109 protein-coding genes, 3 tRNA genes and 1 pseudogene (2 of these 113 cut by a window edge) are annotated in these 113,687 nt (G+C 59.7%); 46 read left to right on the top strand and 67 right to left on the bottom strand.

The genetic code is table 11. From position 1 onward, the window contains the following. The 6 genes from acs to J2T55_RS05385 form a co-directional block, all read right to left on the bottom strand. Window positions 1–1,047, bottom strand: partial view of an acetate--CoA ligase gene (gene acs, locus J2T55_RS05360; protein WP_259054683.1) — the 5' portion only. 891 nt of this gene lie to the left of the window's left edge; the window shows 1,047 of its 1,938 coding nt (coding positions 1–1,047); it begins with the start codon at window positions 1,045–1,047; its stop codon lies off the left edge, out of view. A gap of 429 nt (window positions 1,048–1,476) precedes the next feature. Continuing rightward, window positions 1,477–3,480 carry a sigma-54-dependent Fis family transcriptional regulator gene (locus J2T55_RS05365; RefSeq protein WP_259054684.1) on the bottom strand — a complete coding sequence of 668 codons (2,004 nt, stop codon included), beginning with the start codon at window positions 3,478–3,480 and terminating at the stop codon, window positions 1,477–1,479. A gap of 118 nt (window positions 3,481–3,598) precedes the next feature. Continuing rightward, window positions 3,599–4,345: a ParA family protein gene (locus J2T55_RS05370; protein ID WP_259054685.1), complete on the bottom strand. Its 747-nt coding sequence runs from the start codon at window positions 4,343–4,345 to the stop codon at window positions 3,599–3,601. Further along, window positions 4,323–5,891: a CHAD domain-containing protein gene (locus J2T55_RS05375; protein ID WP_259054686.1), complete on the bottom strand. Its 1,569-nt coding sequence runs from the start codon at window positions 5,889–5,891 to the stop codon at window positions 4,323–4,325. Before J2T55_RS05375 ends, J2T55_RS05370 begins: the two co-directional genes overlap by 23 nt. A gap of 161 nt (window positions 5,892–6,052) precedes the next feature. Next, entirely contained in the window at window positions 6,053–9,412 is a 3,360-nt protein-coding gene (locus J2T55_RS05380; RefSeq protein ID WP_259054687.1) for a UvrD-helicase domain-containing protein, read from the bottom strand. Beyond that, entirely contained in the window at window positions 9,405–12,122 is a 2,718-nt protein-coding gene (locus J2T55_RS05385; protein ID WP_259054688.1) for a PD-(D/E)XK nuclease family protein, read from the bottom strand. The genes J2T55_RS05380 and J2T55_RS05385 overlap by 8 nt, the downstream gene beginning before the upstream one ends. Before the next feature lie 238 nt (window positions 12,123–12,360). Between J2T55_RS05385 and egtD the strand changes: the two genes are divergently transcribed. Next, entirely contained in the window at window positions 12,361–13,359 is a 999-nt protein-coding gene (gene egtD, locus J2T55_RS05390; protein ID WP_259054689.1) for an L-histidine N(alpha)-methyltransferase, read from the top strand. 73 nt (window positions 13,360–13,432) lie between these two features. Then, on the top strand, window positions 13,433–14,359 hold the full coding sequence (locus tag J2T55_RS05395; protein WP_259054690.1) for an alpha/beta fold hydrolase: 927 nt from the start codon (window positions 13,433–13,435) through the stop codon (window positions 14,357–14,359). Here J2T55_RS05395 and J2T55_RS05400 read toward each other — a convergent pair whose 3' ends face one another. The 3 genes from J2T55_RS05400 to J2T55_RS05410 form a co-directional block, all read right to left on the bottom strand. Continuing rightward, window positions 14,360–14,998, bottom strand: a complete 639-nt coding sequence (locus J2T55_RS05400) for an endonuclease (RefSeq protein ID WP_259054691.1) — start codon at window positions 14,996–14,998, stop codon at window positions 14,360–14,362. It lies immediately after the preceding gene. A gap of 141 nt (window positions 14,999–15,139) precedes the next feature. Beyond that, window positions 15,140–17,443, bottom strand: coding sequence for a mechanosensitive ion channel domain-containing protein (locus J2T55_RS05405; protein WP_259054692.1), 2,304 nt, complete (start codon window positions 17,441–17,443; stop codon window positions 15,140–15,142). Window positions 17,444–17,949: 506 nt separating this feature from the next. Next, window positions 17,950–18,039: transfer RNA gene (locus J2T55_RS05410), tRNA-Ser, on the bottom strand. 245 nt (window positions 18,040–18,284) lie between these two features. On the opposite strand from J2T55_RS05410, the gene mltF reads away from it, so the two are divergent. From mltF to J2T55_RS05435, 5 genes are read left to right on the top strand one after another with little or no spacing between them, the layout of a single operon-like run. Continuing rightward, window positions 18,285–19,700, top strand: a complete 1,416-nt coding sequence (mltF, locus tag J2T55_RS05415) for a membrane-bound lytic murein transglycosylase MltF (protein ID WP_259054693.1) — start codon at window positions 18,285–18,287, stop codon at window positions 19,698–19,700. After that, window positions 19,700–20,695: a serine/threonine protein kinase gene (locus tag J2T55_RS05420; RefSeq protein WP_259054694.1), complete on the top strand. Its 996-nt coding sequence runs from the start codon at window positions 19,700–19,702 to the stop codon at window positions 20,693–20,695. The genes mltF and J2T55_RS05420 overlap by 1 nt, the downstream gene beginning before the upstream one ends. A 24-nt stretch (window positions 20,696–20,719) precedes the next feature. Then, a complete protein-coding gene (locus J2T55_RS05425; protein WP_259054696.1) occupies window positions 20,720–21,076 on the top strand; it encodes a DUF3301 domain-containing protein in 357 nt (118 codons plus the stop codon). A gap of 50 nt (window positions 21,077–21,126) precedes the next feature. Then, window positions 21,127–21,609 carry a YajQ family cyclic di-GMP-binding protein gene (locus J2T55_RS05430; protein ID WP_259054697.1) on the top strand — a complete coding sequence of 161 codons (483 nt, stop codon included), beginning with the start codon at window positions 21,127–21,129 and terminating at the stop codon, window positions 21,607–21,609. 13 nt (window positions 21,610–21,622) lie between these two features. After that, window positions 21,623–21,808 carry a CPXCG motif-containing cysteine-rich protein gene (locus tag J2T55_RS05435; protein ID WP_259054698.1) on the top strand — a complete coding sequence of 62 codons (186 nt, stop codon included), beginning with the start codon at window positions 21,623–21,625 and terminating at the stop codon, window positions 21,806–21,808. 15 nt (window positions 21,809–21,823) lie between these two features. Here the strand turns inward: J2T55_RS05435 and J2T55_RS05440 are convergent, their stop codons facing one another. Then, a complete protein-coding gene (locus J2T55_RS05440) occupies window positions 21,824–24,031 on the bottom strand; it encodes a cyclic nucleotide-binding domain-containing protein (protein ID WP_259054699.1) in 2,208 nt (735 codons plus the stop codon). Window positions 24,032–24,513: 482 nt separating this feature from the next. Between J2T55_RS05440 and J2T55_RS05445 the strand changes: the two genes are divergently transcribed. Then, entirely contained in the window at window positions 24,514–24,777 is a 264-nt protein-coding gene (locus J2T55_RS05445; RefSeq protein WP_259054700.1) for a hypothetical protein, read from the top strand. A gap of 20 nt (window positions 24,778–24,797) precedes the next feature. Here J2T55_RS05445 and J2T55_RS05450 read toward each other — a convergent pair whose 3' ends face one another. After that, window positions 24,798–27,146 carry a cyclic nucleotide-binding domain-containing protein gene (locus tag J2T55_RS05450; RefSeq protein ID WP_259054701.1) on the bottom strand — a complete coding sequence of 783 codons (2,349 nt, stop codon included), beginning with the start codon at window positions 27,144–27,146 and terminating at the stop codon, window positions 24,798–24,800. Window positions 27,147–27,304: 158 nt separating this feature from the next. On the opposite strand from J2T55_RS05450, the gene J2T55_RS05455 reads away from it, so the two are divergent. The 7 genes from J2T55_RS05455 to J2T55_RS05485 all read left to right on the top strand — a co-directional run bounded on the left by J2T55_RS05455 (window position 27,305) and on the right by J2T55_RS05485 (window position 33,433). Next, the gene (locus J2T55_RS05455) at window positions 27,305–27,988 is read left to right on the top strand and encodes a cation/multidrug efflux pump (protein ID WP_259054702.1); all 684 of its coding nucleotides are present in this window, start codon (window positions 27,305–27,307) and stop codon (window positions 27,986–27,988) included. A gap of 78 nt (window positions 27,989–28,066) precedes the next feature. Then, on the top strand, window positions 28,067–28,390 hold the full coding sequence (locus J2T55_RS05460; protein WP_259054703.1) for a multidrug transporter: 324 nt from the start codon (window positions 28,067–28,069) through the stop codon (window positions 28,388–28,390). Beyond that, a complete protein-coding gene (locus J2T55_RS05465) occupies window positions 28,344–29,039 on the top strand; it encodes a Tll0287-like domain-containing protein (protein WP_259054705.1) in 696 nt (231 codons plus the stop codon). Before J2T55_RS05460 ends, J2T55_RS05465 begins: the two co-directional genes overlap by 47 nt. Window positions 29,040–29,050: 11 nt before the next feature. Then, window positions 29,051–30,163: an alanine dehydrogenase gene (ald, locus tag J2T55_RS05470; protein ID WP_259054706.1), complete on the top strand. Its 1,113-nt coding sequence runs from the start codon at window positions 29,051–29,053 to the stop codon at window positions 30,161–30,163. Window position 30,164: 1 nt separating this feature from the next. Further along, the gene (locus J2T55_RS05475; RefSeq protein ID WP_259054707.1) at window positions 30,165–31,088 is read left to right on the top strand and encodes a malate dehydrogenase; all 924 of its coding nucleotides are present in this window, start codon (window positions 30,165–30,167) and stop codon (window positions 31,086–31,088) included. Window positions 31,089–31,166: 78 nt separating this feature from the next. Next, complete coding sequence (locus tag J2T55_RS05480; protein ID WP_259054708.1) at window positions 31,167–31,907, top strand: SDR family NAD(P)-dependent oxidoreductase; 741 nt, start codon at window positions 31,167–31,169, stop codon at window positions 31,905–31,907. Between the two features lie 2 nt (window positions 31,908–31,909). Continuing rightward, entirely contained in the window at window positions 31,910–33,433 is a 1,524-nt protein-coding gene (locus J2T55_RS05485) for a cryptochrome/photolyase family protein (RefSeq protein WP_259054816.1), read from the top strand. An 8-nt stretch (window positions 33,434–33,441) separates the two neighbouring features. Here J2T55_RS05485 and J2T55_RS05490 read toward each other — a convergent pair whose 3' ends face one another. The 3 genes from J2T55_RS05490 to pdsR are packed head-to-tail and all read right to left on the bottom strand — an operon-like array spanning window position 33,442 to window position 36,377. Next, a complete protein-coding gene (locus tag J2T55_RS05490; RefSeq protein ID WP_259054709.1) occupies window positions 33,442–33,579 on the bottom strand; it encodes a DUF2256 domain-containing protein in 138 nt (45 codons plus the stop codon). 6 nt (window positions 33,580–33,585) lie between these two features. Further along, complete coding sequence (gene pdsS / locus J2T55_RS05495) at window positions 33,586–35,673, bottom strand: proteobacterial dedicated sortase system histidine kinase (protein ID WP_259054710.1); 2,088 nt, start codon at window positions 35,671–35,673, stop codon at window positions 33,586–33,588. Window positions 35,674–35,684: 11 nt separating this feature from the next. Then, complete coding sequence (gene pdsR / locus J2T55_RS05500; protein ID WP_259054711.1) at window positions 35,685–36,377, bottom strand: proteobacterial dedicated sortase system response regulator; 693 nt, start codon at window positions 36,375–36,377, stop codon at window positions 35,685–35,687. A gap of 205 nt (window positions 36,378–36,582) precedes the next feature. Here pdsR and J2T55_RS05505 point away from each other — a divergent pair, with 205 nt between their 5' ends. The 3 genes from J2T55_RS05505 (at window position 36,583) to J2T55_RS05515 (ending at window position 38,473) form a co-directional block, all read left to right on the top strand. Then, on the top strand, window positions 36,583–37,284 hold the full coding sequence (locus tag J2T55_RS05505) for an OmpA family protein (RefSeq protein ID WP_259054712.1): 702 nt from the start codon (window positions 36,583–36,585) through the stop codon (window positions 37,282–37,284). Between the two features lie 3 nt (window positions 37,285–37,287). After that, on the top strand, window positions 37,288–37,410 hold the full coding sequence (locus J2T55_RS05510) for a hypothetical protein (protein WP_259054713.1): 123 nt from the start codon (window positions 37,288–37,290) through the stop codon (window positions 37,408–37,410). A 241-nt stretch (window positions 37,411–37,651) separates the two neighbouring features. Further along, the gene (locus J2T55_RS05515; RefSeq protein ID WP_259054714.1) at window positions 37,652–38,473 is read left to right on the top strand and encodes a mechanosensitive ion channel family protein; all 822 of its coding nucleotides are present in this window, start codon (window positions 37,652–37,654) and stop codon (window positions 38,471–38,473) included. Window positions 38,474–38,482: 9 nt separating this feature from the next. On the opposite strand, the gene J2T55_RS05520 is transcribed toward J2T55_RS05515, so the two are convergent. From J2T55_RS05520 to J2T55_RS05555, 8 genes are all read right to left on the bottom strand, one after another. Further along, window positions 38,483–39,304, bottom strand: coding sequence for a tetratricopeptide repeat protein (locus tag J2T55_RS05520; RefSeq protein ID WP_259054715.1), 822 nt, complete (start codon window positions 39,302–39,304; stop codon window positions 38,483–38,485). Between the two features lie 93 nt (window positions 39,305–39,397). After that, window positions 39,398–40,048, bottom strand: a complete 651-nt coding sequence (locus J2T55_RS05525) for a site-2 protease family protein (RefSeq protein WP_259054716.1) — start codon at window positions 40,046–40,048, stop codon at window positions 39,398–39,400. Between the two features lie 50 nt (window positions 40,049–40,098). Then, window positions 40,099–40,353 carry a DUF4124 domain-containing protein gene (locus J2T55_RS05530; protein WP_259054717.1) on the bottom strand — a complete coding sequence of 85 codons (255 nt, stop codon included), beginning with the start codon at window positions 40,351–40,353 and terminating at the stop codon, window positions 40,099–40,101. A 33-nt stretch (window positions 40,354–40,386) separates the two neighbouring features. Beyond that, window positions 40,387–42,882, bottom strand: a complete 2,496-nt coding sequence (gene lon, locus J2T55_RS05535) for an endopeptidase La (protein ID WP_259054718.1) — start codon at window positions 42,880–42,882, stop codon at window positions 40,387–40,389. Window positions 42,883–43,025: 143 nt separating this feature from the next. Further along, window positions 43,026–43,886, bottom strand: a complete 861-nt coding sequence (gene ttcA / locus J2T55_RS05540; protein WP_259054719.1) for a tRNA 2-thiocytidine(32) synthetase TtcA — start codon at window positions 43,884–43,886, stop codon at window positions 43,026–43,028. Window positions 43,887–43,896: 10 nt separating this feature from the next. After that, a complete protein-coding gene (locus J2T55_RS05545) occupies window positions 43,897–44,277 on the bottom strand; it encodes a Rap1a/Tai family immunity protein (RefSeq protein ID WP_259054720.1) in 381 nt (126 codons plus the stop codon). Between the two features lie 58 nt (window positions 44,278–44,335). Next, entirely contained in the window at window positions 44,336–44,515 is a 180-nt protein-coding gene (locus J2T55_RS05550; RefSeq protein ID WP_259054721.1) for a hypothetical protein, read from the bottom strand. A 169-nt stretch (window positions 44,516–44,684) separates the two neighbouring features. Continuing rightward, the gene (locus J2T55_RS05555) at window positions 44,685–44,891 is read right to left on the bottom strand and encodes a cold-shock protein (protein ID WP_259054723.1); all 207 of its coding nucleotides are present in this window, start codon (window positions 44,889–44,891) and stop codon (window positions 44,685–44,687) included. Between the two features lie 323 nt (window positions 44,892–45,214). Here J2T55_RS05555 and J2T55_RS05560 point away from each other — a divergent pair, with 323 nt between their 5' ends. Further along, on the top strand, window positions 45,215–46,525 hold the full coding sequence (locus J2T55_RS05560) for an MFS transporter (protein WP_259054724.1): 1,311 nt from the start codon (window positions 45,215–45,217) through the stop codon (window positions 46,523–46,525). Window positions 46,526–46,531: 6 nt separating this feature from the next. Here the strand turns inward: J2T55_RS05560 and J2T55_RS05565 are convergent, their stop codons facing one another. Next, on the bottom strand, window positions 46,532–47,062 hold the full coding sequence (locus J2T55_RS05565; RefSeq protein WP_259054725.1) for a DinB family protein: 531 nt from the start codon (window positions 47,060–47,062) through the stop codon (window positions 46,532–46,534). A gap of 178 nt (window positions 47,063–47,240) precedes the next feature. On the opposite strand from J2T55_RS05565, the gene J2T55_RS05570 reads away from it, so the two are divergent. The 5 genes from J2T55_RS05570 to J2T55_RS05590 all read left to right on the top strand — a co-directional run bounded on the left by J2T55_RS05570 (window position 47,241) and on the right by J2T55_RS05590 (window position 53,858). Then, window positions 47,241–47,762: a MarR family winged helix-turn-helix transcriptional regulator gene (locus J2T55_RS05570; RefSeq protein ID WP_259054726.1), complete on the top strand. Its 522-nt coding sequence runs from the start codon at window positions 47,241–47,243 to the stop codon at window positions 47,760–47,762. A gap of 88 nt (window positions 47,763–47,850) precedes the next feature. Continuing rightward, window positions 47,851–49,620 (top strand): N-acetylglutaminylglutamine amidotransferase, encoded by a 1,770-nt coding sequence (locus tag J2T55_RS05575; protein WP_259054727.1) that lies wholly within the window; start codon window positions 47,851–47,853, stop codon window positions 49,618–49,620. A 43-nt stretch (window positions 49,621–49,663) separates the two neighbouring features. After that, a complete protein-coding gene (ngg, locus tag J2T55_RS05580; RefSeq protein ID WP_259054728.1) occupies window positions 49,664–51,427 on the top strand; it encodes an N-acetylglutaminylglutamine synthetase in 1,764 nt (587 codons plus the stop codon). A gap of 12 nt (window positions 51,428–51,439) precedes the next feature. Then, the gene (locus J2T55_RS05585; protein WP_407660045.1) at window positions 51,440–52,603 is read left to right on the top strand and encodes an osmoprotectant NAGGN system M42 family peptidase; all 1,164 of its coding nucleotides are present in this window, start codon (window positions 51,440–51,442) and stop codon (window positions 52,601–52,603) included. Window positions 52,604–52,781: 178 nt separating this feature from the next. Further along, window positions 52,782–53,858, top strand: coding sequence for an NAD(P)-dependent alcohol dehydrogenase (locus J2T55_RS05590; RefSeq protein WP_259054729.1), 1,077 nt, complete (start codon window positions 52,782–52,784; stop codon window positions 53,856–53,858). A gap of 120 nt (window positions 53,859–53,978) precedes the next feature. On the opposite strand, the gene J2T55_RS05595 is transcribed toward J2T55_RS05590, so the two are convergent. The 11 genes from J2T55_RS05595 to thpR all read right to left on the bottom strand — a co-directional run bounded on the left by J2T55_RS05595 (window position 53,979) and on the right by thpR (window position 62,587). Further along, window positions 53,979–54,125: a hypothetical protein gene (locus J2T55_RS05595; protein ID WP_259054730.1), complete on the bottom strand. Its 147-nt coding sequence runs from the start codon at window positions 54,123–54,125 to the stop codon at window positions 53,979–53,981. Next, a complete protein-coding gene (locus J2T55_RS05600) occupies window positions 54,109–54,522 on the bottom strand; it encodes a hypothetical protein (RefSeq protein ID WP_259054731.1) in 414 nt (137 codons plus the stop codon). The genes J2T55_RS05595 and J2T55_RS05600 overlap by 17 nt, the downstream gene beginning before the upstream one ends. Before the next feature lie 344 nt (window positions 54,523–54,866). Continuing rightward, complete coding sequence (locus tag J2T55_RS05605; RefSeq protein WP_259054733.1) at window positions 54,867–55,646, bottom strand: IS1595 family transposase; 780 nt, start codon at window positions 55,644–55,646, stop codon at window positions 54,867–54,869. A gap of 82 nt (window positions 55,647–55,728) precedes the next feature. Continuing rightward, window positions 55,729–55,805: transfer RNA gene (locus tag J2T55_RS05610), tRNA-Arg, on the bottom strand. 174 nt (window positions 55,806–55,979) lie between these two features. Beyond that, window positions 55,980–56,072, bottom strand: a tRNA-Ser gene (locus tag J2T55_RS05615). A gap of 133 nt (window positions 56,073–56,205) precedes the next feature. After that, window positions 56,206–56,421, bottom strand: coding sequence for a carbon storage regulator CsrA (gene csrA, locus J2T55_RS05620; RefSeq protein WP_259054734.1), 216 nt, complete (start codon window positions 56,419–56,421; stop codon window positions 56,206–56,208). A gap of 48 nt (window positions 56,422–56,469) precedes the next feature. Further along, the gene (locus tag J2T55_RS05625; protein ID WP_259054735.1) at window positions 56,470–57,702 is read right to left on the bottom strand and encodes an aspartate kinase; all 1,233 of its coding nucleotides are present in this window, start codon (window positions 57,700–57,702) and stop codon (window positions 56,470–56,472) included. Window positions 57,703–57,783: 81 nt separating this feature from the next. Continuing rightward, window positions 57,784–60,393, bottom strand: coding sequence for an alanine--tRNA ligase (gene alaS / locus J2T55_RS05630; RefSeq protein ID WP_259054736.1), 2,610 nt, complete (start codon window positions 60,391–60,393; stop codon window positions 57,784–57,786). 75 nt (window positions 60,394–60,468) lie between these two features. Continuing rightward, window positions 60,469–60,891 carry a regulatory protein RecX gene (locus J2T55_RS05635; protein WP_259054737.1) on the bottom strand — a complete coding sequence of 141 codons (423 nt, stop codon included), beginning with the start codon at window positions 60,889–60,891 and terminating at the stop codon, window positions 60,469–60,471. A 32-nt stretch (window positions 60,892–60,923) separates the two neighbouring features. After that, complete coding sequence (gene recA, locus J2T55_RS05640; RefSeq protein WP_259054738.1) at window positions 60,924–61,970, bottom strand: recombinase RecA; 1,047 nt, start codon at window positions 61,968–61,970, stop codon at window positions 60,924–60,926. Window positions 61,971–62,059: 89 nt separating this feature from the next. Then, on the bottom strand, window positions 62,060–62,587 hold the full coding sequence (thpR, locus tag J2T55_RS05645; RefSeq protein ID WP_259054740.1) for an RNA 2',3'-cyclic phosphodiesterase: 528 nt from the start codon (window positions 62,585–62,587) through the stop codon (window positions 62,060–62,062). An 89-nt stretch (window positions 62,588–62,676) separates the two neighbouring features. Here thpR and J2T55_RS05650 point away from each other — a divergent pair, with 89 nt between their 5' ends. After that, the gene (locus J2T55_RS05650; RefSeq protein ID WP_259054741.1) at window positions 62,677–63,060 is read left to right on the top strand and encodes a tetratricopeptide repeat protein; all 384 of its coding nucleotides are present in this window, start codon (window positions 62,677–62,679) and stop codon (window positions 63,058–63,060) included. Between the two features lie 26 nt (window positions 63,061–63,086). Here J2T55_RS05650 and J2T55_RS05655 read toward each other — a convergent pair whose 3' ends face one another. Beyond that, window positions 63,087–63,629, bottom strand: coding sequence for a CinA family protein (locus J2T55_RS05655; protein WP_259054742.1), 543 nt, complete (start codon window positions 63,627–63,629; stop codon window positions 63,087–63,089). A 76-nt stretch (window positions 63,630–63,705) separates the two neighbouring features. Then, window positions 63,706–64,164 (bottom strand): tRNA adenosine(34) deaminase TadA, encoded by a 459-nt coding sequence (gene tadA / locus J2T55_RS05660; RefSeq protein ID WP_259054743.1) that lies wholly within the window; start codon window positions 64,162–64,164, stop codon window positions 63,706–63,708. Window positions 64,165–64,469: 305 nt separating this feature from the next. Between tadA and J2T55_RS05665 the strand changes: the two are divergent. Beyond that, a pseudogene (locus J2T55_RS05665) lies at window positions 64,470–64,630 on the top strand (transglutaminase-like domain-containing protein); the annotation flags it as partial. Window positions 64,631–64,686: 56 nt separating this feature from the next. Here J2T55_RS05665 and J2T55_RS05670 read toward each other — a convergent pair. Further along, the gene (locus J2T55_RS05670) at window positions 64,687–65,064 is read right to left on the bottom strand and encodes a polyhydroxyalkanoate granule-associated phasin (protein ID WP_259054744.1); all 378 of its coding nucleotides are present in this window, start codon (window positions 65,062–65,064) and stop codon (window positions 64,687–64,689) included. A gap of 266 nt (window positions 65,065–65,330) precedes the next feature. Here J2T55_RS05670 and J2T55_RS05675 point away from each other — a divergent pair, with 266 nt between their 5' ends. Further along, window positions 65,331–65,597, top strand: a complete 267-nt coding sequence (locus J2T55_RS05675) for a GlsB/YeaQ/YmgE family stress response membrane protein (RefSeq protein ID WP_259054745.1) — start codon at window positions 65,331–65,333, stop codon at window positions 65,595–65,597. Between the two features lie 364 nt (window positions 65,598–65,961). Continuing rightward, entirely contained in the window at window positions 65,962–66,126 is a 165-nt protein-coding gene (locus J2T55_RS05680) for a hypothetical protein (protein WP_259054746.1), read from the top strand. A gap of 196 nt (window positions 66,127–66,322) precedes the next feature. On the opposite strand, the gene guaA is transcribed toward J2T55_RS05680, so the two are convergent. Together guaA and guaB are read right to left on the bottom strand one after the other, a co-directional pair. Further along, the gene (gene guaA / locus J2T55_RS05685) at window positions 66,323–67,897 is read right to left on the bottom strand and encodes a glutamine-hydrolyzing GMP synthase (protein ID WP_259054747.1); all 1,575 of its coding nucleotides are present in this window, start codon (window positions 67,895–67,897) and stop codon (window positions 66,323–66,325) included. 132 nt (window positions 67,898–68,029) lie between these two features. After that, the gene (guaB, locus tag J2T55_RS05690; RefSeq protein WP_259054748.1) at window positions 68,030–69,493 is read right to left on the bottom strand and encodes an IMP dehydrogenase; all 1,464 of its coding nucleotides are present in this window, start codon (window positions 69,491–69,493) and stop codon (window positions 68,030–68,032) included. Window positions 69,494–69,601: 108 nt separating this feature from the next. Here guaB and xseA point away from each other — a divergent pair, with 108 nt between their 5' ends. Together xseA and J2T55_RS05700 are read left to right on the top strand one after the other, a co-directional pair. Then, window positions 69,602–70,969, top strand: coding sequence for an exodeoxyribonuclease VII large subunit (gene xseA, locus J2T55_RS05695; protein WP_259054749.1), 1,368 nt, complete (start codon window positions 69,602–69,604; stop codon window positions 70,967–70,969). 103 nt (window positions 70,970–71,072) lie between these two features. Then, entirely contained in the window at window positions 71,073–71,324 is a 252-nt protein-coding gene (locus tag J2T55_RS05700; RefSeq protein ID WP_259054750.1) for a hypothetical protein, read from the top strand. A 12-nt stretch (window positions 71,325–71,336) separates the two neighbouring features. Here J2T55_RS05700 and J2T55_RS05705 read toward each other — a convergent pair whose 3' ends face one another. Beyond that, window positions 71,337–71,729 carry a hypothetical protein gene (locus J2T55_RS05705; RefSeq protein WP_259054751.1) on the bottom strand — a complete coding sequence of 131 codons (393 nt, stop codon included), beginning with the start codon at window positions 71,727–71,729 and terminating at the stop codon, window positions 71,337–71,339. Window positions 71,730–71,765: 36 nt separating this feature from the next. After that, window positions 71,766–72,557, bottom strand: a complete 792-nt coding sequence (locus tag J2T55_RS05710; RefSeq protein ID WP_259054752.1) for a YdcF family protein — start codon at window positions 72,555–72,557, stop codon at window positions 71,766–71,768. Window positions 72,558–72,737: 180 nt separating this feature from the next. Between J2T55_RS05710 and phnC the strand changes: the two genes are divergently transcribed. The 5 genes from phnC (at window position 72,738) to J2T55_RS05735 (ending at window position 77,343) form a co-directional block, all read left to right on the top strand. Continuing rightward, window positions 72,738–73,613, top strand: coding sequence for a phosphonate ABC transporter ATP-binding protein (gene phnC / locus J2T55_RS05715; RefSeq protein WP_310521977.1), 876 nt, complete (start codon window positions 72,738–72,740; stop codon window positions 73,611–73,613). A gap of 36 nt (window positions 73,614–73,649) precedes the next feature. After that, entirely contained in the window at window positions 73,650–74,504 is an 855-nt protein-coding gene (phnD, locus tag J2T55_RS05720) for a phosphate/phosphite/phosphonate ABC transporter substrate-binding protein (RefSeq protein WP_407660052.1), read from the top strand. A gap of 63 nt (window positions 74,505–74,567) precedes the next feature. Next, on the top strand, window positions 74,568–75,392 hold the full coding sequence (gene phnE / locus J2T55_RS05725; protein ID WP_259054754.1) for a phosphonate ABC transporter, permease protein PhnE: 825 nt from the start codon (window positions 74,568–74,570) through the stop codon (window positions 75,390–75,392). Between the two features lie 32 nt (window positions 75,393–75,424). After that, on the top strand, window positions 75,425–76,456 hold the full coding sequence (locus J2T55_RS05730) for a phosphonate dehydrogenase (RefSeq protein WP_259054755.1): 1,032 nt from the start codon (window positions 75,425–75,427) through the stop codon (window positions 76,454–76,456). Beyond that, on the top strand, window positions 76,453–77,343 hold the full coding sequence (locus tag J2T55_RS05735; protein ID WP_259054756.1) for a LysR family transcriptional regulator: 891 nt from the start codon (window positions 76,453–76,455) through the stop codon (window positions 77,341–77,343). Before J2T55_RS05730 ends, J2T55_RS05735 begins: the two co-directional genes overlap by 4 nt. A 19-nt stretch (window positions 77,344–77,362) precedes the next feature. Here the strand turns inward: J2T55_RS05735 and J2T55_RS05740 are convergent, their stop codons facing one another. The 5 genes from J2T55_RS05740 to J2T55_RS05760 form a co-directional block, all read right to left on the bottom strand. After that, window positions 77,363–78,748, bottom strand: a complete 1,386-nt coding sequence (locus J2T55_RS05740) for an alanine/glycine:cation symporter family protein (RefSeq protein WP_259054757.1) — start codon at window positions 78,746–78,748, stop codon at window positions 77,363–77,365. Window positions 78,749–78,830: 82 nt separating this feature from the next. After that, entirely contained in the window at window positions 78,831–79,424 is a 594-nt protein-coding gene (locus J2T55_RS05745) for a peroxiredoxin (protein WP_259054819.1), read from the bottom strand. Beyond that, window positions 79,405–80,367 (bottom strand): lipoyl synthase, encoded by a 963-nt coding sequence (gene lipA, locus J2T55_RS05750; protein WP_259054758.1) that lies wholly within the window; start codon window positions 80,365–80,367, stop codon window positions 79,405–79,407. The genes J2T55_RS05745 and lipA overlap by 20 nt, the downstream gene beginning before the upstream one ends. Next, a complete protein-coding gene (gene lipB, locus J2T55_RS05755) occupies window positions 80,360–81,016 on the bottom strand; it encodes a lipoyl(octanoyl) transferase LipB (protein WP_259054760.1) in 657 nt (218 codons plus the stop codon). Before lipB ends, lipA begins: the two co-directional genes overlap by 8 nt. 144 nt (window positions 81,017–81,160) lie before the next feature. After that, complete coding sequence (locus J2T55_RS05760) at window positions 81,161–81,460, bottom strand: YbeD family protein (RefSeq protein WP_259054761.1); 300 nt, start codon at window positions 81,458–81,460, stop codon at window positions 81,161–81,163. Between the two features lie 239 nt (window positions 81,461–81,699). Here J2T55_RS05760 and J2T55_RS05765 point away from each other — a divergent pair, with 239 nt between their 5' ends. From J2T55_RS05765 to J2T55_RS05775, 3 genes are read left to right on the top strand one after another with little or no spacing between them, the layout of a single operon-like run. Then, entirely contained in the window at window positions 81,700–83,145 is a 1,446-nt protein-coding gene (locus J2T55_RS05765; protein WP_259054762.1) for a circularly permuted type 2 ATP-grasp protein, read from the top strand. A gap of 2 nt (window positions 83,146–83,147) precedes the next feature. Further along, a complete protein-coding gene (locus J2T55_RS05770) occupies window positions 83,148–84,116 on the top strand; it encodes an alpha-E domain-containing protein (protein ID WP_259054763.1) in 969 nt (322 codons plus the stop codon). After that, on the top strand, window positions 84,113–85,258 hold the full coding sequence (locus J2T55_RS05775; protein WP_259054764.1) for a zinc-binding metallopeptidase family protein: 1,146 nt from the start codon (window positions 84,113–84,115) through the stop codon (window positions 85,256–85,258). Before J2T55_RS05770 ends, J2T55_RS05775 begins: the two co-directional genes overlap by 4 nt. Here the strand turns inward: J2T55_RS05775 and J2T55_RS05780 are convergent. Continuing rightward, window positions 85,226–85,966 (bottom strand): peptidase, encoded by a 741-nt coding sequence (locus J2T55_RS05780; protein ID WP_259054765.1) that lies wholly within the window; start codon window positions 85,964–85,966, stop codon window positions 85,226–85,228. The genes J2T55_RS05775 and J2T55_RS05780 overlap by 33 nt on opposite strands. Window positions 85,967–86,219: 253 nt before the next feature. On the opposite strand from J2T55_RS05780, the gene J2T55_RS05785 reads away from it, so the two are divergent. From J2T55_RS05785 to J2T55_RS05805, 5 genes are all read left to right on the top strand, one after another. Further along, entirely contained in the window at window positions 86,220–86,558 is a 339-nt protein-coding gene (locus tag J2T55_RS05785) for a DUF4389 domain-containing protein (RefSeq protein WP_259054766.1), read from the top strand. 195 nt (window positions 86,559–86,753) lie between these two features. Continuing rightward, entirely contained in the window at window positions 86,754–90,512 is a 3,759-nt protein-coding gene (locus J2T55_RS05790; protein ID WP_259054767.1) for an FAD-dependent oxidoreductase, read from the top strand. Between the two features lie 109 nt (window positions 90,513–90,621). Then, window positions 90,622–91,506, top strand: a complete 885-nt coding sequence (locus tag J2T55_RS05795; RefSeq protein WP_259054768.1) for a cyclic nucleotide-binding domain-containing protein — start codon at window positions 90,622–90,624, stop codon at window positions 91,504–91,506. 70 nt (window positions 91,507–91,576) lie between these two features. After that, window positions 91,577–92,503: an ABC transporter ATP-binding protein gene (locus J2T55_RS05800; protein WP_259054769.1), complete on the top strand. Its 927-nt coding sequence runs from the start codon at window positions 91,577–91,579 to the stop codon at window positions 92,501–92,503. Next, window positions 92,500–93,273 (top strand): ABC transporter permease, encoded by a 774-nt coding sequence (locus tag J2T55_RS05805; protein ID WP_259054770.1) that lies wholly within the window; start codon window positions 92,500–92,502, stop codon window positions 93,271–93,273. Before J2T55_RS05800 ends, J2T55_RS05805 begins: the two co-directional genes overlap by 4 nt. 283 nt (window positions 93,274–93,556) lie before the next feature. Here J2T55_RS05805 and J2T55_RS05810 read toward each other — a convergent pair whose 3' ends face one another. The 11 genes from J2T55_RS05810 to J2T55_RS05860 are packed head-to-tail and all read right to left on the bottom strand — an operon-like array spanning window position 93,557 to window position 104,344. Continuing rightward, entirely contained in the window at window positions 93,557–94,591 is a 1,035-nt protein-coding gene (locus J2T55_RS05810) for an isocitrate/isopropylmalate family dehydrogenase (RefSeq protein ID WP_259054771.1), read from the bottom strand. Between the two features lie 19 nt (window positions 94,592–94,610). Next, window positions 94,611–94,970 (bottom strand): 6-carboxytetrahydropterin synthase QueD, encoded by a 360-nt coding sequence (gene queD / locus J2T55_RS05815; protein ID WP_259054820.1) that lies wholly within the window; start codon window positions 94,968–94,970, stop codon window positions 94,611–94,613. Window positions 94,971–94,986: 16 nt separating this feature from the next. Continuing rightward, the gene (locus J2T55_RS05820; RefSeq protein ID WP_259054772.1) at window positions 94,987–95,844 is read right to left on the bottom strand and encodes a D-amino acid aminotransferase; all 858 of its coding nucleotides are present in this window, start codon (window positions 95,842–95,844) and stop codon (window positions 94,987–94,989) included. A gap of 7 nt (window positions 95,845–95,851) precedes the next feature. Further along, on the bottom strand, window positions 95,852–97,000 hold the full coding sequence (locus tag J2T55_RS05825; protein WP_259054774.1) for a D-alanyl-D-alanine carboxypeptidase family protein: 1,149 nt from the start codon (window positions 96,998–97,000) through the stop codon (window positions 95,852–95,854). A gap of 46 nt (window positions 97,001–97,046) precedes the next feature. After that, the gene (locus tag J2T55_RS05830; RefSeq protein WP_259054776.1) at window positions 97,047–97,901 is read right to left on the bottom strand and encodes a septal ring lytic transglycosylase RlpA family protein; all 855 of its coding nucleotides are present in this window, start codon (window positions 97,899–97,901) and stop codon (window positions 97,047–97,049) included. Between the two features lie 11 nt (window positions 97,902–97,912). Continuing rightward, on the bottom strand, window positions 97,913–98,923 hold the full coding sequence (gene mltB, locus J2T55_RS05835; protein WP_259054777.1) for a lytic murein transglycosylase B: 1,011 nt from the start codon (window positions 98,921–98,923) through the stop codon (window positions 97,913–97,915). Then, on the bottom strand, window positions 98,920–100,011 hold the full coding sequence (rodA, locus tag J2T55_RS05840) for a rod shape-determining protein RodA (protein ID WP_259054778.1): 1,092 nt from the start codon (window positions 100,009–100,011) through the stop codon (window positions 98,920–98,922). Before rodA ends, mltB begins: the two co-directional genes overlap by 4 nt. A gap of 5 nt (window positions 100,012–100,016) precedes the next feature. Beyond that, window positions 100,017–101,867, bottom strand: a complete 1,851-nt coding sequence (gene mrdA / locus J2T55_RS05845) for a penicillin-binding protein 2 (protein ID WP_259054779.1) — start codon at window positions 101,865–101,867, stop codon at window positions 100,017–100,019. A gap of 21 nt (window positions 101,868–101,888) precedes the next feature. Continuing rightward, window positions 101,889–102,377 (bottom strand): rod shape-determining protein MreD, encoded by a 489-nt coding sequence (gene mreD, locus J2T55_RS05850; RefSeq protein ID WP_259054780.1) that lies wholly within the window; start codon window positions 102,375–102,377, stop codon window positions 101,889–101,891. Then, the gene (mreC, locus tag J2T55_RS05855) at window positions 102,370–103,254 is read right to left on the bottom strand and encodes a rod shape-determining protein MreC (RefSeq protein WP_310521978.1); all 885 of its coding nucleotides are present in this window, start codon (window positions 103,252–103,254) and stop codon (window positions 102,370–102,372) included. The genes mreD and mreC overlap by 8 nt, the downstream gene beginning before the upstream one ends. 46 nt (window positions 103,255–103,300) lie before the next feature. Then, window positions 103,301–104,344, bottom strand: coding sequence for a rod shape-determining protein (locus tag J2T55_RS05860; RefSeq protein ID WP_259054781.1), 1,044 nt, complete (start codon window positions 104,342–104,344; stop codon window positions 103,301–103,303). A 319-nt stretch (window positions 104,345–104,663) separates the two neighbouring features. Here J2T55_RS05860 and gatC point away from each other — a divergent pair, with 319 nt between their 5' ends. The 3 genes from gatC to gatB all read left to right on the top strand — a co-directional run bounded on the left by gatC (window position 104,664) and on the right by gatB (window position 108,071). After that, window positions 104,664–104,951, top strand: coding sequence for an Asp-tRNA(Asn)/Glu-tRNA(Gln) amidotransferase subunit GatC (gene gatC, locus J2T55_RS05865; protein WP_259054782.1), 288 nt, complete (start codon window positions 104,664–104,666; stop codon window positions 104,949–104,951). 48 nt (window positions 104,952–104,999) lie between these two features. After that, on the top strand, window positions 105,000–106,454 hold the full coding sequence (gene gatA, locus J2T55_RS05870) for an Asp-tRNA(Asn)/Glu-tRNA(Gln) amidotransferase subunit GatA (RefSeq protein WP_259054783.1): 1,455 nt from the start codon (window positions 105,000–105,002) through the stop codon (window positions 106,452–106,454). A 183-nt stretch (window positions 106,455–106,637) separates the two neighbouring features. Next, window positions 106,638–108,071: an Asp-tRNA(Asn)/Glu-tRNA(Gln) amidotransferase subunit GatB gene (gatB, locus tag J2T55_RS05875; protein WP_259054784.1), complete on the top strand. Its 1,434-nt coding sequence runs from the start codon at window positions 106,638–106,640 to the stop codon at window positions 108,069–108,071. Here the strand turns inward: gatB and J2T55_RS05880 are convergent. From J2T55_RS05880 to rplO, 9 genes are all read right to left on the bottom strand, one after another. Next, entirely contained in the window at window positions 108,068–108,799 is a 732-nt protein-coding gene (locus J2T55_RS05880; protein WP_259054785.1) for an SAM hydrolase/SAM-dependent halogenase family protein, read from the bottom strand. The genes gatB and J2T55_RS05880 overlap by 4 nt on opposite strands. Window positions 108,800–108,988: 189 nt before the next feature. Further along, window positions 108,989–109,378, bottom strand: coding sequence for a 50S ribosomal protein L17 (gene rplQ, locus J2T55_RS05885; protein WP_259054786.1), 390 nt, complete (start codon window positions 109,376–109,378; stop codon window positions 108,989–108,991). 20 nt (window positions 109,379–109,398) lie between these two features. Then, window positions 109,399–110,409, bottom strand: a complete 1,011-nt coding sequence (locus J2T55_RS05890; protein ID WP_259054787.1) for a DNA-directed RNA polymerase subunit alpha — start codon at window positions 110,407–110,409, stop codon at window positions 109,399–109,401. A gap of 17 nt (window positions 110,410–110,426) precedes the next feature. Further along, the gene (rpsD, locus tag J2T55_RS05895) at window positions 110,427–111,047 is read right to left on the bottom strand and encodes a 30S ribosomal protein S4 (protein ID WP_259054788.1); all 621 of its coding nucleotides are present in this window, start codon (window positions 111,045–111,047) and stop codon (window positions 110,427–110,429) included. Window positions 111,048–111,074: 27 nt separating this feature from the next. Next, window positions 111,075–111,464, bottom strand: a complete 390-nt coding sequence (gene rpsK / locus J2T55_RS05900; protein ID WP_259054789.1) for a 30S ribosomal protein S11 — start codon at window positions 111,462–111,464, stop codon at window positions 111,075–111,077. A gap of 19 nt (window positions 111,465–111,483) precedes the next feature. Continuing rightward, entirely contained in the window at window positions 111,484–111,840 is a 357-nt protein-coding gene (gene rpsM / locus J2T55_RS05905) for a 30S ribosomal protein S13 (protein ID WP_259054790.1), read from the bottom strand. A gap of 25 nt (window positions 111,841–111,865) precedes the next feature. Further along, a complete protein-coding gene (rpmJ, locus tag J2T55_RS05910; RefSeq protein ID WP_259054791.1) occupies window positions 111,866–111,979 on the bottom strand; it encodes a 50S ribosomal protein L36 in 114 nt (37 codons plus the stop codon). Between the two features lie 34 nt (window positions 111,980–112,013). Then, window positions 112,014–113,363, bottom strand: coding sequence for a preprotein translocase subunit SecY (secY, locus tag J2T55_RS05915; protein ID WP_259054792.1), 1,350 nt, complete (start codon window positions 113,361–113,363; stop codon window positions 112,014–112,016). 1 nt (window position 113,364) lies between these two features. Then, window positions 113,365–113,687, bottom strand: partial view of a 50S ribosomal protein L15 gene (gene rplO, locus J2T55_RS05920; RefSeq protein WP_259054793.1) — the 3' portion only. Its footprint extends 112 nt past the window's final position; the window shows 323 of its 435 coding nt (coding positions 113–435); its start codon lies off the right edge, out of view — the gene reads right to left on this strand; the stop codon is at window positions 113,365–113,367.

Raw genomic sequence — 113,687 nt, forward strand, 5'->3', positions numbered from 1 at the left:
GTTAACCTGATGCTTGTCGACCACCTGCCAGAACCGGCTGGCGTCGGGATAGGTCGGCACGCCCTCGAACATCAGCGTGATCGCGCCGTTGGCCAGCGGCCCGTAGACGATATACGAGTGGCCGGTGACCCAGCCGACGTCGGCGGTGCACCAGTAGACCTCGCCGTCCTGATAGTCGAATGCGTACTTGTGCGTGATGGCGCAGTAGAGCAGGTAGCCGCCGGTGGTGTGCAGCACGCCCTTGGGCTGGCCGGTCGAGCCGGAGGTATAGAGGATAAACAGGGGATCCTCGGCATCCATCGGTTCCGGCTGGCAGTCGGCGCCGGCCGCGGCCATCGCCTCGTGGTACCAGATATCGCGCTGCTCGTTCCAGTCGATGTTGCCGCCGGTGCGCCGGACCACGATGACGGTATCGACGTTCGGGCACGACTGCAGCGCCTTGTCGGTGTTCGCCTTGAGCGGGACCGTGCGACCGCCGCGAAGGCCCTCGTCGGCGGTGATCACCGCGTGACAGTCGGCATCGAGAATACGATCCTTGAGCGCCTCCGGCGAGAAGCCGCCGAACACGATCGAATGGATCGCGCCGATGCGGGTGCACGCCAGCATGGCCACGGCCGCCTCGGGAATCATCGGCAGGTAGATGCTGACCCGGTCGCCCTTTTTCACGCCGCGCGCCTTCAGCACGTTGGCGAACCTGCAGACTTCCTCATGCAACTGGCGGTAGGTGATGTGCCTGTCATCGGCCGGGTCGTCGCCTTCCCAGATGATCGCGGTCTGGTCGCCGCGCTGCGCCAGGTGCCGGTCCAGACAGTTATAGGATACGTTCAGCTGGCCGCCGATAAACCACTTGATGTCGGCGGTCTTGAAGTCCCACTCCTGAACCTTGTCCCACATCCGGTCCCAGCTCAGGAAGCGATCGGCCTGTTCGGCCCAGAAGGTATCGGCATCCTCGATCGAGCGCTTGTACAGCGCCTGGTATTGTTCCTTGTTAATGTGCGCGCGGCTCGCAATCGCTTCCGGCACCGGGTACTTTTTCACTTCCGACATAACGACCCTCCTCTTCTTCATCCAGGTCAGCTGCCGTCTTGATCATGACGAGACGGTCTATGGTATTTTTTATGTCTGGCTCCGAGACAGTCGGAGATTGACTCGAATCATATCGTAATACTGCGGTTAAAAAAAAAGCAGGCTGCATGCGGCAGCCTGCTATATAGGATATGTCGCATTTGCCCGAACCATTTCCCGGTTTCCCGGAAAGGCGACATATAGCGTTGATGGCAATCAACTCGTAGTCGGTTACACACCTACGTACCCGTGTCCCTAGCAGATTCCGTACCAATCACGCCGCAGCGGGCAGCAGAGTGTAAAGGCTTGTTTTTCATGTTCATGGACAACCTATTCATGAGCAGCTGTTGCATTAACTGTTGCCATAAACTGTGGCGCCACAGTTCACTGCGGCATTATGCAACAGCCATGCTACAGCGGATCGTTCCAGCCACGGCGGCGGCGATAGATGGTACTGCGATCGATGCCCAGTTTACGTGCCGCGGCGCTGACATTACCGCCGGTTTCCGCCAGCGTGCGGCGGATCAGATCATCCTCGACATGGCGCAGCTCTGCGGCGGGTTCGTCCCCGGCCAGGCGCGGCGCGGCGGCCTGCGGCACGTCGGCGTCGCTAATGCGGCCGTCACGGGCGGTCAGCAGCCAGCGAATGCACAGGTTGCGCAGTTCACGGATGTTGCCGGGCCAAGCATGGCGGCGCAGGTAGTCGCGCGCCGCCGGGCCCAGCTGCGGCGGCTGGCAGCCGGCGGCCAGGCTTTCCTTGGCAAGGAAGGATTCCGCCAGTGCAACGACGTCGTCGCCGCGTTCGCGTAGTGCCGGTACACGCACTTCCAGCACGCATAGACGGTGGTAGAGATCGAGCCGAAAACGGCCGTTTTCCAGCGCCCGCGCCAGCTCCGGCGTCGCCGCAGCGATGATGCGTACGTCGACATGCAGCGGCTGGCTGCTGCCGAGCCGCGTGATCTCCTTGTTATCGAGCACGCGCAGGAACTTCGCCTGCAGCTCCGGATCCAGCGAGTCGATCTCGTCGAGAAACAGCGTGCCATTATGCGCCAACTCGAATTTGCCCGGCTGACCATCGCGGCGGGCGCCGGTGAACGCACCGCCGGTATAACCGAACAGCTCGCTTTCAATCAGGTCGCGCGGCAGTGCGCCGCAGTTGATAGCAATGAACGGTCCGTCGTTTCGCCCGCCCTCGGCGTGGATGGCATGCGCCAGCAGTTCCTTGCCGGTGCCGGTCTCGCCAACCAGCAGCACGCTGTTGTCGAGCGGATCGCGGGCAGCGGCGGTCGCCATCTGCAGCGCCTTGGCTATGGCCGGCGAATCGCCGAGGATGTTGTCGAAGCTGTAGCGCGACACCGCCGGCTGCGCCACGGCCGACTCACGCCGCCGGCCCGGCGCCGCGCCGATCACCAGCAGCGCGCCGAGGCAGTCATCGCCGATGGCGATCGGCTCGATCCGGCAGTGTAATGCCTGCAGGTCACCGCCCTGGCTGCGCGCGGTGACCTGCAGGTCACCGGCGCAGGCCTCGTTCAGGTGCTGCTCGATCGTCTGCCACACGCCCGGCAGGAAGCGGCTTACCGGCCGATTGAACAGCGCGATGTAGTCGCTGCCGAGGCAGCGACTGGCGCGGTTGTTGGTGTCGACGATGTCGCCGTTCATGTCGACGACGATGACGCCATCGTCCGGCCAGCGGCTGCGCTTATCGCGGGCCAGGCCGCGCAGCAGCTCGCGCCGCTCATACAGGCGCACCGACAGCGCCGACTGCACGGTCTGGGCGATCGACACCGCCAGCACCATGGCTTCCTGCGAGATGTTCTGCACCGGCCCGGTAATGTCGACTGCGCCCAGCGGCTGGCGCCGGTTCAGCGGGTTGATGATCGGCGCGCCGTAACAGACCCAGGGCTGCCAGCCCTGACAATAATGCTCGACGCCGAGCACTACTTCCGGGCGCTGCAGCGCTAGCGGCGTGCCGATGCCATTGGGGCCGACGTCCGCTTCCAGCCAGCCGCCACCGGGGCGAAAGTTGATGCGTTCGAGGTGTTCCTGGATCTGGTCGTGACCAACGGAATACAGGATCCGGCCCTGGTGGTCGGCCAGAACAATGACGTGGCGGGTGTCGCGCACGGTGTTCGCCAGCTCATCCAGTACCGGGCGACCGGCGCGGCCGAGGTCCTCGCGCACCAGCCAGGCCTCGATTTCCTCGTTGGAGAGGACCGTCGGCGCGCGCTCGGCGCGCGGGTTCAGGCCGATCTCGCGGCTGCGCTCCCAGCTGCGTGCGATGACGCTGCGCGGCGATTCGCCGGCAAAGCGGCCGCTGTCGACAAAGGTCTCCCAGGCGCGTGACAGCTGTTGCTGCGACACGCTCGGGATATGCGGCACACCCGGCGCCGACAGGTGGGTGTTCTGCTCGGTCATTCCGACTCTCCAGCTCGGCCCCGATGATCAACAATGTTCAATACGCCGTCTCCGACCCGTATAAACGGTTGGACCGGCTTTTCAGTCATTCATCTTAATACGAATCGTCCCGGCGATCCTAACCGGCGCGCAGACGCTGCTCGATCTCGATCCAGAGACTGACGTAGGCCCGCGCCGCCTCGCTGGCAGCGGCATAGGCGCCCAGCGGCGCACGCCGCGTACCCATCTGCTCGACCACGCTGGCGTACGGAATGACGCTGGCTAACGCCGCCGGGTAGCTTTCCGGGAACTCGGCAATGATCTGCTGGTGCAGCTGGCGCCGCCGGTCGGCCATGGAAAAGAACGGCAGCAGCCGCAGATCGGCGTAGTTACGCTGGCAGAACGCCTCGACCTGCTCGTAGGCGCGCACCGAGAGCGGCGTCGGGATCACCGGGATCAGCAGGGCATCGGCGGCGCTGAACACGCTTTCCGATACTTGCGCGATGCTCGGCGCGCAGTCGATCAGAACGATATCGTAGTCCTCGGCCAGCGGTTTGATGATCTTCGCCAGCCGCTTGCCGGGCTTTTTCACTTCGGTCAGCAACACGTCCATTTCGCGGTTGGAGAAATCGGCCGGGATCACGTCCAGCGTCGGGTAATTGCTGGCCTTGATGAAGCGTTCCAGGTCTTCCTTGCGCCTGATGATCGTCTTGCTGCCACCGTCGAGTCCCGGCTCGATGCGATAGTAGTACGTCGCCGCCGCCTGCGGATCGAGATCCCACAGCAGCACACGGCGGCCAGCCTGCGCCGCGCAGTAGGCGAGATTGACCGCGGCGGCGGTCTTGCCGACACCGCCCTTGAGGTTATACGTGGCGAGTATTTTCATCGGCGTGCTCGATCCGGTTGGGTTTGAACAGGCGCTTGACCGCCGCGTGATCCTGCTTGCGGCTGAAGCGGTCGAACGCGGCACGGAAATCCTGCAGGCAGCGAGCATGGCGCGCGTCGCAGTCAGCGATCAGCTGCTGTACGCGCCCGGCTGCTGCCGCACTCAGGCTGTGACGCTCGTGGAGTTGCAGCAGCAGGTCGCCCTGTGTGCTGGCGTCGACGATCGCGCCCATGGTGTTCTGCAGTTTCTTCAACCGCTTGATCAGGTGATCGATCGCTGCCGCCGGGTACAGCGAGCGAAACGCCTCGATGCCATAGCGCAGTTTCTTGCAGCGCTTGCGTAACTCGTGCAGGCCTTCAATATCGGTTTCCGGCTTCAGCTTGCGGCCGCGTTTGCGAATGCCGCGATAACTGCGCCAGATGACACGATCGGCCGTGGCCTTGATCGGCATGGCCGCCGCCTCGCCGGCATAGCCGCCGGCGGCGGCACGTTCCAGCCAGCTGCGCCAGTCACGCATGTCGCGCGCGTAACGCGCGCTGTCCAGGTAGCGCAACAGCCGCGCCCGGGCGCGTTCGCGCTCGTCCCGGCAGATCGCACGCAGCTCATCGTGCACCCCGGCCGGCGCGTCGCCAGGCAAATGATCGAATTCGAGCAGAAAGACATCCCAGTCACGGCAATCGCCGGTAACGCGACTGAGTTCAGCGAACAGGGTCTTGAAGCGCGCGCGTGCTTCCTCATCCGGCAGCGGCATGGCCTGCTGTAGCAGGGTACGACTGCGGCGGCAGGCGACGCGGTAATCATGCAGGAACTCCGTGTCGATGTCATCGCGTATGCCGGCCTCGTTCAGCTCCATGACGCCGAGCAGGAACAGCTGCAGGCGGCCGAGTGACGCATCGGTGCGTTCGTCCGGTTCGAGTGCCAAAATCAGCCGGGCGTCGTAACCGCCCGGCACGATATCGCGTTCGCGGCACAGCTGCTCGAACGGATCGGCCTGTTGCGCAGCCAGCGTCAGCTGCGGTTCCAGCTGCCGGCGCAGGGCATCGCCCTGATCGACATAACCGCGCAATGGCGCGATCGACAGCTGCACGTACAGCACCTCGGCATCGCGGCGATCATGAAAGGTCGACACGTCAATGTACGCAACAGTCTTGCCGTTGACGTCGCGAAAGTCATGACGCTGCAGGCGGTGAAACCAGTTCGCCACCGGCAGTAGCGCGCGTACGTCACAAATCTTCTCCAGCTGACGCCGCAGCCGGGACGCCGTCAGTTCCGCGGGAAAAGCCGGCATGCGCTCAACCGGCAGCAGATGCTGCGCCTGTTCGCGCTCGAAACCATGCAATCGCAGCTGGCCACGACCCGCGGCCCAGTCCAGTTCCAGTACCCGGTGCTTTCGGTAAAGCCGCCAATCAAAAGTATCGAAATAGCTGCGCCGATACACACGCCCGGCCTGTGGCACGAGACTGCCCGCCTGCGGCGCGAGCCAGCGCCGCAAACACTCCACCGTCGGCGCCTCGGGCAAGATGTACCGGTAAACTGTGTCCTGCATGCCTTTCTCTTTGTTAAAAAGAATAAATATTCAGCACATGCTTTAACTATTAATCCTGCACAATAATTATTGCAGTTCTACTGATTCTTGCCCCTGAAGTACAATCGATCTATGTCATTCGATCATTTTCTTGATCATTGCAGGTGCCCGGAATGCGGCATTCAAGTTGATTGATACAAACCATTACACTCGCGCCAACCAGCCATGAGCGGGAAGTAGAGCCCGAGCTTTACAGGCCGCTGATCCAGCGCGTACATGAACTCGGCATAACGTTCGAGCTGCGGCTGGTAACGCTCCCGTTCCTGGTCGAGGAACGCTTCCGGACTGCCGCCGGTGTGACTGCCGGTCTTGTAGTCGATGATCCAGCGCATACCGTCTTTATCAACAAACGTGCGATCGATAACAACGCTTTCCAGGCGGCCATTGTTGAAACGCGTGAGTGCCAGTTCCGAGTCGGCCTGTTCATGGCTGTTGTCGAGTATCCAGTGGCCACGCGTGTCATTCAATGTGGTCTGCAGGGCCTGCCGTACCTGATCGACTGCAGCGGCCCGGCGTTCTTCCGGCAGGCCCTGCTGAATGAGCAATGCCTGGATGGTCGGATTCAATTGATCGATGCGCGGCTGCGGCCAGGCACCGGCGCCGTCGCGGGCAATACGTTGCAATAGCCTATGCACGACTATGCCGATAACGCGCGCGGTCTCGCCGGCCCAGGAAAACTCGATCGGCAGGGCCGCGTCGGCCGCTTCCGTCAGCGGCGTCGGCAAGGCGACGGGTGCGGCCAGTGGCGGTACGGACCAATCGGCGCGCAGGCGTGTCGGCGTATAAACGGATGCCTGTGCATCCGTATGGCCCGCATCATCCTCACCATGGTAATCCGCCAATGCATTTTCATAGCTGGCCGCCAGCTGTGGCCAGAGCAGGGACAGGGCACTGCCGGACTGCGGCGCTCGCAGTTCATACGAACCGTCGTCCTTTTCCTTCACAGTGGTATGACCGAGCAGATGCAGTTCGCGTCGGGCACGGGTACAGGCGACGTACAGCAGGCGGCCGCGTTCGTACTCGCCGCGTTCCCGGTCCAGTGTCTGGATGAAACGGTAGACGCGATCGCGCTCGGCGCCGGCGGCGGTCAGCGGCGCGATCAATAAATCCGCATGTTCCTCGCGCTGGCGGATCTGCCACAGCAACAATTGCGGGTCGTCGTGGCGCGGCCTGCGGCCAAGTCCCGGTATGATCACGCGATCGAATTCCAGGCCCTTGGCCTTGTGCACGGTCATGATCTGCAGGACATCTTCGCCCACCTCCGGGTCCGGCGGCGCGAACAGCCGTTCGAGTTCGCGGACCAGTGCCGCGCCGTTCAGCAGATCGCCGCCGTCTTCCATGCTTTCCAGCAAGCGGAAGAAAGCGGCCGCATCGTCCAGCGCCGCGGCGGCATGCACGCAGGCCGGACCGCCGAGCGCGTACCAGGTGGACTCGACCGTATTGCGCAGCGTCTGCCGGCGACGATCGGCAATCGCGGTATTGAGCACCTCGCGCACACGCTGCAGCCGTTGCCTGCCGTCATGAATTAATAATGTGTCATCTGCATTGATCAACTCCGGACCGGTGGCTTCCGGTTGCCGGGCCGCCAGCGCGTGCAGGTCCTGGCGCGTCAGGCCGCACCACGGCGCGCGCAGTAGCGACAGCCAGCTGATGCGATCCGCCGGATGCACCAGCGCCTGGGTCAGCGCGAGCAAATCGAGCACCACCGGCTGATGGCCGAGCCGCTCGATCTCCATGGCGCGGTAGCGAATGCCCTGCTGCCTGAGCAACGGCACCAGGCCGGCGAGATGATTGCGCGTCTGCACCAGCACGGCAGTGGTTGCACCCGCCGGCATGGGTTCATTAATAATGTCGAGTACCTGCTGTGCCTCGGCAACGGTGTCGTTACTGAACTGCGGGTACACCGACACGGCCCGGCCATCGCCGGCATGCCAGACGGCCGACGGCGCGTACGGCACGGCGCCGCTGGCGATGTCCGGGCGCTGCGGCAGCACTTGCTGAAAGCATTGATTGACCCAGTCGACGATGCCGCCAGTCGAGCGGAAGTTGGTGCCGAGTTGCAGTGGCACCAGCGGAATATCACCGAGGCCGTGCGCTGCCGTTTCCAGGAACAGGCCGACTTCGGCGGCGCGGAAACGGTAGATCGACTGCATGGGATCGCCGACCAAAAACAGCGTGCGGCCATCGCCGCGCTGCCAGCCGGCGGTCAGCAGCTTGAGCAATTCATTCTGGATGACGGAGGTGTCCTGAAACTCGTCAACCAGGATGTGGCTGATACGGTAGTCCAGCCGCAGGCCGAGATCGGTGGGATTGTCGGCGTCGCCCAGGGCCTGCAGCGCGCGCGCGGCCATCTCGGCAAAATCCACCTTGCCATGGGCGCCGAACACCACTTTCAGCTGCGCCACCGCCAGCGGCAGCAGTTCGGCCAGCGCTTCCAGCAGCTGCCATTGGCGATCCCCGAAGCGTGGCTCGGGCAATTCGCGCACCGCGTGCAGGCGCCGGCGAAAATCTTCCGCTGCAGCCAGGTCCAGCAATAACTGTTCAATGCGCGCCTTTTGATCCTTCGCCTCCGGTGGCAGGCCCTGGTTCTTGTTCAGCTTCTTGCGCCAGCCGCCGTCCCGGGTGAGCAGCAGCTCGGCCAGACCGCGCCACTGTGGCAGGGCGTCGACACTGGCGGCCGGCAGCGCGGCCAGATCGCGGCAGCCGGCAATGGCACTGGCGTCGGCCTCGAGATTGTCGGCGGCAAAGCCGGCCAGCGCGACGATGTCATCAGCGGCCGTTTCGGGCACGCACAGGCGCAGCTGTTCCAGCTGATGCATGATCTCGTTTGCCAGCGCCTGTTCGGCGTAGGCGCGATCGGTGCTGGCCGTGATCTGCGTCAGCCACTGCTCGCGTTTCGGTAGCATGGCCGTGAGCAGGGCGTGCGTCTTGTGCCAGTCGTTGTCGAGGTGGTTGAGTAGCGCGGCGATGGATGCGGACCAGCGCTCGCCGGACTCGAGCATCTCCAGCGTCTGGCGCACCGCTTCCTCGTACAGCTCGACCGGGGTTTCGGTGATCTGCGGCTGGGCGCCGAAGCCGGCGAGCAGCGGCAACTGACGCGTCAGTTCGGCGTTGAAAGCATCGATGGTCTGGATGCGCAGCCGCGCCGGATTGTCGGTCAGCTGCCAGTTCTGCTCGCGATCGCGTTCGCATGCGGTTTGCGCGAGTTCGCGCAGACGTTTTTCATTTTCCGAGTCGGCCGGTTCATCGGCCTGGCGCAACGCATCGAGTACCCGCTGGCGCATCTCGGCGGCGGCCTTGCGGGTGAAGGTAATCGCCAGGATCGCCTCCGGCCGCTCGACAGTCGCCAGCAACCGCAGATAGCGCTTGATCAACAGGTCGGTCTTGCCGGAGCCGGCCGGCGCCTGAACGATAAAGGATCCGGCCGGGTCCAGTGCCTGCTCGCGTACGGTCTGATCGGGCGGCTGTGCTGTGTTATTCATCGCCCGCCTCCATGTCGTGGCTGCCGAGGCTGATCGCGTCGATACGGCAGAGTGTGTACTGCGGGCAATAGCGGCAGGTCTGGCGCGGATCCTTGGGATCGACGTCGCTGTCGCCGGCGCCGAAGGATCGCGCCAGCGCGCCCAGCTGCGTTTGCCAGTAGGCGAGCAGGTCCGGCAGCGTCGCGCAGTCCGGCGGCAGTCGCTTCCATTCGCCGACCGCATCGATGCCGGGCGCCACGCCAGAGCGATCGGCGACACCGGCGTACTGCAGCTCACCGATGCGCAGCTGGGCAAAAGCGATGCCGGCCAGGTGATCGCGCTGGCTGAGCGCGTACAGCGGCAGCTGCGGATCGTCCGGGCGCTCGTCGACCCAGACGCGGGTGTCCACGCGGCCGGTCTTGTAGTCGATGATCAGCCGACGGTTATCCTCAAGTCGATCCAGCCGGTCGATGCGACCGGCGAATTCGAGATCCTCGATGCGGATCGCCTGCTCGCTTTCACGCGCCTCGACACTGAACGGCGCGCGTTCACGATCGAGTTGCAACCAGTCATTCGCGAGTGACTGCAGGCGCGCAGCCTCGACCTCGCGAAAGCGTGGCGGCAGTTGGCTGGCGTGCTTAGTTTCCCAGTCATTCAATGCCGTCCTGACGCAGCGGCCGACGAGTTCGGACTGCGCATTGGCGTCCAGCGCCAGCAACGCGCTCTGATCGCGCAGTTCGTCCCAGACCACACGCATGACCTCGTGCACCAGTGCGCCGCGGCCGGCGGCGTCGAGGCCGGGCACCGGTTCCTCGAGGGCGCGCGCATGCAGGCGGTGCTCGGCAAAGGCGCGGAACGGACAGGCCGCCTGGTTGCGCAGCACCGCGGTGCCACCGCGCAGCGGTTCGTCCGCTTGTCGCGGCGGCGGCGGATCGTCGTTAAAGGTCTCCAGCGGCGGCGCACTTGCGTACAGGCCATGCGCCAGGTCCGGCGCCGGCTCGTTCTCCTCAGTAACCGTCGGCAGGTGGGCCAGCAATGGTGACACCCGCAGCACGGCGTCACCTTCCTGCTGCGGCCAACTGACGACAATTCGCGGCGCGCTGGCAAGCAGGCGTTCAGTGGTACGGCGGGCGTAGTCGAGTTCGCGCTCGGCGGTGGCATGCGGCAGTTGATAGCGGCGCTGCAGCGGGATAGGCAGCAGCGGATGCGGCCGCGGGCTGGCCGGCCAGACATCATCGTGCAGCCCCATGATCCAGAGCCGATCGAACTGCAGCCCGGCCGCCTCCAGCAGGCCCATGATCTGCACCGGCGCAGCGGCCGACTGTGGCTGGAACAGCCTGTTGTTCGCCAGCCGCTTGAGGCTCGCGACTGCCTGCGGCCAGCCGAGCGGTCCGGCGTAGGCATCGAGTTGGGCGAATTCGCCCAGCAGTTCCCACCATGCGGTAACGGTCTGGTATTCGGCGCTGGACAGGCTGCGACCGCGCGACCAGCCGAGCGCCGCCAGCCAGTCGCCGATCCAGCCGGCGTGCGTCGCCGCCGTCGGCCGGCCGCCGAACTGTTCGGCCAGCGACTGGCACTGCGCGATCGCCCGCTGCAGCAGCGGGCAACCGGCCTCGCCGGCATGGTAGTGCAGATCATTCAGACTGACCTGCTCGCGGCCGCGCCGGCGCAGGCGGGCGTCCAGCCGCGCGCGACCATCGGCCTCGCTGTCGGCGCCGACCAGAAACGGCGAGCGCAGTAACGCGCCGGCCGTGGTCCAGCTGACCGGTCCGGCGGCCAGTTCCAGTGCCAGCAGGGCGTCGCGCACCAGCGGCATCGTCGCCAGCGGCCGGCCCAGCGAAATATTGTACGGCCGCTCGGCGTCGGCTCCCGGCAGGCGTACCCCCGGACACAGCAGTTCGTCGAACACACGTGCGATGGTCTCGCACTGGCTGGCCAGGTCCTGGACGACGATGCCGATGTTCAACGCCGGGTCCTGTTCCAGCTGCTGCCGCGCCCATGTGGCAGCCTGGCGGATCTCGGCGGCAGCGTCGACGCAGGGCAACTGTTCGCAGATGGCCTGTTCGTGTTCGGTAGCGGGCAGCGGCGTCACCTGGCAGCCGTGCTCGGCCAGCGTATCCAGCAACGCCTGCTGCTGCGGCCGCAGCTCGTCGAAACCGGCCAGATACAGTTCGGCGGGCACGGCCAGTTCGCCGTCGGCAAATGCCTTGTTGATGACATCGGCCAGGCGCGGCGGGTCCAGCCAGCCGTCGCGCTCGCTGCGGGCGATGAAGGTTTCCAGCCAGTTAGCAAAGGCACGCGTGTCCTCGTGATCGGCGAAATCCTGGCCGGCCTGCAGGGCCGACAACGGTACCTGCCAGCCGCATAACAGATCCCGCGCCTCGGCAGCGCTGGCGGCGGTGGCACCGGACTGCAGCAGCGCCCTGCCCGCTGCCGAATGTTCAATAATGGACTGCCAGACCGCCTCGGCCTGCTGCGCACCGAGCAGCGCCGGCGGCGCCGTCCCGGCGGTATCGAGGCCTGCAGTGTCGAGATGATAATCGAGCCAGGCGTCGTAACAGTGCTTGAGCCACGCCTGCCAGGAATAAATCGGCGCGCGCGTCCAGACTTCATGGCCGGCTTCACGGCTGAAGTCGGCATGCCGCAGGCGCAACTGGCGCGCGAGACGATCGTTGGCGGTGATGATCGGCGCGCCCTGCTGAAAGGCCTGCTGGAATATACTCAATGACATGACTTATAGATCGATCCCTGTCTGGCCGACGATCATCGCAAGCGCCGGCAAACGTTCCGGTCAATGTTGCGAAGCGACCAATAAAACAAACGATATCAGCTGTTTATGATATGTCCATTGCATCAGCACCAGTACCATTAAACGCTGGCCTCGTCCGATGACCGATGCTAGTCTGCCATAAAAGCAAGTCGTCGCGACCTGTCATCACACACTCTCTAATAACGGACATCCTTGATCAATGGCGAACACTGATCCGCTCATCAAAGCCAATGCTGACGTTGTCTGCCAGGTTCTTAAACCGGCACGGCCGGTGCCCGATATTATTGAAGACGCTCGCAACGGCCTGCTCAGTCGGCCGCGCACGCTACCGCCCAAATATTTTTACGATGCCCACGGTTCGGATCTGTTCGAGCGCATTACCGAAACGCGCGAGTACTACCCCAGCCGTACCGAGAACGAGCTGCTACAGCGTCATGCGCGCGACATCATCGCGTCAAGCAATCCCGACCAGATTCTCGAACTCGGCAGTGGCAGCTCGCGCAAGACCCAGCGGCTGTTCGACGCCTGCGTCGACCTCGGCCACGCCTGCAATTATGCACCGATGGATGTCTGCGAGGACATGCTGCTGCAGGCCAGCCAGGAACTATCCGGCAAATATGACTGGCTGGCGATCAATCCCATCGTCGGCGATTATCACGCCGGCCTCGACAATCTGCCTTCGTTTACCGGCCGCCGACTGTTCGTGTTTCTGGGCAGTACCATCGGCAATTTCGAACCGGCAGCGGCACAGCGCTTCATCAATGAAATCGAAAAATGCATGCGCGCCGGCGATCGTCTGCTACTCGGTGCCGACCGGGTCAAGGACCCGGCGATACTTGAAGCCGCCTACAACGATAACGACGGCGTGACTGCCGCATTCAACCTGAATGTGCTGCGCGTGCTCAACCGCGAACTGCATGCCAATTTCGTACCCGATCGGTTTCGGCATCGTGCCGAGTACAACCCGACGCACCAGCGCATCGAAATGCGACTGGTCAGCGAGCATGAACAGCACGTCCATCTCGGCCGGCTGGAGGCCGACATCAAGTTACAGAGCGGCGAAACTATTCTGACCGAGGTCAGCCACAAGTTCACACCAGAATCACTGCAGGCACTCGTTACACACAGTGGCCTGACACTGCAAGAGCATTACCAGGCCGACGACGATTACTTTTCACTGATACTCGCCCATAAATAAGCCGGCCACACTCACCATGTATCGCAAAACAGGCATTTTCGGGATGACGGACCGTTTCATCCCGGCATTAATTATGTCGCTGTTGTTTATGCCGGCCTCGTCTGGAGCGGTCGATGTCAGTATTGGAAAGCCTCCCGGCAAGATGTATGACGTCGGCGGTTATGACCTGCAGTTGTACTGTACCGGCAGCGGTGGACCGAAAGTGATTGTTGATACCGGACTCGGCAGTTCATCCATGGAATGGCTCGCGATCCAGGATCGTGTGCGCAAACATGCACGGATCTGCAGCTATGATCGCGCCGGTTACGGCTGGAGCGACGAAGGTCCGGGACCGCGTACCGCCGCGTTGATGGCGAAGGAACTGCACAAATTGCTGCAAGCGGCCCAGGAAGCGCCCCCCTATATCCTGGTTGGTCATTCCTTTGGCGGCTACATCGCCCAGCACTTTGCCGAAAGCTACGCCAATGAGGTTGTCGGCATGGTACTGGTGGATTCATCCCATCCCGAACAGACCAGGCGCCTGCAACAACTGGCCAATCTCGAGGCCGGTGATAGTCTACAACAGGCGCATGCAAGTTCAGTCAACCCGGTGATGCTGAGCCAGCCGCGCGGCAACCCGGCCGGTAATGCCCGGGAGATCGGTGAGTTCCTGAATTCACGCCGCAAGGCGATCTTCGCGCAAATGGATGAACTGTCGAACTTCGCCGAAAGCGGCGCGCAGGTGGCCGAGTTGCGACCGTTCCCGGAAATGCCGCTGATTGTGTTGAGCCGCGGCCAGCCGGTCTGGGGTGAAACACCGGCCGGTCGTGCGGCCGAGGCACAATGGCAAATGCTGCAAAAGGAACTTGCGCAGCTGACCAACCACAGCGAGCAGCGCATCGCCCGTCACAGCGGGCATCACGTGCATATCGATCAACCGGAACTGGTCATCGAGGCCATTACCGATATCGTGCGCGCCAGCAACCTGCAGCCGACCCGGAACACGGCCGGCATCGACTGATCAGAGATCATCGGCCAGTTGTGGCTGATCGATAAACGGGTTGCGGTTGCCTTGCAGGCGCTCGATCCGATCGTTGCGGTTCATTTCCTGTTCGCTGGGCGGATCCACCCGGTTCCAGGACTTGAGCAGCTCCATGTCCTCGGCCAGCGGCAACCCGTACTCGCGCTGCATGTAGAGCAATGTCCGTGCGATATTGCCCTTGGCAATATCGCGCGGCTCCACGCGGCGACCGCGACGACGAAAATCGCACTCCTGAAAACGCGACTCGGCACTTTCAATCCCGGCGAAATAGGAATCGGCCCGCTGGATTACCACAGCACCGGTGGCCGGATACATGTTGTGCAGATCAGCCTCGATACGCCGATATTCATTGCCACGCTCCTGATTGCAACGCAGGCGACTGCTGCAACCCAGAGCGCGATAGACACGCGGCATCGAGTAAATATGATCGATGGTTGCCATCACACCATCGCCGTTGCCTTCCGCCTCGAAACGCAGACCACAGTACAGCGTCCAGCCGCCACCCGGGTACAGGGTTTCCCAGAAATGACCGCGCGCGGTATCGAAATCCGTCAATTCATCCTGGGCGATGACCGGTGCAATCAGCAGGGGAAATAACAACAGCAACAGACGAGACATAAGACGGACACGCAGGTTAAACCAGCGCCGATTATGCCCCAGCTGTACGATTACAGGAATAGCGGATCCGGCCAAAAACCCTGGTCAGCAGCCATGCCGACCGTGTTTGCGCCCGGCATGGTCTGACTGGATCCTGCTGCGTTACTGCTCGGCATCCGCCTCGTCGAAGTCGCCACGCGCCTGCGGATTGGCTTTCGCCGCGCCCGCCTGACCGCTTTGGTCGGCGCCCAGGCGGGCCGGCGCTTCGGTCAGGCGTATCGGCGCCACCGGCGCCGAACCGTCCTTGTCCTCGCCGAAGTACAGGGTCATGTGCGGGAACGGGATCTCGATGCCGGCGGCATCCAGGTGACGTTTGACCAGGCGGTTGTACTCGCGACCGACTGCCCACTGCACGCCCGGCAGCGTCTTGATGCGCACGCGGATATTGACCGAGTTGTCGGCCAGTGCTGTAACGCCATGCACCTCCAGATCGCCGATGACATTCTCGCGCTGTGCCGGATCGGCAACCAGTTCTGCGAAGGCTTCACGCAGTTTTACGATGACCTCGTCGGTGTCCTCGCGGTAGGCGACACCGTACTCACCCACGTGGTAGGCAAAGTCACGCATGTAGTTGGACACGCTGTCGACCGAGGAGAACGGAATCAGGTGATAGGTACCAGACAAATCGCGAATGCCGAGTGAACGAATGGTCAGTTTTTCCGCCGTACCGGTAATGCCGCCAGCGGTGACAACATCGCCGGCATTGATGGCATTTTCCATCTGGATGAAAACGCCAGTGATGATGTCCTGAACCAGCTTCTGGGCACCGAAACCTATGGCCAGACCGAGCACACCGGCGCCAGCCAGCAGCGGGCCAATGTTGATACCGATCTCGGCGAGCACGATCATCAGCGTCATGATGATCATGGCAATAGCCACGGCATTGCGGAAAATGGTCAGCAATGTCTTTTCACGCGCAGTCGGTTCACCACGACCACTATCCGGATTGAGACGATGCTCGATCCAGCTGGCCAGCCCGATCCAGATCAGCATGGCCACCAGCAGAATTATGGCAACCGTGAGAGCTGTACCGATGACATGCGTACCGGCTTCCGAGGCCAGCCAGGCGGTCAGACTGAACAGACCCCAGGCATCCATGACAACGGCGATGACCGCGACCAGGATGACCACACGTACAACTTTCAGGGTCGTCGGTATAAAGGCATTCAAACGCTGTTCCAGCTGTGGAAAGCGTAAGCGCGTCTGTTCGGGTACTCGTAACGGCTGACCGATGCCCTGCCCCATTAACAGAGTCAGGAAGATACCGACAGCGATCGCCAGCAGTGTCTGGGCAGTAGCCTTAAGCATTAGCGGCAGTGCGTCCTCCGGTCGCACCATCATGGCCACCACCAATGTGACGAAATAAAGTATGGCCAACACATGCCAGCTGCGTGCCAGCATGCCGAGACTGACCCGCGAGAATGTGAACGAGGCTGTCCGTGCCTGGACCTGCAGCTGTTCCTTGACCGAGACCCGGTTCTGCAGAATAACCACCAGCGCATAGGCTAAAGCCATCAGCATGATCAGTGTACTGACCATCTGGCCCAGAGCTACCGACAACAACGCGTTGATCATCGGTACCACCAGCATGATGCCGTAACCGATAAAGCCGCTCAGACGCGCCAGCCATGCATTCCAGTAAGCTGCAGTTTCCGCCGACATCGGTAGCAGACGCAGACCCTCATCGCGCGACGCAAAGATAATGCGCAATAAGGCCTTGAACAGCTCGACGACGAGGAAGGCATTGAGGAACAGCGACTCACGCGTGTCCATGCTGCCGCTGTCACCAAGCACGAACAGTGCAAACAGATAGCCGCCCACCCAGGCCAGTACGATCACCAGAAAATCGACAATCGCCGAAGCCAGAACGGCAGCACCACGACGCAGCAGTGTCTGGCGCCCGTCCGGTTGTTTCAGAGCCCAGCGATTGGCCAGGCTGAACAGTGATCGCGCCAGGCGGCGCAATATAAAGTAGAGGGCGACCGTGGCGACGATCACCAACACCAGGTTAAGCGCGCCCGTCGCCGCCGCACTCCAGTCAACGGCATCGTCGCTGCTGGTCACGGCCACCAACGCAGCACTACCATCGCGGAATTTCGCGATCATTTCCTCGGCAAATGTCTGCGTGTTATTGGCTATTTTACGGGCAAACGATGGTTCCGCCGCAGTGACAGTTTCTATTGCCGGCGACTGACCGGCATCATTAGCAGGTTCCGTTTCAGCCGACAATTGCCGCAACTCATCGATCAGACGTTCCCGCGCCTCATCGTTCTCAAGGAGTTCGGCCAGCGTTGCGTAGGATGCCTTGTCGCCGGCACCGGCGGTTGCTTCATCGCTTTGGGCGACAACCGTGCCGGCGAATGTGACATTAAAGAATAACAGCAGTACGGCAAGCGGATTGACCATCCATTTTCCGGGCAAAAAAACCACGACCCTCTCCATCACAAGCATGAATTGATTGTCACAGGCACCGAGGTCAGCCCTGTGGCCGAACGAGTATACAAACGATGGAGAAAATTACAAAAACAACGCGCAGATCATGAACACACTTTGCATGATTTACATGCGTTATTACCTGGCAAACGTTTTATATAATGGACATATCCTTGTCATGTATATGAACAGAAGTATTACACAATGAAATAAACCGGACCGCATTCGTTCAACTCATAGTTGAACTGTAGCCTGCAATCAGATCATAAAGTAAAAATGGCTAATAGAAATTGCCACATAAAGTTTATAGTCGACTCTTGCCTATAACGGACAGGTACAATATCAAGTAAGAAAGAAACGGGCCGACCACAGGCTTTCAGGATAAAACCAGGTTGTCGAACCACATTACTTCGAGGGGTTCGAATCCAGCATTCACAAGTCCATAAAAAAAGGGGCGCAAGGCCCCTTCTTTCATGCATTGGCGGAGAGGGAGGGATTCGAACCCCCGGTACCCGCAAGGGTACAACGGTTTTCGAGACCGCCCCGTTCGACCGCTCCGGCACCTCTCCAGTTTTCAATCTGCTCTAACTTCAACGCCGCTATGCGGCGTGTACAACGGTTTGGATTCGGTCGCCTATAGCGACCTTGCCCGGTACCACGATGACCGCAAGACACCACTTGCCGTCGTCGACACTATCGCTGCAGGCAAGGGTGCGTAGCTTACGGGCAGCGTCCCGGCTTCGCAAGTCCATCCCCCGGTCCCGACCTGGTTAATTTGATGAATTATCGTCGCGGCGGCGGCCGAGGCTGTAAAATGGATCTAATGGGTCGTTCGTTTATTTTACTCGCCATTTTGCTGCTCGGCAGCCACGGTTGCAGCCGGGAGCCGGCAGAGCAGCCGGATCGGCTGGAACATATCCGCGAAACCGGCGTTTTGCAGGTCATCACGCGCAGCAGCCCCACCACCTACTATACCGACGCCAATGGCCCGGCCGGCATGGAATACGAGCTGGCACGCCAGTTTGCCGATGAGCTGGGTGTCGAGCTGCAGATGATCGTGGCGCGCGGTGCCGGCGACATTGAGCCCATTCTGCAAAATGGCCGTGCCGATCTGGCCGCCGCCGGGCTGGCGGCCACCGAATTGCGTCGCCAGAAATTGCGCTTCGGCCCGACCTATCTGGAAATACGCCAGCAATTGGTCTATCGGCCCGGCACGCGCAAGCCCGACTCGCTGGCCGAGCTCGACGGCAGACTCGGCGTAGTCACGGGCAGCGCCCTCGAGGAACGGCTGCAACAACTGCAGACAGAGCATGCCGAACTGCAATGGACGAGCTACCGCAACAAATCACAGCAGGAACTACTGGAGATGGTTGCCAACGGCGAACTCGACTACACCGTCGCCAATGCCAACGAGATTGCCCATGCACGGCGCTACTACGCCGATGTCGCCGTCGCCTTTGACCTGAGCGAAGCACTGGAGGTCGCCTGGGCGCTGGCGGCCGACGACGATCCCTCACTATACGAGGCGGTCCAGCACTTTTTCGAAGCGCAGCGCGCATCCGGCCAGCTTGCCGAACTGCGCGAGCGCTACCAGGGCACTATCCGCGAATTCGATTATGTCGATACGCGGACATTCCTGCAGCGCATCGCCGAGCGGCTGCCGCGCTACCGGGCTGATTTCCGCGCGGCAGCCGATGCCGAGGGCTTCGACTGGCGTCTGCTGGCGGCGGTTGCCTACCAGGAATCGCACTGGGATCCGGACGCCCTGTCACCCACCGGAGTGCGCGGCATGATGATGCTGACCCGGACGACTGCCGAACGTGTTGGCGTCGACGACCGCACTGACGCGCAGCAAAGCATTCATGGCGGCGCCCGTTACCTGCGCGAAGTCGTCGGCAAGTTCCCGGAACGCATTCCGGAACCGGACCGGTTATGGCTGGCACTGGCCGCCTACAACATCGGCTTCGGCCACCTCGAGGATGCCCGCCGGCTTACCGAGGCCCGGGGCGGAGATCCGGATCGCTGGGCCGACGTGCGTGACCACCTGCCCTTGTTGAGCCAGAAAAAGTGGTACACACAGACCCGCTACGGTTACGCTCGCGGCCGCGAACCGGTACAGTTCGTGCGCAACGTCCGTGGCTACTACGCGGTGCTGACATGGCTGGATGACCAGCGCAACAACAGCCTCCGGCCGTTGGCGCCACCACAGATCATTTCACCGGTACTTTAATGAACGCGCCGAGCAATCATCCGTACGAAAACCTGACCCCGGACACTATTCTCGATGCCGTCGACGCGCTCGGCTTTCGCTGCGATGGTCGGCTGCAGGCGCTGAACAGCTACGAAAACCGCGTCTTCCAGCTCGGCCAGGAAGACAACGCCCAGCTGCTGGTGGTGAAATTTTACCGGCCAGGGCGCTGGAGTGACGCTGCCATCCGCGAGGAACACGACTTCACCCTGGAACTCGCTGCACAGGAACTGCCGGTACTCGCGCCACTGGTGGTGGCCGAAGAAACGCTACATACCCATGACGGTTTTCGCTTCGCCGTCTATCCGAGCCAGGGCGGCCGCGCACCGGAACTCGATCGCAGCGACGACCTGGAACAGCTCGGCCGCAGCCTCGCCCGCCTGCACAACATCGGCGCGCTACAGGCCTTTGAACACCGGCCGCAGCTCGACATCACCAGCCACGGCTACAGCGCCCGTGACACCGTGCTGGACAGCGGCCTGCTGCCCGACGACACCCGGGCATCCTACCAGGCCATTGCCGACCAGTTGCTTGCCGGTATCGAACGCTGTTTCGAACGCGCCGGCGATGTCGGCCGAATCAGGCTGCACGGCGACTGCCACCCGGGCAATATCCTGCGCCGCGACGAAACCCAGTGGCTGCTGGACTTCGACGACTGCTGCATGGGGCCGGCGATGCAGGACCTGTGGCTGTTTCTGTCCGGCGACCGCGACTACATGCAGGCGCGCCTCAATGACCTGGTCGAGGGCTATAGCGCATTCCGGCGCTTCGATCCGCGCGAGCTGCACCTGATCGAGGGGCTGCGCGGCCTGCGCATGCTCAATCACGCTGCCTGGCTGGCACGGCGCTGGGACGATCCGGCGTTCCCGCAGGCGTTTCCGTATTTCAACACGCGCCGATACTGGGACGACTACATTCTCAACCTGCGCGAACAGGCCGGCCAGCTCGATGAGCCGCCGCTACAGTGGCTGCTGTAGCCAGCGTCGAGCACACCAGACGCCATGCTGACATTCCAGGAGCTACTGGTATTCGCGCTGCTAATCGGCCTGCTGATTGGCTTCTGGGCCAGCAGCCTGCGGGCGCGCGAACAGGCCTTGATCAGTTGCCGCCGCATCTGCCGCGAATTCAACACCCAGCTGCTGGACCAGACCGTGAGCTTGACCCGACTGCGGCCGTCACGCGACGGGCGCGGTCGCCTGGTACTGAGCCGACAGTATTCTTTCGAGTTCAGTCCTGACGGCCAGACCCGCTATACTGGTCGTCTGTACATGCTCGGCATGCGCGCGCAAAGCGCACAGCTGGATCTGCCCGACGGCACTACGCTGGTATCGCCGGCCGGTCGGCGCCTGGACAGTTGACAAGCACAGCTGAAACGCGCTGCCGAACCCAATGATTGAAGGATAACACCATGCCCTCTTTTGACATCGTCTCCGAAGTAGACCTGCACGAACTCGGCAACGCCGTTGACCAGACCAACCGCGAGGTCGGCACGCGCTTTGACTTCAAGGGCAGTAAAGCGCATGTCGAGCAGAACGAACACGAATTGACCCTGGTGGCACCGTCGGAATACCAGGTCAAACAGATGGCCGAGATGCTCGACGGCAAACTCGCCAAGCGTGGTATCGACGTTGGCTGCCTGGAGCGCGGCCGCATCACCGAGACCAATAATGAAGCGCGCCAGGTCATCACGGTACGCCACGGCATTGACCAGGAACTCGGCAAGACGATCAGCAAGCGCATCAAGTCCAGCGGTCTGAAGGTCCAGGCCTCGATTCAGGGCGAACAGGTGCGCGTGACCGGCAAGAAACGCGACGATCTGCAGGAAGTGATGTCGATGTTGCGCGAGGCCAAGCTCGGCCTGCCGTTGCAGTTCACCAATTTCCGTGACTGAGCCGGGGATGACAATGGCGGGTCTTCACGAACAACGCATCAGCTGCCCCTTTTGCGGCGAGAACATCACCCTGCTACTGGATCTGTCAGTGCCGGAACAGGACCTGATCGAGGACTGCCAGGTATGCTGTCAGCCCATGCAGTTGCACTATGGTGTCGATGCCGATGACAATATCTGGATCGATGTCCAGCAGGCCTGACGGCCGGGTACCGGACTAGGCGCTGCCGTTGTTTTTGGCACGGCTCTCGGCAATCGTTTCCAGCTCGGCATTGATATCCGACAACAGCAGGTCATCGCGGGTGCGCTCCTGTTCCTCGGTGGCCGCTGCCTCCTTCTGCATGCGCTGCATGGTGGACTCGTAACGCTGGATCAGTGCTTGCTGTTTCGCCGAACGCGGTTGCTGTGCCTGCTCCTGCATCCAGTTTTCGATCTCGGCATTCATGTCTTCAAGCAGATCCGATTCGGCCTGTTCGGTCCTGGCCAGTGCTGCGGCATTTTCCTGCTGTTCGTCCAGCGCATGCTGATGCTCCTGCTCGGCTTCTTCATAACGCGCCGTCGCCGCACGCAGCGCCGTATCAGAGTCGCTATTGCGTTCATCCTTATTCGCCGTACCAGCTGCAGCTTCTTCCTGCAGCGCCTGACGCACGGACTGGGTTGCCTGCTTGTCGATCAGGGTCTGCTGAACCTTTGCCGACAGCTGCTGTGCCTGGCTCTGCAACTGCTCGCGTTCCTGACTGAGCTTTTCCTTGCTGTCCTGGTAATCGCTGAACTCTTCATTACCGGCCGCCAATTCGTCGCCGATTTGGCTGACTAGCTCGTGCGCCGCTTCGGTCTGTACCTGGCGGCGCTGTTCTTCGCTGGCCCGCAGATCTTCATTGAATCGATCGAACTCAGCCTCGAGCGCGTCCGGACTATCGCCGGCACTATCACTGATGCCATGCAGACGCTTTTCCGCCCTCTGTTTTTCCTGCTGCAGGCGTTCGATCTCGGCCTCGCGCGCCTGGTATTGCTCGGTAATGCGCTTGCGCTCCTCGGCAACACGCTGCTCGATCAGGGTGTTCAGGTTGGAAACACGGCGTTCCATCGCCTGCTCACGCTGGCGGACACCCGCATACAGGCGCTGCTTTTCCTCCACCAGACGCTTTTGCAATTGCTGGGTCTGCTCCAGCATTTCGCGAACCTGCCGGGACTGTGTATTCAGGCGTTCACGCTCGGCATGCATTTGCACCACCGCGGCGCGCTCGGCTTCGCGGCGTGCCGCCTCGGCGTCCCGCTTCAGGCGCATGGCATTATCGACCTGGCGCAACAACCCGGTCAGTTCATTACGTAATGACTGCAACAGCGGATCGCTGTTGTTATTGATCGTGATCTCTTCGCTTTCCGGCAACGGTCCGTCATAACCGCGCGCCACCACCAGCCCGCCCTGCAGCCAGCTGACGGTATAACCCTGTACGGCGAGCACGAAAGCGGCGACCGCACTGCGCGCACCGGAATCGCAAACGACGAGGTAGTGCTTGTCCTTGTCCAGCGCATGGCGACCGTTTACCAGATCCGTAACGGCCACATGGCGGGCGTCCACCTGCGGGTCAGCCGTAACCTCGGCCGTTTCGCGGACATCGAGCCACTGCGCGCCCTGCTGCAGATGCTGCCGTGCCATTGCTTCATCCAGCCGATCGAATAGCGGCAGGTTGAGCAGTTCATCGAACGATCGCTGTGACAGACGCAGTAATGCGCCGTCACTGTGCATGGTCACGGTCATGCTGTGCGGCACGCCGGCGAGCAGGCTCACTTCACCGAACCAGTCGCCGGGACCAAGTTGCGCGATCGTTTCCAGGACACGGCCGCGCTCGTCACAGTACGCCACGTCACAGTGCCCGGACTGAATAATGTAGAAAGCACCGTCGTGGCTGTTCTGTTCAATAACATTCTGCCCGGCACTGAAGGCCAGCGCTTCGCATTGACTGAAAAGCTGCTGCAGGTTGGCCGCCGGCAGGCGTTTGAACAGTGGCGACTCGAGCAGGCGCTGCAGCCAGTCTGAGGTTTCACCGCTGGCCTGGTCTGTTGCCAGTAATGGCTGCAACAGCGCCGGCAACAGCAGGGCATCAAACCAGCCGCGGTCGAGACATAACACGCTGCTGTCACTGAGCGCGCGCGCCGTGGCCAGACGCGGCTGCAATGGTGCCAGGGGCAAACAGTCACCGGCTTCAACCTGCCACCGGCTGCCATTCGACCGCAGTTCCAACCGGCCCTCGATCAGATAGTGCACGGTCGAGTCGACCGCACCCGTTTCAAACAGCCGGGCGCCCTTGTGCAAGGGCCGCAACTCAGCCTGACTGAACAGCAACTGTCGCCGTGTCGCAGACAGTGCCGCCAGCGGCTGTAACTGCTGAAAAGCGGGATCAGCGGACTGTGGCGCTTTCATGGAGTCACCCTACTCTGCCGATAGGTCAATAGCCAGTAAGCAATATGTGCCTGAAAACGGGCACCGCGCGGTCGGCACCGCAACAGGCCCGGTTATCACGTCGTCAGTAAAGCAGAACCGCCCTGGCAACGGGCAGCAAAAGCGGCGAACTGTGACTGTCATCACGGGCCCGGGCAAGGGAGTGTGAACTGCGCCTCACCTTGTTCGGGCGGCCTGTGCCAGCGCCGATTGTCGGGATGGGGCGACAGTTTTGCGCCAATACTGCCGTAACACGGCACTCTGCATGCCGGTCCGTCACCCGGCCAGGGTCGTGACCGTGCCTACCCGTCGTTCAATAAGCATTTGTTTTAACGTTTTTTTTAGCTTCATTCGGGAACCGCGACGGCTACTTCCAGACGCCCGGCCGTTGTGGCACAGCTCTTGCGATACCTCTATCAACAAGCACTGACGCAGCACGAGCTGCCCGAAGGGAGATGCAAAACATGAAATTCGAACAGATGATGCCCGCCAGCGACCTCGAGAAGGCCTGTATCTGGGATATATTCCGGGCCGAGGATCGACTCTGGGACATCGAGGCGGAACTGCTCAACGATCTGCACTACTACGAGCGTCGTGCCGCATCCATGGCACAGGCCGCCACACAGGCCGACCGGGCATTACTGACCATCTACAAAAGCCATATCCGGCGCATCAATGGCCTGCTGTCGCGGTTACCACAGCAACAGGCACGCGATACCGCGGACTGAGCCAGCACCGCTGAATCGTACTACTTCTTGTCGCCGAGCTGATCGGCTATTTCATCCAGCAGGCTACGCGCGGCATTCTGTGATTCGCGCTTGGCAGCTTCCGAGCGTTCCTTGATTCGACGGATGTGCTCCGCCTGTTTATTCAGTACTTCCTGAGACGGGGCTTCCAGTTCATTCTCCGTCAGCCACTCTGACACCTCGTTTTCTATCTGCTCACGCAGTTTCTGCTCTTCCGCCGATTGCCGGGCCAGGCCACGAACATTGCTGTCCTGGGCGGCCTGGACCTTTTGCTGCGCTTTTTCGGCCTCGGCGAACTCGGCCCGCGCCTGTTGCGCCTCGGCTTCCGCCGCCTGCACCCGCTGCTGCAGATCGCGGTCCTTGCGCTCGCTGTCCTGTGCCATTTTGATCTTCAGTTTCGCCAGCTGCGCCTCGGCCCCCTGGCGCGCAGCCTCGGCATCCTGTTTGGCCTTGTCCGCCGCACTCATCGCTTCACGCAACTCGCGTGACTGTTTTTCCAGGCGTTCACGTTCGGCCTTGAGCTTGGCTTCCTCTTCCGCGCGTACTTTGGCATGCGCTTCCTTGAACTCGGCGATGATCTGCTGGGCCTCGTCGTTGGCCGCCTGACGCGCAGCCTCGGCCGCGGCTTTCTCACGCTGTGCCTCCTCAAGGGCCTCGTTGCTGCGCTGGTACTGCTCCGCCAGGTTCCGGCGCTCGGCCTCGATCTTGCGCATTGCCTCATCCTGAAGCTGCTTTTCCATGCTGGCCTGTTGCTGACGTTGCTGTTCGGCCTCGCGCTCGATCGCCGCTTTTGCCTCGCTGAGCTGCTGCTTGATGCTATCGGCTTCCTGCATGCGGCGCTGCGCCTCGGTGGAATCGGAATCGGCCTTTTCCTGTGCCGCCTTGATCTGTGCCTCGGCCTGCTGCTTGAGCGTACGCAGGCGTTCCATTTCCTTGGCGTTCTGCGCGTAAACCGCCTCGAGTTTTTCCTTCTGCTGTTTGAGTTGCTGCTCGGTTTCGGCACGCAGTTTCGCGATGCGTGACTCTTCGGCTTCGCGGTGCTTGCGCGCCTCTTCGGCTGCCTGTTGCTTGGCCGCTTCCAGGCGCGCGTGTTCGGCACGCAGCTTCTCGATCATGGCCTCGTATTCGGCGCGCTTGTCCGCGTTACGCTCGGCGTTGTTGTCTTCTGCCGCCTGTTCCACCTCGTAATTCGCGACTGCCGCTTCCGCCGCATAGGCCGAGGCGCGTACGTCGGCATCAACGATCTCCTCGGCCTGATCATCAGCCGCCACGCCGCTGGTCAGATCGTCCGCCGGGCAGTTCATCAGACCGCCATCCAGATAACTGGCCGTGTAACCCTGTTGCGTCAACAGAAAAGCTGCCACTGAGCTGCGGCCGCCGGAATCACAGTAGGCGATATAGTGCCGGTCCGATTGCAGCGTGCTGGTGTCGCCGCGCAGGCTGGCCAGTGGCAGGTTGAGGCTGTCCTCGATATGTGACTGGGCGTATTCCTCGGGCAGGCGCACATCCAGCCAACAGGCCCCGGCCGCAATACGCTGACAGGCGTCAGCATAATTCAACCAGCTCAGTGCCGGTTTCTTGATAAGCTCGATGAAGTGTTCCTTGGTCAGCCGCATCAGCACGCCATCGCTGAGCATGCGCACACTGGCGTTGCGTTGGGCATCGGCGAGCAGAGCTTCTTCACCGAAACCATCGCCAGGACCGAGCTCCGCGAGCCTGATGGGATCGCCGCCGTCCGCAGAGCGGCATAGCACCTCGCAACGGCCCTCCTGGACAATGTAGTAATAATCGCCTGGACCACCCTGTTCAATCACCCAATCACCGTGGCTGAATTCCACCGGTTCGAGTACGGTGAACAGCTGGTGGATGTTGGCGGTAGGCAGTCGTGAAAACAGCTCCGACTGCAAAATACGGGTCATCCAGTCGATTTCCTCACCGCCGTTGTCGAGTTCACTGATCTCGACATTGCTGTCAGTCCGCGACTGGTTCTCTTGCTGCTCAACCACCAGCAGCTTGTCGAGCGCGGGGCGTTTGACCTGCAATACGGTCGCGCGGCTGGCGGCACGCGCCGAAAACTGGCGCGGCTGCAGCTGGGCGATGGGATAGCGGGCGGAATCACTACCGCCCTTCAGTGTGCTGTGGGTCTGACCATCGGCCTGCATTTCGAGTTCGCCGGCGAGCAGATAATACGAGAAATCATCACGATCACCCTGCTGGAACAGGTAGCGACCGCGTGGCAGATCGAGGATTTCCGAACGCTTGATGACCTCGTCCTGATAGCGCTGTGCCAGGCTGAATATTGGCACCAACTGGCGTATGGTCTCGGTAAATTGTTCCTTCACATCGGCCATGACGAGTCGTCTCAACGGAACGGTCAACCCGTGACGGGCGGACCTGGCGAACCTGCGGGCTCATGCCTGAGTCTTATTATAGAATGCCTGATATTGACAGACCGCTGCAATACGCAGCATCGGCATTGGCACCGGTCAAACCATTGACAACCCGTTGAATGCGTATGGATATCATCACGCAAATACCCGGCAGTATCGGCATCGGCAGCGCCGTATTGCTGTCACTCGGCCTGCTGTTTTTCATTATCGCCTGCACGCGCCTGCGCCGGCGGCGCTGGCTCGGTGCCGGCGGCCATGGCCTGTTCAGTATCACGCTCCTGGCCATAGCCCTGGCGCTGGCGGCCGTGGGCTTCAACCTGCACACCTACCAGCGGCTCACACATGAACGCGACGTTGCCGAAATCAGCTTCCGGCAACTGGCACCGCAGCGTTTCCAGGTACGCATACACTATCCCGACGACAAGCGTTATCAGGAACTGCAACTGTCCGGGGACGCCTGGCAGATCGATGCACGCGTACTCAAATGGCGTGGCCCGGCCCTGCTGGCCGGACTCGACAGCGGTTATCGTCTGGAACGCATCAGCGGTCGTTACGAAAACATCGAGGCCGAGCGCAACCAGACGCGCAGCGTCCATGCACTCAGCGATAACCCCGGTGTCGATCTCTGGTCGCTGACACGGCGTTTTGAGCGCTGGCTGCCGTGGCTGGATGCGGGTTACGGTAGCGCCACCTATCTGCCCATGCGCGACGACGCCCGTTACCGGATCAGCATGACGCAGACCGGACTTATTGCCCGCGCCAGTAACGCCGCCGGGCAGCAGGCCATCGATGCCTGGCATTAGCCCCGTTTCAAGTTGACGGCACGCACCGACAGCACTACAAGGGGAACCAGGCGCAACAGGATCATTATGGAGTTCACCATGCACCGACTATTCACTATCGCCCTGCTAGCGGGCCTACTGGCCGCTCCGGTCAATGCCGCCGACAATAATGGGGAAGCACAGCGCAGCTATTCACCGACCGCCACGGACATGATCGTCGACGGTCTGGTGATACGGCCCCTGTCGCTGGCTGCAACCGTGGTCGGCAGTGCCCTGTTCGTCGTTACGCTGCCGTTCAGTGCCATCGGCGGTAATGTCGACGAGGCCGGCCAGGCGCTGGTCGCGGATCCGGCACAGGCGACCTTCGGCAACTGCCTTGGCTGCATCCCCGGCCACCAGGAACGCCGCCGGCGTCACGACTGAGCAGCGCCGCATGCACATCATCCGGCTGCTTGTGATCGCACTCTGGGCAATGCCGCTGGCTGCCCAGGACAACACCCCCGCCAACCTCAGCGAGCAGGGTCGCGAGCGGATTCAGCAGTTCGCCGGCCGTCTGCAAGACGAATTGCAGCAGGCCATGGCGGACGGTGGCCCGGTCAATGCCATCGATGTTTGCAAGGTCCAGGCACCGGCCATCGCCCGCGAACTGTCGACGGATGGCTGGCAGGTCAGGCGCGTCAGCCTGCAACCCCGCAACCCCGACAACGCCGCCGACGAATTCGAGCGGCGCACGCTGCGGGATTTTGAAGACAAGCAGGCACGCGGCTGGCAGGTCGAGCGTCTCGCCTACTACAAGATGCAGCAGCACCAGCAGGGCGAACGGGCATTCAGCGAATTCCGTTATCTCAAGGCGATTCCGACCCGGTCGCTGTGTCTGACCTGTCATGGCGACAACATACCCGCCGAGGTAAAAGCGAAACTCGATACGCTCTACCCCGACGACCAGGCGCGCGGCTATCAGCTCGGCGACATTCGCGGTGCCTTTTCACTGCGCAAACGTATTAACGACGTTACCGTGCCACAATCTGAAGCCAATGCCGGTACAACAGTACTGGACGACTACCGGGACTGAAGCGGTAGGCCATGCAGATAGGGCTTGTCAGGGAAACCAAGGATCAGGAACGGCGCGTGGCGTTGACGCCGAGCGGGGTCGCAGAACTGGCCACCGCCGGTCACGGCATCCGCGTGGAAACCGGCGCCGGTGACGCGATCGGGTTCAGCGATGTCGACTATCAACAGGCCGGTGCGCAAATCGTCGATACTGCAGCGGCGTGGGATAATGAACTGGTGGTCAAGGTCAAGGAACCCCTGGCGAACGAGTACGAGTATTTTGACGGCCAGATCCTGTTTGCCTTTCTGCACCTCGCCGGCAGTCCGGTGACCCTGACCAAGGCCTTGATCAAGGGTAAGGTCAGCGCCATCGCCTATGAACTCGTCGGTGATGACAACGGCTACTATCCATTGCTGGCACCGATGAGCGCCATCGCCGGCAACATGGCCACCACGGTCGGTGCCCATTATCTGGCACGGACCAACGGCGGCAAGGGCGTACAACTGGGCCGGCTGCTGGAGCAACGTCACGGCCGGGTACTGGTGATCGGCAATGGCGTGGTGGGTTGTCACGCCGCCCGCACGGCGGACGCACTGGGTGCGCGGGTCTGGCTGTTCGGCCGCGACGGGGAGAAATTCGCACAGCAGCGCGAGCAGTTCTCGCCCGAGCTGACGTTCGTCGAATCAACCGATGCCAGCATCCGCGAACACATCGCTGACGCCGACCTCGTTATCGGTGCCGTATTACAGCCTGCCGATCGCGCCCCCTATGTTGTCAGCCGCGACATGATTGCCAGCATGCAGCCCGGTTCGGTGGTGGTCGACGTCAGTATCGATCAGGGCGGCTGCATTGAAACCGCGCGCGCCACCTGTCACAGCAAACCGGTCTATCGCGAGGCGGACGTGATTCACTACGCCGTCACCAACATGCCCAGCGCCTATCCGCGGACTGCCACGCAGGCATTGACCGCGGCCAGCCTGCCGTATGTGCTGCAACTGGCCAACGCGGGTATGGCCGCCTGCCGAAAAAACACCATGCTGGCACAGGCGATCAACACGCATCGCGGTCTCATTACCAACGCGACCATTGCCCGGGCCCTGCGGCTGGATCCGTTATACACACCCTTCAGCGAGATCGACGCCTGACATGAAGATTTCCGTTGTCGGCATCGGCCGCGTCGGCTCGACGCTGGCCTATACGCTGGTCATGCGCGGCCTGTGCAGCCGGCTTCTGCTCATCAACCGGCGAGCCGAAATCGCGGTGGGCGATGCCCACGATCTGCGTCATGCGGTGGCCTTCGTCGATCGCCAGATCGAGGTCGATGCCGGCAGCATCGCCGACAGCGCCGGTTCCGACATCATCGCCGTCTGCGCCTCGGTGTCGAACAGCAGCAGCGGCACCGATCGCATGGCGCTCGGTCCCGGCAATGCGGCATTGTTCGACGAACTCATTCCGCCGCTGGCGGCGGCCAGTCCGAACGCGATATTCCTGATCCTGACGAACCCGGTCGATGTCATGACCTACCATGCGTTGCAGCTGTCCGGTTTTCCGCCCGAGCGCGTCATCGGCACCGGCACATTAATCGACTCGGCACGCTTTCGCGAAATGCTGTCCGACGAGATCGGCATACACCCGGATGACCTGCGCGCCTACATTCTCGGCGAACACGGCCCGCACCAGTTCGCCGCGCTGAGCCAGGCACAGGTCGCCGGCGAACGTATTGAGAACAACGAACACCGCCGCGAGATGTTCCGCGCCGCCGTCGAGGCCGGCCACGAGGTCCTGCGCGCGAAGGGCCACACCAACTACGCCATCGCCCTGGCCGCGAGCCTGATCATCGAGGCAATCGTTCACGACACGCGGCGTACCGTACCGGTCAGCACCCTGATCGATGGCTGGCTGGGCGTGAACGATGTCTGCCTGAGCCTGCCGGTCGTCATCGGTCGGCCCGGCATTACCCGCATCCTGCACCCGCAACTCAATGACGAGGAAAGCGCCGCATTCCGCGACGCCGGTCGCGCCGTGCGTGATGCAATCGAATCAATCCTGAACAACTCCACTACAAAATGATCTTTTTTATCATCAACGCGAACTGGATATCGTCTGTGCTATCAATACCTGTTGAACATTGGCAGGATAGATTGAATCATGACGATGAGCCACAACAACTCAGCTGTAGTGATCTTCGGTGCGACCGGCGCGGTAGGCAGCGCACTTGCGCGGCATCTGAACCAGCAAGGTCGTGCAGTGCATTTATGGGGTCGCAATGAAGCCAAACTGAATACACTCAGCAAGGAACTCGACGCACCGTACAGTGCATTTGATGTGCTTGATGAGACTGCGATCAAGCACGCATATACGCAAATCCAGGGAGAACAACTGGCCGGCCTGGCTTTCTGCATCGGTTCCATCGTGCTCAAGCCCCTGCGCAAAGCAAGTGGCGACGATTTCATTTCTGCCTATCGGCTGAACGTGGTCGCCGCTGCACAGGCGATTCAACACGGCTGCCGATTACTGCAACAGGGCCAGGGCAGCGTAGTGCTGTTTTCCAGCATCGCGGCTACGCATGGCTTTCATAATCACGCGGTCATCGGCAGTGCCAAGGCCGGCGTTATTGGCCTGACCGTGTCGCTGGCTGCCGAACTGGCGCCCCAGGTACGCGTCAATTGCATCGCACCCAGCCTGACCCACTCCGACATGGCATCAAACCTCACCGGCAATAGCCGGATTGCCGGCAACCTGGCACGCCAGCATCCCCTGCAGCGACTTGGCCAACCTGACGATCATGCCAGTCTGGCAGCCTATTTACTCTCCACGCATAGCAGCTGGGTAACCGGTCAGGTGTTCTCTGTCGACGGCGGTCGCAGCAATCTCGAACTGCCGGGCTAGCGATTTTGAAAACCCTGCGTTTCATTCTTGGCGACCAGCTGTCACGGGAGCTGGCCAGCCTGCGTGATATCGACGCCGGGACTGATGTCGTCCTCATGGCCGAGGTCATGGACGAGGCCACCTACGTCCGCCATCACAAGAAAAAAATCGCTTTTGTTTTCTCCGCCATGCGCCACTTTGCCACCGAGTTACAGGATCGCGGCTACCAGGTCGATTATCGGCGACTCGATGATAGGCAATATGGCAAATCGCTCAGGGCAACACTAGTGCAGGCGGTAAAACGCCACAGACCGGATCGTGTGGTGGTCACGGAGCCCGGCGAGTGGCGCCTGCTGACAGACATGCGGGACTGGCAAAGTGCCTGCGGTCGACCCGTGGAAATTCGTGACGATGATCGCTTCCTCTGTGCGCGCAAACAATTCAATGACTGGTTTGACGCCCAGAAACAGCCGCGCATGGAATACTTTTACCGTCAGATGCGCCGCCAGACCGGTTATCTCATGGTGGCTGACAAGCCGGCGGGTGGCCGCTGGAATTTTGATACGGAGAATCGCAATCCACTCAAGGATAACGTCGAGCTGCCAGCCATCAAACAGTTCCGACCCGATGCGATCACCGCAGACGTTTTGACGCTGGTCGACGAACGTTTCGCCGATCATTTCGGCGAACTGACACCATTTCGTTTCGCCGTAACCCGTTCGCAGGCCCTGGCCGTATTGCGACACTTTATTGCCAACGCGCTGCCCCGCTTCGGCGACTACCAGGATGCGATGCTGCAGGACGAACGCTTCCTGTTTCATTCCATCCTGTCGCTGTATCTCAATATCGGTTTGCTGACGCCGCGCGAGGTCTGTGACCGTGTCGAAAACGCCTATCAGTCCGGTCATGTGCCGCTGAACTGCGCCGAGGGTTTCATCCGCCAGATTATCGGCTGGCGCGAATACGTTCGCGGCATTTACTTCCACGAGATGCCCGACTACGCCGACAACAATTATTTTTCTGCCCAGGGCAAGCTGCCGGTTTTCTACTGGACCGGTGAGACCGACATGAACTGCCTGCATCAGGTCATTAGCCAGACCCGAGACGAGGCCTATGCGCATCACATCCAGCGGCTGATGATCACCGGCAACTTTGCCATGCTGGCCGGGGTGGCGCCGGGCGAGATCCACGACTGGTATCTGCGCGTCTACGCTGACGCCTATGAATGGGTGGAGCTGCCGAATACGCTCGGCATGTCACAGTTCGCCGACGGTGGTCTGCTCGGCAGCAAACCCTACGCCGCCGGCGGCAATTACATCAACAAAATGTCGAACTATTGCCAGCACTGTCGCTATAAAGTCAGTGCCAAAAGCGGCCCTGATGCCTGCCCGTTCAATTATCTTTACTGGGACTTCCTGATCCGCAATCGCGATCAACTCGAGCACAACCGCCGACTGGCCTTTCCCTACAAACACCTGGCGCGGATGAGTGAGGAACGTATCGCCCAAATCCATCGTGACAGCCGTCGTTTTCTGCAATCGCTATAGGCAACACATCAGCGTTGCCCCCGGCAGCGCTCGGAACAGTACCTGACCTGATCCCAGCAACGCGCCCATTTACGCCGCCAGCTGAACGGTCGCTGGCAGACCGGACAGGTTTTCTGCGGCAAGTGCGCTTTTTTCCGTCCTGCCATTGGCAATCATCTGTCAGCAGGCTGCGGCAGCCACAGCTGCATGCGCACGCCGGCACCCTGCTCGAGGTTTTCGGCGCGCAACCGACCCTGGTGGAAATCAGCGATCAGCCGTGCCAGAAACAGACCGAGGCCGAGATGCGCGCCGCTTTTCTGGGTGTTGCTGCGCTGGCTGACGAGCGAGTCGAACAGTTGCCCGTCCATGCCTGCCGGTAACGGCGGCCCCTGGTTGTCGACGGCGATCGTCACCCCGTCCCCCTGTATTTCCAGCTGGATAACGATCGGCGTTGCCGGTGTGGCGAAGTCGTTGGCGTTGCTGACCAGCTTATCCAGCAGCTGCACGAGCAGATCCGGCGCCACGTCCAGCCACACCGGCGCATCCGGGCACCGGTAGACGAACTCGCGCGGCGCGTAGGCATCGCGGTAGCCCTGGATGCAGGAGTCCAGCAAGCCGTTTAGATCGACCGGCTCGGTTTCGGCCGCCTGCAGCGCCTGTTCTAGGCGGGCGGCTTCGCTCAGGCGCGTGACCAGCTGGTTCATACGCCGCAGGCCGTCACGGGCACGCTCGATGAAAACCTCGCGTTCCGCCGCGTCGCTGCCGTCGAGATTGTCCAGCGACGACTGCACCACGGTCAGTGGCGTGCGCAGCTCGTGCGCCAGACGCCCGGCCATGCCTTCGAGGTAATCGTTGTAACGCTGCAGGCGTTCGAGCATGGCAGCGTAGCCGCGCGACAGGTCGCCGATTTCGTCACCGGCGCGGCTCGGCTGCAGGCCGCCGACCACGCGACCGTGTTCGTCGATGGCGGCTTCCGCCTGGCGGTTCAGGTGACGCAGGCGCAGCGACAGGCGCGTGGCGAAGATGAACAGCAGCAGCGTCACCAGGCCGTAGGCCAGCAAAGTCTTGTTGACCAGGCTGGCCAGCGCGGCACGCTTGAGCATCTGGATCTGGTGCGTGGTTTCCTCGACGACCACCGCGCCGCGCACATCGCCGGCGACGCGGATCGGTGCCGCGGCCGAGGCGATCACCGCGCGGCCGTCCGGCGACGCGCGCCAGCGGCTGCGCGCCTGTCCGGCCAGCGCCGCCTGCACATCGGGCCCGCGCAGCCGCGACGCGCCGGCGAGATCGTCGGTGAAGTAACGCGATGGCGGCGGCAGGATCAGGTTATAGAGAAAGCGGCCGCCGGGGTTATCCAGATCGCGGCGGATGTTGCCGTGACTGGCCAGCACCTGGGCATCATTGTTCAGCACCCAGACACGGCGACCCGGATCGTCGGCGGCAAAACCGACGAGCTGTTCAATGCGTGCCGACGAGCTTAGTAACGGATTCGGCCGGCGCGCGGTAGCGGCACCGGCGGTGGCGACATTGTGCGCCAGGCTGCGCGTGTCGGCGTCGTCCATGTCGTGCACGCTGACGCCCAGTCCCTGGTAATCGGCCGGTGGCAGCCGCACTTCCAGCGTATAGCCGTTGCCATTCGGCTGCCATTCGCCGCGGATGTGGGTCGCGTAGTGCTGCACGGTATAAGGATGGTCATAAGCGTCGCGCGCCTCGCTGACGCGGAACGGCCGCAGCGAACCGGGTGCCGCCGGCGCGAAATACCACTGCTGCAGATCGCCGTTGGCACCTTTCAGGGTAATCTGAACATGGTCGCCGTCGCGGTTGTCGTCGCTGGCCGGACGCTGGTAGATCACCCGGTCGTCACGGACCTTGAGCAACAGATACAGGCCACCCCGATCGCGGGCCAGGATCAGGCGGTAGGCCAGCGAGTCGCTGTCGGCTGCCGAATAGGTTTCCGACCAGTCGAGAAAATCCAGCCAATCGTCGCTATAGCCGTCCAGCTCCACCGGCTGGCGCAGGCGGTGCACATACAGCGCCGCCGGCCCGTCCGCGCGTTGCGGAAACAGGTTCGCGCGTTCGTGCAGCGACCCGGCCACCGCACGGGCGCTGGCCAGCAGCGATGTTTCCAGACCGTCGCGCAGGAAGCGTTCCATCTCGCGCAGGTATTCGAGGCCGACGAATGGCAGGCTGATCACCGCGATCGACAGCAGCAGCAGTTTCCGGCGCAGGCTGAACCGCAGGCGATGTTTCTGTTTCCGCATCGTGCCCGCGGTCAGTGACTGTTCCAGCGATAACCCATGCCGTAGACCGCCTCGATACAGTCGAATGCCGGGTCGAGGGCGATGAACTTGCGGCGGATGCGTTTGACGTGCGACGTAATGGTCGCGTCGTCGACGAACAACTCGGCGTCCTGCATGAGCTGATCACGGCTTTTGACGTGGCCGGGTAGCCGCGCCAGCGAATAAACGATCCAGAACTCGGTCAGGGTCAGCTCGACCGGCTGACCGCGCCAGTCGGCGGTCATGCAGGAGCGATCCAGGTGCAGCTCGCCGCTGGTCACCACCTCGCGCTGTTCGGCCGCCCCGCGCAGCGCCTCGATGCGGCGAAACAGCGCCGCCACCCGCGCCAGTAACTGCGCCAGGGTGATGTCCTTGGTCAGGTAATCATCGGCGCCCAGGCGCAGACCCGATACCGTATCCAGTTCCGAGTCGCGCGCCGTCAGGAAAATGATCGGCAGCGCCGCCGAGCGCGCGCGCAGCTCGCGGCACAGGTCAAAACCGCCCTCGTGTTCATCACCGAGGCCGATATCGACGATAACCAGGTCCGGCAGCTTCGAGGCCATGCCCTTCAGGGCCGCCGGCCGGTCGGCGTAAGCCTGAACCTCGTAGCCCTGGCGCTTGAGTGCGGTGGTGTAGTTCTCGCGGATGGCGGGCTCATCCTCGACGATAACGATACGCTTGGCCAACGCTGGCTTCCCTCCCGGTGTTCGGCAATCAGATACAGACGGCATAGTGTCGCGAGCCGGCCATGGACACAAGCCGGACAATCCTTCGTGCCATCGTTTTGCCATGATTCATCGGCGCTTTGCCCGATTCATTCCCGTCCGGCGCCTCCGGCGTGCGCTTTAATCTGTATCGAAATCAACCCCGCAACGTCCGGAGGAACCGACAATGTACAAACGCTACCTTATCACGCTGCTGACCATCAGCCTGCTGGCACCGGCGGCGCATGCCGACAGCGATGTCGGCCTGGAGAAGAACAAGGACGCCGCCGGCTTCGGCCTCGGCGCCGTCATCGGCGGCCTGGCCGGTGGCCCGGTTGGTGCCATCGCCGGCGCCGCCGGCGGTGCCTGGCTCGGCGCCCGGGCGGTGGCAAAGGATCAGCAACGGAGCGAACTCAAGGGCGACCTGACGGCACGCACCGCCGAACTGGAGCAGCTGCGCGAACAGCTGACGGCGCTGGAGGATCGCAACGACCGCCTGCAGAACGTGCGCCTGGATCGGCGCGAACAGAGTGCCGAACGCCTCAGCCGGGCGATCAACCTGGCCGTATATTTCCGCACCGACAGCAGTGAACCGGATACCGGTGCCGATCGGCGGCTGCGGGAACTGGCCGACTACCTGGCCGAGTACCCCCAAATCCGCGTGCATATCGCTGGTCACGCCGATCGCCGCGGCAGCCCGGACTATAACCTCGACCTCAGCCGGCGGCGCGCGGAAAGCGTCGCCTACATTCTGCGCGCGGCCGGCATCGACGCGCAGCGCATTCATATCGAAGCACACGGCCAATCCGCCGCCGAGGCCGAGGATATCGAGGGGCATATCTTCGACCGGCGCGTGAACATCGCGCTCAGTGTCACGGACCCGGTCTAGGTCATGTTCGCCAACCCGCAAACACAGGCTTTCGCCGGACTGGTCTGGCGCTGCCTGCTGGCCGCAACCATAACCGGCCTCGCCTGTGCCGGCCTGCTGATACTCGGAGTCCTGCTGCTGGCCTGACCTACTCCTCCGGTGTGACGCATGGCGCCTCCCCCAACCCCGCCAACCATGCGTTCGCACTTGCCATTATGGCCGGACCGGCACACCCCCGCCGGTACCGGCCACTTTTTTTGCCCGGAATACCTGGCGCATTGCTGTTTGGCAACGCTGCATTCGGCATCCTGCCGTGGTTGTTTTATCATGAATCCAAACCGCGCCCGGCACATCGCCGTCCGTGCCGATGAAAACCTAGGAGGCCTCCATGCAGGAAACAATCATGCACTATGTCACGAGTTATGGTCCGGATCTGATTGCCGCGGCCGTTATTCTGCTGCTCGGCCTGTGGGCGGCCAGGCTGATACGCCGGCTGGTAACCAAGCTCATGGAAAGGCGCCAGATCGATCCGCTAATCGTTACGTTTGCCGGCACGGTGCTGCATGTACTGTTGGTGCTGTTCGTGTTCATCGCGACGATTTCCAAACTCGGCGTACAGACCACTTCCCTGATCGCCGTACTCGGTGCCGCCGGCCTGGCCATTGCCCTGGCACTACAGGGCTCGCTGTCGAACCTGGCCTCCGGCGTCATCATCATCACGCTGCGGCCGTTCAAGGTGGGCGACTACGTCGAGGCAGGCAATCAGGCCGGCATCGTCGAATCGATCCAGCTGTTTTATACCCGCATGCGCAGTCCGGACAACAAGGAAGTGTTGATCCCGAACTCCAACATCACCAGCAATTCGATTATCAACTATACCGCACGCAACGAACGCCGCTGCGACATGGTATTCGGTGTGGCCTACAACACCGATCTCGACCAGGCACGCCGTATCATCAAGCAACTGCTGGCGGCGGACGAGCGCGTCCTCGATGATCCGGAACCGGTGATCGTGCTGGGTGAACTGGCTGATAGCAGCATCAACTTCTGGGTACGGCCATGGGTCAAGACCGAGGATTTATGGGGCTTCAAGTGGGACTTCACGGAAGCGGTCAAGAAGCGCTTCGATGAAGAAGGCATCGTGATTCCGTTTCCGCAGCGTGATATCCATCATTACCAGCACGGCGAGCTGCCCGCGGCAACGGGTTGACGGCGGCATTCAGGGCTGTGCCTCGCCGTCGGTTTCGTCGTCGACATATTTGTCGGCATAGTCCTCGGCTTTTTCCCGGGCGCGTTCGAGATCGGGCTCGTCCATCTTGGTTTCCAGGATGGCGATGTTGAGCTCGGCCAACTGTAGCCCGGCCTGCTCGGCCAGCTTGAACCAGGCGTAGGCTTCCACCCAGTCCTGCTCGACGCCCTTGCCGTCATGGTAGAGGGCGCCGAGACTGTTCTGTGCATCCGGCAGGCCCTGCTCGGCGGCCTTGCGATACCATTCGTAGGCCCTGGCGTGATCCTCATCGACACCGCGGCCGGTAAAATACATCAGGCCGAGGTTGTATTGGCCCTTCCTGCCGCCCTGCTCGGCCGCGCGGCGCCACCATTCAAGCGCCTTGCTCATTTGCGCCTGCACACCCTGGCCGCGGAAATAGATGAGGCCGAGGTTCTGCTGGGCATCGACATAATCAAGTTCGGCGGCCTTTTCATACCACTCGATAGCAGTCGCCATGTTGCGCTCGACGCCGAGGCCGTTGTGATAGAACAGGGCCACGTTGTGCATGGCCTTGGGTTCGCCCTGTTCGGCGGCGCGCTTGTACCACTGCAGGGACTCGGCATAATCGCGTTCCACACCCTTGCCTTCGCGATACATCGTGCCCAGGTAGAAGGCGGCTTTCATGTGATCATCGGCAGCCAGGCGCTCGAACTCCGCAAAAGCGCTGTCGTAATTACCGTCCTTGTAATCCTGGTAGGCGCTGTTGAAATCGGCCAGCACGACAGGGGCGGGCAATAACAGAAACAGCATAAGCAGTGCGGATTTGTGCATGCATGCACCCGTAAAATCGGTAAGTATTACTGAGTCAGAGACGCAAGACGGCGGCAAAGTTCCACATGGCCGCCAATCCGGAGAGGCGTGAAACTAGGTCAGCAGGCGGTAGACCATCTGCTGCACCGACATGACCGCCGGTGTCAGGACTTTGCCCAGGACACCCGTAACCAGTAGTACCAGCAGAATGATGAGCCCATAAGGTTCCAGCCGCGAATAACTGTTCGCCCAGGCACCGGGCAGCATGGACGACACCACCCGGCTGCCATCCAGCGGTGGTATCGGAATCATGTTCAGTACCATGAGCACTATATTGATGATGATACCGGCCGCGCCCATCAAGTATAGGAACTCCACCCCCGATGACGGCAACGCACCCTCGAACAGGCCCGCCAGCTTGATAACCAGCACCCAGAACAACACCATCGCCAGGTTGGCTGCCGGGCCGGCAATGGCCACCAGCGCCATATCACGCTTCGGGTTACGCAGGTTTTCCCAGGTCACCGGTACCGGCTTGGCCCAGCCGAATACAAACGGGCTGACCAGGAGCAACAGCAACGGCATGGCGATTGTGCCGATCGGATCGATATGCCGGACCGGATTCAGCGTCAGGCGCCCCATCATCTCGGCAGTACGATCGCCCAGGTATTTCGCGGCCCAGCCATGTGCCACCTCGTGCAGCGTGATGGCAAAGATGACCGGCAGGGCCCAGACGACGATTTTCTGTATCAGACTGAGTTCCATAGGCGGCGCATTATAGCGCAATCGGTCACGGCTGGGGCTGGTGGCGTCATTCAGTCGTCCCGGGTCGGTGCGAGCGGCATGGCATTACTGTCGTGATGATACTGCAGGCGTTCATAATCAATTCCCGCTGCCGGCGGCTTATCGCTGATCTGCCACTCGCCGTCGGCATCGCGCCATTTGTAAACCGTGGTTTCGGCCGGCGCCAGCGGTGTACCCGCCAGCCATCGCTGGCGGGCATCGCGATCGACGTACAGCCACGCGACGAGCGCGGCAGTGATCAGCAACAGGCCAATGAACCATTTCATGGTTGCTCGGTGTATCACCCGGTAGCGGACGACTCAGGCACTGACCTGCTGACCGGCCTCGGTGGGCGTCAGGGCATGCTCGATTACATCGTCGACGTTTTCCATCCAGACGAATTCCAGCTGTTTGCGGGCACTTTCCGGTATGTCGTCGTAGTCGCGTTCATTGCGTTTGGGCAGCAGCACCGTCTTGATACCGGCACGTGCCGCCGCCACCATCTTTTCCTTGATGCCGCCGACCGGCAGCACCAGGCCGCGCAGGCTGATCTCGCCGGTCATGGCCACATCGTGACGAATGGTACGCCCGGTGACCAGTGAAGCCAGTGCGGTAAACATCGCCACACCGGCGCTGGGACCATCCTTGGGAATGGCACCGGCCGGCACATGGACATGAATATCACTGTTATCGAAGTAACCGGTCTCGATGCCAAGCTGCAACGACCGTGTCTTCACCAGACTCAATGCCGCCTGGGCGCTTTCCTTCATCACTTCACCGAGCTGGCCGGTGAGAATCAGGTTGCCCTTGCCCGGAACCCGGCTTGCCTCGATGAAGAGAATGTCGCCGCCGGTCGGCGTCCACGCCAGACCGGTCGCCACGCCCGGCATGCAGGTGCGCATGGCAACCTCGTTTTCGAATTTCGGCGCCCCCAGTATCTCCTTCAGATCGGACGTATCGATCGCCACCTGTTCGGCGTTGCCCTCGGCGATGGTCACGGCCGCGTTACGCAGCACCGCGCCGATCTCGCGCTCCAGGTTGCGACAGCCGGCTTCGCGCGTGTAATCGCTGATGAGATGCGTCAGCGCGTCATCGCTGATGCTGGCCTGTTCGGCAATCAGACCATTCTGCTTCAGTTGCCGATCGATAAGATAACGTTTGGCAATCTCGAACTTCTCCTCCGGCGTATAACCCGGCAGCTGGATGATCTCCATGCGATCGCGTAACGGCCCGGGAATGTTGTCGAGCACGTTGGCGGTACCGACGAACATTACCTTGCTGAGATCGAAGTCCACACCCAGGTAATTATCCTCGTAGGTCGAGTTCTGTTCCGGATCCAGGACCTCGAGCAATGCCGATGACGGATCGCCCTGGAAGCTGGCACCAAGCTTGTCCATCTCGTCGAGCATGAACACCGGGTTACGGCTGCCGGCCTTGCGAATACTCTGGATGATCTTGCCGGGCATGGCGCCGATGTAGGTGCGGCGATGACCGCGAATCTCGGCCTCGTCGTGTACGCCCCCCAGCGAGGCGCGAACGAATTCCAGGCCGACGGCGCGGGCGATGCTCTGACCGAGCGAGGTCTTGCCGACGCCGGGCGGGCCGACAAAGCACAGGATCGGGCTGCGGCCTTCCGGGTTCAGTTTGCGTACGGCCAGGTACTCGAGGATGCGTTTTTTCACCTTTTCGAGACCGTAGTGGTCCTCGTCGAGAATGCGCCGTGCCGCCTCGATATCGATGGTTTCATCACTGTACTTCGACCATGGCAGCGCGATGAGCGTATCGAGGTATGTGCGCAGCATGGAATACTCGCCCGAGGCCTCGGGCATCTTTTCCAGCCGCTTGAGCTCCTTGCGTGCCTGCGCATCAGCCTCCTCGGGCATACCGGCGTCGTCGATGGCCTGGCGCAGTTCCTCGATCTCGGCATTGTCATCTTCCTCGCCGAGCTCTTTCTGAATCGTGCGCATCTGTTCGCGCAGCACGAACTCGCGCTGGCGCTCGTCCATCGCCTCGCGTGTCTGCTCGTCGATCTTGTTTGACAGCTTCAGTACCTCGATACGGTGACTGAGGTAGTCGATTACCTTGTCGAGCCGTTCCTGGATATCCAGCGTTTCCAGCAGTTCCTGCTTTTCCACCGGCTTGATGTCGATAAAGCTGGCGACCATATCCGCCAGGCCCGACGGCGAAGTCATGTTCTGGATGGCATTGCTGAATTCGGCCGGTGCCTGCGGCAACAGCTCCAGTCCCTCAAACGCCAGCGATTTCAACCGGTGTTCGCGCGCTTCAATGTCGGTGGTGATCGTGCCCTTGTCCTTGAGCAGGTCGACCCGCGACAACAGAAACGGAAAACCTTCCAGGTATTCCAGGGTGCGGAAACGTTGTTCGCCCTGACAGATAATGTGGTAGCTGCCATCGTCGGTTTTAACGTAGCGCAGAATACTGGCCAGCGTACCGTAGCGGTACAGATCACCCGGTCCGGGGTTCTCGGTCTCCGGGTCCTTCTGCAACACGAGACCGATACGACGGCGATTACGGATCGCTTCATCGAGACCGGCCAGAGAACGCTCGCGGCCGACCACGACTGGCAGGATAACGCCGGGGAACAGCACCGTATTACGTACCGAGACAAGGATCAGGACGTCTTCCGGGATGGCCGGCAACAGGCTCTTGCTGTCCGCCGTTTCGGCGGACTGGCTGGATTCTTCCGCTTCTACCGTGTTCGCTTCCTCGTCGTCAGCATAGCGCACGCTATCCGGCGCATCGCTATCGATGGCGAACAGCGGATCGTCGCGATTCTCGTCACGGGGATCGGTCATGCAGGTCTCCGGCCGCAGGCAGGCATTGAAGTTCATTACTGGACTTCAATATGGGTACGCCGGCGGCTGATTACAAGGCCCGTCGGCAGACACGGCGAGCGGCGATTTGTTCGCCGGCTGTGGCCGACCCCGGTAGCACGTGCTTACTGAACACCCTCGGCCTGGCTCTGACGCCGGGGCTCCAGCCAGCGGGCGCCTTCATCATCGGCGTCGACGCCAAGACCGGCAAAATCGAACAGCTCACGATCGAGCATGTGCGACGGTACGACGTTTTGCAGACTGGTCAGCAACGTCTCGATACGGCCGGGATACTGGCGCTGCCAGTCATTCAGCATTTGCTTGACCACCTGCCGCTGCAGGTTTTCCTGTGAGCCGCACAGCGTGCACGGGATGATCGGGAATTCACGCGCCTCGGCGTAAGCCTTGATATCGTGCTCGCGGCAGTACGCAAGCGGCCGGATGACGACATTGCGGCCATCATCGGACTGCAGTTTCGGCGGCATGGTCTTGACCTTGCCGCCGTAGAACATGTTCAGAAACAGGGTCTCCAGCATGTCATCGGCGTGGTGACCGAGCGCGATGCGGGTAAAGCCCTGCTCGGCGGCAAAACTGTACAGCGAACCACGCCGCAGGCGTGAACACAGTCCGCACATCGTCTTGCCTTCCGGGATCACGCGCTTGACCACGCTGTAGGTGTCCTGCTCGAGGATGTGGTAGGGAATAGCGCGGCTGTCCAGGTAGTCCGGCAGCACGTGTTCGGGAAACCCCGGCTGCTTCTGATCGAGATTGACGGCGGTCAGCTCAAAGTGCACCGGTGCACTGCGCTGCAGATCGAGGAGAATGTCGAGCAGCGTATGCGAATCGGCACCGCCGGACAGGCAGACCATGACGCGCTCGCCGTCGCCGATCATGTTGTAGTCCTCGATCGCGCGGCCGACCTCGCGGCGCAGGCGCTTGTGCAACTTGTTGAATTCGTGCTGGGGTTTACGGGCGGCAACGCTCATGGTGATCGACTCAGGTGCTTTCGGGGATGTCGGAACAGGGGTAATTATCGCGCAAGGCCTCGCTGACAAGCAAAAAGGCCGGTTCATCGAGGCGCTCGGGATGCGCCTGCAGCCATTCGCTAACCTGGCCGGTAACGTCCGCCAGGGCCTGCGTTTCGGGATCGACACAGAACAGCCGCTCGTCTGCCGGCGCCATCTCCTGCAGGCTGGCCAGAGTCTGCACCAGCCCGGAGACGAACTGCATGCAGTAGGATGTCGGGGCACTTGCGCCGGCGTCCGGCTGGCAATTCGCCAGCAGTTCGGCACCAGTCAGCAACGCCTCGTCGCCGTCGGCCTGGGCCAGCACTGTCAGCGGCAACAGCAGTAGCGTAAACAGCCATCGTTTCATCATCCAGCAACCTCGTCCGGTCATTCAGCCATGCCGCCGCGGCGACCGGGACCTCAGTACCTCAGGCCAGCACGATCAGCAGCAGGACGAATAATACCACCGCCGCAAGCGGCCAGATCACGGCCGGCCAGTCTTTTTCCGCTTCCCGGGAGCGCTGCAATGTCTGCTTGATGCCCGGCCAGAAGAAAAATATCAGCACCAGCGCGCCGACACCGAGTAACAACTGTTCCCATAAAGCCATCGATTCCGTTTCCCGTTCAGTCGCTGTATTGAAATACCCGCCGCGGATGATCGCCTGATTGAGCGCCGGGCTCAAGCGACCGCGTCAACGCCGGCCGGGCATGCCCCTGGCATAAAAAACCCCGCCGGTGGCGGGGTCTGGAGCGTAAGCATGATTATTATTTATTGGCTTACTCTTTGACGACCACCTCGGTCGCATGAGCCCCCTTTGGCCCTTTTTCGAATTCATAACTCACGGCCTGACCTTCGTTCAGGGTACGGTAGCCATCCGCCTTGATCGCGGAATAGTGCACGAACACATCATCACCACCGCCTTCCGGCTCGATAAAACCAAATCCCTTGGCCGCATTAAACCACTTCACAGTACCGGTACTCATTACATAAATCTCCCAACAAAACTTATTATTGACTCAATCCCCAGATACAACCCGGCCACAGGGTCCCGGCCATAACTGTCGCATGCTGCCGGTAAGCGCCTGTATTCGTGGCTGTATTGTTTCCAAGCATAGACCAATCATCTGCTCAAGGCCATACATGGCACGGCTTCTTTGGCCGGATTTTCCCGGCAAAAGCCGCTCATTTCGTGCGCACGTCCTGATTGCACTGCAACAAACAGCCACGCATGCAATGACCTCACAGGCAGTGCCAACAATTTATAATGAACAATCCGGCCACCGACACAGGGATAGATTGAACCCGTATGATTCCCCGACAACGCCTTGACGCCATCTATGCTTACCTGGCGAACGAGGAAGACGCCCGCGTTTGCCGCGACATCTCCGACCAGGCCTGCCGCGAGGTGCCGCGCAATTTCTTTCTCATCATTGCCGCCAACACACTCAGCAAACTGGGCGACACGCTCAGCAATCCCAAGACCGTACTCAGCTGGCTGCTGGAATACCTGCAGGCACCGCTGTACCTGATCGGCCTGCTGGTACCGATCCGCGAATCCGGCTCGCTGATCCCGCAGCTGGCGATCGCCAGCTACATCCGCCGTCTGGCTGTTCGCAAGTGGGCCTGGGTCGGCGGCAGCCTGGTGCAGGCACTCAGCATCGCCGCGATTGGCGTGGTGGCCATGCTGGCCGAGGGGGCAGCGGCCGGCTGGCTGATCATCGGCCTGCTGGTGATTTTCAGTTTCGGCCGCGGGCTCTGCTCGGTCGCCTTCAAGGACGTGCAGGGCAAGACCATCCCGAAAACCCGGCGCGGTCTGCTGGGCGGCTATAGCGCCAGCATCGCCGGCTACATCGGCCTGGCCGTGGGACTGGGATTCCTGCTGTTCGACCAAGACGCCGGTGCCGCTTTCTATGGCGGACTGCTGCTGCTGGTCGCACTGACCTGGCTGCTGGCAGCGGCCCTGTTCAGTGGCGTTGTCGAGGACAGTGGCGAAACCGGCGGCGGCGGCAATGCCCTGGCCGAGGCCCTGCAGCGCCTGGGACTGCTGGCCAGCGACCGTGGCTTCCGGCGCTTCGTCATCACCCGCGCGCTGCTGCTGTGCTCGGCGCTGACCGCACCGTACTACATCGTCCTGGCGCAGCAGGAGTCGCACGCTGGCGATCTGTCCCTGCTCGGCCTGTTCATCATTGCCAACGGCCTGGCCAGTAGCCTCAGCGCACCGTTCTGGGGCCGGCTGTCGGACCGTTCCAGCAAGACGGTGATGATTGCGGCGGCGCTACTGACCGGCGCGCTCGGCATCGTAACGTTCGTCATCGCCACCGGCGTGCCGTTGCTGCATGAAAGCCGGTGGACCTACCCGCTGCTGTTCCTGCTGCTGGGTATCGCCCACAGCGGCGTGCGGCTGGGCCGCAAGACCTACATCGTCGATCTCGCCGGCGGCAACAGGCGCACCGACTACGTCGCCGTCAGCAACACCGTGATCGGCGTCATGCTGTTACTGATGGGCGGTCTCGGCGCGCTCGCCTCGGCCACCTCGGCCGCCGGCGTGATACTGCTGTTCTCGCTGCTTGGCCTGGCCGGCGCGCTGGTCGGCCGTGGCCTGCCGGAGGTCGAGTAACGCGCCTCAGCCGGTCGCGGTCGGCTGCTGCAACTCGAGCCCCGGCAGCCACAGCAGATCGGTGACGCCCGGCTCAACCCCGGCCTGCTTGAGCAGCGTCGTCACCTGGCCGCGGTGGTGCGTCTGGTGGTTGAAAAAATGCAGTAGCGCGTCACCGCGCCGGAAGCTGCGCGGGTTCGGGCTGACCAGGCTGGTGAAGGTGAACGGCTGCGCCAGCCAGACGTCGTCCAGCGTCGCCACCCAGTCGCTGATCTCGGCATCCAGCCGCGCGCGGGCCGTGCTCAATTCAGCGAAATCCGCGTGCACCGTCTCGTCCAGCGCACTGAAACGGCGCCGCGGCGCGACCTGATAGAAGCGATCCAGCCACAGCATATCGGCCAGCAGAATGTGGTTCAGCGTGCCGCTGATGGAACCGAAAAACGCGCCGCGGTCACGTTCGCGCTCAACCGCCGGCAGCTCGCCACAGCGCGCGTACAGCCGCTCGTTCATCCAGCGATTGTAGTCCGCCAGGGTCTGGAAAATCGCCGCCTGCTGCATGCTCTGTCCTCCTTGTTGCTCATCGCTCAGGCTATTACAACCCTAAATATTAGGGCGTTCCACCATGCCCATCACCACTGCGCAATCTACTGATTAAAAAGCTGATTGGCACTGAATTGGCGTGCCGGAACTGACGTCTTCTGGAATATTTATATAGAACCCTATATAATTAGTAGCCATGAAAAACAGCCAGCCCCGTGAACAATTCGGTGACGACATTCTCGTCGCCCTGCGCCGTATCATCCGTGCCGTCGACCTGCAGTCAAGACAGCTGGTGCGCAGTCATGGCCTGACCGGCCCCCAGGCGCTGCTGTTGAAGGAAATCATCCTCGCCGGCGAACTCACCGTCGGCCAGCTGGCCGAGCGCGTCAGCCTGAGCCAGGCGACGGTCACCGATATCCTGCTGCGGCTGGAACGTCGCGGTCTAATTGAGCGGCAGCGCTCGCATGCCGACAAGCGCCGGGTGCTGGTCCATATTACCCTGGCCGGACGTCAGCTCATGAAAACCTCCCTGCCCCTGCTGCAGGAGAGTTTTCTCGATAAGGTCAACCAGCTGCAGGAGTGGGAGCAGACCCAGTTGCTCGCCTCACTACAGCGGCTTGCCAACATGATGAACGCGCAGACTTTCGAGTCTGATGACCGTTACGGCAGTGAAGCCGACAACGCTGAAGATCCGGCCCTGCGCCAGTCCGTTCAGTAGGCAGCGACGCACATCCCCCGTGGCTGGCCACCGGCCGGTCTCACGCAAGCAATATTTCTGAAAATACAACAGGGAGTTCAGGTAACCCATGTGTGGAATTGCAGGAGAAGTCCGCTTTGACCAGCGCCCGGCGTCGCTGGAGCGCGTCCAGCGCATGACCAACGCCATGCGCGCGCGCGGCCCGGAGGGCCAAGGCGTGGTCGGCCACGGCCGTTATGCCTTCGGCCATCGGCGGCTGAAAATCATCGATCTGAGCGATCGCGGCCAGCAACCGATGGAAGATCCGCTACTCGGCCTGACGCTGGTATTCAACGGCTGCATCTACAATCATAAGGAGCTGCGCCGCGACCTGGAGTCCAAGGGCTACCAGTTCTTCTCGACCAGCGATTCCGAGGTCATCCTCAAGTCCTATCACGCCTGGGGTGAGCATTGCGTCGAACGCTTCAACGGCATGTTTGCATTCGTCATCTACGAGCGTGACAGCGGCCGCGTATTCATGGCCCGCGACCGGCTTGGTATCAAGCCGCTGTATTACCAGAAAGCGCCGGGCGTGCTGCGCTTCGCCTCGTCGCTGCCGGCACTGCTCAAGGGCCGCCGCAGCGGTCTGGATATCGACCCCGGCGCCCTGCACCACTACATGATGTTTCATTCCGTGGTACCGGCACCGCGAACCATCATCAAGGGCATCTGCAAGCTGGCCCCGGCAACCGCAGTGACTTTCGAGCCGCACGGCACCGCGCGTGAGCGCCGCTACTGGGATCTCGACTTTGACCGCGAGCTGCCGCTGAAAAGCGAGGCCGAGATCAAGGAAGCCCTGCTGGAACAGTTGCGCAACGCCGTGTCGCGGCGGCTGATCGCCGACGTACCGGTCGGCGTACTGCTGTCCGGCGGTGTCGACTCGAGCCTGATCACCGGTCTGCTGGCCGAGGCCGGCGCCGAGGACCTGCAGACCTTTTCGGTCGGCTTCGAGGACGTCGGCGGCGAAAAGGGCAATGAATTCGATTATTCCGATATCGTCGCCAGACACTTCGGCACCACGCATCACAAGATCGAGGTCGACTCGGACACCCTGCTCGGCAACCTCGAGGCCTGCTTCCAGGCCATGTCGGAACCGATGGTCAGTCACGACAACATCGGTTTCTTCCTGCTCAGCAAGCACGTCTCGCAGCACGTCAAGGTCGTACAAAGCGGCCAGGGCGCCGACGAGGTATTCGGCGGCTATCACTGGTATCCGCCGCTGATGGACACCGACGATGCGCTGGAAACCTATCGCCAGGCGTTCTTCGATCGCGACCAGGATGAATATCAGCAGGCGATCGCCGAAGCTTACGCCGGCGATGACGTCAGCCTGGAGTTTGTACGCGAACACTTCGCGCAACCGGGCGCCAGCCATGCAGTGGACAAGGCGCTGCGCCTGGATACCACCGTCATGCTGGTTGATGACCCGGTCAAGCGGGTCGACAACATGACGATGGCCTGGGGACTGGAGGCACGGGTGCCGTTCCTGGATCACGAACTGGTCGAATTTGCCGCGGCCATACCGGCACAATACAAGGTCGGTAACAGTGGCAAGCATATCCTCAAGGAAGCCGCGCGCGAGATAATTCCCGATGAGGTCATCGACCGGCCCAAGGGCTATTTTCCGGTGCCGGCGCTAAAATATCTTGAGGGTGGCCAGCTCGATTTCGTCCGTGACGTGCTCAGCAACCAGGCGGCGCGCAAGCGCGGCCTGTTCAAACAGGCCTACCTGGACAAGCTTCTGGCCAACCCGGGCGAACACATTACGCCGCTGCGCGGTTCCAAGCTGTGGCAGGCGGCGACGCTGGAATACTGGCTGCAGAGCCACGGTATTGAATGAACGTATGAACTACACTCACTGAAAGTGCACCTGAAGCTGTACCATGACTGACCGCCGTTATTACAAGGACCGCATGCGCCGGCACAATACGCCGTCGCTACAACTGCTCGATAGCAATGACAAGATTGCCTATCCGGAAGAAGAGCAGCAAATGCCGAGCAATGTAGTCATCGAGTGCGGCTGGGGACGGTTGATCTTCGGTCATACCTTTGCCGACGCCCACAAGCTGGTATCGACCATCCGCGCCGAGGAGGAAGATAAGCGCGACATCGCCCTATACCTGCGCGATCCGCATGTCGTGTTATCGCTGGCGCCACAGTCACTGTTCCTGGATCCTTCGCATACCTACCGCCTCTGGTTCAGCAATTACCGAAGCTCGCGGGTACTGCCACAGGGTTACGAGATCCGCAAGCTGCAGAACCAGCGCGACATCAAGGCCGTCAATCGCATTCTGCGCACGCACGGCATGGTGCCGATTGACGAGGATTTCATTTACCGGCATCGCGATTCCAGGAGTTTCACCTATTTCATAGCCGTCAACCCGACGGACAGCTCAGTTATCGGTGTGATTACCGGCGTCGACCATGTCGAGGCGTTCAACGACCCGGAAAACGGTTCCAGCATGTGGTGCCTGGCGGTCGATCTGCAGGCGCCCTATCCCGGTATCGGTCGCGCGCTGGTGGCGCATCTTGCCGATCACTACGCCGCGCGTGGCCGTGCGTTCATGGACCTTTCGGTCATGCACGATAACGAGCAGGCCATTCATCTATATGAAGACATGGGCTTCGAGCGCGTGCCGGTGTTCTGCGTCAAACGCAAGAACCCGATCAATGAAAAACTCTATATCGGCCCGAAGCCGGACGCCGACCTGAACCCCTACGCCGCCATCATCACCAACGAAGCGCGCCGACGCGGCATTGCGGTAGATATCCTCGACGCCGAGGAAGGCTACTTCCAGCTGCGCTTTGGCGGTCGTTCGGTCACATGCCGCGAATCGCTGAGCGAATTGACCACGGCAATCGCCATGAGCCGCTGTGCCAACAAGAAGGTGACCTGGAAAATCCTGCGCCAGGCCCGCGTGCATGTCCCGGAGCAACAGATTGCCGGCGACAGTAATGCCAATGAAAAATTTCTCGATAATTACAAAAGTCTTGTCGTCAAGCCTCTGGAAGGGGAACAGGGCAAGGGCGTACATGTAAATATCGACACTTATGACGATCTCCATGCCGCCGTCAGTGACGCCAAACGCTACTCTGACAAGGTATTACTGGAAGAATTCGTTCACGGGGACGACCTGCGCGTCATTGTCATCAATTACAGGGTCGTGGCAGCCGCCGTACGCAAACCGGCCCAGATCACCGGCAATGGCCAAGACGATATCGAAACTCTGATCCACAAGCAGAGCCGCCGGCGTTCAGCAGCAACCAAGGGTGAAAGCCAGATCCCCATGGATGACATCACCGAACGCTGCGTCACTCGCCATGGCTATGGCATGAAGGATGTGCTCGCCTACGGCAAGACAATAACCGTACGCGATACAGCCAACCTGCACACCGGCGGCACTATCCACGATGTTACCGAGAAACTCAGCGAAGAATTCAAGCAGGTATCGGAGCGTGCCGCCCGGGCCATGGATATCCCGGTGGTTGGTCTGGACTTCATCACGCCGGATGTCACCGGTAACGAGTATGTTATTATCGAGGCCAACGAACGCCCGGGGCTGGCCAACCATGAGCCGCAACCGACCGCGGAACGTTTCATCGATTTTCTGTTCCCACAGACCGCCCCGGAAACAAACAAGTCATAAAATCCCACTGTTATGAGCGAAGAACAAGCCAAGTCGGCAACACCTATCCGTAAAATTGACATCGATATAGAGTACGTCAAGAAGACGCTGCTCGAACTGCTGGCGATCCCCAGCCCGGCCGGTTTTACCGACGAGGCGGTGCGCTATACCTGCAAGCAGCTCGAGGATTTCGGCCTGCATTACGAAATAACCCGGCGCGGCTGTATCCGTGCCGACATGAAAGGCCGCATCTATAGCCCGGATCGGGCCATCGTCGCACACCTCGATACCATCGGCGCGATGGTCAAGGGACTGAAGGACAACGGCCGTCTCGAGATCGTCCCGGTCGGCACATGGTCAAGCCGCTTTGCCGAGGGCGCTCGGGTCACTATTTTTTCCGACGAGACCCAGTACCGGGGCACGGTATTGCCGGTGAAGGCCTCCGGTCACACCTTCGATACCGAGGTCGACACCCTGGAAGTGACCTGGGCCAATGTCGAACTGCGTGTCGATGAACAGGCCTTTTCGAAACAGGATCTGGTCAGTCTCGGCATCAACGTCGGCGATTACATCGCCGTCGATCCGCAACCGGATATCAGTGACTCCGGTTTCATCAATTCACGCCACCTCGACGACAAAGCCGGTGTCGCCGTTCTGCTTGCCGTAGCGAAGGCGGTCAGTGAATACAAGCTGCATCTGCCGGTGGACTGCCACCTGCTGTTTACCATCAGCGAGGAAGTCGGCTCCGGCGCCTCGGCGGTATTACATCAGGACGTTGCCGAGATGGTCTCGATCGACACCGGGCCGGTGGCTCCCGGCCAGAGCACCGACGAGTTCGGCGTGACGATCGGCATGCAGGATTCAAGCGGCCCGTTCGACTACCACCTGACGCACAAGTTGATCAATCTGTGCAAGGAACACGGCATCAATCACAAGCGCGATGTATTCAAGTACTATCGCAGCGACAGCGCCTCGGCACTGGAGGCGGGTAACGACATCCGTACTTCATTGCTGTGTTTCGGTGCCGATGCCACCCATGGCTACGAACGCTGTCACATTCGCAGTCTGCAGGCCCTGGGCCAGTTACTGTGCTGCTACATCCAGAGCGAACCGACCTCCAAGCACGACCAGTACGAACTCGGCCCGCTGACCGGCTTCTCACACCTGCCAGTCGGAGACCTGCAAACAGAAGACTGATCAGAGACAAAAGCCAGTACATAAAAGCCGCTTCCTCCGGGAGCAGCTTTTATGTATGTAACAATGATATTGGTGCCGAGTATATTGCTATCCTGGCGAAACAGACTGGCAACTGACAATCGTCAGTCTGCGTGTTCTGAACTATACTGCATGTACAATACCTCACGGAGCAGTACTGATGGCTGAGAAAATGAAAGCGGCCCTGTTCATCGAGCCTGGCCGGATTGTTCTGGACGACAAACCGGTACCGGACATCGGCCCCAACGACGCGCTGATTCGCATCACCACGACGACCATCTGCGGCACCGACATTCATATTCTCAAGGGTGAATACCCCGTCGAACGGGGCCTGACCATTGGCCATGAACCCGTGGGCATCATTGAAAAACTCGGTTCCAACGTCGCTGGCTACGAGGAGGGACAGCGTGTCATCGCCGGCGCCATCTGCCCGAGCGGTTATTCCAATGCCTGCCTGGAGGGTCTGCACTCGCAGGACGGCCAGTCTGCCGCACACGGGCTAAAGCCGCTCGGCGGCTGGCGTTTCGGCAACACCATCGACGGCAGCCAGGCCGAGTATCTGCGCGTGCCCGATGCCATGGCAAACCTCGCTCCCGTCCCGGATGCACTCACCGACGAACAGGTGCTGATGTGTCCGGATATCATGTCGACTGGCTTCGCTGGTGCCGAGGCAGCCAATATCAAAATCGGTGATACCGTCGCCGTCTTCGCCCAGGGGCCTATAGGACTGTGCGCCACCGCCGGTGCACGGCTACGCGGTGCCACTACCATTATTGCCGTCGACCGCGTACGCGAGCGCATGGATGTATCGCAAAAGCTGGGCGCCGACGTAGTGATCGACTTCAGCAAGTCCGATCCCGTCGACGAGATCCTGAAGCTGACCAACGGCCGCGGCGTTGACGCCGCAATCGAGGCACTGGGTCTGCAGTCGACCTTCGAGGCCTGCCTGCGCGTACTCAAACCCGGCGGCACCCTGTCCAGTCTCGGCGTTTACTCCAGCGATCTGAAGATCCCCCTGGATGCCTTCTGCGCCGGCCTCGGCGATCACCGTATCGTCACCTCGCTATGCCCCGGCGGCAAGGAACGCATGCGCCGTCTGATGAACGTTATCGAGGCGGAACGGCTCGACCTCAAGCCATTGGTCACGCATCACTACAAGCTCGACCAGATCGAGGAAGCCTACGACCTGTTCGGTAACCAGCGTGACGGTGTCCTGAAAGTGGCCATAAGCACGTAAGGTCTATAGCACATAAAATGATTCATTCCGCTTAGCCAAAGCCGCTTTAATCGATAAGATGCGTTGAAACTAAAAAGCCGCTCAACAGAGCGGCTTTTTAAAGCTATCCCTGGCGAAGTCTCAGTTGGTGTTGGCACCACCCCTGGCACCAGCACTACCGCTGCTGCCCGCACCGACACCGCGTTCGGAAGCGCCGGCACTGCCGCTGGCTTCGGCCCCGGTTTTAGCCCGGTCGCGTGCTGAGTCCGCTTTATCGCGCGCGCTCATAGGCATCACCCGCTCTATCGCGACTATCATCGACGGCTTCTCCAGCCCGGTCGCTGGCCGCCGAACCATCGGCACGGGCGCCGCCTCCGGCGCGGGTCTCGCCGGCCGGCGTCCTGGCGGAACCTCCCGCCTCGGCCCCGGCACCAACATCCCTGCTTCGGGCGGATTCATCGGCGGCTCGCTCAATGGCACTATCGGCTCTGTTCATGGAGCGATCTGCGCCTTCCATGGCCCGATCACCGGCACGATCCAATGTGCGATCGGCGTTCGCACCTGCACCGACACCGGCTTCGGCCTCAGCACCGACGCCAACATCAGCCGCCGGCACGGTGCTGAATACCAGCAGACCGGTGGTCAATACACTTGCCTTGAGCAGACTCGTCTTATCAAGCTTCATTTCCATACTCCTCGCGGCTGCTTGCCGCATAGCAATTTACGAATAAGGCGTCTTACCCGTTTGCCATGTTGGAAGGCTGCGACGAGGGACTATTCAGCCAGATTACGTTAATCACTTCACATAGTGTGAATTGGACATGCGTCAATTTTGCACACCAACCTGGCCTGCTACCGTTCTTTACTTATAGAGCGCGCCGGGGAGGATGACTCGGCGCTTCGCGCCTCGCCCTGCGGGCCGCCTTGCTGACGCTCGGCGTTCAGCCGTGCAGGCGCGGCTGTCGAACCGGATTGTTGATGCGGTCGGGGGTTCGAAATATCCCGATACCACAAAATAAAAGGTAATACCTAACGAATCCGGACCAAAAGTGGTCGTATATCATTGTAGTTCAGGTGCTTCATAAGGCTTAAAACCGGGGGTTTCAGGTTCTCATGCCGGTGATTGAAACGGTAGCAAACTTCCCCCAGATAAAGGTGAAAGAATTTCCGGGGCACACCTCGGTAAGGATAGAGCCAGTGCTTGGCATAACTCCAGAATCCCTCGATGCCGTTGATGTGGTCCCGGCCTTTCGGCACACCGTCCTGTTTGTGGACCGTGATGTAGTCGCCACGAACGGCCAGGGCAACGTAGGCCTGCCAGTCGTCGGTGTAGTACAGACTGCCCGGCCGGGTGTGCGCCTGGATGAATCGAAGTACCTTCTGACCACTGCGGCGGCTGATCGGAAACACCTGCACCGTACCGTTGCGCTTGAGGACACCGAAGACGATGATTTTGCCGGCGGTGCCCCAACCGCGTTTGCCCTTTTTTCGGCCGCCAAACGTCGTTTCATCGCATTCGAGGTGGCCTTCGAAAGGCTCGCGCAACAGCTCCTCATAGGCGCAACAGGCGCGTGCGAGCCGGTAGAAACGCTCCACCGCGGCGAGACTCGCGTCCGCCAGGAAGCGTTGCCGGTAAACCGGCACGCCGAGGACAAATCGTTCCAGCAGCAGTTGTTTGGTGCGCTCGGGCAGGCGGCTCGCTTGCCAGACCGTCCTGACGCGATAACGGTGACCACATTGTCGGCATTTATGGCGGCCATCAGCCAGCTTCCAGCTGCGTGTGTAAAAACATTGAGGACACTTTTTCATCGCCAGAACAGTATAGTTCTGGTCCAGTTTGGTTAGGTATTACCAAATAAAAAGGGCCACCTGGTGGTGGCCCTTTGTATTTTGGCGCGCCGGGGAGGATTCGAACCCCCGACCTTGCGGTTCGTAGCCGCACGCTCTATCCAACTGAGCTACCGGCGCCTTTTTTTAAACCGGTACAGATAAAATCGCGAAGAGAATTATTCGGCACTGTATGCCTCACTCTCCGGAGTGCCGCGCCTAGCGCGATGTCGAACCCAAATTAAATAAATCGAGGGTTCGAATCCATTCTCAACATTTTTGATCAGGGCCCGCTTCGCAGGCCCTGATCAAAAATGGCGGAGAGGGAGGGATTCGAACCCTCGATGAGGCTATAAACCCCATACTCCCTTAGCAGGGGAGCGCCTTCGACCGCTCGGCCACCTCTCCGGTATCTCTACCCGGCCTGCCAGTAACAACCCGCCCGAATGCCGGGGCATTGTCTTCAGACCTGAGAAACGGGCGTAAGGATACCCGCAGCCGCCGCCCGGGTAAAGTCATTACCGGTAAAAAAGCTGTTGATTCAGCTGGTTGAATCCTTTTCCGGGCTGTCGTCCTCGCCTTCGGGCACCTCCCCCTCGGTACGAATGCGCTCGTAGATTTCCTCACGGTGGACGGAAACGTCCTTGGGCGCATTGACGCCGATGCGAACCTGATTGCCCCTGATGCTAAGCACGGTGACGTTTATTTCATCGCCTATCATAAGGGATTCACCGACCCTGCGGGTGAGAATCAGCATTTTACTACCTCCTGTACCATCCTTTTCAGTACGTTGACCCGGCTGGCCTCATGCCTTCTCGGGCTCCGCAGCATCGAGATCGAAGGCGGAGTGTAATGTTCTGACACCGAGTTCAAGATATTTCTCCGCGATAACCACGGATATTTTGATTTCGGATGTGGAGATCATCATTATATTAATCCCTTCATCGGCCAATGCGCTAAACATTTTACTGGCTATCCCGGCATGCGAGCGCATGCCAACACCGACGACGGAGATCTTGATAATCTTGTTGTCACCATTGACGCGCTTGGCGCCCAGGTCGCTGGCCACCTGGTTGAGGATTTCCAGCGCCTTGTCATAGTCATTTCTATGGACGGTGAAGGTAAAATCGGTAGTGTTGTCCACGCCAACGTTCTGGACAATCATGTCAACCTCGATGTTGGCGTCGGCGATCGGGCCCAGAATATGGGAGGCGATACCCGGTTTATCGGGCACACCGACAACCGTCAACTTGGCCTCGTCCTTGTTATGGGCGATACCGGAAATTACAGCCTGTTCCATATCCTCCACCTCTTCGGCAATCAGCGTGCCGCTGCCCCCCTGGAAAGAGGATAGCACCCGCAGATTCACGTTATACTTGCTGGCAAATTCCACCGACCGGATCTGCAACACCTTGGAACCGAGGCTGGCCATCTCGAGCATTTCCTCGTAGGTAATGCGTTCCAGGCGTCGCGCCTGCGGCGCAACCCGGGGGTCGGCGGTGTAAACACCGTCGACATCGGTAAATATATGACACTCGTCGGCATTCAGCGCGGCCGCCAGCGCCACGGCCGTGGTATCCGATCCGCCCCGGCCCAAAGTGGTAATACAGCCACTGTCGTTCACGCCCTGAAAACCGGCCACCACCACCACCCGGCCGGCCGTCAGATCCGCACGTACGCGCTGGTCGTCGATACCCAGTATACGCGCCTTGTTGTGCGCGCCATCGGTGTGAATGCAGACCTGCGCTCCGGTATAGGAGCGCGCCGGACAACCGCGCGCCTCCAGCGCCATGCTCAATAGGCCGATCGTCACCTGCTCGCCGGTGGACAACACCACATCCAGCTCGCGGCCGTGCGGGTGCGGATTGATTTCCTTCGCCAGGCTCAGCAGCCGATCGGTCTCGCCACTCATCGCCGAGACCACAACGACGATGTCGTCGCCGGCCTCGCGACAGGCCTGCACACGTTCGGCGACCGCATTGATGCGCTCAACGCTGCCGACCGAGGTGCCGCCGTATTTTTGGACGATGAGTGCCATTCACTACCATCGGGACGAGTAAAAGGCGCAGATTCTATCAAATTCTGCGTCGCGACAAAGCGAAAGTTCGGGAAAATGCGTCTAGACGCGGGCGCGCACCCAGTCGGGAACCTGATCCAGCGCCGCCTGCAGCTGGCTGGGATCGTTGCCGCCGGCCTGGGCCATGTCTGGCCGGCCGCCGCCCTTGCCGCCAACCTGGGCGGCGACGAAATTGACCAGCTCGCCGGCGTTGACGCGGTCGGCATGGTCCTTGGTCACGCCGGCGACCAGACTGACCTTGGATTCCTGCACGGTGGCCAGTACCAGCGCCGCCGAGCCCAGCTTGTTCTTCAGCTGGTCAACCGTCTCGCGCAGGGTTTTGGGGTCCGCGCCCTCGAGCGAGCGCGCCAGTACCTTGAGGCCATCAATGTCCACCGCCGCGGCCAGCAGGTCGTCGCCGGCCGAGCTTGCCAGCTTCGATTTCAGCTGCTCGACCTCCTTTTCCAGCTTGCGGTTGCGTTCCAGAAACTGGGCCAGCTTGTCCTCGATGTAATCCGGTTCGGCGCGCAGCAAATCGGCCACCCGGCCCAGCCGACGTTCGCTCTGGTTGGCCCAGTGCAGGGCGCCGCGGCCGGTCACCGCCTCGATGCGGCGCACACCGGCGGCGATGCCGGCGACGGCGACAATCTTGAACAGGCCGATGTCTCCCGTGCGGGCGACGTGCGTGCCGCCGCACAGTTCCTTGGAGAACTCGCCGCCGATCTTCAGCACCCGCACCTGGTCATCGTACTTTTCCCCGAACAGCGACATGGCGCCGTCTTCCAGCGCCTGTTCCAGTGGCATGACCTGGATGTCGGTTTCGACGTTGTTGAGAATCTGTGCGTTGACCAGCCACTCGATTTCCTGGATTTCGTCGTCGCTGAGCGCCTGCGGGTGCGAGAAGTCGAAACGCAGCCGCTCCGGCGCCACCAGCGAGCCCTTCTGCGTCACATGGTCGCCGAGCACCTTGCGCAGCGCCGCGTGCAGCAGGTGGGTGGCCGAGTGGTTGCGCATGGTATCGGCGCGCGCCTGCGCGTCGATGGCCGCATGCACGCGTTGGCCGACCTCGAGCCGGCCGCTACCGACCTCGCCGAGATGGATGTGCGCCTTGCTCTGCTTCTGGGTGTCGGACACGGCAAACTCGCCGCCGTCGGCGCGGAGCTGGCCGCGGTCACCGACCTGGCCGCCGGACTCGGCGTAGAACGGCGTGGCCGCCAGCACCACGCCGCCGAATTCGCCGGCCTCGAGCTGGTTCACGGTCTTGCCCTCACGGTACAGCGCGATGATCTCGGTCTGCTGTTCGGTCTGATCGTAGCCGGTGAACTCGGTCACCTTGTCGATCTTCGGGAATTTCGACATATCCATCTGGAAGCGACTGGCGGCGCGGCCGCGCGCACGCTGGGCGTCCATGGCCGCGCGGAAGCCGTCGTTGTCGATGGTCAGGCCACGCTCGCGGGCGATGTCGGCGGTGAGATCGATCGGAAAACCGTAGGTGTCGTACAACTTGAACACCGCCTCGCCGGGGATTTCCGTGCCGTCGAGCCTGGCGACGGTCTCTTCCAGCAGTTTCAGGCCCTGATCGAGGGTTTCGGCGAAGCGTTTTTCCTCCTGCAGGATGATCTTCTCGATCGCCTCGCGCTTTTTCAGCAGTTCCTGGTAGGCATCGCCCATCTTCTCGCCCAGCGGGCCGACGAGCTTGTGGAAGAACGGCCCGCGCAGACCGAGCTTGTGGCCATGACGGATGGCACGGCGCAGGATCCGGCGCAGGACGTAGCCGCGGTTCTCATTCGACGGCAGCACGCCGTCGGTGATCAGAAACGCGACCGAGCGAATGTGATCGGCGATCACCTGACGCGAAATCTGGTTGTCGGTATCGCCGGCGCCGAGCGCGTCGATCGCCTTGATCAGATGCTGGAACAGGTCGATGTCGTAGTTGTTGTGCACGCCCTGCATGACGGCGGCGATGCGTTCCAGACCCATGCCGGTATCGACCGACGGTTTCGGGATCGGGTGCAGGTGTCCCTGGCTGTCGCGGTCGAACTGGGTAAACACCAGGTTCCAGATCTCGATATAACGATCGCCGTCGGCCTCGGGACTGCCGGGCGGACCGCCGGCGACCTCCGGGCCGTGATCGTAGAAAATCTCGCTGCACGGGCCGCACGGGCCGGTATCGCCCATGGACCAGAAGTTGTCCTTTTCGCCGCAGCGCGAGAAGCGTTCCGGCGAGACCTGCAGATCCTCCAGCCAGATGTTGGCCGCCTCGTCATCGTCCTCGTAGACGGTAACCCAGAGCTTGTCCTCCGGCAGACCGAGCACGTTGGTGAGGAAATCCCAGGCATAACGAATCGTCTCGTGCTTGAAATAGTCGCCGAAACTGAAATTGCCGAGCATTTCGAAAAAGGTGTGATGGCGCGCGGTATAACCGACGTTTTCCAGGTCATTGTGCTTGCCGCCGGCACGCACACAGCGCTGCGAACTCACGGCGCGACTGTAGTTGCGTTCCTCCAGACCGAGAAAGACTTCCTTGAACTGCACCATGCCGGCGTTGGTGAACAGCAGGGTCGGGTCGTTGGACGGTACCAGCGAGCTGGACGATACCAGGGTATGGCCATGCTCCTGGAAATACTCCAGGAACGCGCTGCGGATGGCGTTACTGCTCCATTGTTGACTCATTGCGGCTTGTCGGTCCGGGTTCTAATAATCTAATAATGTTTGGATTGTTCTGTTCACACACTTATCGCGGGCGGCTCAGTCCCAGTCATCCAGCCCCTGCAGGGCACGGCGGACTTGCTCGCCGGAAAAGCCGCGCTGCTGCAGGAATCTGACCGCCTTAGCATAAGTCTGCCGGTCACCTGACTCAATCACGCCGAAGCGCTGCTCACCAACGTGGGCAGCCAATCGCGTCCATTCGGGATCGTTCGGATCGAGGTACTGGGCAATGAGGTGATCGTCGATACCGCGGCTGCGCAGTGCCTGACGAATATACAGCGGGCCGAAACCCTTGCCACTGCGCTCATTGACGTACGCCTCGGTAAAACGGTCGTCGCTTTGCAGGTTTTCGGCGGCCAGCTGGTCGATGACCGTGTCGATCAGTGCGTCATCGAAACCGCGACTGACCAGCTTCTGCTGCAACTCCTGGCGGCTATGCTCGCGGCGCGCCAGCAGGTCCATGGCCCGCTTGCGTAGTGTCAGCCGTTCGTCATTCAGGCTTTTTCGGCCTCTTCGTCCGCGGCCTCGGCCTCATCATTGTCAGCAAACTTGACGTCCGGCAGGGCCGCCTTGCGGATGCCCTTCTCGATTTCGGCGGCCTTGTCCGGGTTGTCCTTCAGGTACTGGCGCACGTTTTCCTTGCCCTGACCGATGCGCTCACCGTTATAGCTGTACCAAGCGCCGGTCTTTTCCACCAGCTCGTATTTGACGCCCAAGGTGATGAGCTCGGCCTCGCGCGAGATGCCTTCGCCGTAGAGGATGTCGAACACGGCTTCCTTGAATGGCGGCGCCACCTTGTTCTTGACCACCTTCACGCGCGTTTCGTTGCCGGTGACCTCGTCGCCGGACTTGATCGCGCCGATACGGCGAATATCCAGGCGCACGGAGGAATAGAACTTGAGCGCGTTGCCGCCGGTAGTGGTTTCCGGGCTGCCGAACATGACGCCGATCTTCATGCGAATCTGGTTGATGAAGATCACCAGCGTGTTCGAGCGTTTGATGTTGGCGGTCAGCTTGCGCAGCGCCTGCGACATCAGTCGCGCCTGCAGGCCGACGTGGGTGTCGCCCATCTCGCCCTCGATTTCCGCCTTCGGCGTCAGCGCTGCGACCGAATCGACCACGACCAGGTCAACCGCGCCGGAGCGTACCAGCATGTCGGTGATTTCCAGCGCCTGCTCACCGGTGTCCGGCTGCGACACCAGCAGGTCATCGACCTGGACGCCCAGCTTGCCCGCGTATTCGGGGTCCAGCGCATGCTCGGCGTCGACAAACGCGGCGGTGCCACCGGCTTTCTGAATCTCGGCGGCGCCATGCAGTGCCAGCGTGGTCTTGCCGGACGATTCCGGGCCGTAGATTTCGACCACCCGGCCGCGCGGAAAGCCGCCGACACCCAACGCCAGGTCCAGCGTCAACGAACCGGTGGATACAGCCGGCACGTGAACGGCGGTCTGGTCACCCATGCGCATGATCGAACCTTTACCGAACTGCTTTTCAATCTGGCCGAGGGCAACGCCCAGTGCCTGTTCTTTCTTGTCGTCCATAGTCCTGTCCGTCGCTGTTGAAGGGCCGCTGTGAATGGGCGGGATTATCACACAGAATGACGACACGAAACAGCCGCCAGACGGGCGGCTCAGGCGTTCAATGGCCAGCGCTGCAGAACCTCGTAACGGCCGCCCGCCGGGCCGGTTACGGACCGGCACAGCACGAAGTCTGCCGCCGGCCAGACAAGCCGCGGCGGCGCCGGCCAGTCCGGTTGTCGGCGAACTTTGCGTAACAGCGTGAGGTGGGGCCGATAGCCGCGCTGTTCAGGTCGGCAATCGGCAGCCGTGGCCACCGCGCGCAGATCGGCGGCGAGCTGCAACAGCTCTGCGGGCGGCTCGGTTGGTGCCAGCCAGGCCACCGCCGGCCCCGGCCAATAGCCGAACCGATCCAGCCCTAAGCGAAAGGGCTGCCTCGCGATACCGGCGGCGGCGGTTTCAAGCGTTTGCCGCTGAGACGCGTCGACATTACCGATAAATACCAGTGTGATGTGATAATGCTCGGCGGGTACGGGCCGGCCAACCCCGGACGGCAAGCCGGCGGCGATAGCGGCCAGTTGCGCGCGGAGTTGCTCGCTCGGCCACAGGGCGAAAAACACGCGCTGCTTCGAGGCATTCATGTCGGCTGATCAACCCTCATCACCACAGCCCGTGATCAGCGGAATTTGACAACCATTAACCAGTACAACATCGCGAGGACAATACTGCCATGTGCCGTTACCTGACTCTGCTCGGTTTACTGTTCCTTTGCCCGCCCCTGCTTGCCGGGCCGGCGGCAGACTTCGACCTGGCCGAGGAACGGGTCACGGACGGTGACCTGCGTGCCGCGCTCGACATCTATGAACAGCTTGCAGCCGACCATCCTGACAACGCCGATTACCTGCTGGAACTCGGCCGCACCCAGCTGGCAATGAACCGCGCCCTGCCGGCCAGTCGCACCCTGCGCGAAGTCACCGAGCTCGATCCGGACCGCGAGGCCGCCTATCGCCTGTTGCGACAAGCCTACTACGCGTCCGGTCAGAGTGAACAGGCCTACGCCGTCATCCAGGAAGCGCGTGAACGTTTTGGGGACCGACCCTGGCTGAGTGATTGAAGCGCCGTGCCAGGTACGGCGACCGGTCATGCGGCTGACAGTCGATCCTGGACGCCGTACAGGGCCAGTGCCGCCGATTGCCGGCGGATACTGTCGCGATCGCCACTCAGTTGCACGCGGGCACTGTGCACCAGACCGTCGCGATCCGCCCAGGCCAGACACACGGTACCCACCGGCTTGGCCTTGCTGCCACCATCCGGCCCGGCGATACCGGTCACCGCCACGGCAATATCCGCACTGCTGTTATTCAGCGCACCGATCGCCATTTCGCCGGCGGTTTCCTCGCTGACCGCACCATACTGATCCAGCGTTGTCTGATTGACGCCCAGCAGTTGTCGCTTGGCAGCGTTTGAATAGGTTACCAGTCCACAATCGAACCAGCCGGAACTGCCGGCCACCCGTGTCAGCCACTCGGCAATCAGGCCACCGGTACAGGATTCGGCCGTCACCAGGCTCTGATCGCCGGCCATCAGTAGGCGACCGGTACGACGGGCAATCTCCAGCGGCCGGATACGCAACGCCGCCTGTCGCTGACGACGTCCCTTATCGGTCTTGCGGGTCTGCGCCATATTCTGTCTCCCTTGCGATCCTGCCGAACTGTTCCCTTGAGCCAGCAAGCTGTTTTGCACCCACCCGGCGCGGCTGTCAGGACACCACCGAACGCCGCTTTTGGAAAAACGCCGACAATTGCCGGCCGCATTCCTCGGCCAGTACACCACCGGTTACGTCCACACAGTGATTAAGCTTACGCGTACCGAGAATATCGAACACGCTACCGGCGGCACCGGTCTTCGGATCGGTGGCACCGTACACCACCCGGTCGACACGGGCATGAATGATGGCGCCGGCACACATGGTGCAGGGCTCCAGCGTAACGTACAGCGTGCAACCGGGCAGACGATAGTTGGCCAGCCGCGCGGCGGCGGCGCGCAAGGCAATGATCTCGGCGTGACCGGTCGGATCATGACTGCCGATCGGCCGGTTCCAGGCCTGCGCCACCAACTCACCATCCCTGACAATCACCGCACCGACCGGTACCTCACCGGCAGCCTCAGCTTCGCGGGCCTGGGCTATGGCCTTTTGCATCCAGTCTTGATCATACATTGGCGCGTATTTCGTCGTTCGTATATCGCATCACAGCTACAGTTTAAATATATAACCTGTCGCCTGAAAAATGTTGAGAATCTTTCAACAAGCTATTTACAAATACGAGATATGCGATTCCCTGCTATTGTTAACGAGCACTTTTTACCCTTTTATAAAGTTATTCATCGTAGGTGATGCCAATGCCATGAAAAATACCATGTTAGAAAATTTCTTGAAAATACTTTTGACATGGGTGTAACGCTTATCATCAAACCATATTCGACCACGGCTACGGGGGATGCACGAAACACAAGAACCGCATGGGAGGTCTTTCAGGAAAAAAGGGAGTATGCCGTGACTTTGCACACCTCGCCATCGCACTCTGCCGCTGCATGAATATACCGGCCCGTTACTGTACGGGTTACCTAGGTGATATGGGCATTCCCCCACCTATGGAGAAATGGATTTTGCGGCCTGGTTTGAAGCCTGCCGGTAATAAGTGGCGACCATGGAGTCTAACCACAGTCGCAATGAGCAGGATTAACTCCGGCCTTTGCGCCCAAGTCGCTTTGAGTTTGCCACAGCACGTCGGCGTATCGGGCCGAGGGATTTCTGCATGCTGGTCGTGGCGGCGTTACTGAATCGCTCTACCGCAGTATTCACTGAGCTCCCTTTTCGGTACAAAGGAGACCACGCTAAACGCATCACGTCGAAACTGAGACCTATGTACGCGCGCGTCATCTGCGTCGCTGTGTTGTTCCATGACTCGGTGAGCGCAGCGACCTTCTCCGCGCTCATGCGCTTCATTTCCTTGCGGTCACTCGCTGATGGCGAGGTACCGGCTAGCGCCATACGCATCATCCGCTGAGCAACCACCACCGGCGCGGCCATTGCCAGCTGCATCATGTCATCAGTCATTTTATTTTTCTTTCGCCTTACCATGGTATTACCTCTGTTTTCTCATGTTACGGGGGCATCTCGGAGCCGTTGCGGGAAGTGAGCGCATGAGTTTGCTGGGGACGGTCATGCCACGCTCGATCCTCATTTGTGGTCTCATCCATGTCGATGCTACAGAAAACGGGACATAGAATCCGTACGTCAGCGCACGGTAACCATGGAACGGCTGCCGTAGGCTTCATCCACTGGCGCATTGTGCGTCAAGATTATCAGGAGATAGTAAAATCATGGGTATCATCATGTGGCTCGTCATTGGCGGTCTGGTCGGCTGGATAGCGAGCATGATTATGGGCACTAACGCCCAGCAGGGCATTATCCTCAACGTCGTGGTCGGCATTGTCGGAGCACTGATCGGCGGGTGGCTGATCGGGCCGTTACTCGGCGCCGGTTCCATCAACGACGGCATTACCGTCATGAGCTTCATCGTGTCGCTAATCGGGGCGGTAATATTGCTCGCCATCCTGCGCCTTTTCCAACGCAGCTCCATAGCCTGAGGGATGTCTCCGGCCGCGTAGTACGAATGCGTGGTAAGCCGTTGGGCGGACTAAATTAAAGACAGGCTCAGGATCTGGTTGCCGACTCGTGCCGGCGGGAGCGAAGGCATCCGGGAAGGCAATGGGCGACGCCACGGGCTCTGCGGACGAGATCCACGCAGGTGTAGACCGGGGACAGGCCGTCCTGGTGCCATTTTAGTGTATGCCGCCGCACCGATCATTCCGCGACATGCTGTCATCATTGAACCCAATCTCACTAGTAACTAGAGAAGGAACACCATGTATCCCATCAATACAATCTGCGTCTTTGCAGATTTCGGTGTGGATCCTGTGTTTTTCAGCAACCAACCCGGAGCGAAAAAACATGAAACTCAACAAAACCATTCCAGCCGCCCTGCTCGTGAGCGCCCTATTGATCACGTTATCTGCCTGCGAAGAGCAAGGTCCTCTTGAGGAGGCTGGTGAAGAAATTGACAATAAAATCGAGGACGCGGGCGATGCCATCGAAGATGCAACCGACGGCAACTGATCCGTCGCTTCATCACAATTGGATGCCCCACCAACCGCTCAAATGGTCAGCAAAGTGATTCTGATACTTCAGTTCAGTTAGTACGCATATTCCAAGGCATCACGCACGAGCATTGTCTTGCAACCGCACAGGAACGGTGCGTAGTGACACGAGGTAACTGTATGGGCTCGCGAGGATTATTAAACGAGATACGCGACTATTCCCACTCGATGGTGGCGGGCGGCTTGCTGGAGATGTCGTAAGTGACGCGCGAGATGCCGTCGATTTCATTGATGATGCGCCGGGCGACGTGATCGAGAAATTCGGCCGGCAGGCGCGCCCATTGCGCGGTCATGTAGTCGATCGTCTCGACCGCGCGCAGGGCGATGACGTAGTCGTAGCCACGGCTGTCGCCTTTCACGCCCACCGAGCGCACCGGTAGGAATACAGCGAAGGCCTGGCTGGTCCGGTCGTAGAGATCGTAATTGCGCAGTTCCTCGATGAAGATCGCGTCGGCGAGCCGCAACAGGTCGGCGTATTCCTTTTTCACTTCGCCGAGGATGCGCACACCCAGGCCCGGTCCCGGGAACGGGTGCCGGTAAACCATGTCGGCGGGCAAGCCCAGGCTGACGCCGAGTTTACGTACCTCGTCCTTGAACAGTTCGCGCAGCGGTTCCAGCAGCTTCAGCTTCATGTGCTCGGGCAGGCCGCCGACGTTGTGATGCGACTTGATCACGTGCGCCTTGCCGGTCTTGGAACTGGCCGACTCGATGACGTCGGGGTAGATCGTGCCCTGGGCCAGCCACTGGATGTTCTCGAACTTGGCGGCCTCATCATCGAACACGTCGATGAACATGCCACCGATAATCTTGCGCTTGGCTTCCGGATCGTCGGTGCCCGCAAGCGCGTCCAGGAAACGATCCTCGGCATCGACGCGGATGACACGGATGCCCATGTTGCTGGCGAAGGTGGCCATGACCTGGTCGCCCTCGTGCAACCGCAGCAGGCCGTTGTCGACGAACACGCAGGTCAGCTGGTCGCCGATCGCCTCGTGCAATAACGCGGCAACGACGCTGGAGTCGACACCGCCGGACAGACCGAGCAACACGTTGTCACCGCCAACGGTATCGCGAATGTTCTGGATCAGATCGGCGGCGATGTTGTCGGTAGTCCAAAGCCCCTGGCAACCGGCGATGTCGTAAAGAAACCGCTGCAGGATCGCCTTGCCTTGTTTCGTGTGCGTAACCTCGGGATGAAACTGCAGGGCGTAAAAACGCCGGTCCTCGTCGGCCATGCCGGCGATCGGCGCATTGTCGGTAGTGGCAATGACCTTGAAACCGTCGGGCAAGCCGGTGACGTGGTCGCCATGACTCATCCAGACATCGAGCAACCCGTGGCCTTCGTCATTGACATGATCCTGAATGTCGCGCAGCAATACGGAATGGCCGCGGGCGCGCACGCCGGCAAAGCCGAACTCGCGTTTCGTCGACGGCTCGACCGCGCCGCCGAGCTGCACCGCCATGGTCTGCATGCCGTAACAGATACCCAGCACCGGCACGCCGAGCTCGAACACGATCTGTGGCGCGCGAATGTCGGGACAGGCGGTGACCGACTCGGGACCGCCGGACAGAATGATGGCCTGCGGCGCGAATGTCCGGATGTATTGTTCATCGACATCCCAGGCGTAGATCTCGCAGTAGACATCGGCCTCGCGCACACGCCGCGCAATCAGCTGGGTGTACTGGGATCCGAAATCCAGGATCAGAACGCGTTCGGCATGAATATCAGTCATTGAATATGCGTCATTGCGGGGGAGGCACCAGCCGACCGCGGCAACCTCGTTGATAAACCCGTTAAAGCCGAATTAACACTGCGACCGATGCACAGGATGGCCGTGCACCTGGCGGCGCTCGCCATGACTTAATCAGTCCAAACGATAGTTTGGAGCCTCTTTCGTGATCGTCACGTCGTGAACGTGGCTTTCGCGAATGCCGGCGTTGGTCAGGCGGACGAACTCGGCCCGGGTGCGCATTTCCTCGAGATTCTGGCAGCCGGTATAGCCCATTGACGCGCGCAGGCCGCCGAGCAGCTGGTGCACGATCGCGGTCAGCGGGCCCTTGTACGGCACGCGGCCCTCGATACCTTCCGGCACCAGCTTGTCGATCTCGCTGTTTTCCTGGAAGTAGCGATCCGAGGAACCGTCCTTCTGCGACATCGCCCCCAGCGAGCCCATGCCGCGGTACGACTTGTAGGAACGCCCCTGGTACAGCTCGACCTCGCCCGGCGCTTCCTCGGTACCGGCAAACAGGCCACCGATCATGACCGCGTGTGCACCGGAGACGATCGCCTTGGCGATATCGCCGGAGTAGCGAATGCCGCCGTCGGAGATCACCGGCACGCCACTGTCATGCAATGCTTCGGCAACGGTGGAGACAGCGGTGACCTGCGGCACACCGATGCCGGTCACAATGCGGGTCGTACAGATCGACCCCGGACCGATGCCGACCTTAACGCCGTCGACGCCGGCCTCGACCAGCGCCTTGCCGCCCTCGGCCGTGGCGACGTTGCCGCCGACGATCTGGCTGTCCGGATATTCCTGGCGCACCCAGCGCACCATGTCGATCACGCCGCGCGAATGGCCGTGCGCGGTATCGACCACGATGACGTCAACGCCGGCGGCCATCAGCGCCGCGACACGCTCGTAGCTGCCCTCGCCGACGCCCACCGCGGCACCGACGCGCAGGCGCTCGTGCTCGTCCTTGCAGGCGTTGGGGAATTCCTTTGATTTCTGGATGTCCTTGACGGTGATCAGACCGCGCAGTTCGAACTGGTCGTTGACCACCAGCACCTTCTCGATGCGGTGCTGGTGCAGCAGCCTGACCACTTCCTCGCTGGCGGCATCCTCACCGACGGTAACCAGCCGTTCCTTGGGCGTCATGATGCGCGACACCGGCGAGTCGTAGTGGCGTTCGAAACGCAGATCGCGGCTGGTGACGATACCGACCAGCTCCTCGTTCTCGACCACAGGCACACCGGAAATGTCGTGCTTGCGGGTCAGATCGAGCACTTCATGAATGGTGGTGTTCGGGCCGACGGTGATCGGGTCGCGGATCACGCCGCTTTCGTATTTCTTGACGCTGCGCACCTGGCGCGCCTGCTCTTCCGGACTCATGTTCTTGTGGATGACACCCAGGCCGCCGGCCTGCGCCAGGGTAATGGCGAGTCGGCCTTCGGTGACGGTATCCATGGCCGCCGAGGTGATGGGAATGTTCAGAGTAATGTCCCGGGTCAGTCGGGTCGCCAGGCTGACCTCACGCGGCATCACCTCCGAGTAGGCGGGCTTGAGCAGAACATCGTCGAAAGTGAGTGCTTCTTCAGGAGCGATCATAGCGGGTAGCCACATCAGCCGGGAAATAAATAGCCGTGCATTATAGGGCCTGGCCGGGAAGCGGTAAACGCTCATCGTCATGGCCGCCCGATCGGTTATCCTGTGTCCATGTCAGAATCCGATAACAATACTGCCGCGGGCGGCCGGCACATTTTCAGCGTCAGCGAGCTGAACCGCGAGGCGCGCGACGTTCTCGAGGGCAGTTTTCCCAGCCTCTGGGTCGAGGGCGAAGTCTCCAATCTCGCCCGACCGGCCTCCGGGCACCTGTATTTCAGCCTCAAGGACAGCCGCGCCCAGGTGCGCTGCGCGCTGTTCAAGAACCGCGCCATGAAGCTGGCCACGCAGCCGGAAAACGGCATGCAGGTGCTGGTGCGCGCCGGCGTCAGCCTGTACGAGGGGCGCGGCGAATTCCAGCTGATCGTCGAGTACCTGGAGCCGGCCGGCGCCGGTGCCCTGCAGCGCCAGTTCGAGGAGCTGAAGAAGAAACTCGACGCCGAGGGCCTGTTCGACCCGGCGCACAAGCAAGCCATTCCGGCCATGGCCCGACGCGTCGGCGTCATTACCTCGGCTACCGGCGCGGCCATCCGCGACATTCTCAGCGTCCTGCAGCGCCGTTACGCCGGTATCGAGGTCGTGATCTACCCGGTGCCGGTACAGGGCGCGGAAGCGCCGGGACGCATCCGCGCGATGCTGGCGCTCGCCGAGCAACGCGCCGAGGTCGACGTGCTGATCCTGGCGCGCGGCGGCGGTTCGCTCGAGGATCTGTGGGCATTCAACGACGAGCAGTTGGCGCGCGCCGTACACGCCTGCCGGCTACCGACCATCAGCGCGGTCGGCCACGAGATCGACTTCACCATCACCGACTTCGTCGCCGACCAGCGTGCCGCCACGCCCTCGGCCGCCGCCGAGCTGGTCAGCCCCAGCCGTGAACAGCTGGAACGCCAGCTGGCACGCTACGAGAACCTGCTGGCGCGGCAGACCGGCCAGCTGCTGCGCCGCCTGAAGGACCGGCTGGCCGGCCTGGAACGACGCCTGCCGCATCCGCGGCGCACCCTGCAGCAGTATAGCCAGCGACTGGACGAACTCGGACTGCGCGGCCAGCGGGCCATCAAGCATCATCTGCAACAGGATCGCGCGCGGCTCAACCGGCTGGCGTCGCTATTGGCCGTACAGAACCCGCGCCGCCAGTTACAGCAGCAGCAACAGCACTGCCGCCAGCTCGACAACCGGCTACAACGCGCCATGACACTGAACCTGCAGCGCAAAAGCGAGCGCCTGTCGCGACTCAGCCATAACCTCGACACCGTCAGCCCGCTGGCAACGCTGAGCCGCGGTTACACCATCGTGCAGAAAGGCGACGGCGCTATCGTCCGTGATGCCGCCTCGCTCAGCCACGGCGAGCAGGTCCGTTCACGCTTTGCCCGGGGCACGGCCGAACTGAGTGTGATCGCGGTCAGCCAAGACGACAGTGAATGAGAAAAGTGGCCACCGGACAGCGATGTATCCTGTGGCGGGCGTATTATTGTCTTTGTCGCGGTCCTAGAATAACGAATGTGCAAACCGAACGGAGGGTTATGCCATGGCTGAAAACGACACCGATACCGCCAAACTGAAAGCGGAAATCGAAAAGCTGCGCAAGGATTTCGCCAGCGTCGCAGAAACACTGAAGGAACTGTCCAGTGAACAGGCGCGCGAGTCGGTCGCGCATTTGCGCCATCAGGCCGAGCAGACCGGTGAGAAGATCGAGGCGGAAATTCGCGAACGGCCACTTACCAGCGTTGCCACGGCCTTTGCTCTCGGTTTTATCCTCGCCAGGCTGCTCAATCGCTAGCGCCTGTCCAGCCTAGCGATCGATCTCGTTCAGCGTCTGCCGGGCGAGCCGTTCTATCGTCTCCAGACTGATGTCGGCGCGTGTCAGAAAGGTGTCGTCATAGCGTGCCGGGTCGGCCCACTGGGCACCGCGGATCTCGCAACGCTTGGCGAGCTTGTACAGCCCCAGATCCTTGAGCCGGAAACCCAGGTCGGTCCAGAGTGCCGACAGCACCTGTTCCTGTTTCACGGAGCGTTTGTTGCGCTCGTGCACGTGGCGCATGTACACGTTGGTACGCCGGACCACCTTGACCACGTCACGCAGGGCGGCAATGGATTCCTGCTTGCGTTGTTGGCGCGCCCGGCGCAGATTCGCCAGCCATCGGACCAGATGCGTAAACAGGACTTCCCAGCCTTTTTGCGTCACCGGCACAGGCCCCTTCTCGCGAATCGAATCAGTGGATCAGCATTGCGCGCGGATACCCGCCGCGCCGTCATGGTCGCCGTAAACCATCCGGTAGTACAACAATCCCAGCCATTCATGCAGCGCGGTGCGGCTGAGCTGTAACGCCGTCAGGCTCGGCAGCCAGCGTTCCAGAACGCTGGCATTCCTGAATGTATCTTTCAGATAACCTGTCGGTGCCGGTATTGCTTCGATCCCGGATTTCTCGAATGCGTACAGTGCCCGTGGCATGTGCGCGGCGTGCGTGACCAGTAACACGCGGCGGATGCCCTGACCGTCGAGAATGAATTTCGAGCAGATGGCGTTTTCGAAGGTGTTGCGGCTTTTGCGCTCGGTCCAGCGCGCCAGCCCGTCAAAATCCGATTTCAGGGCCTGATCCATGAGTTCGGCTTCGGCATACAGCTCGCCATTGGGGCGGCCGCCACTGGCCAGGATCGGCAGACCGGTCTGCTCACGCAACCGCTCGGCATAACGCAACCGCACCAGTGCCAGCTGGCCGACACTGTCGGCGCCGCCATATTCCGGCGCATTGTTATAGCGACCGGCGCCAAGCACCACGATTGCGCCAGCATCCTGTTTCTGCACCGGCGTCGACAATACCGGCGCGGTCTCGACCCAGGCGATCAGCTGGCCCGCCAACGGTGCCGTCGACAATGCATAGACCAGCACGAGCCCGGTCAGAAACAGCCACACGGCCAGCTTGCGCGCTACCGGCAGCAGCAACAGTCCCAGGCCGAAGAAAACGACAAAAATACCCGGCGGTAACAGCAACGAGCGCAGCAGCTCGATCATGGTGGCCCATCCCCTGTGTGGCGCCGAAGCGCGGAAGCGACAAACTAGCATCCGCCGACGCAAAGGTCAGCCACCCCGCCCGCTTGCGCACGGCAACAAAACCTTCACCTGGCCGACATGCTCGTGTCATCGCCCCTGCCTACGGTATGCGTAAACCTAATCGAAACGGGCATAGCCATTATGAAGCGTAATGACCCAGCGACCACCACAGCCGAATCCGCGACAGACAGCGCGATGATCCGCCTCGATGGCGTCGGCGTCACCTACCCGGATGGCACGCTCGCCCTGCATCCGCTCGACCTGACTTTCAGACAGGGCGAATTCACGGTGCTGCTGGGTCTGTCCGGCGCCGGCAAGTCGACCCTGCTGCGCACGCTCAACCAGCTCGTAGTGCCCAGCTCGGGCACCATCAGCAGCGACGAGCTTGGCGTCATCCACGGCAGCGCCCGCGTCCGCGCCCATCGCCGCCACACCGCCATGATCTTTCAGCAGCACCAGTTGCTGCTGCGCAAAAGCGCGCTCACCAATGTTCTGACCGGGCGGCTGGCCGCGCATTCCGCCTGGCGCACACTCCTGCCCATGCCCGCGGACGACGTCACGCTGGCTTACCAGTGCCTGCAACGGGTCGGTCTGGCCGACAAGACTTTCGTCCGTGCAGACAACCTCAGCGGCGGCCAGATGCAGCGCGTCGGCATCGCCCGGGCCCTGGCCCAGCAACCGCGCGTGATCCTGGCGGACGAGCCGGTCGCCAGTCTCGACCCGAACACCTCCATGCAGGTGCTTGAGCAGCTCAGCCGCATTAGTCGCGAAGACGGTATCACCACCATCGTCAGCCTGCATCAGCTCGAACTGGCGCGGCGCTTTGCCCAGCGCGTCATCGGCCTGGCCGGCGGCCGGGTTGTATTCGACGGCCCGCCGTCAGCGCTCGACAGCGCCACGCTGGATCAGATCTACAACAGTGGCAAACAGGACGGCCACCAGCCCGATACGGAAACGCCTTCTGTCCACCAATCTGGAAGTGGTGATCACGAAGAACCCATGCGTGCCGCCGTTTAACAACCTCGACCCTATCCATTCAGGAGATTCGTCATGATAAAACGACTTGTAACCTTTCTAACAGGCCTGTTGCTGGTTGTCTCGACAACTGTTCAGGCCGAAGGCCGCAATCCCGACACGCTCAAGGTGGCGTTGCTGCCGGACGAGAATGCCTCCAAGTTGATCCAGCGCAATCAGCCTTTAAAGGCGCATCTGGAAGACACGCTCGGCAAGGACATAGAGCTGGTCGTGACCACCGACTACTCTTCCATGATTGAAGCGATGCGTTTCGGCCGCATCGACATTGCCTACTTCGGCCCGCTGTCCTACGTGCTGGCAAAAAGCAAATCGGAAATCGAACCGTTTGCCGTGCTGGTCACCGATGGCCGACCGACCTATCGCAGCGTGATCATCGGCAACCGTGACATGGGCATAGAAAGCTACGCCGACCTCAAAGACAAGAACGTCGCGTTTGGCGATCAGGCTTCGACTTCCAGTCACCTGATGCCGCGGCGCGAGCTGATGAACAATGATCTGAAGGCCGACGCCGACTATAAGCCACGCTATACCGGTGCCCATGACGCCGCCGCTATCGCAGTCCAGAACGGCAACGCCGCCGGCGGCGCGCTGGGTGAGCACATTTTCAATTACATGCTCGAAGACGGCCGCATGGACAAGAGCAAGGTCAAGGTGCTCGGTTACTCCGACTACTACCCGCAGTATCCCTGGGCGATGCAGTCAGACCTGGCGCCGGCGCTGAAAAAACAAATCCGCCAGGCTTTTCTGACCATCGAGGACCCGACCATCCTGGAAAACTTCAATGCCGAGGGATTCGTGGCGATCAGTGACAGCGATTACGACATCTATCGCGAAATGGCCGACATCCTCGGCGTCAACCTCGCGCAGCAGTAACCCCCAGGCAACCGGGCCGGTCAGCGGTACCGCTGACCGGTCTCATTCATGGAGCAAACCATAATGACCAATGTCTCTGCCGACACCGCAGCCAGCGTGCCGGCCACCGACATCATCGAGCGCTATCGACGCGATAACCGGCGCACGCTGGTGCAACTCGCACTGCTGAGCGGCGTCATCATCCTGTGCTGGTACCTGGGTGAATTACTCAGTCCGCAAACCTACATCGACGGACTACCGGCCATCGGCCAGCTCATCGTCGATTCCGTGCCACCCGATTTCGCGCGCTGGCAGCAATGGATCATGCCGCTGGTGGATACGCTCGTTATGAGCATCGCCGGTACGGCCCTAGCGGTGCTGTTTTCATTGCCGCTGGGTTTCCTGGCCGCCGCCAACACCAGCCCCAACCGGGTTGTTTTCCAGGTGTCGCGACTGGTTCTGAACGGCCTGCGTGCCGTGCCCGAGCTGATCATGGGCATCATTTTCGTCGCCGCCGTCGGCTTCGGCATATTGCCAGGCGCGCTGGCCGTGGGCCTGCATTCGATCGGTATGGTCGGCAAATTCTTTGCCGAGTCGATCGAACACGTCGACGAGCAGCCGGTCGAGGCCGCCCGCGCCGCCGGTGCCAGCGGTTTCCAGGTGCTCTATCACGGCATCCTGCCGCAGGTGTTGCCGCAGTTCGCCGATGTATCCATCTACCGCTGGGAGTACAACTTCCGCGCTTCGACGGTCATGGGCATGGTCGGCGCCGGCGGCATCGGCTTCGAGCTGATGTCGTCACTGCGCATCATGGACTACCAGCAGGTCAGCGCGATTCTGCTCGTCATCCTGGTCATGGTGACGCTGGTCGACAGCTTGAGCGGCCATCTGCGCCGTTACTTTAAATAAGCCGCTGCTTTTTAGATCAAGGGAGTCATACCATGGCGGACAAGGTTGTCATTTCCCACTGGGTGCATCGCGAAGTCAGCGACTATCTGCGGCAACAGGGTTGCGAGGTGATCGGCAACGACGGCCTCGAACCATGGCCGCGGTCGCAATTGCTCGAGCTGCTCGGCGATGCCGATGCCTTCATGGCGTTCATGCCGGACCATGTCGACGCCGACCTGCTCGCGCACGCGCCGAAACTGAAGGTCATCGGCTGTGCGCTGAAAGGTTATGACAATTTCGACGTCGCTGCCTGCAGCGCGGCCGGCGTCTGGCTCAGCATCGTCCCGGACGCCCTGACCGAACCGACCGCCGAGCTGAGCATTGCCCTGCTGCTGGGCGTCAGCCGGCACGTGCTGGCCGGCGACGCTTACATCCGTACGGGCGCGTTCCGCGGCTGGCGGCCGCACTTCTACGGCTGCGGTCTGGCCGACAGCACGATCGGCATCATCGGCATGGGCGCGGTCGGCCAGGCCATTGCCGCACGTCTGGCCGGTTTTCGCGCGCGACTGCTGTACAGCGACATCGAACCCCTGAGCGAACACACCGCCAAATCGTTGCGCGTGCGCAAGGTCGGCCGCCGGGTGCTGGCGGAAAAAAGCGATTACATCGTGCTCGCCATGCCGCTCAATGACGGCACCCTGCACACCATCGACGACGGCTTTCTTGCCACGGTCAAGACCGGTGCCTACCTCATCAACCCCTGCCGTGGCTCGGTCGTGGACGAGGCCGCGATCGCCCGCGCCCTGCGCGCCGGTCGCCTCGCCGGCTACGCCGCCGACGTCTACGAGATGGAAGACTGGGCCCGAGCCGATCGACCACAGTCCATTCACCCGGACCTGCTTGCCAATCACGCGCAGACGCTGCTGACACCGCACCTGGGTTCGGCGGTCGACGCCATACGCCGTGACATCGCCCGGCGCGCGGCCGAGAACATCGTCACCGGCCTGCGCGGCCAGCGCCCGGCTGATGCGGTCAACACACCGCAGTCGCAGCCGGCCGCCATGCGAAGCGGCGCCGGCGCATGATTAACCTGACTCAACTGGCGACGCTGGTGGCGATCATCGACCACGGCAGTTTCGGTGCCGCCGCCACCCGACTGGGCATCACCCAGCCGACCGCCTCGCAACACATCAAGCGCCTGGAAAACCAGCTCGGCACGGCGTTGTTCATTCGCGCCAGTAGCCGCACCCAGCCGACCGCCAGCGCCCTGGCCATCCTGCCGCATGCGCGCAACATGCTGAGTGTCTATGAACGGCTGACACGCGTCGTGCAACACCCGTCGCTGAGCATCGGCGCCAGCTCGAATATCGGCACCTACATGATCCAGCCACTCATCCGTCGCTGGCTGCAGAACGGCCACGACTGCGACATGGTCGTGCGTCCCAATCCGGACATCGCTCATCTGCTCGAAGGCGGCGAAATCGACATCGGTCTGATGGAGTGGTGGGACCGCCGCACCGGCTTTGAGTATCTGCAGTGGGGCGAGGACGAACTGCTGGCCGTGGTGCCGCCCGAACACCCCTGGACCGGACTCAATTGCGTGACCCCACAACAGTTGAGCGATGAACCGCTACTCGGCGGTGAACCCGGTACCGGTACCGGCCGGCTGCTCGCCACCTACCTGGCCCGTCACGGACTCACGGCCGCCATCGGCATGACCTTCAGCAATACCGAGGCCGTCAAGCGCGCCGTACGCCACGGCCTCGGCGTATCGCTGCTGCTGCGGGGCACGGTGGCCGAGGAAGTCAGCCGCGGCGAATTACACGCCGTGCCGCTGGCCGACGGCGGCCTGCGCAAGGCCCTGTATGCCATCTGGCGGCAACAGCCGGACGCAACCGGCGAACAGATCCATTCGTTCCGCAAATTGCTGGCGCCACCACAAGCTTTGCCCACCCGCTACTGCGCGCTGTAATCAATCAGCGCACAATAATTCATGTCCCGCGGCCGCTGTCCGCCTGCCGCAGGCGGCGAAAATAATCGCGCGCCGCCGCCATGACTTTCGGTGCCAGCACCATGCTGGCCAGCATGGTGGGCAAGGCCATCAGGCCGAAGCCGGTGGTCATGAGGTAGATCATGACCTCCACCGAAACCATCGCGCCGATAACAATAAACACGACGTAAAAATAGCGGTACCAGTGCTGGTGCTCGGCACCGATGAGATAGCCCAGACACTTTGATCCATAGTACCAGTAGCTGAACATCGTACTCAGGCTGAACAGGACGACCAGTCCCAGGATCAGCCAGGTCCCGGCCGTGCCCAGGGCCTCGGCATAGGCTGCCGTCGTCAGCGCCGCCCCCGACACGTCTTCACCCCGCTGCCAGACGCCGGTGCTGAGAATCACCAGTGCCGTGCAGGTACAAACAACAAGGGTGTCAATCACAGGACCCAGCATCGCCACCAGACCTTCCCGCACCGGTTCCCGCGTGCGCGCCGCACCATGCGCCATCACTTCGGTGCCGAGGCCGGCCTCGTTGGAGAATGCACCCTGGCGCACGCCGACGATCATCACGCCCAGCAAGCCGCCGGCGGCTGCCTGGCCGCTGAAGGCATCGCTGAAGATCAAGCGGATCATGGCGGGGATCCGTTCATGCTGTTGCAGGAGTATGGCGAGCGCCGTGACGAGATAAATCAGCACCATGACCGGCACCAGCCGCGCGGCTACATAACCGACCCGTTCGATGCCGCCGAAGATTACCGCCGCCACCAGCATTGCAATGATAACGCCGAACAGAAAATTGAAAGCGTCTGCCTGTTGCGCATCGATGATGCCTTGCGGCATGAGCACGGCCTCGCGCAAAGCCTCGGTAAGCTGGTTGATCTGAAACATCGGCAGCGTGCCGATCAGTCCCGCGAGACAGAAGAATATTGCCAGCCCCCGCCAGCGCCGCCCGAGCCCTTCGCGAATGATGTACATCGGCCCGCCCTGCAAGCGGCCACGGCTGTCCATGCCGCGGTACATAATCGCCAGCGTGCAGGTGAAGAACTTGGTGGCGACGCCGACCAGCGCGGTGATCCACATCCAGAAGACGGCGCCCGGCCCGCCCATACTGATCGCCAGGGCCACACCGGCGATGTTGCCCAACCCCAGCGTTCCGGACAGCGCCGCCGATAACGCCTGAAAATGGGAGATGTCGCCGGGGTCGTCCGAGCGATCGTAGTCGCCGCGCAGGATACGCAGTGCATGGCCAAGGTAGCGATACGGCAGACCCTGCGAATAGATCAGGAAAAAAAGACCGCCGCCGACGATCAGGGTGATCAGTGGCGGCCCCCAGATGAAGTCGGAAATCGCGGCGAGGACGGTTTCTACGCTTTGCATCCAATGATCCTTCGCAGCGGTGTCGTAACCGATAGATGATCTGTATCGAAGTCAGAAAACTGTGTAACCGACAGCCAGCGATTTATGTGCGCCCGTCGCGTACGGTGGCGGCATTGACTGTATGGCATCGTAACCAGTGGATCACCTGATCAGCATTCTCATCGGGTGGAAACACGGGATAGAAGGTCTTTACCACCCTGCCTTTATCCGCGATCAATGTCAGACGCCTGTAGAGCACCCGTCCGGTGATGACAAATGTCGGCAGCTGCAGACTCCTGCCAAGCAACAGTCCCGTATCGCTCAATAGTTCGAACGGCAGGTGCAGGCGCATTTTCGCCTCGTACTGGTCAGCGACAGATTGCGTGCTGATGCCATAAACACCTGCATTCAGTGCCTGCAACTCGGCATGGTGATCGCGAAAGGCACAGGCCTGCGGCGTACAGCCACGCGCCCCGGGAATCCGATCCCAGCCGTCGGGCAACGGCTCATCCGGCCGACCGGTCATGGGATAGACGTACAGAACCCACAGGCCTTCGAGTTCGGCGAGTGCCACCTGCTCGCCGCCGGTCGCGGTCAGCACAACCGCAGGCAACTGGCACCCGATCAGGTGATCTGCGGCGCCGTCGTCCACTGGCGCCGGCAGATCCGGCGGCAGTTCAGAAAGACTCACCCGCAGCCTGACGATCGGCGTGATACGACGAGCGCACCATCGGGCCGCTGGCGACGTTGCTGAAGCCGAGGCCACGGGCATAATCGCCGAGTTCGTCGAATTCGGCCGGCGTAACGAAGCGCGCCACCGGCAGATGATACTGGCTCGGCTGCAGGTACTGGCCCAGGGTCAGCATGTCGACGTCATGGGCACGCAGATCGGCCAGTACCTGTTTGACCTCGTCGATGGTCTCGCCGAGGCCAAGCATGAGGCCGGACTTGGTCGGCATCTGCGGCAGACGCGCGCGGACCTGCTTGAGCAGCCGCAACGAGCCCTCGTACACTGCCCCCGGCCGGGCGTAACGGTACAGCCGCGGCACGGTTTCCAGGTTATGATTGAACACGTCCGGCGCCATCTCGGTGAAGGCGTCGATGGCAATCGCCTCGCGCTTGCGGAAATCCGGGGTCAGCACCTCGATGCGCACCTCGGGCAGGCGCCGGCGAATGGCGCGCACGCAGTCGACGAAGTGTGCCGCGCCGCCGTCTTTGAGGTCGTCGCGATCGACCGACGTGATGACGACGTAGTTCAGTCCCATCTGCTCGATGGCGTCGGCCAGATGCTCGGGTTCGTTCGGGTCGAGCGGATCCGGCCGGCCGTGGGCAACGTCGCAGAACGGGCAGCGCCGCGTGCAGAGCTCGCCCATGATCATGAAGGTCGCCGTGCCGTGGGCAAAGCACTCGCCCAGGTTCGGGCAGGCCGCCTCCTCGCACACCGTGTGCAACTGCTTCTCGCGAATCAGTTTCTTCAGCGCCAGCACTTTCGGGTCGGTCGGCGCCTGGGCGCGTATCCAGTGCGGCTTGCGCGGCATCGGTGCGCCCTCGACCCGCACCGGGATCTTCAGCGGCCGGGTCTTGGCTTCGCCGCGGCTGGCGCGGGGCTTGCTGTCGGACGGGCTCTGCGCTTCAGTCATGAGCAACGTTCTCCATGGTTGGTGATAGTATCGGTTGATCCGGCGGTGCCGCCTCGAGCCGGCCACGCAGATGGCCGAGCAGTTCGTCGGCAATCTGCGGCATTGTATCAGTGACGCCGTGGTCGCTGAGCCGGGTAACGGCCAGCCCCGGGTAACCGCACGGGTCGATGCGGGCAAACGGCGCCAGGTCCATGTCCACATTGAGGGCAAGGCCATGGTAACTGCAGCCGTTTCTCACGCGCAGCCCGAGCGCGGCGATCTTGGCGTTATCGACATAGACACCCGGCGCACCGCGGCGCCGCGATGCGACGATCGACCGGCTTGCCAGGTAGTCGATCAATGCCTGCTCGATCCGCTGCACCAGGCTGCGCACACCGTAACCGCGGCGCCTGAGATCGATCAGCACATAGACGATCAACTGGCCGGGACCGTGATAGGTCACCTGACCGCCGCGATCCGTCTTCACCACCGGTATTTCACCAGGCTGGTGCAGATGACCGTCACGTGCACCGCGACCGAGCGTATAGACCGGCGGATGCTGCAGCAGCCAGAACTCGTCGGGCGTTACTTCATCGCGCGCGGCCGTGAAGGTCTGCATGCGGGTATAGGCAGTCTGGTAATCGACATGGCCAAGCTTTCGGATTCTCATCAACCAAGCCCCCCCGCCGATAATGATGGTTCAGCACGCCCCTTGTTATGCCTCTGTCGTTCCTCGTTCATGGCAACCGATTCGTGCATTGTTGCATTTCAAATGCACTGCGAGGAACGAGAGACGAGCGACGAGATACGCATTTCAAAGCGCCATCACCACGCGCACTTCCTCGGTCAGTTCCCGGTAGATCGCATCCAGTTGTTCCCGGCTGGTGGCATTGATGGTCACGGTGACCGACATGTAGCGGCCGCCGTTGGACAGGCGGCTGTGAACATTGGCCTCGCCCAGATCCGGCACATGCCGGCGCACGAGGCTCACGACCAGCGCGTCGAAATCGTCATCGGCCGCACCGAAGGCCTTGATCGGGAATTCGCAGGGGAATTCCAGCAGGGATTCCTGCGCTTCGGCCGCGGGCTTGTTATCGGAAGGGCTGGATGACATGGCACAAAACTCGCTTGCAGACTTTGTAAACGGATGCGTGCATTCTAACAGACAAGCCCGGTGGCCTCAGGCACCCGGCTCGGGGCGCTGCGCGCACGGCGGTGTCATCGCCGCGAACGGCCTGTCCGTGCCATACTTCCGGTACGGGCATTGTTCCGCGCCGTGGCGGCAAAACGGTCATGTGACGTGCCGGATATGGCGGTATCATTGAACACACTACTTACCGGAAGGCGGGGTTGATGCATTTCAAGGACTACGACAGCAAAAGCACCTACGACGAACTGATTGGTCCCGGCGGCCGCGCGCGGCCGCATGCGCGGCAGTTGATCAAGTACCTGCGCTCGCTGTCGCAGGCCGAACTGCAGGAACGCAAGGAAGCCTCGGACCTGGCCATCACCGTCATGGGCATCACCTACACGGTCTATACCGAGGAAGGCCAGACCGACACCATCTGGCCGTTCGACATCATCCCGCGAATCATCCCGCGACGCGAATGGGACGGCATTGCCGAGGGACTGAAGCAGCGCGTGCAGGCATTGAACATGTTCATTGCCGACGTCTATGACAGGCAGATGATCCTCAAGGACAAGATCATACCGAAAGACCTGATCCTCCAGTCGCGCAACTTCCGCAAGCAGGCGGTCGGCATGAAACCGCATCTCAACATCTGGGCCCACATCTGCGGCAGTGACCTGGTACGCGACGAGCGCGGCGAAGTCTTCGTGCTCGAAGACAACATGCGCGTGCCGTCGGGCGTGTCCTACATGCTGGAAAATCGTCAGGTAACGAAGCGGATATTCCCGGAACTGTTCGAGGACTACTCGATCCTGCCGATCGACGACTACCCGTCACAGTTGTTCGATACGCTGGCGTCAGTGGCACCGGAACCGAAGGAATACCCGGAAGTCGTGGTGCTCACACCCGGCATCTACAATTCGGCCTACTTCGAACACGCCTACCTGGCCCAGCAGATGGGCGCGGAACTGGTCGAAGGCCGTGATCTGATCGTCGCCGAAGACGACTGCGTGTACATGAAGACCGTGTCGGGGCTGTCACGGGTCGACGTCATCTACCGGCGCATCGACGATCTGTTCCTCGACCCGGAAGCCTTCAACCCGGACTCGCTGCTGGGCGTGCCCGGCCTCTTGCGTTCCTGGAGCCGCGGCAAGGTGACACTGGCCAACGCCCCCGGCTGCGGCGTCGCCGATGACAAGGTGGTGTGCTATTACGTACCGGACATGATCCGCTATTACCTCAGCGAGGAACCGATACTGCCGAACGTCGAAACCTACCTGTGCGAAAACAAGAGCGAGCGTGACTATGTGCTCAAGAACCTCGACAAGCTGGTGGTCAAACCGGCCAACGAGGCCGGCGGCTACGGCATGCTGATTGGGCCCAAATCAACGGCAAAGGAACGCAAGGAAATGGCAGCGCGCATTCGCAAGACGCCGCGCGAATACATCGCCCAGCCGACATTGTCGCTGTCGACAGCGCCAACGCTCATCAACAACAGCCTGGAACCGCGACACCTGGACCTGCGACCGTTCATTCTGTCCGGCGAGAATACCGCAGTCACCACCGGCGGCCTGACCCGGGTGGCGCTACGCAAGGGCTCGCTGGTGGTGAATTCATCCCAGGGCGGCGGTAGCAAGGATACCTGGATCGTCGACATGGAGGGCCAATAATCATGCTGTCACGTGTCGCCCAACAACTCTACTGGTTTGCCCGCTACATCGAACGCGCCGAAGACATGGCGCGCATGATCAACGTGCATACGAACCTGTTGCTGGATCTGCCGCGCCAGCACGAATTCGGCTGGGATTCACTGCTGGAAATCACCGGCAGTGATGAACTGTTCAACGAACTTTATGACGAGGCAGACGAGCGCAACGTTATTCGCTTTCTGATCAGCGACAAGGCCAATCCCGGCTCCATCCAGTCGTGCCTGTTTTTCGCCCGCGAAAACCTGCGCACCACGCGCGACATCATTCCGCGCGAGGCCTGGGAACTGGTCAACGATATGAATCTGTTTCTGAAGAACAACATGCCCAGCGGGCTGTCACGACGCCGGCGCTGGGGCTTCATGAAGAATGTCATCGGCGGCTCGCACCAGATCACTGGTCTGCTTGCCAGCACCATGAATCACGACGCCGGTTATGACTTCCTGCGCCTCGGCCGGAACCTCGAACGCGCCGACATGACCACGCGTATAGTCGACGTGCGCTCGGCCGACCTGCTGCTGGAACACGACGTCCTGACACCGTACGAAAACATCCAGTGGATGAGCGTGCTGAAGTCGCTGACGGCTTACCAGATGTATCGTCAGCACGTGAAAATGCGCGTGCGCGGTCCGCAGGTCCTGAAGTTCCTGCTGCAAAGTGAAAGCTTTCCACGCTCGTTCACACACTGCCTGCAACAGGTTCATCAGTGCCTGGAAACGCTGCCCGGCAACGACTCGTTGCTGCGTCAGGTACTGAGCCTGCGCCGCAATATCAAGGAAGCGGACATGGACAAGTATGCCCAGGCCGGCAGTGGCCTGCATGACTATATCGATCAGCTACAGGCGCAGTTGGCTGAACTCCATACGCTCATCACGGCACGCTATTTCTCGCTGGATGTCAGCCATGTCAAAATGGAAAAGACAGCTGAGTCATGAAACGCTTTCAGTGCGCCCATAATCAGGTATTTTTCGAGAATACGCATTGCCTGGCCTGTGAGCGCGGGCTCGGCTTCATCCCCGAGTTGCTCGAGATCAAACCACTGTTACTGGCCGACACTGGTAACTACCGACTGGCCGATCATACCCTCGAAGGTCGCGAATTCCGCAAATGCGCCAATTACAGTGGCCCGAATGTCTGCAACTGGATGATACCGGTCGAGGACAATCATCCATTCTGTATTGCCTGCCGTCTGAATCAGACCATCCCGGACCTGTCCTACCCGCAGAATCGCGACTACTGGCGCGAGATCGAGCAGGCCAAGCGCCGGCTGCTATTCACGCTGCTGTCGCTGGAGTTGCCCATCATCGGTCGCGACGAGGATCCGCAGTACGGGCTGGCGTTTGCCTTTCTCGCGGACCAGACACTGCAGGCGGAATCCGAATTTACCGATGATTCGGCCGCGGGCAGCCCGATCATGACCGGACACAGTCAGGGGCTTATCACCATCAACATCGCCGAGGCGGATGCCGGTTACCGCGAACGCATACGCCAGCAGATGAACGAGTCCTACCGTACGCTGCTGGGACATTTCCGTCACGAGGTTGGCCACTACTACTGGTATCGACTGATCTTCAACAGTCACTGGCACAGCGACTTCGTGCGCCTGTTCGGCGACGAAAGCAAGCATTATCAGCAGGCGCTCAAGGCTTACTATGATCATGGCCCGCCGTATAACTGGCAGGATTTCCACATCAGTGCCTACGCCACCGCGCATCCGTGGGAAGACTGGGCCGAGTGCTGGGCGCATTACCTGCACATCATGGACACGCTGGAAACGGCGCACTGCTCGCGCCTGCTGTCACGCGACAATCCGTTGAGCAACATGCGCCGGCGCAGCGACCAGTCACTGCTGCTGGTAATGCAGCAAATGTCGATTCAGGACATTCTCGGTGTCTGGATCGATCTCAGCGTGGCCTTGAACAACATCAACCGCAGCATCGGTCTGGGCGACTTCTATCCGTTTGTCATCAGTGACAGTGTCATGGACAAACTGGCTTTCATTCACCGACTGGTCGGGGAGCAGGCTGCCAGCCGCCGCAAGGACTCAGTCGTCCCGTTCCCAGTCGAATCGCGGTAACCCGTAAAAGGCAGTCCGCAGGTTTTCGGCCCAAGCCTGGCGCAGACGCTGATAGTAGTCCGTCTCCAGATCGTACTTGAAACGTTGTTCGATACGCAGGCTGTCGCGGCGATACATCAGCACTTCGAACGGCGGCCCGACACCGACGTTGCTGCGGCTGGTTGAATCGAGTGACACCAGGGCACAACGGGCGGCATCCTCCAGCGATAGCGACGGTTCGACGATACGATCGAGAATGGTCTTGCCGTACTTGAGTTCGCCGATCTGAAAAAACGGCGTCTCGGCCGTAGCCAGCAGGTAGTTGCCCTGGGGATAGATAAGCGCCAGCTTTGGCCGCTCTTGGCCGATCTGCCCACCGAGGATAAAGGTGGCGCCGACGTTGACACTGTTCTGCTGGTCCTCGCCGGCATGCTGTTTCTGCACGCCCCGGCTGACCTCGCCGACGTAGGCGCAGGCTTCGCTGAAGTCGGCCGCCTTGAACAGGCTTTGTTCAGCAGCAGTGTTCTTGATGTCTTTCTGCAGGCGGCTGACTACCGACTGGCTGGTGGCCAGATTGCCCGAGGACAGCAGCACCAGCATCACCTCGCCCTCCTTCACGAACGGGTGCATCTTGCTGAAAGTGCCGATGTTATCGACGCCGGCATTGGTCCGTGAATCGGACGCGAACACCAGGCCGGTATTGACCTGAATACCGACACAATAGGTCATGAAGCGGCACCCGCGGCTGGCGCGACGCGCTGTGACTGGCGGTTGGGGGACATGTGCAAAATCTCGGGCTGGCTTTAGTGGCTAATTTATCATTGATCGCCGGCCATGCCAGCATGCATTGTCGAATGATCGGCCCCAAGCGGTCGCCGCCGGCTTTATTGGCCGCGATCCGTGGAAAAGAGATGCTGAACGCGCGCATGCCTTTTATACTCTGACATAACCGGCAATGATTCCGACAAGGGGGACCTGGTTCATGAATGCAAAAGAAAATCTGACCAACATCAACACCTGGCTGCGGGTAGCCTTCATCATCCTGTTCGGGGTGGTGTTCTATATCGCTTTCGGCTGGCTGATTTGGCTGCTGGTGCTGTTCCAGGTGGTGACCAAGCTGCTGACTGGCGGTGTCAACCCGCAACTGCTGGAATTGAGCCCGAAGATCACCAACTATGCCAGCGACATACTGCGTTATGTCACGTTCCAGAGCGATACCCGGCCGTGGCCGCTGGACAAGGCTGCGTCGACCAAAAGTAACGAGCAGGAGGAGCCGATCCCGTCGGCCAGCGATTCCGACGGCAATAACGACGGCGCCTGAGCGTCCAGCTCAGACAATATTGTTCAGGGGTCCGGTCACTTCGGCGGCCGGACCCTTAATAATTTTAACTTCTAAAAATATGTATAATAAGCAGTTTTAATTATACATTGACTCATTATACAGTGCGTGCGGTCAGTGACTGGCCGTACCATTACGTCGACGCAAAACATCGTTTTTTCGGTACCCGTTATCCCTATGAACCAGGCTCAGCAAAACTCCCGACAGGCAGCCGCCCCGCAGGCTCCCGCCCTCACACTCGGCATCGACGGTTTCGAATACGCCGACCTGTACGATCCGGATCGGCTGGCCGATCTGCTCGCCGTGTTCGAACAGGAAACGGCCACCAACCACCCGGAATTGTTCAAGGAATTCAAAGAGTACCGGGATACCCAGGGAGCCGAACTGACGGCCGAGCAGGTCTCCGACCTGCTGGTGCGCATGGCGGCGCTGGTGGGCGACTTCACCGCCCGGCTGTTCAACGTTACCGATGTACGCGCCGCGCAGGCGGCCGCCATCCGCCGCGAGGTTGACGTCGTATTTGGCTTCAAGAACGAGGTCGTGGCCAAGGCCAAGTCCGGCGTAAAGAAGGAAAAGGCGGCCGACTGGGACGTCGACCATATCCGGGATGCCGTCGCCGGCCTGGCGCGGCTGCTCGGCGAGCAACCCGACGACGGCGCGAGTGATGCCGAATTCCTGACCGCCAGCGCCGCGCTGCGGGTCAAGCGCGCCGCCGATGAACCCGAGGCGGACGCCGCCACCCAGGTGCTCACAGCGCTTCGCGACGACGACGAGGCCGCGCGCCTGTTCGCCGACGAGCTGGCCGCCGAGGCACCCCTGGCCGAACTGCTGAAGGTCGTCCAGCGCTGGTGCCTGCTGGCACAGCAGGGCGGCGCACTGCACGCCAGCGTCTGCGGCTGGTTCAGCTTCAAGACACCAAAAAAGACCGATTTCGATCACCTGGTCGAACACGATGTGGTCGACTACGACGGCTACTCGGCCTGGGTCGGCCCCGAGGACGAACGCCGCCGCCGTGACGGCTTCGCCCTGACCGATCACCGCGCCGGCCAGCGCGAGACGCTGTATGAGGTCGACCACTGCATCTACTGCCACGAGCGCGACACCGACTCCTGCTCCAAGGGCATGCGCAACAAGCGTGCCGTGGAGGCCGCCAGCGAGTCCGGCGACAAGCATATCTTCAAGACCAACCCGCTGGGCGTGACCATCAGCGGCTGCCCACTGGGCGAGAAGATATCGGAAATGCACCTGGTCAAGCGCCAGGGCGACAATATCGGGGCGCTGGCGCTGGTCATCATCGACAACCCGATGTGCCCCGGTACCGGCCACCGCATCTGCAATGACTGCATGAAGGGCTGCATCTACCAGAAGACCGAACCGGTCAATATCCCGCAGATCGAGACCAACGTGCTCACCGACGTGCTGTTCATGCCGTGGGGCTTCGAGATCTACTCGTTCCTGACGCGCTGGAACCCGCTCAACATCGAGCGCCCGCACACCCTGCCCTACAACGGCAAGAACGCCCTCGTGGTCGGCATGGGCCCGGCCGGCTACACGCTATCGCATTACCTGCTGAACGAGGGCTTCGGCGTGGTCGGCATCGATGCGCTCAAGATCGAACCGCTGCCGGCCGAACTGGTCGGCGACGCCGACACACCACCGGCACCGATCCACGACTTTCATGCGCTCTACGAGGACCTCGACAAGCGCACCCTGATGGGCTTCGGCGGCGTCGCCGAGTACGGCATCACGGTGCGCTGGGACAAGAACTTCCTCAAGGTCATCTACCTGAACCTGGCCCGCCGCCACGCCTTCCGCTGCTACGGCGGCGTACGCTTCGGCGGCACGCTGACCATCGAGGAGGCCTGGGAGCTGGGTTTCGACCACATCGCCATCGCCTCGGGTGCCGGCAAGCCAACCATCATCGGCCTGAAGAACAACCTGATCCGCGGTATCCGCAAGGCCTCGGACTTTCTCATGGCGCTGCAGCTGACCGGCGCGGCCAAGGAAAACTCCATGGCCAACCTGCAGGTGCGGCTGCCGGCCGGCGTCATTGGCGGCGGCCTGACCGGTATCGACACCACGACCGAAGTGATGGCTTACTATCCGATCCAGGTCGAGAAGATGCTGAATCGCTACGAAAAGCTCACCGCGATGCAGGATGAGGCGACGGTGCGCGCCGCGTACGATGCCGAGGAACTGGAAATTCTCGATGAATTCCTCGAACACGGCCGCGCCATCCGCGCCGAGCGCGAGCGCGCCGCAGACGCCGGCGAGATGCCGGACTTCGCGCCCCTGATCGAAAAGTGGGGCGGTGTGACCATGTTCTACCGCAAGAGCATGCACGACTCGCCGGCCTACCGGCAGAACCACGAGGAAATCGCCAAGGCGCTGGAGGAAGGCATCCGCCTGGCCGAGGGCATGAGCCCCAAGGAAGCCGTACCGGACCAGTACGGCGCGCTGCAAGCGGTCAAATTCGAGCGCCTGGTCAAGGGCGAGGACGGCCAGTGGGTGAAGGACGCCGATAACGTTGAGGTCCCCATGAAGAGCCTGTTCATCGCCGCCGGCACCTCGCCGAACACGATCTACGAGCAGGAACACCCCTACACCTTCCGCATGGACGCCAAGTTCTTCCAGCGCTACGAGCCGCAGTGGGGCGAGGGCGACTTGCCGGAACTGGTGGCCGTCGACGACGACGCCCAGCCGAAGATTGGCAAACCGGCACCGCTGACCTCGTACCACAAGCACGGCAAATACATCTCGTTCTACGGTGACAACCATCCGGTCTACGCCGGCAACGTGGTCAAGGCCATGGCCAGCGCCAAGGACGGTTATCCGTACGTGGTCGACCTGTTCAAACACGAACTGGCACAGCTCGATCCGGCTGACCAGCCGCAGCGCGAGGCGGCTCTACAGGCTCTGTACCAGCGTCTTGACGAACAGATCACGGCCAGCGTCGTCGAGGTCAACCGCCTGACACCAACTATTATCGAAGTCATCGTCAAGGCGCCGATGCAGGCGGCCAAGTTCCACCCCGGCCAGTTCTACCGGGTGCAGAACCTGGAACAGCTGGCGCCGGTGGTCGAGGACACCAGCCTGACCGCCGAGGGCATCGCCCTGACCGGCGCCTGGGTCGACAAGGACAAGGGCCTGATCTCGCTCATCGCGCTGGAAATGGGCACTTCGTCGCGGCTGTGCGCGCTGTGGCAGCCCGGCGACCCGCTGGTGGTTATGGGCGTGACCGGCGCCCCTACCGAGGTCGAGAAGAACGAGACGGTCATGCTGGTCGGCGGCGGCCTCGGCAACGCCGTGCAGTTCTCCATCGGCAAGGCGTTCCGCAACGCCGGCAGCCGCGTGATCTACTTTGCCGGCTACAAGCACCGCGAGGACCTGTTCAAGGTCCGGGATATCGAGGAAGCTTCCGACGTCATCGTCTGGGCCGTCGATCCGGGCCCCGGCGTCGAGCCGATCCCGACGACCCGGCCGCAGGACAAGACCTACATGGGCAACATCATCGAGGCCATGCTCGCCTACGGTCGCGGCGAACTCGGCGAGCCCGAGATCCCGCTGGACGAGGTCGACCGCATGATCGTCATCGGCTCCGACCGCATGATGGCGGCGGTCAAGGAGGCCCGCCACGGGATGCTACAGCCCTATCTCAAGCCGGAGCACAAGGCGATCGGCTCGATCAACTCGCCCATGCAGTGCATGATGAAGGGCGTATGCGCGCAGTGCCTGTGCAAGCACATCGACCCGAAGACCGGCGAGGAATACTTCGTCTACTCCTGCTACAACCAGGACCAGGAACTAGAGCGGGTCGATTTCCCCAACCTGAACGCCCGCCTGCGCCAGAACAGCGTCCAGGAGAAGCTCTCCAATCAGTGGTTGAATCACCTGTTCGAGCTGGAACAGTTTCCGCATTCGGCGGCCACCAACTAGGTCACACCCCGGCGGGTGGCCCCTGCCCGCCGGGCTACATTCTGCTACGATATTCCTTTAGGCAGCTTGCTGGCCGGCCGTTGGCAGCCCTGATAAAGGAACATGCGTCATGATGACCAAAACGGAAATTGCAGCCATTCTGAAGTCACTTCGGAACATCCCGTTGTTCCATTCGCTCAACGACGCCGAACTGCGGGCCATACTCGAGGCACCGGAGAATCGGATCGAGGATTTCGCCGCCAAGAAACTCATTATCCGCGAGGCCGAGCTTGGTGATTGCATGTATGTCATCATCGACGGCAGCGTCGAAGTAATGGTGCGGGGGGAATCCGGCGGACGCGAAATTACCATCGCCACGCTGCACAACGGCGATTTCTTCGGCGAGCAGGCCCTGCTACCGGGCGGAACCGGTCGACGCAATGCCACTGTCCGTGCACTCTATGACTGTCGGCTCTTTCGCATCGCCAAAAAGCACGTGCTCTTGCATGTACAGCAGGATGAAAATGACGAGGAAGAGTCCGAAGCGCTCACCATGTCCAGTTATCTGGACCGGCCTGAGGACGACGACATCAAGAAGCTGCTCAAGAGCATGCGGCTGTTTCGCAGCCTCAAGCCACAGGAGATCTCCAATTTCCGTGACTGGGCCGAGGTCGTCGATGTAGGACCTGGCGATTTCGTCATCAAGGAGAATCAGCCCGGTGATTATCTTTACGTGGTGCTGGATGGTTCGGTAGAAATCTTCCTGCTCGATACTGATGGCAAAATCGTCACTTTGGCCGAACACAAACGGGGCAATTACTTCGGCGAACAGGCCCTAATGCCGGACAGTGATGGCAAACGCAACGCCTATGTGCGCATGGAGCAGCAGGGCCGACTACTAAAAATCCCGAAACAGTATTTCCGGCTACTGCTGGACCGCGACAGCAAGCTCGCGGAAACATTAAGCAAGATTGGCAAACTGCAAAAGGATGTCAACACAAAACTGATAGAATAACCTTCCACACTGTCGCAATTACTAATTGCGGCGTTTTTTACATCTCCCTCGAGGTATCCAAACTGTCGTCATGAAAGCTCTGCAAATACAGGGGCTCAAGAAAACCTATGGCAGCGGCCTGCAGGCCCTGCGCGGCATCGACCTGGATGTTGAAGAAGGCGATTTTTTTGCCCTGCTGGGACCCAACGGGGCCGGCAAATCAACAACCATAGGCATCATCACCTCGCTGGTACGCAAGACAGCCGGCCGGATTTCGGTTTTTGGCCATGATCTCGATAGTGATATCGCGGCAGCCAAAGCTTGTATTGGTATCGTCCCACAGGAAATCAACTTCTCACAGTTCGAAACCTGTATGGAAATTGTTCTGAATCAGGCTGGCTATTACGGTATCCCGCGCCGACTGGCAGAACAGCGCGCGGAAAAATATCTCGACCAACTGGGTTTATGGGACAAGCGCCACACACGTTCACGGACACTCTCGGGCGGACTCAAGCGAAGGTTGATGATCGCCCGGGCATTGGTGCATGAGCCGCGTCTACTCATACTGGACGAACCTACTGCCGGTGTAGACGTTGAATTAAGACGATCGATGTGGAGCTTTCTTTCCGGGCTGAACCTTAATGGCACAACAATTGTATTGACCACGCATTATCTTGAGGAAGCCGAAAATCTGTGCAAGAACATCGCCATTATCAATCACGGGGTAATCATCGAGAATACCAGCATGAAGAAATTGTTAGGCAAGCTGAATACGGAAACACTGATTCTCGATCTGAATAGTAAGCTCGAATATCCTCCCGAATTTACAGATTGCCAGACCCGGTTAATCGATCCTTACTGTCTCGAGGTCGAAATCAAGAAGACGGCGGGGTTAAATACTCTTTTCAAGGAAATCGAACAGTTGGGCATACAGGTCCATAGCATGCGAAACAAGAGTAACCGTCTGGAAGAACTGTTCATGTCTCTCGTTGACAACAAAAAACAGGCGGTAGCATGAATTTCCAGAAACAATGCATTGCCTATCAGACCATGGTGGTCAAGGAAGTCGGCCGCTTCATGCGGATATGGGTGCAAACCCTGGTTCCACCGGCAATAAGCATGACCCTATATTTCGTCATTTTCGGCAATCTAATCGGCTCTCGTATTGGCGAAATGGGCGGATTTACGTATATGCAATACATCGCACCAGGTATCATCATGATGTCAATCATCAACAATGCCTATTCCAATGTTGTTTCATCATTTTTTGGTGCCAAGTTCCAGAAGCATATTGAGGAGATGCTGGTTTCCCCTATCCCCAATCATCTTATACTGGCCGGTTACATAACAGGTGGAGTCACACGGGGGCTTCTTGTAGGCCTGATCGTATCGATCGTGGCACTTTTCTTCACCGAGCTGCAGGTATACAGCTATACACTCATGTTTGGCGTAGTTTTGTTCACCTCGATACTATTTTCCCTTGGCGGGATGATAAACGGTATTTTTGCCAAGAAATTCGATGATATTTCTATCATACCGACCTTTATACTTACGCCATTGACCTATCTGGGCGGCGTCTTCTACTCCATAGACCTGTTGCCGGAATTCTGGCAGAAAGTCTCTTTATTCAATCCCATACTTTACATGGTGAATGCATTCCGCTACGGCATGCTGGGGGTTTCCGATATCAATGTTGGCTACGCCTTCAGCATGATCTGCCTATTCACAGTGGCATTATCAGTTTTCTGCCTGTTTCTTCTGAATCGCGGCACGGGCATCAAGCAGTAGGGCTGGTGAGTGGTGAGTGGTGAGTGGTGAGTGATGAGTGGTGAGTGGTGAGTGGTGAGTGGTGAGTGGTGAGTGGTGAGTGGTGAGTGAAATAGCGTGATCCAGCGTCATAGTTTGTCAAGGTGCCGAATATATTCGCGCAGCAAACTGGGCTCCTACAGTTGCGAAAACTACTTCCCGTAGAAGCCGACTTCAGTCGGAGAAACACACCCTGATAGGTTCGCGGATCGCAGTCAGCTCTATAAGAGCCGGACCCTGCCAATCACGAATCACCAATTACCAGTCACTGATCCCCCGCATCAGGTAAATAGTCCGGCAGCCGATCGACGATTGCCCGGGTATATTCACGCGTGCCCAGACGACCATTGATATCGGGGGTGCACTCACCATCATTGATTGCGGACAACAACGACAATCGCAGAGCGTGGCCCAGATCATAACAATCGATATGATCCAGCAACATACCGAAGGCCAGTAATATGCCGGTTGGATTGCATTTGTTCTGCCCGGCGATATCCGGTGCCGTACCACCTGACGGATCGAACATGGCAATATCAATCTCATCATCCTCGGTAAAACTGAAGTTGCCACTCGCGCCAGTGCCTATACTGCCAGCCAGTCCGCTGGCCATATCTGAAAGGAAGTCACCATACTCGTTCAGCACCAGTACGACGTCGTAGTCTTCGGGTCGCATGGCGATCTTGGCCAACAGTGCGTCAAACAGCTCGACATTATGCACTACGTCTGGATATTCCTTGTGCACTTCCTCGACAACGGACTGAAACAGGCCATCAGTAACTTTCTGGATAGTATGCTTCGAAGATGATGTAACTCTTAGGCTCTTGTTACGGGCGAAATCGAAAGCAAAACGTGCCGCCTGCTGGCAGGGCTTGCGCTCCACGATACGTATAGAAATTGCAGAGTCCTGGCCTATGAGTCGGCCCGGGTCATCGTAGGTTCCGCCAGTAGCAATCCGTACAATGTAAAGGAAAAGATCTTCCTTGAAATTCGATGTTATACCCTTGATCGAGATTACTGGCCGCAAAATTACACTGAAATTACACATGCGACGGATAAGTGCATTGGGACTAATATCTTTCGTGATCGTGGGATACTTCAAGGCAACCTTGTTTTTATACATCGACTCCTCGACCTTTTCAAACAGCTTGCGGTCGAGTTTCTCCCGGTTTGACAATGACAGGTCTAGGGTTTCAAAAGTGAACTTCATGGGCATAGCCGAAGCCACGGAATATACTGACTCCTGTAACTCGGTAGCGATACCATCGCCCATCAATTCTGTAATCGTTAGCTTGCTCATAAGACTCACCGACTGTTACTCAACTTTCACCCGTATAAACGCAGCCGCTGTTCTGATTTTCCTGTATGACAATGCGGCTGAGACCCGGCACGGTCGGCTGTAGTCTCTGCCATATCCAGCGTGCCAGAAGTTCAGTTGTCGGGTTCTCGAGTCCAGCTATGTCGTTTAGAACTCGATGGTCCAGTTCACCACGCAGGTCCTGAACATGTCTATCAAGTTCAGAAAAATCCATGACCCAACCAGTTGTAGACTGAATCGGACCCTGAACATGAATCTGAATACGGAAGGTATGACCATGCATGGCAGCACAGGGATGACTTTCTGGCAGGTTTGGCAGACGCCGGGCTGATTCCAGTATGAATTCACGAAAAAGCTCGATTGCCATAATATATCTTCTACACGTCGGAAGAGCGGTGTTGTGAAAATTCCTGTTTGAAATCGCGATATATACGTGCTGCATGCTGCCACAGTGGTCCTGGTTGCCCACTACCAACCATCTCGCCATCTAGAACAGTTATCGGAACAATTTCCTGGGTCGAACTGGTAATCCATATTTCATCCGCACTACGCAGTTGCGTCTCTGGTACAGGATATTCACTACATTCAATACCATTCTGCTGCAGAAGTTCTATCACTAGATCACGCGTAATTCCTGGCAGCAGCTGTCGGCTCTTGGGCGGCGTGAGCACCTTACCAGACTCACAGATAAACACGTTACTAGCGGCACCTTCAGTCACCAAACCTTGGTTGACAAGTATAGCCTCTCTGGCACCAGACAAACTCGCCTCATGTCTCAATAAAACACTGGGTAGCAAGGTAATTGCCTTTATATGACACCATTGCCAGCGTATATCCGGGCGCACTATAGCCGCTGAACCGGCGCTATTGTCTGGCTGTTCCAGCGGTTTCGTCATTATGAATACAGTCGCCTGCATTTCATCATTAAACACATGATCGCGCGGCGACACGCCCCGGGTTACCTGCAGGTATATAGATTGATCATCACCGGCATTCTCGGTCACCAGTCTGTCAAGAATACGTTTCCATTCTTCTACAGGAAGGGGGTTACGCATGTATATGAGTTTAAGGCTATTTTCGAGTCTCTCAAGATGTTCTTTCAGTCTGAATACCCGGCGGTTGTAAACCGGGATCACTTCATAGACACCATCACCAAATGTAAAACCACGGTCCAGAGGGGATATACGTGCTTCTTCCAGAGCAACAAAGTCCCCATTGAGATAAACGAGTGACACCGGTCCTTTACTCCAGCATCAATTTCACACTATCCAGAAGACGGGAAAACAGACCAGCCTGCTCAACAGCCTGCAATGTTACCAACGGCTGTTGGAGCAACGTCTCATCACCGAGTCCTAGGGACAGTGTACCGATGGGTTCGCCGGCGGCTACCGGCGCTATCAATGGTTTTTTCAACTCAACAGTTTGCTGCAATTCTTCGGCATCACCGCGTGGTACAGTAACAAAAACATCATCGACCAAACCGTAATTGACATGCTCGTTAGTACCCTTCCATATTCTGGCCTCACCAAGTTTCTGATTGCCATCTGCGATCTTTCTGGTTTCAAAGAACCTGAAACCATAATTCAGAAGCGACTTTGTATGCGATGTACGTGCCTGTACACTGTTCGCGCCCATAACTACAGAGATAAGCCGCATATCGTCGCGTTCAGCAGACGCAACAAGACAATATCCTGCCGCCTCGGTATGACCGGTTTTTATTCCATCAACGGAATTATCCCGCCAGAGTAACTGGTTGCGATTCGGCTGAGTAATATCGTTATAGGTATATTCCTTAACCTCATGCAAACCATATAATTCGGGATAATCGCGAATCAGGGCAGCAGACAGTTTCGCCATATCCTGAGCTGTTGTAACGTGACCCGGCTCTGGCATTCCCGTACTGTTTGTAAAGTGGGTATTTTCCAAGCCCAGAGTCTGAGCTGTCTGATTCATAAGCTGAGCGAACACCTCTTCAGAACCAGAGATGTGTTCCGCCAAGGCGACACTGGCATCATTACCAGACTGAATAATAATGCCATTCAGCAGCTGTTCCACAGTAACGCGCGTGTTTACTTCTATGAACATCCGAGAGCCGGGCATACGCCATGCTTTCTCGCTAACCAGCACTTCATCATCAAGCTTTATATGACCTTCCTGAAGCTCTTCGCCTGCGACATACACTGTCATCATTTTTGTCAAGCTGGCTGGTTCTACTTCCTCGGCGGCATCTTTTTCAGCAATAACCCGCCCGCTGGCATAGTCAACAAGCAAGTACGACTGGGCATCGATACTTGGGGGGGAGGGACGCGCCGGATTCTGGGCAGTGACTAATTCCGGTAACAGGGATACTGCTACAAGAACTAACATCAGTGTTTTTTTTCGGATATTCATTTCCTATAACAACTCCATAATAAAGAGAGCCCGATTAGTGGTCTCATTACTCAAATACTATGTGATGATTATCAATACCATAATTGGATAATTTCGAAACAATACGATCGGCTGTGGCAACATCAGTTAGAGGGCCTATCCTCACCCTGTAAAGAGTAGTGTTATCGACAACAGCCTGATAAATTTTCGCATATTTATCTTCAATACTACCCAGCCGTGCACGGAGTCGCTCAGCATTACTCAGATCGCTGAAAGCACCAATCTGGATAAAGAACTCATCAAATTCTTCGATCGATTTAACAGTATCCGGTCTTACATTCCGGCCGGATCCTTCAGAAACATGACGAACTTCATTATTTTGATAACGATCAGGCTCAATTGTACGCACCTCTACCAGTGCTGTGCCCTTATCCAGCATGCCCAACTTACTCGCAGCTGCATATGACATATCAATGATGCGATTCTCATGAAATGGGCCGCGATCGTTTACTTTGACAACGACTGAATTCCTGTTTTGTAAATTGATGACTTCAACATATGTAGGTAATGGTAAGGATTTATGTGCTGCAGTCATTGCATACATATCATAACTCTCACCGCTGGAGGTACGACGACCATGAAATTTCGTTCCGTACCATGAGGCAATACCTCTCTCTACATAGCCACTGCCATCCTGCATGACATGATACCGCTTGCCAAATACCTCGTAGGATTCCGGGTTACCATAGCGGCTGCGAGGCTCATCTTTGGGAACAGCATCAGGAATATTACTTACATCACGCGGCCGTGCCGGCGCCCTGTCCTGCTCTGGAGATTTAACTGACTTGCTGCCGCCGCAGCCCTGTAATGTAGCTGCCACAATGATCAACCCCAACAGGTAGAAGCGAAACTGATAACCCATATTGATATTGCCTACATTAGGTTCTCGTAGCGTTCACGTATTTCCTGAGCCAGCAAATAAACAGCCAGTGCATACAAGCGACTGTGATTATATCTTGTAATCACATAGAAATTATCCAGACCTAGCCTGAATATGGGACCATTCTCGCCCTCGAACTCAAGCAAAGCCACACGTGTGTCCGGATCAAGAGTCCCATCAATCTCAACGCCAGACTGCTGTAACTGAGCATAGTCGATGTTTGGCTTTAGTTCAGAACGCTCAAGTTCAGTATAATTAGACGGCATATCAGTAACCGCAAAAATTACTGGCTCACCAGGCTGCCAGCCATGACGTCTAAAGTAATTGGCAACGCTACCAATTGCATCAATATCATTAGCCCAGAGATCGACCCGATTATCATCGTCAAAGTCAATTGCGTAGTTCCTGTAGCTGCTGGCGATAAATTGGGGGATACCCATGGCGCCGGCATAGGATCCCTTTATTGACAGGGGATCGACATCCTGTTGCCGTGCCAGAATCAGGAATTCCTTCAATTCTGAGCGGAAGAAATCAGCCCGTTTCGGATAATGAAAAGCCAGTGTGGCAAGTGCGTCCACCACGCGATATTTTCCGGTGTAGGCGCCATAGCGCGTTTCCACACCTATAATGGCAACAATAATTTCCGTAGGCACACCGAATTCACGTTCTGCATCTGCCAATGTATCGGCATGTTTGTGCCAATAATCTACTCCAGCCCGTGCCCGATCATCGGTTACAAAAATTTTCTTGTAACGATACCATGGCATTTTTTCTGCCGGTCTCGTTATAGCATCAATAATGGATTGTTTATATTCTGCTGAATCAAATATGCTTTGCAGACGGATTTCCTCAAAGCCATGATCTCTGACCATATCGGCTATAAAGGAACTAACAGCCGATGAGTCAAGATCATTCTGCTCGGCTTCGTTTGCAGCATGCACACATGACGTACACAGCATTGCTGCCATCGCCAGTGTCAATAAATTAGCAATTATATTTTTCAATGGGATAACAACCTTCTGTGTGTATGAATTGACATCATGAAACCAAACGCGGCCATGATTGTAACCATGGATGTACCCCCCTGACTAACCAATGGCAAAGGCACACCCACTACCGGTAATTGCCCGGACACCATGCCGATATTTATAAACACGTAGACAAAGAATATCGCAGTCAGGCCCGCAGCCAGCAGCTTACCAAATGTGTCCTGAGCCCGAGCAGCGATATACAGCCCTCGGGCTATGATAAACAGGTATAGACTCACCAGAACCAACACGCCCATCAAGCCGAATTCCTCGCTGAATACAGAGAATATAAAATCGGTAGAACGCTCGGGCAGAAAATCCAGATGTGACTGTGTACCGTTCAGCCAACCCTTGCCATGAAGCCCACCCGAGCCGATCGCTATAGTAGACTGGATTATGTGGTAACCGGTTCCGAGCGGATCCGTTTCCGGATCGAGAAATGTCAGCACCCGGTTACGCTGGTAGTCGTGCATGAAGTAAAACCACATGACCGGCAGAAAGGCGACGCCCATCAGGGCGATGCCTATCATCAGCCGCCAGCTGAGACCAGCCATAAAAAGTACAGTAAAACCCGCGACTGTCACAATCACTGCTGTCCCCAGATCGGGTTGAACAGCAATGAAGCCCACTGGTACCAGAACCACTATGGCGGCCAGAAATACCTGGTACAGGTTAGGAGGCAGGGTACGATGGCCAAAGTAGCCTGCCAAAACCATCGGCACTGCAATCTTCAGCAATTCCGAGGGCTGGAATGTCAACGGCCCTAAATCCAGCCAACGCCTTGCCCCCATCGCCATCTCACCCATTACCAGTACAAGTGCCAGCAGTAGTAGACTAAATACGTAGAACCAGACAGACCAACGCGACAGCAGTGCCGGCGGCAACTGGGCCAGAACCAGCATGCCGGCAAATGCAATGGCCATGCGCACAGCCTGCCGTGTGACCGCCTCCATGCTTTCACCGCTGGCGCTATACAGGGTCACCAACCCGAGTATGCACAAGGCAAGAATACCGAGCACCAACCAGATATCCAGATGCAATCGCTGGGCAAAAAACTTATTCATGGAAACTAGTCATCAGTTTTCATTAGAGCATGATCGAAAATTGCCCGCGCCATCGGTGCTGCTGTACCCGAACCACTGCCACCATTCTCTACAATAATAGCCACTGCTAATCTGGGTTCCTCGACCGGTGCATAAGCCACGAACAAGGCATGGTCACGGTGGCGTTCAAGTACTGTTTCTTCGTCATATTCTTCACCCTGGGCTATACCGATAACCTGTGCCGTCCCGGTTTTGCCGGCAATCTCGTAGTCGGCACCCTGACCAATACGACGGGCTGTGCCACGATCGCCATGGACAACGTCACGCATGGCCTGCTCGATTCTGCCCCAGTCAGCAGGTTCTGTCAGCTCAATCCGGCTTTCCTTGGGCTCATAATCCTTGATAACTTCTCCACTGACCGGGTCATAGGTTTCCTCTAGTAAATGCGGTGTCACGACCTTGCCATGATTTGCCAGTATGGCTGTAGCGCTGGCAAGTTGCATGGGCGTTGCAAGCATGGCGCCCTGTCCGATACCAGCAATGACGGTTTCCCCCGGATACCAGGGTTGACCATATACGCGCTTCTTCCACTGTCTTGACGGTACATTACCGTCTGATTCAGGGCCAATTTCAATACCCGACTTTTTGTTAAAGCCAAACCGCTCCAGGAATTCATGCATACGCTCAATACCCAAATCATTGGCTAGCGAATAAAAATACACATCACAGGACTGGGCTATGGCTTCATTCAGATTCATCTGACCATGACCATGTTTTTTCCAGCAACGATAGCGATGACTGCTGTTGGGTAACGAGAACCATCCGGGACACCAGGTATCTGTATCAGGTACTCTGACGTCATACTCCAGCCCGGCCAGACCAACGAATGGCTTGAGGGTCGAACCCGGTGGATATTGCCCCATTAACGCACGATTAAACAATGGTCGGTCGGGAGAGTCCCGCAGTGCGTTATAAATTGCCGGACGAATCCCGTCGACAAACAGATTGGCATCGTAACCCGGGTTGCTGACCATAGCCAGAACCTCGCCGTTGCGCGGGTCAATCGCTACAATCGAGCCGCGTCTGCCGGACAATGCTTCCTGCGCCGCACGTTGTAGCGAGATATCCAGTGTCAGGCGCACATTTTTGCCCGATACCGGCGGTGTCCGATCAAGCACACGCAACACTCGACCGGCTGCATTCACCTCGACCTGTTCATAACCAACCTTGCCATGCAGTTGATCCTCGTAACTGCGCTCTACCCCTGTTTTGCCAATATGGCTGGTACCGCTATAGTTAGCCAGGTCGATACGCTTTTGATCATTCTTGTCAATGCGACCAACATATCCGATCACGTGCGAGGTCAATTCTCCCAACGGATATTCACGCTTGAGCCGTGCGCTCACATCGGCGCCCGGAAACTCGTGCCGGCGTACGGCAAACCGCGCCACCTCGGCATCGGTAAGATTGAGACGCAGCGGTACACGCTCGAACCGGCGAATGCGCTTGAGTGTATCGTAGAAGCGATCGACATCATTCTGGTCAATCGCCACGATCTGGCCCAGTCGTTCAATAGTTCGATCGAGGTTATTTATACGCTCTGGTATCAGTTCCAGATTGTAGGAAGGCTGGTTTTCTGCCAGTAACACACCATCACGTGAGTATATCAACCCCCGCGTCGGTGCAACGGGCAGGATCTTGACCCGGTTATCCTGTGACAGTGTCGTGAAATGGTCATGTCTGACGATCTGTATATAGGCAATACGGCTGACCAGCAGGACCATGAGTAGGAGAATCACGCCACCGGTAAATAATATGCGCCGGTGAATAAGCCGTGACTCCCGGTCTGTGTCCTTGAAAACAAACTCAGGAGGCATGCGTCGTGCCGTTCAACTTTGTTATGAAACCCGGTATTTCCTGCGCAAATCACGCATGATGATGAATAACCATGGCCACAGCAGCATGCTGGTCAGTGCTGGCATCCAGTAGGTCCATTGCCGGGGTGGATAACCGACCATGGTGCGTATCCAGAGCGAAATCAACAGATAGATTAACAATAAGAAGGCTACCATCAGGGCCTGTTTGGCCAGTGAACAGACACGCAAACGTTGATAAAGCGTGAGCGTAATAAAGGCAATGAGGGTAAAGCCGAGGGCATTCTGGCCCAGCAGAGTACCCTGCTGGACATCAAGCAATAGCCCCAGACACCAGGCTACGCCCACGCCAACTCGTTCCGGCAGGGCCATACACCAGTAAACCAGTACCATGGCCGGCCAGACAGGCCGCCAGGGCTGGGCCCAGTCCGGTAATGGCATCGCCGTCAGCATGAATGCAGCGATGAAACTGAGAATGATGATGCTGGTACCGTGACGGGGATGATCAGTCATTGCTGTATTGTGCGGTGAATTCCTGTTCGTTTCCGGGTAGTGACTGCCCCGGCTTGTAGGGCCATATCATCATGACCTCCCGACTCTGCTGTAGCCGGGCGCTTGGAACCACGCTGACTTCGGTAAACGATTCGCCTGCAGCCAGATTGATGTCTTTCACCCGACCAACCGGATAGCCGGCTGGAAAGCGGCCATCGAGCCCCGACGAGACCAGCAGATCGCCTTCACGGATATCGGCATTGCTGGGAATATGTTCCAGACGCAGCATGTTGTCCTCACCGTTACCAATCGCAATCGCGCGCAGACCATTGCGATTGACTTCCACCGGCAATGCATGGCTGGGATCGGTTATCAGAAGAACCGTACTCGAGAATGGTCCAACATGGGTGATCTGCCCCATGATGCCACGGGCATCAGCAATCGGCTGGCCATTGTAGGCACCCTCGCGGCGCCCCTTGTCGATGACGACCTGCCGGCGGAATGGTTCGAGTTCAACCGACAGCAGTTCGGCCACCAGTACCTTCTGGTTCAGTTTGAGCGATGATTCAAGCAACTCGCGCAGACGGCGATTCTCCGCCTCGACTACGGCAAACCGCTGCAATTTTGACTCGAGCATGAAGCGCTCTTCGCGCAGACGTTCGTTTTCCTCTATCAGCGCCTGACGGCTTTGCAGGTTTTCGGAGGACCAGGAAGCAATATCGACGGGCAGCTCGACCAGTAACTGTACCGGATAGACGACAACCGACAGGGCAGATCGGATGTTATCAAGATGATTCTGACGATGGTCCACCGTTAGCAGGGCGACGGATCCCATGGTGAAAAACACCAGCTTAATTAGCAGGGGCGTCTTTTTCTGAAATAGTGCTTTGATCGTCAGCTCCCGGCCGCATTATCTGCGGACCGTCCTGTTATTCACCTCGGCCTTATTCAACGGATAGTATATCCTTGCCGTACTCTTCAATCATTTCCAGGTACTTGCCGCCACCCCGCGCAACACAGGTCAGAGGATCTTCGGCAACAATGACCGGCAGGCCGGTCTCTTCCATCAGCAGGCGATCCAGATCGCGCAACAACGCGCCACCACCGGTAACAACCAGACCGCGTTCGGCGACATCGGAACCCAGTTCCGGCGGCGTCTTCTCGAGTGCTGTCTTCACCGCGCCGACGATACCGGCCAGTGGTTCCTGCAGCGCCTCAAGAATTTCATTGCTGTTCAACGTAAAGCTGCGGGGAATACCCTCGGCCAGATTACGGCCGCGAACTTCCATTTCCTTGACTTCATTGGCCGGGAAAGCACAACCGATCTCGTGCTTGATGCGCTCGGCCGTAACTTCACCGATCATCGTGCCGTAATTGCGGCGCACATAATTCATAATGGCTTCGTCAAAGCGATCGCCACCGACACGAATGGATTCTGAATAAACAATGCCGTTCAGGGAAATAACGGCTACTTCGGTCGTGCCGCCACCGATATCGAGCACCATGGAACCGCGTGGATCGCTTACCGGCATGCCGGCCCCGATCGCGGCCGCCATGGGCTCCTCGATCAGGTAGACAGCACTGGCACCGGCGCCGGCCGCGGATTCACGGATCGCACGGCGTTCAACCTGGGTCGAGCCGCAGGGCACACAGACCAGTACCCGGGGACTCGGCTTGAAAAGCGTATTGCCATGGACCGCATGAATAAAATACTGCAGCATTTTTTCGGTAACGGTGAAGTCGGCAATAACACCGTCCTTCAGTGGCCGGATCGCAGTTATATGTCCCGGTGTACGGCCCAGCATGCGCTTGGCCTCAGCACCGACAGCACAAATGGTCTTGCTGTTATTGCCCTCGCTCTGGCGTATGGCTACAACTGATGGCTCATTGAGTACAATCCCCTTGCCGCGGACGTAGATCAGTGTGTTGGCAGTACCCAGATCGATGGAGAGATCATTGGAAAACAGTCCGCGTATTTTATTCAGCATCTTGTCAATTCACCGTGAAGGATGGGCCAGTGGCGGCCTGCAGGAAGACAGCTACGCCGGCGGAACTGGACTAAAAACAGCGTGACCGGTTATTCATGTGTAAAATGGCAAGCATGAATCATGCCCCGGATGCTCTATCGATAGCAGACTGGCAGCTGCGGGGCCGGTAACAGGCGTTTGCTGGTCCTTGGTTGTTCCCTGCGACGTGACCAAAACTGCGCTACTGTAACAACGCGCAAGATTTTCAGCAAGATAGGGTCTGTGATAAATTTCCGCAATTTCAAGGATCAACCAACCATTCATCGCGAGACCACTCAACATGGCGCTTGATAAAAACACGGTCGACCAGATTGCCACCCTGGCACGCCTGTCAGTGGACGCTGACGACAATGCCGCCTACCAGGACGAGCTGGGCCAGATCCTGGCGCTGGTCGATCAGCTTGACGCGGCCGCCACTGGTGACGTGGCGCCGCTGGCGCATCCCCTGGAGCTGACCGCGCGCCTGCGCGCCGACGAGGTCAGTGAGACGGACCAGCGCGACGCCTTCCAGGCGACCGCCCCGGCGGTTGCCAGCGGCTACTACCTTGTACCTAAAGTTATTGATTAATAAAGGATAATTTATCGGACCGGCGCCAGCGCCGGCCACGGAACAGCCATGTATCTGAATACCCTAGTCGCACAGGCCCGGGCACTGGCTGCCGGCGAGATCAGCAGCACCGAACTCACCCGGCTGCATCTGGATCGCTGCCAGCAGCTGGACAGCCGCCTCAACGCCATCATTACACTGTCAGCGGAGACGGCGCTCGCCCAGGCCGAGGCCGCCGACGCCCGCCGGGCCGCCGGCCAGGCCGGGCCACTGACAGGTATCCCATTGTTACACAAGGATATTTTTTGTACACAGGGGGTACGCACCAGCTGCGGCTCGCGCATGCTGGATAATTTTGTTGCGCCCTACGACGCCACTGTGGTCCGGCGCCTGCAGGACGCCGGCATGGTCATGCTCGGCAAAACCAACATGGACGAATTCGCCATGGGCTCGTCCAATGAAACCAGCTACTACGGCCCGGTGACCAATCCCTGGCGCGCGCAGACGGTTCCCGGCGGCTCTTCCGGCGGTTCGGCAGCGGCCGTGGCAGCCCGCCTGGCGGCGGCGGCCACTGGCACCGATACCGGTGGCTCCATTCGCCAGCCGGCGGCGTTGTGCGGCATCACCGGCATCAAGCCGACCTACGGCCGCGTGTCGCGCTATGGCATGATTGCCTTCGCCTCGAGCCTCGATCAGGCCGGGCCGATGACGCGCACGGCCGAGGACGCCGCGCTATTGCTGTCCGCCATGAGCGGCTTCGACCCGCTGGATTCGACCTCGATAGAACGCGACAGCGAGGATTACAGCGCCCAGCTGGGAGACAGTCTGGAGGGACTGACGCTCGGCCTGCCGAAGGAGTTTTTCGGCGCGGGCCTGCATCCGGATGTCGCCGCGGCCATCGAGACGGCCGCCGCGGAGCTGGAAAAGCTCGGCGCCCGGCTCAAGGAAATCACGCTGCCCAACTCCAGCCTCGGCATCCCGGCCTATTATGTCGTCGCGCCGGCCGAGGCGTCGTCCAACCTGGCGCGTTTCGACGGGGTCCGTTACGGCTACCGCTGTGCCGACCCGGCCGACCTGCAGGATCTCTACTGTCGCTCGCGCTCCGAGGGTTTCGGCCGCGAGGTCAAACGCCGCATTATGATCGGCACCTACGCCCTGTCGTCGGGTTACTACGACGCCTACTACCTGAAAGCCCAGCAGGTGCGGCGACTGATCCGGGACGACTTCCAGCGCGCGTTTGAAGCCGTCGACGTCATCCTCGGCCCAACCACGCCGGCACCGGCCTTCGGGCTCAACGAGAAAACCGCCGATCCGGTCAGCATGTACCTCAACGACATCTACACGGTCACCGCCAACCTGGCCGGCCTGCCGGCGATGTCATTACCGGCCGGTTTCTCCGGCGAGCTGCCGATCGGCATGCATCTGATTGGCAACTATTTCAGCGAAGGACGGCTTCTGAACGTCGCGCATCGCTATCAGCAGGTTACCGACTGGCATGAGCGGGTACCGGAAGGCTGTGAGTAAAGATGTGAACTGTCCGCAAATGAACGCGCATAAAGGATATCAGACTCTTCCAATACTTGGGCCTCAGATATGCAAGCAATTGAAAACAAACTTTATCTTGTTCGATTCGTATGTATTCGCGTTTATTCGCGTTCATTTGCGGACCATTTTTCCAGCATAAACGACTAGCCGATATAAACAGTCATGGAATGGGAAACCGTCATCGGGCTGGAAATACACGTCCAGCTCAATACAAAAAGCAAGATTTTCTCCGGCAGCTCGACAGCTTACGGGGCAGAGCCAAACAGCCAGGCGAGCGCCGTCGACCTCGGTCTGCCCGGTGTACTGCCGGTACTGAATCGTGAAGTGGTCCGCAAGGCCGTCAAGTTCGGTCTGGCGATCAATGCCGAACTCGCTGGCCAGTCGGTTTTTGCGCGCAAGAATTATTTCTACCCCGACCTGCCCAAGGGCTACCAGATCAGTCAATACGAGTTACCGATCGTCGGCCGTGGCGCCATCGATATTGACCTGCCCGACGGTACGCGCAAGACCATCAACATCACCCGCGCACACCTCGAGGAAGATGCCGGCAAGTCGATACACGACTTGTACAGCGACAGCACGGCTGTTGACCTCAATCGAGCCGGTACGCCGCTGGTGGAAATCGTTTCCGAGCCGGAAATGCGCAGTGCCGCAGAAGCGGCTGCCTATATGAAAACCCTCCATGCCCTGGTCCGCTACCTGGATATCTCCGATGGCAACATGCAGGAAGGCTCGTTCCGCTGCGATGCCAACGTGTCGGTGCGCCCGGCCGGCAGCGAGCAGTTCGGCACCCGGGCCGAGCTGAAGAACCTGAACTCCTTCCGCTTCGTTGAACAGGCCATCAATTACGAGGTTGAACGACAGATTGCCCTAATAGAATCCGGTGGCGAGGTCATTCAGGAAACACGACTGTATGATCCGAACAAGGGCGAGACGCGTTCTATGCGCGGCAAGGAACAGGCCCACGACTACCGCTATTTTCCTGATCCGGATCTGCTACCGGTCGACATCGATGACAGCTTCATCGAGGAGATCCGCGCCGAACTGCCGGAACTACCGGCCGCACGACGCCAGCGCTTTATCGAGCAGTATGAACTGTCAGACTACGACAGCGGCGTTCTGACCGCCAGCCGTGAACTGGCCGACTACTTCGAGACATCCGTGACGACAGCCGGCGGCCATGCCAAAGTCTGTGCCAACTGGACCATGGGTGAACTCTCGGCCGCGCTCAACCGCGACGGCGTTGAGCTGTCGCGGTCAACGGTCAGTGCACGGCAACTGGGTGAGCTGGTTGCCCGAATTCAGGATCAGACCATTTCCGGAAAAATCGCCAAGACCGTATTTGATGCGCTCTGGAATGGCGAGGGCGAAGTGGATCAGGTTATTGAAGACCGCGGCCTGAAACAGGTAACCGATACCGGCGCCATCGAACAACTGGTCGACGACGTGATCGCTGCCAACCCGGACCAGTGTGAGCAATACCGTAATGGTAACGACAAGGTTCTGGGCTACCTAGTCGGCCAGGCGATGAAGCAATCACAGGGCAAGGCGAATCCACAGCAGGTCAACGAACTGCTGCGCCAGAAACTCGACTAGCCGGATAACGCCACCACGAAACTGCTGCCAACCTCCAGGTCCAATGCCGCCTCCGCACTGCCCTGGTTCACAGCGATTTCGACGAGTCCGTTCGAGTTTTCGTACCAGAAGGCAACACCCGGCTCGACTTCAGCAAAGGTGGCCGCATGACACAATGCGTCACCATTGATGACCAGTTCGGCGCTCCGATCGAGGCTGGTGGCACGCATCCCTGTCATGGCATTGCCGAATGCGTCGATATATATAACCTCGTTGAGATCATCCGGCCATTGATGGCGCGGCTGCCAGTTGCAGGCCTCGGCCGCCGGATGCCGGCCCTGTGCCAGCTCCGCAGCAACCGGCGCGTACAGGTCACGGCCATGAAAACTGTTACTCAGCACATCGGGCCGCCAGCTAATCACATAACCGCTGCACTGTCTGGCGCGGCGGCCAACGATGTCGAAGAGCCCGTTATCCGGCCCGACAAACCATTTACCATCCAGGTTCAGCATGACTGGCTGGTCGGTCCAGGTGCCAACGCCAGGATCGACCACACATAGCCACACGGCCGCTTGTGGCAGCGACTGCCGCAATGCCGCCAGCAGGTAGGCCGCTGCCTTTGGATCCTGTCGCGGTACATCGGCGCAGAGGTTGATGACCGGTGTGTCGGGAGCGCACGAACGCAGCATGATCTCGAGCTGGCCGGTATAAGGGCCGGTTAATCCGTAGTCTGTAAAAAGGACGATCATTGGTTCGTATCTCGTATCTCGTATCTCGTATCTCGTATCTCGTATCTCGTTTGTCAACGAGACTTGGCCGCTAAAATCATCCTGTCAATCCCGAGTTCCGCCCACGAGATACGTATACGCGCTTGCAAATGGCACAAACAAAAAAACCGGGGCACGCCCGGTTTTTTTAATAGATTGTCTGGCAGTCGACTACGTCTCGGCAGTTTCCTTCGTGCTGGCCTCCGGCTTGTCGACCAACTGGACGATCGCCATCGGTGCCGCATCACCGGGACGGTAACCGCACTTGAGGATGCGCAGATAGCCACCCGGACGCGCCTGATAGCGCGGCCCCAGTTCATTGAACAGCTTGGTAACGGTCTCGCGATCACGCAGACGATCAAAGGCCATACGGCGCTTCGATACGCTATCATTCTTGGCCATGGTGATCAGCGGCTCAACCACACGGCGAAGTTCCTTGGCCTTGGGCAAGGTCGTACGAATCTGCTCGTGCTGCATCAGCGACACGGCCATATTACGAAACATACTACGACGGTGGCTGCTGTCGCGACTGAGTTTTCTGCCACTATTACGATGACGCATGATAATTATCCTGTAATACCTTAGGCCGAAGCCGTTTTGTCCTGATCATCATACAGACCTGTCGGTGGCCAGTTTTCCAGGCGCATACCCAGCGACAGGCCACGAGAAGCAAGTACGTCCTTGATTTCTGTCAGGGACTTCTTGCCCAGATTCGGGGTCTTGAGTAATTCGACTTCGGTACGCTGAATGAGATCGCCGATATAATAAATACTCTCCGCCTTCAGGCAATTCGCCGAACGAACGGTGAGTTCAAGATCGTCAACCGGCCGCAAAAGAATAGGATCGATTTCCGGCTCCTTCATTGTCTTCGGTTGAGATTCTTCCTGCGCTTCCAGGTTCACGAACACTGAGAGCTGGTCACGCAGAATACCGGCTGCTTCGCGCACGGCGTCTTCCGGATCAATCGTACCATTGGTCTCAATTTCGATAACCAGCTTGTCCAGATTGGTACGCTGCTCGACACGCGCGTTCTGCACCTCATAGGAGACGCGACGGATCGGGCTATAGGATGCATCGAGCTTCAACCGACCAATAGTCTGGTCAGTTTCTTCCGTCGTTGCCTCAATCATAACCGGATGATAGCCACGGCCACGCGATACCCGCATGGTCATGTTGAGCTCACCTTCCTTGGTCAAGTTGGCAATGAAATGATCCGGATTGGCTATCTCCACATCATGGTCCAGTGTTATATCACTGGCTCTTACCTCGCCGGGACCCGTTTTTTTCAGGGTCAGTGTTGCCTCTTCACGGGCATGCATACGAATCGCGATACCCTTCAGGTTCAACAACACATCGGTCACATCTTCCTGAACGCCTTCGATGGTCGTGTACTCATGCAGGACACCATCAATCTCGACTTCAGTAATGGCGCAACCCGGCATGGACGACAACAGCACTCGACGCAGGGCATTGCCGAGCGTATGACCGAAACCACTGTCCAGCGGTTCGATGATAATTTTCGCGCTACGATCGTTGACTGGGTCAACGTCGACGCGGCGTGGCTTCAACAATTCGCTGACGGCTGAGTGCATGAATAAACCTCTACTGATTACTTGGAGTAAAGTTCCACCACCAGATTCTCATTGATTTCGCTAGATAAATCACTGCGATCTGGTACGTTTTTGAAGATGCCTTCCATCTTCTTGCCATCAACATCAACCCATTCCGGTGCGCCATGTTCCTCGGACATAGTCAGAGAATCCTGTATCCGCGACTGTTTCTTCGCTTTTTCGCGAATCGCGATAACATCCTGCGGCTGCACCTGATAAGAAGGGATATTTACGGCCTTGCCATTAACCAGTACGGCTTTATGGCTAACCAGCTGTCGTGCCTCATTACGGGTTGTGCCAAAGCCCATGCGATAAACCACATTATCAAGGCGGCACTCCAGTAATTTCAGCAGGTTTTCACCGGTTGACCCCTTAAGTCTGGCAGCTTCCTTGTAGTAAATACGGAACTGCCGTTCCAGTACACCATAGATACGCCGCAACTTCTGTTTCTCACGCAGCTGGGTGGCGTAGTCCGACAGGCGCTTCTGGCGCGCACCGTGCTGTCCCGGCACCTTGTCGATCTGACATTTGGACTCGATCGGGCGGGCACGGCTTTTCAGCATCAGGTCGGTGCCTTCGCGCCGGCTCAGTTTGCATTTGGGTCCGAGATATCTGGCCATCTTGCTGTTTGCCTCTATTAAACTCGCTTAAACTCGACGCTTTTTCGGCGGCCGGCATCCGTTATGCGGAATCGGCGTCACGTCAGTGATATTGGTGATTTTGAAACCGGCTGCGTTCAGCGCGCGCACGGCAGATTCACGGCCGGGACCGGGACCCTTGATGAATACTTCCAGTGATTTCATGCCGTATTCCGCCGCCACTTCGCCAGCCTTGCCGGATGCGACCTGGGCCGCAAACGGGGTGCTCTTGCGCGAACCACGGAATCCGCTGCCACCCGAAGTCGCCCATGCCAGGGTATTACCCTGACGGTCGGTGATCGTGATGATCGTGTTATTGAAAGAGGCATGGACATGCGCAATGCCGTCCACAACCGTCTTTTTAATTTTCTTGCGCGTACGCGTTGCAGCCTTAGCCATAATCGTAACCTATCTATCCTTATTTCCTGACAGCCCGGCGCGGCCCCTTGCGGGTACGAGCATTCGTGCGTGTGCGCTGGCCGCGCAACGGCAGGCTGCGACGATGACGTACGCCCCGGAATGAACCCAGATCCATCAGACGCTTGATATTCATCGAGACCTCTCGGCGTAGATCACCTTCTACCTCGTATTTCTCGATTTCCTGACGGATAGCATCAAGGTTTGCCTCATCCAGATCACGGACTTTGGCAGTCGGTTGCACCCCCGCATCCTGACAAATCTGCAGGGCCCGTGTCCGGCCAATGCCATAAATATAGGTGAGCGAGATGCTCACATGTTTGTCGACCGGGATATTGACGCCGGCTATACGTGCCATAGTTGCGACTCCAGTTAAACCTTTTTCAACCCTGCCGCTGCTTGTGGCGCGGATTCGAGCAAATCACTCGAACTGCACCGCGCCGCCGGATAACCCGGCAGTTGCGACAGATTTTTTTGACCGATGCCATGACTTTCATAACAGCTCTCCGCTCAATTCTAAGCGCTGGGACCTTAGCGCCGGCCGTAGCCTTTCAGATTAGCCTTTTTCAGCAGCCCTTCGTACTGATGCGACATAAGATGCGACTGCACCTGCGCCATGAAATCCATGACTACGACCACAATAATCAGCAGCGATGTACCACCGAAATAAAACGGTACCGAGAATTCAAGAATCAGGAACTCCGGCAACAGGCAGACCAGCGTAATGTAGGCAGCACCGGCCAGAGTCAGCCGTGTCAGAACCTTGTCCAGATACTGGGCCGTTTGGTCGCCCGGACGCATGCCCGGAATGAATGCACCTGATTTCTTCAGATTGTCTGCCGTCTCACGCGGATCGAATACGATCGCGGTATAAAAGAAACAGAAAAATATAATCGCCGCTGCAAACAGTCCGATATATAGCGGCTGTCCCGGCTGCATGGTATTGGCGATGGTGCTGAGCCAGTTGGCGCCACCATCACCGCCCTGTCCAAACCAGCCCGCGAGCGTTGCCGGAAACAGAATAATACTCGATGCAAAAATCGGCGGAATCACGCCGGCCATATTCAATTTCAACGGCAGGTGACTGGACTGCCCGGCATACACCTTACGGCCAACCTGGCGCTTGGCGTAGTTCACCGTAATTCTACGCTGACCACGTTCAACGAAAACGACAAAGCCGGTTACTGCAATCGCCAGTACGAACAAACCGATAAGCATCAGCACGTTCATCTCGCCGGTCCGCGCCAGTTCCACCGTACCGCCAATAGCTGACGGCAGGCCGGCGACAATACCGGCAAAAATGATCATCGAGATGCCGTTGCCGATGCCGCGTTCGGTAATCTGCTCACCCAGCCACATCAAAAATAATGTACCGGTGACCAATGTCGTCACGGCGATGACCTTGAAACCGATCCCCGGGTCCATGACGACATTCATGCCGGCTGCCTGCTGACCTTCCAGGGCAAAGGCGACGCCAAATGCCTGGAATGTTGCCAGCACGACGGTGCCGTAACGAGTATATTGCGTGATCTTGCGACGACCCGCTTCACCTTCCTTTTTCAGCTGTTTCAACCGCGGTTCAACCACGGTCAAAAGCTGCATGATAATCGATGCCGAAATGTACGGCATAATGCCCAGGGCACATACCGAGAACCGCTGCAGCGCGCCACCCGAAAACATGTTGAACATGTCGAGAATGGTGCCGCTTTGCTGGTTGAACATTTCCTGTAAGGCAATCGGATTGATGCCCGGCACCGGCACATGCGTAAACACGCGGTATACAAACAGCGCAAACAGCACGAACAGCAAGCGCTGACGCAGTTCTGTCAGCTTGCCGAGGCCGGCCAGACCGCCGGGAATTGCCGGTGACTGCGAGGCCAAGTTACTCCTCCACCTTGCCGCCGGCCGCTTCAATAGCGGCACGGGCACCCTTGGTCACCTTCAGACCCTTGACGGTCACAGCCTTCTCGATCTTGCCACTGGCAATGACCTTGGCGCGCTTGTAGGCGCTGCTGAGAATCCGTGCTTCGTGCAGGGCATTCATGTCTACGACTTCACCCTCTACGGCGGCCAGTTCATGCAATCGCACTTCGGCCGTTTCCCGGGACAGGCTGGTCTTGAAGCCGAATTTGGGCAGACGCCGCTGAATGGGCATCTGACCACCTTCAAAACCGACCTTGTGAAAACCGCCGGAGCGCGCTTTCT

It is taken from the genome of Methylohalomonas lacus (assembly GCF_024808875.1).
Classification (GTDB): domain Bacteria; phylum Pseudomonadota; class Gammaproteobacteria; order Methylohalomonadales; family Methylohalomonadaceae; genus Methylohalomonas; species Methylohalomonas lacus.

Excerpts from the sequence above, each read along its gene's own strand:
- J2T55_RS05775 (WP_259054764.1), top strand. The coding sequence starts at position 84,113 with ATGAAACGCTTTCAGTGCGCCCATAATCAGGTATTTTTCGAGAATACG.
- J2T55_RS05765 (WP_259054762.1), top strand. The coding sequence starts at position 81,700 with ATGCATTTCAAGGACTACGACAGCAAAAGCACCTACGACGAACTGATT.
- gatA (WP_259054783.1), top strand. The coding sequence starts at position 105,000 with ATGTATCTGAATACCCTAGTCGCACAGGCCCGGGCACTGGCTGCCGGC.
- J2T55_RS05790 (WP_259054767.1), top strand. The coding sequence starts at position 86,754 with ATGAACCAGGCTCAGCAAAACTCCCGACAGGCAGCCGCCCCGCAGGCT.
- tadA (WP_259054743.1), bottom strand. The coding sequence starts at position 64,164 with ATGTATGATCAAGACTGGATGCAAAAGGCCATAGCCCAGGCCCGCGAA.
- J2T55_RS05675 (WP_259054745.1), top strand. The coding sequence starts at position 65,331 with ATGGGTATCATCATGTGGCTCGTCATTGGCGGTCTGGTCGGCTGGATA.
- ttcA (WP_259054719.1), bottom strand. The coding sequence starts at position 43,886 with ATGAGCGTTGCCGCCCGTAAACCCCAGCACGAATTCAACAAGTTGCAC.
- J2T55_RS05780 (WP_259054765.1), bottom strand. The coding sequence starts at position 85,966 with ATGACCTATTGTGTCGGTATTCAGGTCAATACCGGCCTGGTGTTCGCG.
- J2T55_RS05830 (WP_259054776.1), bottom strand. The coding sequence starts at position 97,901 with ATGGGTTATCAGTTTCGCTTCTACCTGTTGGGGTTGATCATTGTGGCA.
- J2T55_RS05525 (WP_259054716.1), bottom strand. The coding sequence starts at position 40,048 with ATGGAACTCAGTCTGATACAGAAAATCGTCGTCTGGGCCCTGCCGGTC.
- J2T55_RS05450 (WP_259054701.1), bottom strand. The coding sequence starts at position 27,146 with ATGGCCGATGTGAAGGAACAATTTACCGAGACCATACGCCAGTTGGTG.
- rpsM (WP_259054790.1), bottom strand. The coding sequence starts at position 111,840 with ATGGCACGTATAGCCGGCGTCAATATCCCGGTCGACAAACATGTGAGC.
- guaA (WP_259054747.1), bottom strand. The coding sequence starts at position 67,897 with ATGACTGATATTCATGCCGAACGCGTTCTGATCCTGGATTTCGGATCC.
- phnC (WP_310521977.1), top strand. The coding sequence starts at position 72,738 with ATGAAGCGTAATGACCCAGCGACCACCACAGCCGAATCCGCGACAGAC.
- J2T55_RS05625 (WP_259054735.1), bottom strand. The coding sequence starts at position 57,702 with ATGGCACTCATCGTCCAAAAATACGGCGGCACCTCGGTCGGCAGCGTT.
- J2T55_RS05810 (WP_259054771.1), bottom strand. The coding sequence starts at position 94,591 with ATGAGCAAGCTAACGATTACAGAATTGATGGGCGATGGTATCGCTACC.
- rodA (WP_259054778.1), bottom strand. The coding sequence starts at position 100,011 with ATGAATAAGTTTTTTGCCCAGCGATTGCATCTGGATATCTGGTTGGTG.
- J2T55_RS05795 (WP_259054768.1), top strand. The coding sequence starts at position 90,622 with ATGATGACCAAAACGGAAATTGCAGCCATTCTGAAGTCACTTCGGAAC.
- J2T55_RS05515 (WP_259054714.1), top strand. The coding sequence starts at position 37,652 with ATGCAGGAAACAATCATGCACTATGTCACGAGTTATGGTCCGGATCTG.
- ngg (WP_259054728.1), top strand. The coding sequence starts at position 49,664 with ATGACTGACCGCCGTTATTACAAGGACCGCATGCGCCGGCACAATACG.
- J2T55_RS05670 (WP_259054744.1), bottom strand. The coding sequence starts at position 65,064 with ATGACTGATGACATGATGCAGCTGGCAATGGCCGCGCCGGTGGTGGTT.
- J2T55_RS05600 (WP_259054731.1), bottom strand. The coding sequence starts at position 54,522 with ATGAAGCTTGATAAGACGAGTCTGCTCAAGGCAAGTGTATTGACCACC.
- J2T55_RS05400 (WP_259054691.1), bottom strand. The coding sequence starts at position 14,998 with ATGTCTCGTCTGTTGCTGTTGTTATTTCCCCTGCTGATTGCACCGGTC.
- xseA (WP_259054749.1), top strand. The coding sequence starts at position 69,602 with ATGTCAGAATCCGATAACAATACTGCCGCGGGCGGCCGGCACATTTTC.
- J2T55_RS05430 (WP_259054697.1), top strand. The coding sequence starts at position 21,127 with ATGCCCTCTTTTGACATCGTCTCCGAAGTAGACCTGCACGAACTCGGC.
- J2T55_RS05680 (WP_259054746.1), top strand. The coding sequence starts at position 65,962 with ATGAAACTCAACAAAACCATTCCAGCCGCCCTGCTCGTGAGCGCCCTA.
- lipA (WP_259054758.1), bottom strand. The coding sequence starts at position 80,367 with ATGACTGAAGCGCAGAGCCCGTCCGACAGCAAGCCCCGCGCCAGCCGC.
- J2T55_RS05420 (WP_259054694.1), top strand. The coding sequence starts at position 19,700 with ATGAACGCGCCGAGCAATCATCCGTACGAAAACCTGACCCCGGACACT.
- J2T55_RS05530 (WP_259054717.1), bottom strand. The coding sequence starts at position 40,353 with ATGAAATGGTTCATTGGCCTGTTGCTGATCACTGCCGCGCTCGTCGCG.
- J2T55_RS05650 (WP_259054741.1), top strand. The coding sequence starts at position 62,677 with ATGTGCCGTTACCTGACTCTGCTCGGTTTACTGTTCCTTTGCCCGCCC.
- J2T55_RS05590 (WP_259054729.1), top strand. The coding sequence starts at position 52,782 with ATGGCTGAGAAAATGAAAGCGGCCCTGTTCATCGAGCCTGGCCGGATT.
- J2T55_RS05505 (WP_259054712.1), top strand. The coding sequence starts at position 36,583 with ATGTACAAACGCTACCTTATCACGCTGCTGACCATCAGCCTGCTGGCA.
- J2T55_RS05890 (WP_259054787.1), bottom strand. The coding sequence starts at position 110,409 with ATGCACTCAGCCGTCAGCGAATTGTTGAAGCCACGCCGCGTCGACGTT.
- J2T55_RS05370 (WP_259054685.1), bottom strand. The coding sequence starts at position 4,345 with ATGAAAATACTCGCCACGTATAACCTCAAGGGCGGTGTCGGCAAGACC.
- J2T55_RS05710 (WP_259054752.1), bottom strand. The coding sequence starts at position 72,557 with ATGATCGAGCTGCTGCGCTCGTTGCTGTTACCGCCGGGTATTTTTGTC.
- J2T55_RS05385 (WP_259054688.1), bottom strand. The coding sequence starts at position 12,122 with ATGTCATTGAGTATATTCCAGCAGGCCTTTCAGCAGGGCGCGCCGATC.
- J2T55_RS05455 (WP_259054702.1), top strand. The coding sequence starts at position 27,305 with ATGCGTATGGATATCATCACGCAAATACCCGGCAGTATCGGCATCGGC.
- J2T55_RS05860 (WP_259054781.1), bottom strand. The coding sequence starts at position 104,344 with ATGCTGAATAAAATACGCGGACTGTTTTCCAATGATCTCTCCATCGAT.
- J2T55_RS05825 (WP_259054774.1), bottom strand. The coding sequence starts at position 97,000 with ATGAATATCCGAAAAAAAACACTGATGTTAGTTCTTGTAGCAGTATCC.
- J2T55_RS05730 (WP_259054755.1), top strand. The coding sequence starts at position 75,425 with ATGGCGGACAAGGTTGTCATTTCCCACTGGGTGCATCGCGAAGTCAGC.
- J2T55_RS05510 (WP_259054713.1), top strand. The coding sequence starts at position 37,288 with ATGTTCGCCAACCCGCAAACACAGGCTTTCGCCGGACTGGTCTGGCGC.
- J2T55_RS05520 (WP_259054715.1), bottom strand. The coding sequence starts at position 39,304 with ATGCACAAATCCGCACTGCTTATGCTGTTTCTGTTATTGCCCGCCCCT.
- J2T55_RS05545 (WP_259054720.1), bottom strand. The coding sequence starts at position 44,277 with ATGATGAAACGATGGCTGTTTACGCTACTGCTGTTGCCGCTGACAGTG.
- J2T55_RS05760 (WP_259054761.1), bottom strand. The coding sequence starts at position 81,460 with ATGTCATCCAGCCCTTCCGATAACAAGCCCGCGGCCGAAGCGCAGGAA.
- alaS (WP_259054736.1), bottom strand. The coding sequence starts at position 60,393 with ATGAGTCAACAATGGAGCAGTAACGCCATCCGCAGCGCGTTCCTGGAG.
- mrdA (WP_259054779.1), bottom strand. The coding sequence starts at position 101,867 with ATGCCTCCTGAGTTTGTTTTCAAGGACACAGACCGGGAGTCACGGCTT.
- J2T55_RS05445 (WP_259054700.1), top strand. The coding sequence starts at position 24,514 with ATGAAATTCGAACAGATGATGCCCGCCAGCGACCTCGAGAAGGCCTGT.
- J2T55_RS05800 (WP_259054769.1), top strand. The coding sequence starts at position 91,577 with ATGAAAGCTCTGCAAATACAGGGGCTCAAGAAAACCTATGGCAGCGGC.
- phnE (WP_259054754.1), top strand. The coding sequence starts at position 74,568 with ATGACCAATGTCTCTGCCGACACCGCAGCCAGCGTGCCGGCCACCGAC.
- pdsS (WP_259054710.1), bottom strand. The coding sequence starts at position 35,673 with ATGCGGAAACAGAAACATCGCCTGCGGTTCAGCCTGCGCCGGAAACTG.
- J2T55_RS05785 (WP_259054766.1), top strand. The coding sequence starts at position 86,220 with ATGAATGCAAAAGAAAATCTGACCAACATCAACACCTGGCTGCGGGTA.
- mreD (WP_259054780.1), bottom strand. The coding sequence starts at position 102,377 with ATGACTGATCATCCCCGTCACGGTACCAGCATCATCATTCTCAGTTTC.
- J2T55_RS05550 (WP_259054721.1), bottom strand. The coding sequence starts at position 44,515 with ATGGCTTTATGGGAACAGTTGTTACTCGGTGTCGGCGCGCTGGTGCTG.
- rplQ (WP_259054786.1), bottom strand. The coding sequence starts at position 109,378 with ATGCGTCATCGTAATAGTGGCAGAAAACTCAGTCGCGACAGCAGCCAC.
- gatB (WP_259054784.1), top strand. The coding sequence starts at position 106,638 with ATGGAATGGGAAACCGTCATCGGGCTGGAAATACACGTCCAGCTCAAT.
- J2T55_RS05555 (WP_259054723.1), bottom strand. The coding sequence starts at position 44,891 with ATGAGTACCGGTACTGTGAAGTGGTTTAATGCGGCCAAGGGATTTGGT.
- J2T55_RS05560 (WP_259054724.1), top strand. The coding sequence starts at position 45,215 with ATGATTCCCCGACAACGCCTTGACGCCATCTATGCTTACCTGGCGAAC.
- J2T55_RS05735 (WP_259054756.1), top strand. The coding sequence starts at position 76,453 with ATGATTAACCTGACTCAACTGGCGACGCTGGTGGCGATCATCGACCAC.
- csrA (WP_259054734.1), bottom strand. The coding sequence starts at position 56,421 with ATGCTGATTCTCACCCGCAGGGTCGGTGAATCCCTTATGATAGGCGAT.
- guaB (WP_259054748.1), bottom strand. The coding sequence starts at position 69,493 with ATGATCGCTCCTGAAGAAGCACTCACTTTCGACGATGTTCTGCTCAAG.
- J2T55_RS05595 (WP_259054730.1), bottom strand. The coding sequence starts at position 54,125 with ATGAGCGCGCGCGATAAAGCGGACTCAGCACGCGACCGGGCTAAAACC.
- J2T55_RS05395 (WP_259054690.1), top strand. The coding sequence starts at position 13,433 with ATGTCGCTGTTGTTTATGCCGGCCTCGTCTGGAGCGGTCGATGTCAGT.
- J2T55_RS05435 (WP_259054698.1), top strand. The coding sequence starts at position 21,623 with ATGGCGGGTCTTCACGAACAACGCATCAGCTGCCCCTTTTGCGGCGAG.
- egtD (WP_259054689.1), top strand. The coding sequence starts at position 12,361 with ATGGCGAACACTGATCCGCTCATCAAAGCCAATGCTGACGTTGTCTGC.
- J2T55_RS05480 (WP_259054708.1), top strand. The coding sequence starts at position 31,167 with ATGACGATGAGCCACAACAACTCAGCTGTAGTGATCTTCGGTGCGACC.
- J2T55_RS05770 (WP_259054763.1), top strand. The coding sequence starts at position 83,148 with ATGCTGTCACGTGTCGCCCAACAACTCTACTGGTTTGCCCGCTACATC.
- J2T55_RS05365 (WP_259054684.1), bottom strand. The coding sequence starts at position 3,480 with ATGACCGAGCAGAACACCCACCTGTCGGCGCCGGGTGTGCCGCATATC.
- J2T55_RS05490 (WP_259054709.1), bottom strand. The coding sequence starts at position 33,579 with ATGGCAGGACGGAAAAAAGCGCACTTGCCGCAGAAAACCTGTCCGGTC.
- thpR (WP_259054740.1), bottom strand. The coding sequence starts at position 62,587 with ATGAATGCCTCGAAGCAGCGCGTGTTTTTCGCCCTGTGGCCGAGCGAG.
- J2T55_RS05375 (WP_259054686.1), bottom strand. The coding sequence starts at position 5,891 with ATGCAGGACACAGTTTACCGGTACATCTTGCCCGAGGCGCCGACGGTG.
- J2T55_RS05425 (WP_259054696.1), top strand. The coding sequence starts at position 20,720 with ATGCTGACATTCCAGGAGCTACTGGTATTCGCGCTGCTAATCGGCCTG.
- ald (WP_259054706.1), top strand. The coding sequence starts at position 29,051 with ATGCAGATAGGGCTTGTCAGGGAAACCAAGGATCAGGAACGGCGCGTG.
- J2T55_RS05805 (WP_259054770.1), top strand. The coding sequence starts at position 92,500 with ATGAATTTCCAGAAACAATGCATTGCCTATCAGACCATGGTGGTCAAG.
- J2T55_RS05585 (WP_407660045.1), top strand. The coding sequence starts at position 51,440 with ATGAGCGAAGAACAAGCCAAGTCGGCAACACCTATCCGTAAAATTGAC.
- rpsK (WP_259054789.1), bottom strand. The coding sequence starts at position 111,464 with ATGGCTAAGGCTGCAACGCGTACGCGCAAGAAAATTAAAAAGACGGTT.
- J2T55_RS05575 (WP_259054727.1), top strand. The coding sequence starts at position 47,851 with ATGTGTGGAATTGCAGGAGAAGTCCGCTTTGACCAGCGCCCGGCGTCG.
- J2T55_RS05570 (WP_259054726.1), top strand. The coding sequence starts at position 47,241 with ATGAAAAACAGCCAGCCCCGTGAACAATTCGGTGACGACATTCTCGTC.
- lon (WP_259054718.1), bottom strand. The coding sequence starts at position 42,882 with ATGACCGATCCCCGTGACGAGAATCGCGACGATCCGCTGTTCGCCATC.
- J2T55_RS05565 (WP_259054725.1), bottom strand. The coding sequence starts at position 47,062 with ATGCAGCAGGCGGCGATTTTCCAGACCCTGGCGGACTACAATCGCTGG.
- J2T55_RS05405 (WP_259054692.1), bottom strand. The coding sequence starts at position 17,443 with ATGGTCAATCCGCTTGCCGTACTGCTGTTATTCTTTAATGTCACATTC.
- J2T55_RS05605 (WP_259054733.1), bottom strand. The coding sequence starts at position 55,646 with ATGAAAAAGTGTCCTCAATGTTTTTACACACGCAGCTGGAAGCTGGCT.
- J2T55_RS05700 (WP_259054750.1), top strand. The coding sequence starts at position 71,073 with ATGGCTGAAAACGACACCGATACCGCCAAACTGAAAGCGGAAATCGAA.
- J2T55_RS05380 (WP_259054687.1), bottom strand. The coding sequence starts at position 9,412 with ATGAATAACACAGCACAGCCGCCCGATCAGACCGTACGCGAGCAGGCA.
- mltF (WP_259054693.1), top strand. The coding sequence starts at position 18,285 with ATGGATCTAATGGGTCGTTCGTTTATTTTACTCGCCATTTTGCTGCTC.
- J2T55_RS05475 (WP_259054707.1), top strand. The coding sequence starts at position 30,165 with ATGAAGATTTCCGTTGTCGGCATCGGCCGCGTCGGCTCGACGCTGGCC.
- J2T55_RS05440 (WP_259054699.1), bottom strand. The coding sequence starts at position 24,031 with ATGAAAGCGCCACAGTCCGCTGATCCCGCTTTTCAGCAGTTACAGCCG.
- gatC (WP_259054782.1), top strand. The coding sequence starts at position 104,664 with ATGGCGCTTGATAAAAACACGGTCGACCAGATTGCCACCCTGGCACGC.
- J2T55_RS05655 (WP_259054742.1), bottom strand. The coding sequence starts at position 63,629 with ATGGCGCAGACCCGCAAGACCGATAAGGGACGTCGTCAGCGACAGGCG.
- J2T55_RS05740 (WP_259054757.1), bottom strand. The coding sequence starts at position 78,748 with ATGCAAAGCGTAGAAACCGTCCTCGCCGCGATTTCCGACTTCATCTGG.
- J2T55_RS05635 (WP_259054737.1), bottom strand. The coding sequence starts at position 60,891 with ATGGACCTGCTGGCGCGCCGCGAGCATAGCCGCCAGGAGTTGCAGCAG.
- J2T55_RS05880 (WP_259054785.1), bottom strand. The coding sequence starts at position 108,799 with ATGATCGTCCTTTTTACAGACTACGGATTAACCGGCCCTTATACCGGC.
- rpsD (WP_259054788.1), bottom strand. The coding sequence starts at position 111,047 with ATGGCCAGATATCTCGGACCCAAATGCAAACTGAGCCGGCGCGAAGGC.
- rpmJ (WP_259054791.1), bottom strand. The coding sequence starts at position 111,979 with ATGAAAGTCATGGCATCGGTCAAAAAAATCTGTCGCAACTGCCGGGTT.
- J2T55_RS05460 (WP_259054703.1), top strand. The coding sequence starts at position 28,067 with ATGCACCGACTATTCACTATCGCCCTGCTAGCGGGCCTACTGGCCGCT.
- recA (WP_259054738.1), bottom strand. The coding sequence starts at position 61,970 with ATGGACGACAAGAAAGAACAGGCACTGGGCGTTGCCCTCGGCCAGATT.
- lipB (WP_259054760.1), bottom strand. The coding sequence starts at position 81,016 with ATGAGAATCCGAAAGCTTGGCCATGTCGATTACCAGACTGCCTATACC.